Origin of the sequence: Mesorhizobium sp. AR07, assembly GCF_024746815.1 — a bacterium.
Lineage (GTDB): Bacteria > Pseudomonadota > Alphaproteobacteria > Rhizobiales > Rhizobiaceae > Mesorhizobium.
Genome location: NZ_CP080528.1, coordinates 112,608 through 227,950, shown reverse-complemented (window position 1 = coordinate 227,950; position 115,343 = coordinate 112,608). Strand labels below are relative to the sequence as shown.

The 115,343-nt window shown below is 58.7% G+C and carries 79 protein-coding genes and 19 pseudogenes (2 of these 98 cut by a window edge); 60 read left to right on the top strand and 38 right to left on the bottom strand.

Annotated elements, in window-relative coordinates:
• Positions 1-5,193: the 5' portion of a DUF4011 domain-containing protein gene (locus BPNPMPFG_RS37240; RefSeq protein WP_319946051.1), read on the bottom strand. Its footprint begins 15 nt before the window's first position; 5,193 of the gene's 5,208 nt are visible here — the first part of the coding sequence; its start codon is at positions 5,191-5,193; its stop codon lies beyond the left edge, outside the window.
• Between the two features lie 836 nt (positions 5,194-6,029).
• Positions 6,030-8,084 carry a DEAD/DEAH box helicase gene (locus BPNPMPFG_RS37235; RefSeq protein WP_128174832.1) on the bottom strand — a complete coding sequence of 685 codons (2,055 nt, stop codon included), beginning with the start codon at positions 8,082-8,084 and terminating at the stop codon, positions 6,030-6,032.
• 376 nt (positions 8,085-8,460) lie between these two features.
• Here BPNPMPFG_RS37235 and BPNPMPFG_RS37230 point away from each other — a divergent pair, with 376 nt between their 5' ends.
• The 5 genes from BPNPMPFG_RS37230 to BPNPMPFG_RS37210 all read left to right on the top strand — a co-directional run bounded on the left by BPNPMPFG_RS37230 (position 8,461) and on the right by BPNPMPFG_RS37210 (position 27,112).
• A complete protein-coding gene (locus BPNPMPFG_RS37230) occupies positions 8,461-9,801 on the top strand; it encodes an anti-phage deoxyguanosine triphosphatase (protein ID WP_258598810.1) in 1,341 nt (446 codons plus the stop codon).
• 1,341 nt (positions 9,802-11,142) lie between these two features.
• Positions 11,143-11,529 (top strand): ectoine synthase, encoded by a 387-nt coding sequence (locus tag BPNPMPFG_RS37225; protein ID WP_145721003.1) that lies wholly within the window; start codon positions 11,143-11,145, stop codon positions 11,527-11,529.
• Positions 11,530-12,189: 660 nt separating this feature from the next.
• Complete coding sequence (locus BPNPMPFG_RS37220) at positions 12,190-12,786, top strand: formyltransferase family protein (protein WP_258598804.1); 597 nt, start codon at positions 12,190-12,192, stop codon at positions 12,784-12,786.
• A complete protein-coding gene (locus BPNPMPFG_RS37215; RefSeq protein ID WP_258598802.1) occupies positions 12,786-26,303 on the top strand; it encodes a non-ribosomal peptide synthetase in 13,518 nt (4,505 codons plus the stop codon). The genes BPNPMPFG_RS37220 and BPNPMPFG_RS37215 overlap by 1 nt, the downstream gene beginning before the upstream one ends.
• 209 nt (positions 26,304-26,512) lie before the next feature.
• Positions 26,513-27,112: a 4'-phosphopantetheinyl transferase family protein gene (locus BPNPMPFG_RS37210; RefSeq protein ID WP_258598800.1), complete on the top strand. Its 600-nt coding sequence runs from the start codon at positions 26,513-26,515 to the stop codon at positions 27,110-27,112.
• 364 nt (positions 27,113-27,476) lie between these two features.
• On the opposite strand, the gene istB (BPNPMPFG_RS37205) is transcribed toward BPNPMPFG_RS37210, so the two are convergent.
• The 3 genes and pseudogenes from istB (BPNPMPFG_RS37205) to BPNPMPFG_RS37195 all read right to left on the bottom strand — a co-directional run.
• Positions 27,477-28,238, bottom strand: a complete 762-nt coding sequence (istB, locus tag BPNPMPFG_RS37205) for an IS21-like element helper ATPase IstB (protein WP_258598798.1) — start codon at positions 28,236-28,238, stop codon at positions 27,477-27,479.
• Between the two features lie 15 nt (positions 28,239-28,253).
• Positions 28,254-29,534, bottom strand: coding sequence for an IS21 family transposase (gene istA, locus BPNPMPFG_RS37200; RefSeq protein ID WP_258598796.1), 1,281 nt, complete (start codon positions 29,532-29,534; stop codon positions 28,254-28,256).
• A gap of 169 nt (positions 29,535-29,703) precedes the next feature.
• Positions 29,704-29,775, bottom strand: a pseudogene (locus BPNPMPFG_RS37195) (hypothetical protein); the annotation flags it as partial.
• A gap of 392 nt (positions 29,776-30,167) precedes the next feature.
• On the opposite strand from BPNPMPFG_RS37195, the gene BPNPMPFG_RS37190 reads away from it, so the two are divergent.
• Complete coding sequence (locus BPNPMPFG_RS37190) at positions 30,168-30,695, top strand: IS110 family transposase (RefSeq protein WP_258598794.1); 528 nt, start codon at positions 30,168-30,170, stop codon at positions 30,693-30,695.
• A 35-nt stretch (positions 30,696-30,730) separates the two neighbouring features.
• Here the strand turns inward: BPNPMPFG_RS37190 and BPNPMPFG_RS37185 are convergent, their stop codons facing one another.
• Positions 30,731-31,627: a LysR family transcriptional regulator gene (locus BPNPMPFG_RS37185; RefSeq protein ID WP_258598793.1), complete on the bottom strand. Its 897-nt coding sequence runs from the start codon at positions 31,625-31,627 to the stop codon at positions 30,731-30,733.
• Positions 31,628-31,733: 106 nt separating this feature from the next.
• Here BPNPMPFG_RS37185 and BPNPMPFG_RS37180 point away from each other — a divergent pair, with 106 nt between their 5' ends.
• From BPNPMPFG_RS37180 to BPNPMPFG_RS37170, 3 genes are all read left to right on the top strand, one after another.
• A complete protein-coding gene (locus BPNPMPFG_RS37180) occupies positions 31,734-32,495 on the top strand; it encodes an MDR family NADP-dependent oxidoreductase (protein WP_258598791.1) in 762 nt (253 codons plus the stop codon).
• Complete coding sequence (locus BPNPMPFG_RS37175) at positions 32,428-32,739, top strand: MDR/zinc-dependent alcohol dehydrogenase-like family protein (protein WP_258598789.1); 312 nt, start codon at positions 32,428-32,430, stop codon at positions 32,737-32,739. Before BPNPMPFG_RS37180 ends, BPNPMPFG_RS37175 begins: the two co-directional genes overlap by 68 nt.
• Positions 32,740-33,357: 618 nt before the next feature.
• Positions 33,358-33,882 (top strand): DUF309 domain-containing protein, encoded by a 525-nt coding sequence (locus tag BPNPMPFG_RS37170; protein ID WP_258598787.1) that lies wholly within the window; start codon positions 33,358-33,360, stop codon positions 33,880-33,882.
• A gap of 143 nt (positions 33,883-34,025) precedes the next feature.
• Here BPNPMPFG_RS37170 and BPNPMPFG_RS37165 read toward each other — a convergent pair whose 3' ends face one another.
• From BPNPMPFG_RS37165 to istA (BPNPMPFG_RS37145), 5 genes are all read right to left on the bottom strand, one after another.
• Positions 34,026-34,895: an IS3 family transposase gene (locus tag BPNPMPFG_RS37165; RefSeq protein WP_258598786.1), complete on the bottom strand. Its 870-nt coding sequence runs from the start codon at positions 34,893-34,895 to the stop codon at positions 34,026-34,028.
• On the bottom strand, positions 34,892-35,311 hold the full coding sequence (locus BPNPMPFG_RS37160) for a helix-turn-helix domain-containing protein (protein ID WP_258598784.1): 420 nt from the start codon (positions 35,309-35,311) through the stop codon (positions 34,892-34,894). Before BPNPMPFG_RS37160 ends, BPNPMPFG_RS37165 begins: the two co-directional genes overlap by 4 nt.
• 204 nt (positions 35,312-35,515) lie before the next feature.
• Positions 35,516-35,938 carry a hypothetical protein gene (locus BPNPMPFG_RS37155; RefSeq protein ID WP_258598783.1) on the bottom strand — a complete coding sequence of 141 codons (423 nt, stop codon included), beginning with the start codon at positions 35,936-35,938 and terminating at the stop codon, positions 35,516-35,518.
• 692 nt (positions 35,939-36,630) lie between these two features.
• On the bottom strand, positions 36,631-37,431 hold the full coding sequence (gene istB / locus BPNPMPFG_RS37150; RefSeq protein ID WP_258598293.1) for an IS21-like element ISSme2 family helper ATPase IstB: 801 nt from the start codon (positions 37,429-37,431) through the stop codon (positions 36,631-36,633).
• Positions 37,431-38,717 (bottom strand): IS21 family transposase, encoded by a 1,287-nt coding sequence (gene istA, locus BPNPMPFG_RS37145; protein ID WP_258598295.1) that lies wholly within the window; start codon positions 38,715-38,717, stop codon positions 37,431-37,433. Before istA (BPNPMPFG_RS37145) ends, istB (BPNPMPFG_RS37150) begins: the two co-directional genes overlap by 1 nt.
• A 110-nt stretch (positions 38,718-38,827) precedes the next feature.
• Here istA (BPNPMPFG_RS37145) and BPNPMPFG_RS37140 point away from each other — a divergent pair, with 110 nt between their 5' ends.
• Both BPNPMPFG_RS37140 and BPNPMPFG_RS37135 read left to right on the top strand, forming a co-directional pair.
• The gene (locus BPNPMPFG_RS37140; RefSeq protein ID WP_258598782.1) at positions 38,828-39,130 is read left to right on the top strand and encodes a DUF982 domain-containing protein; all 303 of its coding nucleotides are present in this window, start codon (positions 38,828-38,830) and stop codon (positions 39,128-39,130) included.
• A gap of 244 nt (positions 39,131-39,374) precedes the next feature.
• The gene (locus BPNPMPFG_RS37135; RefSeq protein ID WP_258598781.1) at positions 39,375-40,010 is read left to right on the top strand and encodes a poly-gamma-glutamate hydrolase family protein; all 636 of its coding nucleotides are present in this window, start codon (positions 39,375-39,377) and stop codon (positions 40,008-40,010) included.
• Between the two features lie 452 nt (positions 40,011-40,462).
• Here BPNPMPFG_RS37135 and BPNPMPFG_RS37130 read toward each other — a convergent pair whose 3' ends face one another.
• Entirely contained in the window at positions 40,463-40,951 is a 489-nt protein-coding gene (locus tag BPNPMPFG_RS37130) for an Lrp/AsnC family transcriptional regulator (protein WP_258598780.1), read from the bottom strand.
• A gap of 379 nt (positions 40,952-41,330) precedes the next feature.
• Here BPNPMPFG_RS37130 and BPNPMPFG_RS37125 point away from each other — a divergent pair, with 379 nt between their 5' ends.
• The 18 genes and pseudogenes from BPNPMPFG_RS37125 to BPNPMPFG_RS37045 all read left to right on the top strand — a co-directional run bounded on the left by BPNPMPFG_RS37125 (position 41,331) and on the right by BPNPMPFG_RS37045 (position 60,901).
• Complete coding sequence (locus tag BPNPMPFG_RS37125; RefSeq protein WP_183461167.1) at positions 41,331-42,674, top strand: IS1380 family transposase; 1,344 nt, start codon at positions 41,331-41,333, stop codon at positions 42,672-42,674.
• 293 nt (positions 42,675-42,967) lie between these two features.
• Positions 42,968-43,945, top strand: a complete 978-nt coding sequence (locus tag BPNPMPFG_RS37120; protein WP_258598778.1) for a 3-hydroxyacyl-CoA dehydrogenase NAD-binding domain-containing protein — start codon at positions 42,968-42,970, stop codon at positions 43,943-43,945.
• A 51-nt stretch (positions 43,946-43,996) separates the two neighbouring features.
• Positions 43,997-45,400, top strand: a complete 1,404-nt coding sequence (locus BPNPMPFG_RS37115) for an aspartate aminotransferase family protein (protein WP_258598777.1) — start codon at positions 43,997-43,999, stop codon at positions 45,398-45,400.
• A gap of 138 nt (positions 45,401-45,538) precedes the next feature.
• The gene (locus tag BPNPMPFG_RS37110; RefSeq protein WP_258599074.1) at positions 45,539-46,948 is read left to right on the top strand and encodes an aldehyde dehydrogenase family protein; all 1,410 of its coding nucleotides are present in this window, start codon (positions 45,539-45,541) and stop codon (positions 46,946-46,948) included.
• A pseudogene (locus tag BPNPMPFG_RS37105) lies at positions 46,938-47,141 on the top strand (methylmalonyl-CoA mutase family protein); the annotation flags it as partial. The gene BPNPMPFG_RS37110 and the pseudogene BPNPMPFG_RS37105, both read left to right, overlap by 11 nt.
• Positions 47,142-47,812: 671 nt before the next feature.
• Positions 47,813-47,997 (top strand): annotated as a pseudogene (locus BPNPMPFG_RS43400) (transposase domain-containing protein); the annotation flags it as partial.
• A gap of 665 nt (positions 47,998-48,662) precedes the next feature.
• Entirely contained in the window at positions 48,663-49,742 is a 1,080-nt protein-coding gene (locus BPNPMPFG_RS37095; protein WP_258598776.1) for an extracellular solute-binding protein, read from the top strand.
• 54 nt (positions 49,743-49,796) lie between these two features.
• Positions 49,797-50,636: an ABC transporter permease gene (locus BPNPMPFG_RS37090; RefSeq protein WP_258598775.1), complete on the top strand. Its 840-nt coding sequence runs from the start codon at positions 49,797-49,799 to the stop codon at positions 50,634-50,636.
• A gap of 1 nt (position 50,637) precedes the next feature.
• The gene (locus BPNPMPFG_RS37085; RefSeq protein ID WP_258598773.1) at positions 50,638-51,465 is read left to right on the top strand and encodes an ABC transporter permease; all 828 of its coding nucleotides are present in this window, start codon (positions 50,638-50,640) and stop codon (positions 51,463-51,465) included.
• A 4-nt stretch (positions 51,466-51,469) separates the two neighbouring features.
• Positions 51,470-52,561, top strand: coding sequence for an ABC transporter ATP-binding protein (locus BPNPMPFG_RS37080; RefSeq protein ID WP_258598771.1), 1,092 nt, complete (start codon positions 51,470-51,472; stop codon positions 52,559-52,561).
• A gap of 644 nt (positions 52,562-53,205) precedes the next feature.
• Positions 53,206-53,979: an SDR family oxidoreductase gene (locus BPNPMPFG_RS37075; RefSeq protein ID WP_258598770.1), complete on the top strand. Its 774-nt coding sequence runs from the start codon at positions 53,206-53,208 to the stop codon at positions 53,977-53,979.
• A 314-nt stretch (positions 53,980-54,293) separates the two neighbouring features.
• A complete protein-coding gene (locus BPNPMPFG_RS37070; RefSeq protein ID WP_258598768.1) occupies positions 54,294-54,677 on the top strand; it encodes an OsmC family protein in 384 nt (127 codons plus the stop codon).
• Positions 54,678-54,756: 79 nt separating this feature from the next.
• The gene (locus tag BPNPMPFG_RS37065; RefSeq protein ID WP_258598767.1) at positions 54,757-55,755 is read left to right on the top strand and encodes a dipeptidase; all 999 of its coding nucleotides are present in this window, start codon (positions 54,757-54,759) and stop codon (positions 55,753-55,755) included.
• 53 nt (positions 55,756-55,808) lie between these two features.
• On the top strand, positions 55,809-56,990 hold the full coding sequence (locus BPNPMPFG_RS37060; RefSeq protein ID WP_258598766.1) for a M24 family metallopeptidase: 1,182 nt from the start codon (positions 55,809-55,811) through the stop codon (positions 56,988-56,990).
• Between the two features lie 17 nt (positions 56,991-57,007).
• The gene (locus BPNPMPFG_RS37055; protein ID WP_258598764.1) at positions 57,008-58,207 is read left to right on the top strand and encodes a M20 metallopeptidase family protein; all 1,200 of its coding nucleotides are present in this window, start codon (positions 57,008-57,010) and stop codon (positions 58,205-58,207) included.
• Positions 58,208-58,603: 396 nt separating this feature from the next.
• Complete coding sequence (locus tag BPNPMPFG_RS37050) at positions 58,604-59,488, top strand: beta-keto acid cleavage family enzyme (RefSeq protein WP_258598762.1); 885 nt, start codon at positions 58,604-58,606, stop codon at positions 59,486-59,488.
• 38 nt (positions 59,489-59,526) lie between these two features.
• Entirely contained in the window at positions 59,527-59,718 is a 192-nt protein-coding gene (locus tag BPNPMPFG_RS43395) for a 3-hydroxyacyl-CoA dehydrogenase NAD-binding domain-containing protein (protein ID WP_413776959.1), read from the top strand.
• Between the two features lie 13 nt (positions 59,719-59,731).
• A complete protein-coding gene (locus tag BPNPMPFG_RS37045) occupies positions 59,732-60,901 on the top strand; it encodes a M24 family metallopeptidase (RefSeq protein WP_258598761.1) in 1,170 nt (389 codons plus the stop codon).
• A gap of 185 nt (positions 60,902-61,086) precedes the next feature.
• On the opposite strand, the gene BPNPMPFG_RS37040 is transcribed toward BPNPMPFG_RS37045, so the two are convergent.
• Together BPNPMPFG_RS37040 and BPNPMPFG_RS37035 are read right to left on the bottom strand one after the other, a co-directional pair.
• The gene (locus tag BPNPMPFG_RS37040; protein ID WP_258598759.1) at positions 61,087-61,230 is read right to left on the bottom strand and encodes a hypothetical protein; all 144 of its coding nucleotides are present in this window, start codon (positions 61,228-61,230) and stop codon (positions 61,087-61,089) included.
• A gap of 7 nt (positions 61,231-61,237) precedes the next feature.
• Positions 61,238-61,570 (bottom strand): annotated as a pseudogene (locus tag BPNPMPFG_RS37035) (integrase core domain-containing protein); the annotation flags it as partial.
• Positions 61,571-61,613: 43 nt separating this feature from the next.
• Between BPNPMPFG_RS37035 and BPNPMPFG_RS37030 the strand changes: the two are divergent.
• From BPNPMPFG_RS37030 to tnpB (BPNPMPFG_RS37020), 3 genes are read left to right on the top strand one after another with little or no spacing between them, the layout of a single operon-like run.
• A complete protein-coding gene (locus BPNPMPFG_RS37030) occupies positions 61,614-62,072 on the top strand; it encodes a transposase (RefSeq protein ID WP_258598757.1) in 459 nt (152 codons plus the stop codon).
• A gap of 10 nt (positions 62,073-62,082) precedes the next feature.
• Positions 62,083-62,391 carry a transposase gene (locus BPNPMPFG_RS37025; RefSeq protein ID WP_258598756.1) on the top strand — a complete coding sequence of 103 codons (309 nt, stop codon included), beginning with the start codon at positions 62,083-62,085 and terminating at the stop codon, positions 62,389-62,391.
• A complete protein-coding gene (gene tnpB / locus BPNPMPFG_RS37020) occupies positions 62,388-62,738 on the top strand; it encodes an IS66 family insertion sequence element accessory protein TnpB (RefSeq protein WP_183454926.1) in 351 nt (116 codons plus the stop codon). Before BPNPMPFG_RS37025 ends, tnpB (BPNPMPFG_RS37020) begins: the two co-directional genes overlap by 4 nt.
• Positions 62,739-62,925: 187 nt before the next feature.
• Here tnpB (BPNPMPFG_RS37020) and BPNPMPFG_RS37015 read toward each other — a convergent pair whose 3' ends face one another.
• Both BPNPMPFG_RS37015 and BPNPMPFG_RS37010 read right to left on the bottom strand, forming a co-directional pair.
• Entirely contained in the window at positions 62,926-63,510 is a 585-nt protein-coding gene (locus BPNPMPFG_RS37015; RefSeq protein ID WP_258598754.1) for a UPF0149 family protein, read from the bottom strand.
• A 14-nt stretch (positions 63,511-63,524) separates the two neighbouring features.
• A complete protein-coding gene (locus BPNPMPFG_RS37010; protein ID WP_258598752.1) occupies positions 63,525-63,758 on the bottom strand; it encodes an IS66 family transposase in 234 nt (77 codons plus the stop codon).
• A 309-nt stretch (positions 63,759-64,067) separates the two neighbouring features.
• On the opposite strand from BPNPMPFG_RS37010, the gene BPNPMPFG_RS37005 reads away from it, so the two are divergent.
• The gene (locus BPNPMPFG_RS37005; RefSeq protein WP_183455447.1) at positions 64,068-64,250 is read left to right on the top strand and encodes a PX domain-containing protein; all 183 of its coding nucleotides are present in this window, start codon (positions 64,068-64,070) and stop codon (positions 64,248-64,250) included.
• Positions 64,237-64,611 (top strand): annotated as a pseudogene (locus tag BPNPMPFG_RS37000) (recombinase family protein); the annotation flags it as partial. The gene BPNPMPFG_RS37005 and the pseudogene BPNPMPFG_RS37000, both read left to right, overlap by 14 nt.
• Positions 64,612-64,628: 17 nt before the next feature.
• Here BPNPMPFG_RS37000 and BPNPMPFG_RS42985 read toward each other — a convergent pair.
• Together BPNPMPFG_RS42985 and BPNPMPFG_RS36995 are read right to left on the bottom strand one after the other, a co-directional pair.
• Positions 64,629-65,294, bottom strand: coding sequence for a hypothetical protein (locus BPNPMPFG_RS42985; RefSeq protein WP_319946050.1), 666 nt, complete (start codon positions 65,292-65,294; stop codon positions 64,629-64,631).
• A 40-nt stretch (positions 65,295-65,334) separates the two neighbouring features.
• Entirely contained in the window at positions 65,335-66,693 is a 1,359-nt protein-coding gene (locus BPNPMPFG_RS36995; protein WP_319946049.1) for a recombinase family protein, read from the bottom strand.
• A gap of 382 nt (positions 66,694-67,075) precedes the next feature.
• Here BPNPMPFG_RS36995 and BPNPMPFG_RS36990 point away from each other — a divergent pair.
• Positions 67,076-68,776, top strand: a pseudogene (locus BPNPMPFG_RS36990) (recombinase family protein); the annotation flags it as partial.
• 36 nt (positions 68,777-68,812) lie between these two features.
• On the opposite strand, the pseudogene tnpC reads toward BPNPMPFG_RS36990, so the two are convergent.
• From tnpC to BPNPMPFG_RS36930, 12 genes and pseudogenes are all read right to left on the bottom strand, one after another.
• Positions 68,813-70,159, bottom strand: a pseudogene (tnpC, locus tag BPNPMPFG_RS36985) (IS66 family transposase); the annotation flags it as partial.
• A gap of 71 nt (positions 70,160-70,230) precedes the next feature.
• Positions 70,231-70,581: an IS66 family insertion sequence element accessory protein TnpB gene (tnpB, locus tag BPNPMPFG_RS36980; protein ID WP_183454926.1), complete on the bottom strand. Its 351-nt coding sequence runs from the start codon at positions 70,579-70,581 to the stop codon at positions 70,231-70,233.
• Positions 70,578-71,015 carry an IS66-like element accessory protein TnpA gene (gene tnpA / locus BPNPMPFG_RS36975; protein ID WP_258598751.1) on the bottom strand — a complete coding sequence of 146 codons (438 nt, stop codon included), beginning with the start codon at positions 71,013-71,015 and terminating at the stop codon, positions 70,578-70,580. Before tnpA ends, tnpB (BPNPMPFG_RS36980) begins: the two co-directional genes overlap by 4 nt.
• A gap of 58 nt (positions 71,016-71,073) precedes the next feature.
• Positions 71,074-71,304: pseudogene (locus BPNPMPFG_RS36970) on the bottom strand (transposase); the annotation flags it as partial.
• Between the two features lie 124 nt (positions 71,305-71,428).
• Positions 71,429-71,587: pseudogene (locus BPNPMPFG_RS36965) on the bottom strand (aspartate aminotransferase family protein); the annotation flags it as partial.
• A gap of 54 nt (positions 71,588-71,641) precedes the next feature.
• Positions 71,642-72,619: a 3-hydroxyacyl-CoA dehydrogenase NAD-binding domain-containing protein gene (locus BPNPMPFG_RS36960; protein ID WP_258598749.1), complete on the bottom strand. Its 978-nt coding sequence runs from the start codon at positions 72,617-72,619 to the stop codon at positions 71,642-71,644.
• Positions 72,620-72,893: 274 nt separating this feature from the next.
• Complete coding sequence (locus BPNPMPFG_RS36955; protein WP_258598748.1) at positions 72,894-73,334, bottom strand: GNAT family N-acetyltransferase; 441 nt, start codon at positions 73,332-73,334, stop codon at positions 72,894-72,896.
• Between the two features lie 135 nt (positions 73,335-73,469).
• On the bottom strand, positions 73,470-73,847 hold the full coding sequence (locus BPNPMPFG_RS36950; protein ID WP_258598747.1) for an ectoine synthase: 378 nt from the start codon (positions 73,845-73,847) through the stop codon (positions 73,470-73,472).
• Between the two features lie 68 nt (positions 73,848-73,915).
• On the bottom strand, positions 73,916-75,340 hold the full coding sequence (gene purD, locus BPNPMPFG_RS36945; RefSeq protein ID WP_258598745.1) for a phosphoribosylamine--glycine ligase: 1,425 nt from the start codon (positions 75,338-75,340) through the stop codon (positions 73,916-73,918).
• Positions 75,341-75,418: 78 nt separating this feature from the next.
• Entirely contained in the window at positions 75,419-75,580 is a 162-nt protein-coding gene (locus BPNPMPFG_RS43390; protein ID WP_413776944.1) for a cupin domain-containing protein, read from the bottom strand.
• A 6-nt stretch (positions 75,581-75,586) separates the two neighbouring features.
• Positions 75,587-76,894, bottom strand: a complete 1,308-nt coding sequence (ectB, locus tag BPNPMPFG_RS36935; protein ID WP_258598744.1) for a diaminobutyrate--2-oxoglutarate transaminase — start codon at positions 76,892-76,894, stop codon at positions 75,587-75,589.
• 88 nt (positions 76,895-76,982) lie between these two features.
• A pseudogene (locus BPNPMPFG_RS36930) lies at positions 76,983-77,141 on the bottom strand (diaminobutyrate acetyltransferase); the annotation flags it as partial.
• 697 nt (positions 77,142-77,838) lie between these two features.
• Between BPNPMPFG_RS36930 and BPNPMPFG_RS36925 the strand changes: the two are divergent.
• From BPNPMPFG_RS36925 to BPNPMPFG_RS36895, 7 genes and pseudogenes are all read left to right on the top strand, one after another.
• Entirely contained in the window at positions 77,839-78,066 is a 228-nt protein-coding gene (locus BPNPMPFG_RS36925; protein ID WP_258598742.1) for a hypothetical protein, read from the top strand.
• Between the two features lie 64 nt (positions 78,067-78,130).
• Positions 78,131-78,446, top strand: a pseudogene (locus BPNPMPFG_RS36920) (iron-sulfur cluster assembly accessory protein).
• 26 nt (positions 78,447-78,472) lie between these two features.
• Positions 78,473-79,165 (top strand): iron-sulfur cluster assembly scaffold protein, encoded by a 693-nt coding sequence (locus BPNPMPFG_RS36915; RefSeq protein WP_258598741.1) that lies wholly within the window; start codon positions 78,473-78,475, stop codon positions 79,163-79,165.
• Between the two features lie 3 nt (positions 79,166-79,168).
• Positions 79,169-79,803, top strand: a pseudogene (queE, locus tag BPNPMPFG_RS36910) (7-carboxy-7-deazaguanine synthase).
• On the top strand, positions 79,800-80,177 hold the full coding sequence (gene queD / locus BPNPMPFG_RS36905) for a 6-carboxytetrahydropterin synthase QueD (protein WP_258598740.1): 378 nt from the start codon (positions 79,800-79,802) through the stop codon (positions 80,175-80,177). The pseudogene queE and the gene queD overlap by 4 nt, the downstream one beginning before the upstream one ends.
• Positions 80,178-80,180: 3 nt before the next feature.
• Entirely contained in the window at positions 80,181-80,918 is a 738-nt protein-coding gene (gene queC / locus BPNPMPFG_RS36900) for a 7-cyano-7-deazaguanine synthase QueC (RefSeq protein ID WP_258598739.1), read from the top strand.
• Between the two features lie 207 nt (positions 80,919-81,125).
• Positions 81,126-81,427 (top strand): annotated as a pseudogene (locus BPNPMPFG_RS36895) (LysE family transporter); the annotation flags it as partial.
• Here BPNPMPFG_RS36895 and BPNPMPFG_RS36890 read toward each other — a convergent pair.
• Positions 81,394-81,570 (bottom strand): annotated as a pseudogene (locus BPNPMPFG_RS36890) (hypothetical protein); the annotation flags it as partial. The pseudogenes BPNPMPFG_RS36895 and BPNPMPFG_RS36890 overlap by 34 nt on opposite strands.
• A 275-nt stretch (positions 81,571-81,845) precedes the next feature.
• Here BPNPMPFG_RS36890 and BPNPMPFG_RS43385 point away from each other — a divergent pair.
• Positions 81,846-82,133, top strand: coding sequence for a hypothetical protein (locus BPNPMPFG_RS43385; protein ID WP_413776943.1), 288 nt, complete (start codon positions 81,846-81,848; stop codon positions 82,131-82,133).
• 132 nt (positions 82,134-82,265) lie between these two features.
• Here BPNPMPFG_RS43385 and BPNPMPFG_RS43380 read toward each other — a convergent pair.
• Positions 82,266-82,461 (bottom strand): annotated as a pseudogene (locus BPNPMPFG_RS43380) (tyrosine-type recombinase/integrase); the annotation flags it as partial.
• Between the two features lie 197 nt (positions 82,462-82,658).
• Here BPNPMPFG_RS43380 and BPNPMPFG_RS36885 point away from each other — a divergent pair.
• From BPNPMPFG_RS36885 to BPNPMPFG_RS36830, 11 genes are all read left to right on the top strand, one after another.
• Positions 82,659-83,540 carry a tyrosine-type recombinase/integrase gene (locus BPNPMPFG_RS36885; protein ID WP_258598397.1) on the top strand — a complete coding sequence of 294 codons (882 nt, stop codon included), beginning with the start codon at positions 82,659-82,661 and terminating at the stop codon, positions 83,538-83,540.
• A 9-nt stretch (positions 83,541-83,549) separates the two neighbouring features.
• Positions 83,550-84,749 (top strand): IS91 family transposase, encoded by a 1,200-nt coding sequence (locus tag BPNPMPFG_RS36880; RefSeq protein WP_258598398.1) that lies wholly within the window; start codon positions 83,550-83,552, stop codon positions 84,747-84,749.
• Between the two features lie 487 nt (positions 84,750-85,236).
• Positions 85,237-85,734 carry a hypothetical protein gene (locus tag BPNPMPFG_RS36875; protein WP_258598738.1) on the top strand — a complete coding sequence of 166 codons (498 nt, stop codon included), beginning with the start codon at positions 85,237-85,239 and terminating at the stop codon, positions 85,732-85,734.
• Positions 85,731-86,468, top strand: coding sequence for a site-specific integrase (locus BPNPMPFG_RS36870; protein WP_258598736.1), 738 nt, complete (start codon positions 85,731-85,733; stop codon positions 86,466-86,468). The genes BPNPMPFG_RS36875 and BPNPMPFG_RS36870 overlap by 4 nt, the downstream gene beginning before the upstream one ends.
• On the top strand, positions 86,465-87,409 hold the full coding sequence (locus BPNPMPFG_RS36865; protein WP_258598734.1) for a tyrosine-type recombinase/integrase: 945 nt from the start codon (positions 86,465-86,467) through the stop codon (positions 87,407-87,409). Before BPNPMPFG_RS36870 ends, BPNPMPFG_RS36865 begins: the two co-directional genes overlap by 4 nt.
• The gene (locus tag BPNPMPFG_RS36860) at positions 87,406-88,404 is read left to right on the top strand and encodes a site-specific integrase (RefSeq protein ID WP_258598732.1); all 999 of its coding nucleotides are present in this window, start codon (positions 87,406-87,408) and stop codon (positions 88,402-88,404) included. The genes BPNPMPFG_RS36865 and BPNPMPFG_RS36860 overlap by 4 nt, the downstream gene beginning before the upstream one ends.
• Positions 88,405-89,180: 776 nt before the next feature.
• Positions 89,181-89,933 carry a thioesterase II family protein gene (locus tag BPNPMPFG_RS36850; protein WP_258598731.1) on the top strand — a complete coding sequence of 251 codons (753 nt, stop codon included), beginning with the start codon at positions 89,181-89,183 and terminating at the stop codon, positions 89,931-89,933.
• A 58-nt stretch (positions 89,934-89,991) separates the two neighbouring features.
• The gene (locus tag BPNPMPFG_RS36845) at positions 89,992-96,423 is read left to right on the top strand and encodes an SDR family NAD(P)-dependent oxidoreductase (RefSeq protein WP_413776942.1); all 6,432 of its coding nucleotides are present in this window, start codon (positions 89,992-89,994) and stop codon (positions 96,421-96,423) included.
• 80 nt (positions 96,424-96,503) lie between these two features.
• A protein-coding gene (locus tag BPNPMPFG_RS36840; protein ID WP_258598730.1) for an IS3 family transposase occupies positions 96,504-97,606 on the top strand; the annotation gives its coding sequence in 2 pieces (ribosomal slippage) (positions 96,504-96,765 and positions 96,765-97,606; 1,104 coding nt in all).
• Between the two features lie 96 nt (positions 97,607-97,702).
• The gene (locus BPNPMPFG_RS36835; protein ID WP_258598728.1) at positions 97,703-97,924 is read left to right on the top strand and encodes a hypothetical protein; all 222 of its coding nucleotides are present in this window, start codon (positions 97,703-97,705) and stop codon (positions 97,922-97,924) included.
• A gap of 431 nt (positions 97,925-98,355) precedes the next feature.
• Positions 98,356-99,912: an ISL3 family transposase gene (locus BPNPMPFG_RS36830; protein ID WP_258599071.1), complete on the top strand. Its 1,557-nt coding sequence runs from the start codon at positions 98,356-98,358 to the stop codon at positions 99,910-99,912.
• Between the two features lie 66 nt (positions 99,913-99,978).
• Here the strand turns inward: BPNPMPFG_RS36830 and BPNPMPFG_RS36825 are convergent.
• Positions 99,979-101,070, bottom strand: a pseudogene (locus BPNPMPFG_RS36825) (IS30 family transposase); the annotation flags it as partial.
• Between the two features lie 19 nt (positions 101,071-101,089).
• Here BPNPMPFG_RS36825 and BPNPMPFG_RS43660 point away from each other — a divergent pair.
• The 4 genes from BPNPMPFG_RS43660 (at position 101,090) to BPNPMPFG_RS36805 (ending at position 104,475) form a co-directional block, all read left to right on the top strand.
• Positions 101,090-101,422, top strand: a complete 333-nt coding sequence (locus BPNPMPFG_RS43660; RefSeq protein ID WP_495885014.1) for a transposase — start codon at positions 101,090-101,092, stop codon at positions 101,420-101,422.
• 164 nt (positions 101,423-101,586) lie between these two features.
• Entirely contained in the window at positions 101,587-102,057 is a 471-nt protein-coding gene (locus BPNPMPFG_RS36815; RefSeq protein ID WP_258598727.1) for a DUF2285 domain-containing protein, read from the top strand.
• Positions 102,058-102,892: 835 nt separating this feature from the next.
• Positions 102,893-103,456: a hypothetical protein gene (locus BPNPMPFG_RS36810; RefSeq protein ID WP_258598726.1), complete on the top strand. Its 564-nt coding sequence runs from the start codon at positions 102,893-102,895 to the stop codon at positions 103,454-103,456.
• 32 nt (positions 103,457-103,488) lie between these two features.
• Positions 103,489-104,475 carry a S8/S53 family peptidase gene (locus BPNPMPFG_RS36805; protein WP_258598725.1) on the top strand — a complete coding sequence of 329 codons (987 nt, stop codon included), beginning with the start codon at positions 103,489-103,491 and terminating at the stop codon, positions 104,473-104,475.
• Positions 104,476-105,094: 619 nt separating this feature from the next.
• On the opposite strand, the gene BPNPMPFG_RS36800 is transcribed toward BPNPMPFG_RS36805, so the two are convergent.
• The 4 genes and pseudogenes from BPNPMPFG_RS36800 to BPNPMPFG_RS36785 all read right to left on the bottom strand — a co-directional run bounded on the left by BPNPMPFG_RS36800 (position 105,095) and on the right by BPNPMPFG_RS36785 (position 111,412).
• Entirely contained in the window at positions 105,095-106,552 is a 1,458-nt protein-coding gene (locus tag BPNPMPFG_RS36800) for an NAD-dependent succinate-semialdehyde dehydrogenase (RefSeq protein ID WP_413776958.1), read from the bottom strand.
• Positions 106,553-107,048: 496 nt separating this feature from the next.
• Positions 107,049-107,186, bottom strand: a pseudogene (locus BPNPMPFG_RS36795) (insulinase family protein); the annotation flags it as partial.
• A gap of 42 nt (positions 107,187-107,228) precedes the next feature.
• A pseudogene (locus BPNPMPFG_RS36790) lies at positions 107,229-108,322 on the bottom strand (IS1595 family transposase).
• 115 nt (positions 108,323-108,437) lie between these two features.
• Positions 108,438-111,412: pseudogene (locus BPNPMPFG_RS36785) on the bottom strand (Tn3 family transposase).
• 154 nt (positions 111,413-111,566) lie between these two features.
• On the opposite strand from BPNPMPFG_RS36785, the gene BPNPMPFG_RS36780 reads away from it, so the two are divergent.
• A complete protein-coding gene (locus BPNPMPFG_RS36780; RefSeq protein WP_183465506.1) occupies positions 111,567-112,160 on the top strand; it encodes a recombinase family protein in 594 nt (197 codons plus the stop codon).
• A gap of 253 nt (positions 112,161-112,413) precedes the next feature.
• Here BPNPMPFG_RS36780 and BPNPMPFG_RS36775 read toward each other — a convergent pair whose 3' ends face one another.
• Positions 112,414-113,370, bottom strand: coding sequence for an omptin family outer membrane protease (locus BPNPMPFG_RS36775; protein WP_258598723.1), 957 nt, complete (start codon positions 113,368-113,370; stop codon positions 112,414-112,416).
• Between the two features lie 726 nt (positions 113,371-114,096).
• Here BPNPMPFG_RS36775 and BPNPMPFG_RS36765 point away from each other — a divergent pair.
• Positions 114,097-115,343, top strand: partial view of a Tn3 family transposase gene (locus tag BPNPMPFG_RS36765; protein WP_258598722.1) — the start only. It continues 1,729 nt past the right edge of the window; the window shows 1,247 of its 2,976 coding nt (coding positions 1-1,247); it begins with the start codon at positions 114,097-114,099; its stop codon lies off the right edge, out of view.

Below are 115,343 nucleotides of genomic sequence, written 5' to 3'. Positions count from 1 at the left end.
TTGCAAGGGGCCGTCGGGTGTCGGTCCGCAGATGAAGAAGGCCGGGCAGTTCGGACAGGTGCGCGATGAGACCTCGGCCGGGAACCGTCCAGCGCGGATGTCGCCGAGAAACTTTGAAAGCTTGTCCGTGCGTCCCTTCAACTCGCGGTCTGAGAGGGAAAGCTCGGATGCCTCGCCGTCGGAGAGATGGACGAGCTCCGCAACAGCACCTGGATAGGCCTGTTTGACCGCCAGGATCAGCGCCGCGGCGCCGACATCCTTGCTCTCGGCCGATCGCATGTGACCCGTGCGGACGCGGCGCACGGCGCGGATGCCGTCCGGCCGCATCAACACCTCGTCCGGCTCGACGAGGATTTCTTCGCCGCCGAGGTTGATACTGACCGCCACCGGCGCCTCAGCGATCGCTCCTGCGCGGCCCGACAGAAAGAAACGCAGCATCGCCGATGCGAGATCGCGGAATTCAGCGCGATAGCCATGCTCGCCTAGTCCCTCGTCGGCAAGCGCAGTATCGGTGCGATCAGTGAGTTCCTGCTCGGTCACAGGCACGTCCGACGCGATTACCGCCTCGACTACCGAGCGAACCGCCTCGTGCAAGTGCATAAAGGCCGTAGTGGTTCGGCGCCCACCGACGTGCAGGACATGGGTATAGAAAAAGCGGCGCGGGCAGGATTCATACAGAGCGATTTGCGGAGCTCCGAAGCGCAACCGCCCGTCGATGACCAATTCGACTCCCCGCGCTTCCGCCGCCACCGGAAGCGGCCGCGCTGGGACAACCGAGCGCCGTGTCAAGGCGCTCCCGAGGCGGTCGAGGAATGGCGAAAGCGGTCGACTGTGACCGTTGCTCTTCTCTGTCGGCGCATAAAGGATCAGGCGATCGCGGGCGCGCGACTGTGCCACGTAGAAGAGGCACTCCTGCTCCTCTGCCTGCCCTGCGCGATATGCCTCGAGCGCGCTGCCTTCGGCGCCCGCAATCATGCCGTCGGGCGCTGGACATGGCGGCGCCGGCGGCGTGCGCGGGATCGTATCGCTGTTGAGCCCCGGCATATGCACACCACCGAACTCGAGGCCCTTTGCGCCGTGGATGGTCATTAGACGCACAGCGTCGAGATGTTGAGCGGCCGCCGGCAATTGGCGCAGGTCGCGATCGTCACCGAGACGCACAAGCCTGCGCACACGATCGAGCATGCGCGTGATCGGTAGTCCGCGGCCCGCTGGCTGAACGCGCATGAAGTTGAGAAACTGCCAGATTGCGATGCCGCGCGTACGATCGGCGAGGTCCTCAGACACGCCAAAGCTCGTCGGCATCGCGCCAATCATCTCGCGGATTGACCGGCTGGGCCGCTGCAATTCCATCTGATGACGCAACAGGCCCAACTCGGAATTGCGAGGGACGCTTTGCACAGCCGGCAAACCATGAGCGATGGCACTGATGACGCGGAGGCTCGCTTGAGCGCGGACAAGATCGTCGATTTCCCGGAAATCTTCGATGGCATGCTCGTGCTGGAAGCGCCGGAAATTCCGCAGCACCGGATCGGCATCGAGCGTGGCCGGCAGCCACCAGCGTACATAGGCCAGGCGGAACGCGGATTGAGCCTCGGTGGGCTGCACCAGACCCGCCTCTATATCGTCGACCAGCGCTCCCAGATTCTGGCTCACAGCCCTGCGACGAATGCCGCACCACGATGTCCAGTCTCGCAAGAGATGGCGGGCATCGAGCAAGTCTCCCATCGTGCTCATCAATTCGGTCAGCGGGTTGTCATGTCCTGCCCACGACGGCGCGTTTCCAGCAGGGATCGCAAACCGGGCCTTTGCAGCCTCGAATTCCGCAGTGGCCGCAAGGAAGCGGGCTGCCCCTTGCCGCATCGTACTATCTGCTGCACCGCTTCGCAGGCTCGGTGCGGTTGCTTGCAGAAGTGCTCTGAGATCCTCAGTGCCAAGGCCGGGCAGCCGTAGCGTCTGTCGAAGCCTTTCGGCCATCGAGAGTATCTGCCCGATACGGTGGGTGTCGGTATCAAGACCAGCAAATCCGGTCGGTTTGCCGGATAGGATATTGGCTTCGACAGCAGCGCGGCGGTCCTGCATCACGCGCAACAGCGGCAAGTCCTGCTGAGGATCGGCCATGCCTTCTGTGACATAGGCCTGAAGCAGCTTCTGGACTTTGCGTTTGCCCAACTGACTGTTCGGCCAGAACGCAGCGACGGCTCGTTGCCATTGCTGCTCAATGTCGTCTACCGGTATGCGCGTAACAGCTTCCTGGTCATAGTGTGCCGACAGGCCCGAATGAGACGTGCGGTAGTTCCCGATTGCGTCATTGAGAGCCGCCACGGCTTCCCGCAACTGGGCGAAATCTCGATCAAAGGCGATGCTAAGGTCATAACCGGCAGTGTCCTGGAGTGCCCCCGCCAGTTTTCGCAGCGCTTCGAGCTCGGCTTTTGACGCATCGCCTTTGGCGCGAAGGCCGACGCTCACCAGGAAGGCGTCCAGTGCGGTGGTTAGAACCTCGGACGCACTTCTGAGCGCCTTCGCCGCTTCGAGCAAATTGTCCTGCCAGCCCGACGTCCACTCGGTGACATCTATGAGACGCAGGACCGGTCGCATCTCCACCGACTGAAATGCGAGACCTGTTTCGGCGGCAATATGCTCCAGCGCCAGCCGGTTTGCCTCGTCATGGGAATCGCGCGATGGCCAGGACAATCTCGGAGCGTGCTGCCGCTTGTTCTTGAGAGCGATGCCGAGCGCCAGATAAGGCGTCAGACCATTGACATGGCGCCGATGCAGCGCTTCGACATAGGCGTTAAGTTCGTCGCGGCGCAGGCGAAGCCGTTCGTTGACCGCAATCCATTCGGCTCCGTCCACGCGCACGCTGCTTTCCCAGCTGTTCCTGAGCTGGTTGAGAAAGTTGCGCCGATCCGCCTTGCTGGAATGAAGTTCGAGACAGTGCGCGCCCAGGCCATGTTCGCGAAGGCGACGATAGACGACATCGAGTGCTGCCGTCTTTTCGGCCACAAACAGCACAGTTTTGCCGACTGAAAGACAGTTGGCAATCATGTTGGCAATGGTCTGGCTCTTGCCAGTGCCGGGAGGGCCGATGATGACAAAGTCGCGACCTTCGGCGGCCGCAAGGCTTGCGGCAGTCTGTGAAGAGTCGGCCGGCAACAGCGAAACGATGTCAGACGGAGCATAGTGGTGATCAAGGTCACGTTCGTCTCGGAATGATGCGCCATTGCCCTCGAACGCTATCTCCGGCGTGTCGATCAGATGGCGCACGACACGGTTTTCGCGCAGGGCATCAGTACGCTCGACCAGATCCTTCCACATGAGAAACTTGGCGAAAGAGAAGGTTGAGAGCGCCGTCTCGACCACCACCTCCATGCCGGGCACGTCGCGCACTGCCTGGCGCATAAGACCGAGCAGCCGCGGCACATCAACGCCGCTTTCGTCCTCGGGCAGCTCACCGGAAAACTGTGGCAGTTTGAGCTCGAAGTCGCGTTCGAGAAACTGCAACAAGGTGGCGTTGAATCGCGGTTCATCTTCATGGAAGCGCAAGGTAAAACGCGATGTCGCGCTGCGGCGCTCGATTTTGACCGGTACGAGAAGTAATGGTGCGCGATAGCTGCGCTCGTCCTCGGTCTTCTTCTTCCAGCGCAGGAAGCCAACCGCCAGGAAAAGCGTATTCGCGCCGCCCTCGGCAAAGTCGTTGCGGACTTGCCGGTAAAGATCGATCAGCCGGGATTCCAATTGGCGCCCATCGAGCGTCGACGGGAGCTCGTCGCGCAGAAGCGCTTCCGCGGCAAAGCCTCGCTGGAGGTCCCGTCCGTGCACCTCGCGATAGAGGGCAGCATCGCGCTCGCCCAGTGGATTCTGTTCGGGCAGCGAAATCAGCCGGATCGAAGCGCCTGCCATCAGGCGGTCCTCGAGGTAGCCGACGTCAGTACAAAGAAACGGAATTGTCTTCTTGGAGTCCGGAAAATTGAGCAGGCGGTTCCGCAGTGTCAAGTCGAGGAGCTTTTTCTGCCAACGGTCGATCCGCCCGGCTGCTGACGTCGGCTTCACCTCGACGATGTCGGCAGGCAGGACTGTTGCGGACGGTGCCGTTGGCAGCGGCAGCACGATTTCGGTTGCCACCTCGGTATCCACGCTGCGACGCATCGGTTCGTGCGAGGCAAGCGGTGTAATGCCGCCGCTACGCGAGCGGCGGATATCGATGGCGGCGACAAAGGTGGCTATCTGCGTTTCGTCGAGCCGCTGTTCGATTGCTCGTTGCGCAGCCTCCAGCATCATCGCCGGCCTATGCGTTACGCCGGTCGTCTCAAACACCATCAGTTCGCGCGATGCCAGCGCCTTGCGGATTTCCATGGCATCGGGTTCGATGGCGTTGGCGAGCGTCTTTTGTGTCATCCAGACGCCGACGGCAGCGTGGCCCTGGAACATAAGCACGATTGGGTGCAGGCCCGTCGCCTCCAGGGCGGAGGCGAACAACAGACTGGCATCGAGACAAGTAGCCAGCCTCTCCGCCGTAATTGTTGAGGGGCGTCGGATTTTTTGGCCTCGGCTTTCGAAACTGGCAGGTGGCTCAGCATAATGCAGGGATAGACCGGCAACCGCCGAATAAATTGCGGCCGCCAGCATGAATGCGCGTTCGGGATTGCCGCTTTGATAGCCATCGAGGCTGGAGGCATGACCATGCGCTGCGAGCCGCTCCGCTGCGGAACGCAGCAGTCCTGCGATCGCCGGGTCGTTCGGCATGACGAATGCAGGCAGCAATTGCGCCATATCGATGACGCCACCCCATTCGTCGCGAGCAAGCAGGCGCACCGCAACGCGCTGCTCGGCCAGCACTGCGCCTCCTGAGGTCAGGCGCAACGTTATCTCCCCGCGCTCAGCCTCGTTGAGACCGGCCAGATAGCTGGCGTCGAGATCGATTTTTCGGTCGCTTAAGGGAAGCCGGTCACCAGCAACGATCCGATCAATTATCCAGCTTTTGGCGCGCAAAAAAGGAGGGTTCGATGTCAGCTCGAGAATGCATTTTTCGAAAGCCTGCTGGGTCGGGTTATTGAGCGCGATAGACCGGATCACCGGAATAGCATTTTGGAAGGACGCATATGTAAAGCTGGCGGCGATGTCCGCCACGACTTCTATTACGGGCGCGGCTGATATACCGGCGGCATCGCCAGTGTCCGAACTCGTTTCCATGCCCCGTCCCCTATTTTCATTTACGATAGAACTTTGCGGCCAGAATTTGAAAGTAAATTCTCGGTATGGTCGCCGCTTAGCTCTTCAGCAGCATAAATCTCCGAACTCGAAACGCCTCCGTCAGCTCGACAGTTGTCGACCTCTGCAGGGATTGGTGATCCTTGCCGCCGGTACAGCACGATATTTGTGATGAGGCAGTTGCTCGAGGAGCTTTCGAGGCAGCCGCGCTTGCTTCCACGTTTCGTTGAGCCGCGCTGATCGCTCGCTTGAGGCCGGACTGCGGCGTTCGTCCGGACAACGAACTGGTGGGTCTTTGGTCCGACTCCTTTCAAGACCAATGGCGGGTCGCCCCTTTTGGCTCGAAGCAAACAATCGCAGGTAAGGCGAAGGATGACCGCTTTGCGCCTGGTTTCGGCCGTTCAAGTCAACCCAACCGTTTCTCGAAAGCGGACATGATGCGCGGCGGCACGAGGAAACGATCTTCGCGCAGGCTATACTCGGCCGCTTGTTGGGGCCTGCAATTCTTGATCAAGGGCGCGTATCATTGTCTGTTGCACGGTTCAATTTTCCCCTACCCGTGATTATCAGGTGGTCACCTTATGATGGCGGCGCGATTCCCAGACTTGCGTAAATGATCTTTAGCTTAGCCCATGCTGTGTCGAGCATCTCTTTAGCCGGAACCAAGCTATAACTATAATCATCGTTTGTTGGATTTGTTTTGACGACAAGGCACATCTCACCCTTTGCAATTGTGTGACTGGTGTTACGCCGACATTTTCGTTGTCGTTGCGCCTCTTCGACGGATACATGAATAAGGATATCTCTAACCTTGGGCATTATGACCCGATCTCCTTTCGAATGGCGTCCCGAACCTGATCGCCGAGCACGTCCAGAGCCGCCAGTGCATCCTCATTGTCGTCGGCGCCGGGCTCTTTCCGGCTACCCGAGGCGATGCCCAGATGCTCGTTGACTGCGGTGTGCAAGAGGCTGGCGACTGCTGCCCGGTTGTCTCGGCCAGCGACCGTCTTGATCGCCTTACCGACTTCACGGCCTGCGATCGTATATCCAAGGTCCTTCAGGATGCGGGCAACGACGGAATTCGTGCGCTGCGAAAGCCGCCTGCGGGCTTGAACGCGCCGGCTTTGCGGCTGCACTGGCAGGCTCGCGACCTCGGCCAAATCGGCGCGGTCTTGTTGTTTATTCCGCAAGGTTTCGCGCAGCACTTCTTTCTTGATAAGGTCGCGGAGCCGAATCCCGCCTCCAATTTCGTGGTTGAGCATTTCTTCAAGAACGCGGTCGTCTTCGGGATCGAGGAACGAGCGGTTGATGAACGATCCAATGATCTCGCTGTCGACCAACATGCCAACGTCAAAGCGACGCGGTTCACCGCTGCCGTCCCCTTCCGGCTCCTCGTCCTGACCCTGCAGCCATTTTCTGATGAGGGCCTGGTCATCGAAGTCAATCTCACGGAAGTCGTCCCAATGCGCATCGGTGTTCAACCCGACGTGAGAGACGACATAAGCGTTGTTGTCCTGGTGTTCCGGTTTCGCCTCATGCACGACACGCATCACGCGGCCGACGAATTGGATGTAGGGAGAGAGACTGGCGAAGGGTCGGAAGATCGCGGCGACGCTAAGCGGGGGATGGTCGAAGCCCTCTCCCAGCATCTGCACCTGCACGATGCAATCGAGCCTCCCACCACGGAGGTTTTCGATCACCCGGTCCTTTAGCTCGTCGGCCATCTCGCCATAAATTTCCTGCGCTTTCAGCCCGCGCTCTTCGTACAGGGAGCGCACTTGGCGGGCGTGATCGACGGAGCAGGCTACCGCTATAATCTGATGCCTGAAGCCGGTGCGCTCGCGTAGTTCCCGGAGGTACTTAATGCTCGCGTCGACGATGTGGGCGTTGCATTCCGGCGCAAGCGCAACGCCCCGGCGGAACCAAGCGTTTTCCCGGAGTGTCATCACTTCTTCCAAGGTATGGCGACGTGTATCGTCCCTGTAGGTGAAATATAGTTCGGAAGGTGCGACGTTGCGCGAATGAATCTGCTTAATGTATCCCTTTACCATCGCCCTGGTATAGGGATAGCGATAGATTACCTTGCCGAGCGGACGTGTGCCATCGCCGCGGAACGGCGTGGCTGTGAGGCTGACGACCTTGGCATTCGGAAATTTCTCGAAGACCTTGGTCCAGCTTGCTGCAACATTGTGGTGGCCTTCGTCCACCATGATAATATCGAAATAGTTCGGCGGGAACTGCGGCAACCACCTGTCGGCCGAACTGGCGAGCTGATGAATATTTGTGACGACAAATTGGCTGTCATTGCAATCGTGAAGGTTGGCGTCGACACCGTCCAAAACAGCCCGGAATGGGCCAGCTGAGAAATCGTGCAGCACGGCGGCGCGCCGCCAGAAGTTTTTGGGGTTCGTGATGTCCAGCGCTTCTGCGACGCCTTTCCTGATCGTCAAATTCGGGGTGATGACGAGCGCCCGTCCTTGGGCAATGCCAAAGGGCAACGTGGCGATGACACCCGTCTTTCCGCAACCGACCGGTATCTGGAGTATCACAGGCTCATTCGATGCCGCGAAGTGGGTGCGAACTGCCTTATGTGCGCCCTGCTGCGGCTCGCGTACCAAGACGTTCGCCTCGATGTCGGCCGTCAGAGTTTGAAAAAGATGTTCATCATCCGAAACCGCTTGCTCGGCGCGCTTATATTCGAGACGAAATGGTTCGAGGTCAGCCCGTCGATAAAAGCGGTAGCCGCTGCCCGGCCGCCTTACGGGTTTCAGCTTCTCGGCGGCATCCCAACGTCGAAGAGTATCCTTTGAGACACCGACGTAATCGGCGGCATCCGCAAGCGATAGAAAATCAGGCCGATCATTCTGCATCATGCCGCAACATCATGCAACCTTATGCAAATGTCAACAGCTCATTTAGAAGCTAAGATTACCGCTGGGCGCCTCGCAAGTTCGTGGGGTGCGGTTGAAATGTTCATGTCCCAACATCGTTGGGATAGATGCAGGCCTGCCTGTTCCAAAGAAGATGCACGGAAGCGGGCACATCACCTTATCAAGTGCTTTCCATCGGACGCAAAGTGAGACGGGCGACACCTGTCTCGGTGGCCGATCGCAACGGCCACGCCCATGACTGCCTTGCAGAAGCCTTTGACACCACCTTTAATGTCTTGATCTTGGTCTACCCGGTGAGTTCGAGGTTAATGGCCAGCTGAACGGGTCATCTTAGTTGTGTCGTTTGCAGGGAGCGGCGATGGTGTGGGCAGATCGCCGCGAGGCATGGCAACAACGATCATTCGACGCGCGCACGCCAGGCGATGTCGATTATGCGCGCGTCATCCACTCTGCTTCATTTCGGCGCCTCCAAGGCAAAACCCAGATCTTGAATCTGGGCGACAGCGACTTTTACAGAACACGTCTCACGCACTCGCTCGAGGTAGCGCAGATAGCTGTCGGGCTGACGATCCAACTCCGGCACAACCTGCCTAGCCACAATGCAATCCATTACCTGCCCGAGCGAAGTATGATGCAGGCGATCGCCTGCACGCACGATCTCGGCCATCCGCCATTCGGCCATGGCGGTGAGGTCGCGCTAAACTATTGCATGCGCGATGCCGGCGGCTTTGAGGGTAACGGGCAGACGCTTCGCATCCTCTCGAAGCTTGAGAAGATGTCGAAAGCAGCTGGCTCCAACCTCACGCGCGAAACGATGCTCGGCGTGCTCAAATATCCCGTGGCGTACAAGGAAGCCGCAAGCCCAAGCAAGAGACCGAAGCTCTTGGAAGATACTAGTGGTACGCCAATCCTCGATCGAAAGGCGTCGAAACCACCGAAATGCTACCTCGATTGCGAACAGGGTGTCGTCGACTGGCTTCTCGAGCCGCTCGCGCCGGCCGATCGAGAGGAGTTCCAAGCGTTCAACGAGGTGCCGGGTAAGCATCAAGAAGCCCGGCATAAATCGTTTGCATGCACTCTGATGGATCTGGCAGACGACATCAGCTTCGGTATTCACGATCTCGAAGATGTGCTGGCGATGCAGCTTATTTCGCGGGTCGATTTCGAGAAGCACGTGACGCCTCAGCATTGCACCGCGCTGTTGGACTATCTCAATTCGGAATACCCAGGCCAATACGGTAATGACGTCTATGCAGGGTTTGCTAACCGGCTCTTTGGCGACGGGAACGAGCGGAAACATCAGATCAATCGCGTTCTGAATATGGTGATCCCTTCCGTCGATATTCGCGAGAAAGCGGAGTTCGCCGAACCGCGGATTAAATATCAAGCCGTGCTCCCGGCGCCGGTGATGGCATTTGTGGTGGCGATCAAGGACCTCGTACGGGAGGAAGTCATCTACAGCCCAAGCGTTCAGCACCTCGAGTTCAAAGGCCAGATGATGGTCATCGCTGTCTTTGAGGTGATGCGTTCGGACCCGAAGAAATTTCTGCCAGCCGACGTTTTTGAACGATATAAGGAGGCTTCCGATCCCTTGCGCCACATCTGTGACTATGTCGCCGGCATGACGGATGGGTATTTGCTGAGGACCTATGACCGACTGTTCAGCCCTAGGATGGGCTCCGTATTCGATAGACTTTAGCCGACGCGCCGTGACGTTGTCGCACGCCAGGGAATACGCCACTGTGCAATTTATTGTATTCACGAACTACATCGCTATCGTTGGCCATTAACTCTGAGGGTCTATCAGATGGCTCGAATGTCGCCAGGTCCGCTTAAGGAGGTTCCGAGCAGTTAACCTGCCGTTCCGCTTCCGGCCCCGTTGCGGCCATTTCTGAACTCCCGCATTTTGTTTTTTCCAGCGCGAAATTGGCCTTAGGCGATGAATGGAAAACGCCCAGATGTTCCTGGTTTGTGCTCGAAAAGTCGCATAAATGGCAGTGTGGTATGCTGTCCAGAATTATCTGTCGTTGATGAGACTCCAAGTCCAGAATTATCTGTCGTCGGCCTGATGCTAAGTGGCTCATATTCCACCCTTTTCGCCAGAAGAGGTTGCCAATCCCCTTCGGTCAACAGGTTACCAATGTGCCTCAACGACAATTAATTCCGAACTGGCGCTAAGGGGCTGTCTTCATTAAGCTTATTGTGGCGCTGATTGGTAACCTGAGGCCACCCAACACGCGGATTGGTAACCCCACAGGAACAGGTTTTGGTAACCCTTATCGAATGAGTCGCGCTCGCACTTCTCGGCGTATTCGTTTCAGTTCTAAGCCCGGCTTAATTCCGGACAACGACAGATAATTCTGGACGGCACAGTGGAACGTTGTCTACAAATCGGTTCTTGCAGAGGGGCACTGTTCGAACCTTCCGCTCAGCCGCAAGCGAACACGATCTCTGTCCCATCTTCATTCCTTGGCAAATCCGTCAGCCGGCATCATAATCGCGCCCTTCAGAGTCTCGGCGATACGCTCGAGCTTCGTATCTTGGCGTATCGAGGGGTCGAATGCATCAGGCCGCGTTGGAGCCGCATCCCTGACTACGATCTGCGGCTCTTCCCTGGCGGGATTAACGACAAAGGTCAGCCGTGCCGTCCCGCCTGTTCATTTCGCGCGTTTGACGGAATCCAGATAACCGGACAGCATTCTGTCCGCCGTCGCTTGGCAGTTTGTAAGATTGGCCTCACTTCCTTGCTAATCCTTCCACTCTCTAAACTAGCTGAAAACAGCCGCAAATTCTATCCCCTCTCTACTAGGGTGGCACGAGATTTGCTTCGATAGCCAACAGGCTGCGGAGTTGTATGAGTGTCGCGTGGCACAGCGAAGGAAGGAAACAACTTGTCAGATTTGCGACCGAAAACACTTTATGTGGTCGGTAGGGCATTCTGAAACATGCAACGCAGGCGGCTGTACCGCGCAGAAGTGGGAAAATCACGTTAGCACGCGCCCGACCCCGGCTCGGCTGCGGAGTACAAAAGGATAGCGCTATGATTGTGCGTAGCCTGCAGGATGTTGAAGCAACCGATCACTTCGTCGATTGGGGCAATGGGACTAGCCACCGTCTCCTGACGGACAAGGACGGCATGGGCTTCAGCATCTGCCACACCGTAGTGCGCGCTAACACCGTCTCGCTTCTGCAATACCGTAATCATCTCGAAGCTTGCTACTGCATCGCCGGAGAGGGCGAGGTCGAGGACATGGACGGTAATGTCTTCCCCATTCGCAAGGGCGACATCTATGTGCTTGATAAGCATGACAAGCATCTTCTACGTGGGGGCCGAGACAAGGACCTGATCCTCGTAAGTATCTTCAACCCGCCCCTCAACGGAACCGAGCGCCACAAGCTCAACGACCCGGCAGGTTCGGCATATTGAACAAAGTAACCAAACGACAGATTTATTTAAACCACCGCTCAATGCGAGGAACATCCAGCTTAGCCAACCAACACCATCCGCACCGCATGGACGCGGACCGCAGGGCAAAATTTGTTCGTTGTCTTGTTCAGATGGGCTCCGCTTTCCAATTGGTCTTCATTGATCAAACGGGGCTTTCCACGAAGATGTCCCGACCTAAGCGGCCGCAACCCAAGTGGACAGTGATGCCGTTGATGTTCAAGGCTTCCGTTTGGTTCGCCGAACACATCGGGCGAGATTCCGCAAGGCTTGTGCGTATTGAAAGCGCGCTCCTGTCCGGCGATGTCGGATAGGCGACATGGCAGTATTCTTGCTATCATATTGATTGAGAACAACTTCACCTTTGGCACGATGCATGCGTAGTCCTCTAAAGAGGCGCACAGACTGAGGAGAAGTCGTCGGCTGACCACGCTCACCGGAAACTCAGACGAGGTTACGGTGGCAACTGCGATACTGTCGGCGAAGGTATTTGATGGAGGGAGCTTGGGGGCCTTGGGAAGATACGGCTCAAGAGCTTCGTTACCATAAATGCACGCCAGATTGCACAAGCGATTGTTGGCGCCTCCCAGCAGATCCGAACCAGTGTGACGGATTAAGTGGGGCGGCGCCTAGGGGGTGAAGATGGCATATCGGTCTTCTTCGGCGCGCGCGGGTGCCTGCGAACCAGGCGATCGGGATAGGTATCCTGCGCGATCAATCTCCTCCGGCGTCTTTGTTGGCAGTGGTACCCTTGCAGTCAGCCGTGCTCAGCTGGCGATAGAAAGGGGCCACTTCATTGGTGCGGCCCTGTGTGGCGATGCCATATTTGCGGATTGGGCCGCTCGCGCCAACATCTCGTGCGTTGCGACTGTTGAAGAACTCTCGACGTTCCTGAACACCGAGCCGGTGGATTGGATTTTCTCTGTTGCCAATCCGTTCATATTGCCGGTGGATGTGTTCGGGCGGGTGCGTCAAGGTGCTTTCAACTACCACGACGGTCCATTGCCACGATATGCGGGAACGCATGCGAGGTCCTGGGCGCTGGTGGCGCAAGAGACCGAACATGCCATCACGTGGCATCGTATCGATGATCGTGTTGATACGGGCGACGTCGTGGTTCAGCGCCAAGTACTGATTTCGCCCACCGATACGGCGTTGAGCTTGAACCTCAAATGTTTTGAGGCTGCAGTCGAGGGTTTCCGCGAGCTTTTGACTGACCTCAAGAGCGGGAAGCGCTGATGAACAGAAGCTATTTTCCGAGACGTCGACGCCCAGATGCGGCCGGCTGTCTGCGATGGGATCGATCCGCGCAAGATTTGTCAGCGATGACGCGCGCCCTAGACTTTGGCCCGTTTCATCCCAATCCATTGTGTCTGCCGAAGGCGCTCGTAGGCGATGTGGTTGTAACAGTGAGACGCTTGGAGGTGTTGCCTCGACGCTCGGGCCTTCCGGCAGGTTGCCTGCTTGAAATCCACTCCAGCCACTGGCGTGTGGCGACGGGTACGCAGGATGTAGAGATTTGCTTTGGCGGCTCCGATGGTCAGGTGCTGGACGCGCGAGCCCTCGCCAGGCACTCCAATCTGGATGAAGGTGATCGACTTCCGATTTTGAGCGATGAACAAGCGCGGAGCATAACTGCCGCCCATGAAAAGCTGGCCCATTCAGAGGATTTTTGGCGACAGCGGCTAGAGCAGTTTAAAGCATCGCAGCTTCCCTTCGTGTCGTCGTCCGTAGCTGAGACGCCGCCCAGATGGCAGTCGAGTTCGGGGGGCATTCCAAGTGCTTTGGCTAAGCTGTCGCCACTCGATCGCATGGAATACTTGGTAACGGCTTGGCTGATCTATCTTGCCCGCATCACGGGAGAAGCAGAGCTTCAACTCGGATGCACGCCTGCATCGGATAGATCGCAAGCCGGTTCGAAAGCGGTTGAGATGCTTATCGCCTCTGTCGTGCCGATCGTAGTTACCATTGATCTTGCACATATTTTTGAGGAAGTGCGCGGGGCGGTGGCGGCCGAATTCGCTCGGCTGACGGAGCACGGCAGCTTCGCGCAGGACCTTATCGCGCGCTGCCCGACATTGCGAGGTGTGGAGGCATTACGATCACACCGGCCTTGGCCGATTGGCATCACGATTACAGCAGACTGTTCTGCCGCTGGCGATTTAGCTTCGAACGCGAGTTCTGAGACACCCCTATCCGGTGATTTGCTGACATTCGAGCTTTGCGCTCTGGATGGGAGCTTTCGATGGCACTTTGATGCAAGTCGATTGGCACCGGCGCAGATCGACCGTATAACGCAGCATCTGCAAACATTGTTGTGTGGCGTGATGGCCGATGCGGGGCAACCGGTCGGCTGCATCGATATCCTGCCGACCGCCGAACGCACGTATCTGCTGGAGGATCTAAACCGAACGGCGGCGGACTATCCTTCGGATCTTTGCATCCATGAGTTGTTCGAAGCGCAGGTGCGCCAGGCGCCGGAGGCGGCGGCGGTGGTCTGTGACGACGAGCGCCTGAGCTATGGCGAGCTCAACGCGCGGGCCAACCGGCTGGCGCATCATCTGATCACCCTTGGGGTCAAGCCGGATCAGCCTGTAGCGATCTGCGTGGCGCGCAGCCTGGCCATGGTGGTCGGTGTCTTGGCCATCCTCAAGGCGGGCGGCGCCTATCTACCGCTGGACCCGGCCCATCCTAGTGCGCGGCTGCGGCAGGTTGTCGAGGATGCCGCGCCGCGGCTGCTGCTTTGCGATGCGGCCGGTCGCGCCGCGCTCGGCCCCGAGGTGCTGACCGATTTGACGATGGTCGATCTGGATACGGCCACCCCGGCTTGGGCCGAGCGCGCGCCTTCGGACCCGGACCCGCGCACGCTTGGCCTCACCGCGCGCCGCCTCGCCTATGTCATCTACACTTCAGGCTCTACCGGAACGCCAAAGGGCGTCGAAATGTCCCACGGCTCGCTTGTGAATTCGCTCGCGGGGGTTGGCACGTCAAAACTACGCACACTTCAATTCGCGCCCCTGAACTTCGATGTGTCCTCCCAGGAATTGTTCATTTGCTGGAAGGAGGGTGGACTGCTCGTGCTCTTGCGGGAAGAAACCCGCAGGGACTTCTCCGACTTGCTCGAGTTCGTGAAGGGGGAAGCGATCGAGCGGCTTTTCCTTCCATTCGTAGCACTGAACCATTTTGCGGAGGTCTGGCGCGGGCAGCAAGTGCGGCTGCCCTCTTTAACAGAGATCTATACAGCCGGTGAGCAATTGCAGGCCACTCCAGGGCTTAGGGCGTTCTTCGAAGCACATCCAAAGGCGAGATTGATCAACCAATACGGGTCGACAGAAATCAACGTCATTGCCGAGCACCGGCTTGCAGCTGACCCATCATGGTGGCCTCAATTGCCTCCCCTCGGCCGTCCGATTGCGAACACGCGGGTGTATCTGCTGGACGGTCATGGTGCTCCCGTGCCGTTCGGGGCGGTGGGCGAGCTCTATATCGGCGGGGCAGGCGTTGCGCGTGGCTACCTGAACCGCCCGGAGCTGACGGCGGAGCGGTTTTTGGCCGACCCGTTCAGTGATGAGGCAGGCGCCCGGATGTACCGGACCGGTGACCTGGCGCGCTATCTGCCGGACGGCAATCTGGAGTTTTTGGGCCGCAACGACGATCAGGTGAAGATCCGCGGCTTCCGCATCGAGCCGGGCGAGATCGCGGCGCGGCTTTGCGAGCATGCCTGGGTGCGTGAGGCGGTGGTGGTGGCGCGCGCGGACCGCGCCGGCGACAAGCATCTTGCTGCTTATGTCGTGTGTGGGCCCGAGGCCGGCTCGGACGAGGACGATGGCGGCGCGCTTGCCGGCGTCTTGCGCGCGCATGTGAGTGCACGGCTGCCGGACTACATGGTGCCGTCGGCCTTCGTGCGGATATCGGCGCTGCCGCTGACGGTGAACGGCAAGCTTGACCGCAAGGGACTGCCGGTTCCGGCCGACGACGCCTATGCGCGGGCGGCCTATGAGGCGCCGCAGGGCGAGGTCGAGATGGCGCTGGCGCAGCTCTGGGCCGAGCTTCTCGGTGTCGAGCGGGTCGGCCGCCACGATCACTTCTTCGAGCTCGGCGGACACTCGCTCCTGGCCGTGCAGCTCTTGAGCCGGCTGTCGCAAGCCGTCGGTGTCGGGCTGCCACTGGCCACGCTGTTCGCCAGGCCGGTGCTTTCCGATCTGGCGGCAAGCATCGTCGAAGTGTTGAGCCGCTCCGGTCCGCAAGACCTGCCGGCGATTGTGGCCGTGTCACGCAATGAGCCGCTTGTGCTGTCGTTTGCGCAGCAGCGGCTCTGGTTTTTGGCGCAGCTCGACGAGGGCAGCACCAACTACCACATGCCGCTGGCCTTGCGGCTGCGCGGTGGGCTCGACCGTGCCGCCTGGCAGCGCAGCCTTGATTGTTTGTTTGCACGCCATGAGGCGCTGCGCAGTGTCTTTGTCGCGCCGGAAGGCACGCCCCGGGTTGAGGTTCTGCCGCCGGAGGCGGGGCTGCCGGTGCTGGAGCACGATCTGCGCGACCGGCCGGATGCGCAAGCAACGCTTTCGGATCTGTGCCATGAAGAGGCGCAACTGCCGTTCGATCTGGCGCGCGGCCCGCTGATCCGCGGCCGGCTGATCCGGCTGGCGGACGAGGAGCACGTCTTCCTGCTGACGCAGCATCACATTGTCTCGGACGGCTGGTCGCTGGGCGTGCTGGTGCGGGAACTGAGCAGCCTGTACCGGGCGTTTGAGGCTGGACAAGACGATCCGCTGCCGCCGCTGGCGATCCAGTATGCGGATTATGCCGCCTGGCAACGGCAGTGGCTGTCGGGGGAGCGGCGGCAGAGCCAGGCGCAGTATTGGCGCGACACCCTGTCTGGCGCCCCGGCGCGCCTGGCGTTGCCAACGGACCGGCCGCGGCCAGCGCAACAATCGTTTGCCGGGGCGACGGTTCCGATCGTCATCGATGCGGATCTGACGCGGGGTCTGAAGCGGTTGAGCCGGCAGCATGGCACGACGGTGTTCATGACGCTGCTGGCGGCCTGGGCGGCGGTGCTGTCGCGCCTGTCGGGACAGGACGACGTCGTGATCGGCGTGCCGAGCGCCAATCGCGGCCGGCGCGAGATCGAACAGTTGATCGGCTTCTTCGTCAACACCCTGGCGCTGCGGCTCGACCTGTCGGGCGCGCCGAGCCTGGCGCAGCTTCTGGAACGGACGCGGCGCACGGCGCTGGCGGCGCAGGAGCATCAGGACCTGCCGTTCGAGCAGGTGGTCGAGATCGTCAAGCCGCCCCGGCATCTTGATCACACGCCGTTGTTCCAGGTGATGTTGGCCTGGCAGAACAACACCGTCGGGTCATTGGATCTGCCGGGGCTGAGTGTGGAGGCTGCCGGGGATGGGTTCGATCAGGTCAAGTTCGATCTGGAGCTCGACCTTGGCGAAGATGGCGATCAGATCGCCGGATCGCTGCACTATGCCACGGCGCTGTTCGATCAGGCGACGATCGAGCGGCAGCGTGGTTATCTGCTGGCGCTGCTGCGGGCGATGGTTGGCGATGCCGGGCAGCCGGTCGGCCGCATTGAACTGCTGCCGGCCGACGAGCGGGCCTATCTGCTGGAGGAGTTGAACCGGACGGCGGCGGCCTATCCGTCGGAGCGGTGCATCCACGAGCTGTTCGAGGCGCAGGTGCGCCAGGCGCCGGCGGCGGTGGCGCTGGTCCATGAGGACGAGCGTTTGAGCTATGGCGAGCTCAACGCGCGGGCCAACCGGCTGGCGCATCATCTGATCGCACTCGGGGTCAGGCCGGGGGATTGCATTGCGACAGTGCTGGACCGCTCCGTCGCTCTTGTGGTGGCGCAGCTAGCGATCCTGAAGGCGGGTGGAGTGTATGTGCCGGTCGATCGCGCTCTTCCGTCTGCGCGACAAGAATGGCTATTGGCCGATTGTGCTGCACGCCTGGTGCTTAGCCAGATTGACGGTGATGATCTGGTTGAGGCCACGATCCCTGTTCTGTCTATTGAGCCGCTCATGGCTGAGACTGGGTCTAGTGCCGACCCTGACTTGACGTTGAGCGCCGAGGCCGCCGCTTACGTGATGTACACTTCCGGCTCGACCGGCCTTCCCAAGGGGGTTGTTGTTCCTCATCGTGCGGTCAACCGGCTCGTCATCAACAATGGCTATGCGAAGATCGATGCCCGAGATCGTGTGGCGTGGGTGGGTAATCCCGCCTTCGACGCCAGCACATTTGAAGTGTGGTCGCCGCTGCTCAACGGTGGCTGCATTATTGCATTGGATGCCACGACCGTCATAAATCCTTCAAATTTTGCCAAGTCACTTAAACAGCAACGGGTGACAACCCTTTTTCTAACAACAGCGCTATTCAACCAATATACGTCATCGATCGCTCCAGCGTTGGCACAACTTAAGTACCTCCTTTCTGGAGGCGAGGCCAGTGACCTTCCCTCATTTTTGAGATTGCTGAGAGAAGAAGGTCCCGTACGCCTCATTCACTGCTACGGTCCGACCGAGACGACGACCTTTGCGACAGTCTGCGAGATCACCGCGATTGATGAGACATTCCGCCGTATCCCGATCGGCCGTCCGATTGCGAACACGCGGGTGTATCTGCTGGACGGTCATGGTGCTCCCGTGCCGTTCGGGGCGGTGGGCGAGCTCTATATCGGCGGGGCAGGCGTTGCGCGTGGCTACCTGAACCGCCCGGAGCTGACGGCGGAGCGGTTTCTGGCCGACCCGTTCAGTGATGAGGCAGGCGCCCGGATGTACCGGACCGGTGACCTGGCGCGCTATCTGCCGGACGGCAATCTGGAGTTTTTGGGCCGCAACGACGACCAGGTGAAGATCCGCGGCTTCCGCATCGAGCCGGGCGAGATCGCGGCGCGGCTTTGCGAGCATGCCTGGGTGCGTGAGGCGGTGGTGGTGGCGCGCGCGGACCGCGCCGGCGACAAGCATCTTGCTGCTTATGTCGTGTGTGGGCCCGAGGCCGGCTCGGACGAGGACGATGGCGGCGCGCTTGCCGGCGTCTTGCGCGCGCATGTGAGTGCACGGCTGCCGGACTACATGGTGCCGTCGGCCTTCGTGCGGATATCGGCGCTGCCGCTGACGGTGAACGGCAAGCTTGACCGCAAGGGACTGCCGGTTCCGGCCGACGACGCCTATGCGCGGGCGGCCTATGAGGCGCCGCAGGGCGAGGTCGAGATGGCGCTGGCGCAGCTCTGGGCCGAGCTTCTCGGTGTCGAGCGGGTCGGCCGCCACGATCACTTCTTCGAGCTCGGCGGACACTCGCTCCTGGCCGTGCAGCTCTTGAGCCGGCTGTCGCAAGCCGTCGGTGTCGGGCTGCCACTGGCCACGCTGTTCGCCAGGCCGGTGCTTTCCGATCTGGCGGCAAGCATCGTCGAAGTGTTGAGCCGCTCCGGTCCGCAAGACCTGCCGGCGATTGTGGCCGTGTCACGCAATGAGCCGCTTGTGCTGTCGTTTGCGCAGCAGCGGCTCTGGTTTTTGGCGCAGCTCGACGAGGGCAGCACCAACTACCACATGCCGCTGGCCTTGCGGCTGCGCGGTGGGCTCGACCGTGCCGCCTGGCAGCGCAGCCTTGATTGTTTGTTTGCACGCCATGAGGCGCTGCGCAGTGTCTTTGTCGCGCCGGAAGGCACGCCCCGGGTTGAGGTTCTGCCGCCGGAGGCGGGGCTGCCGGTGCTGGAGCACGATCTGCGCGACCGGCCGGATGCGCAAGCAACGCTTTCGGATCTGTGCCATGAAGAGGCGCAACTGCCGTTCGATCTGGCGCGCGGCCCGCTGATCCGCGGCCGGCTGATCCGGCTGGCGGACGAGGAGCACGTCTTCCTGCTGACGCAGCATCACATTGTCTCGGACGGCTGGTCGCTGGGCGTGCTGGTGCGGGAACTGAGCAGCCTGTACCGGGCGTTTGAGGCTGGACAAGACGATCCGCTGCCGCCGCTGGCGATCCAGTATGCGGATTATGCCGCCTGGCAACGGCAGTGGCTGTCGGGGGAGCGGCGGCAGAGCCAGGCGCAGTATTGGCGCGACACCCTGTCTGGCGCCCCGGCGCGCCTGGCGTTGCCAACGGACCGGCCGCGGCCAGCGCAACAATCGTTTGCCGGGGCGACGGTTCCGATCGTCATCGATGCGGATCTGACGCGGGGTCTGAAGCGGTTGAGCCGGCAGCATGGCACGACGGTGTTCATGACGCTGCTGGCGGCCTGGGCGGCGGTGCTGTCGCGCCTGTCGGGACAGGACGACGTCGTGATCGGCGTGCCGAGCGCCAATCGCGGCCGGCGCGAGATCGAACAGTTGATCGGCTTCTTCGTCAACACCCTGGCGCTGCGGCTCGACCTGTCGGGCGCGCCGAGCCTGGCGCAGCTTCTGGAACGGACGCGGCGCACGGCGCTGGCGGCGCAGGAGCATCAGGACCTGCCGTTCGAGCAGGTGGTCGAGATCGTCAAGCCGCCCCGGCATCTTGATCACACGCCGTTGTTCCAGGTGATGTTGGCCTGGCAGAACAACACCGTCGGGTCATTGGATCTGCCGGGGCTGAGTGTGGAGGCTGCCGGGGATGGGTTCGATCAGGTCAAGTTCGATCTGGAGCTCGACCTTGGCGAAGATGGCGATCAGATCGCCGGATCGCTGCACTATGCCACGGCGCTGTTCGATCAGGCGACGATCGAGCGGCAGCGTGGTTATCTGCTGGCGCTGCTGCGGGCGATGGTTGGCGATGCCGGGCAGCCGGTCGGCCGCATTGAACTGCTGCCGGCCGACGAGCGGGCCTATCTGCTGGAGGAGTTGAACCGGACGGCGGCGGCCTATCCGTCGGAGCGGTGCATCCACGAGCTGTTCGAGGCGCAGGTGCGCCAGGCGCCGGCGGCGGTGGCGGTGGTCCATGAGGACGAGCGCCTGAGCTATGGTGAGCTCAACGCCCGGGCCAACCGGCTGGCGCATCATCTGATCGCACTGGGTGTGAAGCCGGACCAGCCGGTGGCGATCTGCCTGGAGCGCAGCCCGGCCATGGTGGTGGGGCTGCTGGCGATCCTGAAGGCGGGCGGCGCCTATCTGCCGCTGGACCCAGCTTATCCCTGCGCACGGCTGCGGCAGGTTCTCGGCGATGCCGCCCCGCGGCTGCTGCTTTGCGATGCGGCCGGCCGCGCAGCTCTCGGCGCCGAGGCGCTGGCCGATGTCAGCGTGGTCGATCTGGAGACGGCCACCCCGGCCTGGGCCGAACTGCCCGCCTGCGATCCCGAGCCGCGCGCCCTTGGCCTCACCTCACGCCATCTCGCCTATGTCATCTACACCTCCGGCTCAACCGGAACGCCCAAAGGGGCACAGAATGAGCATCGGGCTATTATCAATCGCCTGATCTGGATGCAAAAAGCCTACGCTCTCAACGCGACTGATGTCGTCTTGCAGAAGACGCCATTTGGCTTCGACGTCTCGGCCTGGGAGTTCTTCTGGACGTTGCTTGAAGGGGCGACCCTGGTGCTGGCGCCTCCGGCTGCACACAAAGACCCCGATGCACTTGTAAACTTGATAATCAGCCAACGCATCACCACTGCACACTTTGTACCATCCATGCTGGTCAGCTTTATGGACACGAAGGGTGTTGATCGCTGCACATCGCTGCAGCGTCTCGTGTGCAGTGGTGAGGCGCTTCCTGCCTCTCTTGCGCAGAAGGTTCGGCGCGTATTGCCTTGGACTGGCCTGCACAATCTATATGGCCCCACGGAAGCTGCTATCGACGTAACAGCCTGGAATTGCCCGGCTGATTTTAATGGGTCAGTTGTCCCGATCGGGCGCCCGATTGCGAACACGCGGGTGTATCTGCTGGACGGGCATGGTGGGCCCGTGCCGTTCGGGGCGGTGGGTGAGCTTTATATTGGCGGGGCAGGCGTTGCGCGCGGCTACCTGAACCGGCCCGAGCTGACGGCGGAGCGGTTTCTGGCCGACCCGTTCAGTGATGAGGCAGGGGCCCGGATGTACCGGACCGGCGACCTGGCGCGCTACCGGCCGGACGGCAATCTGGAGTTTTTGGGCCGCAACGACGAGCAGGTGAAGATCCGCGGCTTCCGCATCGAGCCGGGCGAGATCGCCGCGCGGCTTTGCGAGCATGAGCTTGTCGGCGATGCGGTGGTGGTGGCGCGCCAGGACCGCGCCGGCGACAGGCATCTTGCCGCCTATGTCGTGTGTGAACCCGAGGCCGGATCGGACGATGGCGGCGCGCTTGCCGGCGTCTTGCGCGCGCATCTGGGTGCGCGGCTGCCGGACTACATGGTGCCGGCGGCGTTCGTGCGGCTGGATGGGCTGCCGCTGACACCGAACGGCAAGCTCGACCGCGAGGCATTGCCGGCGCCCGACAACGATGCCTATGCGCGCACCGCCTATGAAGCGCCGCAAGGCGGGATCGAGACGCTGCTGGCCGGGATCTGGCAAGAGCTGCTCGGCCTCGAGCGCATCGGGCGCCTTGACAACTTCTTCGAGCTCGGCGGCCACTCGTTGTTGGCGGTGCAGCTCATGGAGCGGCTGCGGCGGCTGTCGCTCGGGGTGGAGGTGCGGACCCTGTTCGCCCGGCCGGTGCTTTGCGATCTGGCCGCCAGCCTTGGCAGCCATCGCGAGGTGGCGGTGCCTGCCAACCTGATCGACGAGCACAGCACGGCGATCACGCCGCGGATGCTGCCTCTGATCGACCTGGCCCAGCCGGAGATCGACCGGATCGTCGCCACGGTGCCGGGCGGGGTCGCCAACATCCAGGACATTTATGGCTTGTCGCCGCTGCAGGACGGCATCCTGTTCCATCATCTTCTGGCGACGAAGGGCGATCCGTATCTGCTGGTCTCGCAGATGGCGTTTGCCGAGCGCGGCCTGTTGGAGCGCTATCTTGGCGCGGTTCAGCAGGTGGTGGACCGGCACGACATCCTGCGCACGGCCTTTGTCTGGGAAGGGCTGTCGAGCCCGGCCCAGGTGGTGTGGCGGCGTGCGCCGCTGGAGGTGAGCGAGGTCGAGCTGGATGAAGTTGGCGATCCCGGTCATGAGCAGCTGAAGCGCCGGTTCGATCCGCGCCGGCAGCGCATCGATCTTGGCCGGGCGCCGTTATTGCGGTTTGTGATCGCGCGCGAGCCGGGCAGCGGACGCTGGCTGCTGCTGCAGCTGCTGCACCATCTGATCGGCGATCACACGACGCTGGAGGTGATGCATGCCGAGATGCGGGCGGTGCTGGAAGGTCGCGGGCATGAGCTTGCCGCACCGCAGCCGTTCCGCAACCTGGTGGCGCAGGCGCGGCTGGGTGTCGATGCCAAGGCGCATGAAGCGTTCTTCCGCTCGATGCTGGCCGACATCGACGAGCCCACGCTGCCGTTCGGGCTAAGCGAGGTGCATGGCGACGGCAGCGGGGTGGGCGAGGCGCATCGGATGCTGCCGCAGGCGCTCAACGATCGGCTGCGGCAACAGGCGCGGCGGCTCGGGGTGAGCCTGGCGAGCCTCTGCCATCTGGCCTGGGGTCAGGTGATGGCGCTGAGCAGCGGGCGAGAGCAGGTGGTGTTCGGCACGGTGCTGTTCGGCCGCATGCATGCGGGTGCCGGGGGCGACCGCGCCATGGGCCTGTTCATCAACACCCTGCCTGTGCGGCTTGAACTGGACGGCACCGGGGTCGCGGCGAGCGTGCAGGCCACGCATGCGCGGCTATCCGAACTGCTGGCACACGAGCATGCCTCGCTGGCGCAGGCGCAACGCTGCAGCGGCGTTGCGGCGCCGGCGCCGCTGTTCAGCGCGCTGCTGAACTACCGTCACAACACGCCGGCGGCCAAGGCCGCCTCCAGGACGAACGATGGGCTGTCCGGCATGGAATGGCTGGGCAGCGAGGAACGCACCAACTATCCGCTGACCCTGTCGGTGGAGGATTTTGGCGAGGCGCTCGGCCTCACCGCCGAAGCAGCGGAACCAATCTCCGCGGATCGGGTCTGCGGCTACATGCAGCACATGCTTGAGCAATTGGCCCAGGCGCTGGAGCATGCCCCCAATACACCGGTGCGGGAACTGGACATTCTGCCGGCCGCCGAGCGCACCTATCTGCTGGAGGAGCTGAACCGGACGGCGGCGGCCTATCCGTCGAAGCGGTGCATCCATGAGCTGTTCGAGGCGCAGGTGCGCCAGGCGCCGGAGGCGGTGGCGGTGGTCCATCACGACCAGCGGCTGAGCTATGGCGAGCTCAACGCCCGGGCCAACCGGCTGGCGCATCATCTGATCGCCCTCGGGGTGAAGCCGGATCAGCCGGTCGCGATCTGCCTGGAGCGCAGCCCGGCCATGGTGGTGGGTGTCTTGGCGATCCTCAAGGCGGGGGGAGCGTATCTGCCGCTAGACCCGGCCTATCCCAGCGCGCGGCTCAACCAGGTGCTCGCCGATGCCGCGCCGCGGCTGCTGCTTTGCGATGCGGCCGGCCGTGCCGCCCTCGGCGCCGAGGATCCTGCTCAAGTGAGCATGGTCGATCTGCAGACGGCGACCCCAGCCTGGCCCGGGCTGCCCGCTTGCGATCCCGAGCCGCGCGCTCTGGGCTTGACCTCACGCCATCTCGCCTATGTCATATACACCTCGGGCTCAACCGGAACCCCCAAGGGCGTCATGGTCGAGCATCGCGGAGTGGTCAATCTGGGGCTGGCTCAGATCGAATTGTTTGGCGTTGGTTCAAACAGTCGAGTGGTGCAGTTCGCCTCCTTGGGTTTTGATGCCAGTGCCTGGGAAATGATTATGGCGCTTGGCTCCGGCGCCGCCTTGCATTTGCCTGCGGATGAGTTCCGCCAGGCGAGTGCCAGGCTATCGCATTATCTGAAAAGCGAAACCATCACCCACGCGACGCTGCCTCCGGCCTTGCTTCAAGAAGGCAGGAGCGCGGAATATTTGGCGTCGCAAGCTCTCATTCTTGCTGGAGAGCTGCCTAAGGCCGAACTCATCCGTCGCCTGCCTGCAGGATCTGTCATCAATGCCTATGGACCGACGGAAACGACAGTCTGTGCAACGACCTGGACTTGCCCGGCTGATTTTGACGGTTCGATCGTCCCGATCGGGCGTCCGATTGCGAACACGCGGGTGTATCTTCTTAACGGTCATGGCGCGCTGGTGCCGTTCGGGGCGGTGGGCGAGCTCTATGTCGGCGGGGCGGGGGTTGCGCGTGGTTACCTGAACCGGCCGGAGTTGACGGCCGATCGGTTCATCGCCAGCCCGTTTGTGGAGGGCGACCGGCTGTATAAGACCGGCGATCTGGCGCGTTATCTGCCGGACGGCAATCTGGAGTTTTTGGGCCGCAACGACGATCAGGTGAAGATCCGCGGCTTCCGCATCGAGCCGGGCGAGATCGCGGCGCGGCTTTGCGAGCATGAGCGGGTGCGCGATGCGGTGGTGGTGGCGCGCGCCGATCGCACCGGCGACCAGCGGCTCGTCGCCTATGTGGTGGCGAAGCCGGCGGAGGCGTCGGACGAGGCCGATGGCGCCGAGCTTGCTGGCGCGTTGCGCGCCCATCTGGGTAGCCTGCTGCCGGACTACATGGTGCCGAGCGCCTTCGTGCGGCTGGATGGGCTGCCGCTGACACCGAACGGCAAGCTCGACCGCAAGGCGCTGCCGGCCCCCGACGACGATGCCTATGCGCGGGCGGCCTATGAGGCGCCGCAGGGCGAGGTCGAGATGGCGCTGGCGCAGATCTGGGCCGAGCTTCTCGGTGTCGAGCGGGTCGGCCGCCACGACCACTTCTTCGAGCTCGGCGGCCACTCGCTCTTGGCGGTGCAGTTACTCAGCCGAGCATTAGATCTTGGACTGAACTTTAACGCCGCCGACCTCTTCCAAGCCCCTGTTCTGAAGGAACTTGCATCGAAGATTCATTTGGAGCCACGGCCCAGGACTCCGGGAGTGATTTCCGTACAAGCAACCGGATCGCAGCCACCGCTCTTCTTTGTCCCCACAGGTTTTGGCGATTGTTCCTACGTCCTCGGGTTGGTGGAGGAAATGGACGTAGACTGTCCCGTCTACGCCCTGCCATGGCCCCCCTTCAATAACCTTTGTCCCCCAACTCTTGAGGCGATAGCCACGGAGACCATCGAGGCGATCAGGAAGATCCAGCCGCAGGGTCCGTATCGTTTCGCTGGATACTCATCAGGCGGAATCTTGGCTTACGCCCTAGCCCAGCTCTTACTGGGTCTCGATGAAGCTATCTCTTTCATGGCGTTGATCGATGTTACGTTACCTGTAAACGTGGCAAAGATATCACCCATCCAAATGGTACGAGACGTCGTGCTCGATTCTTTTGAACCCTTGGATGATGAGAGCTTCGAAGTGTTGGAGCAATTTGCTGGACAAAGTTCAATCGCTCAGCTGCTTGAAAAGGGGCAGCAAATTGGGGCAATACCTCCGGATCGTAATCTCCATAACGATGTTTTGATGTATGAAAGGACCGCTCAGTTTCACGAGGCGCTACAAGCGTACCAAGTCCCAACCCTGCCAATTGAGATACATCAGTTTTATGCCACTGAGGCTCTCTTCAGTTCTCGGGCACGACAAGCTGAGAGTTCATTATGCCCAGAGGCACGTTCGCCGATGCGCGGCTGGGACCGGGTCTTGAGTCCGGAGGCCATTACTGCTGTACCGATTGTAGGCGACCACGTGACGATGATGAGTATTCTGGAAAACCGCAAGGCTCTGGCCCGAGCTATTTCAACGCCCTTAACGGGGCTTGAAAAAGATACCTAGCGAACTGCACCGAAGGTTCTGGCACCCAGACGAGGTCCAGTCTCGGACCGCGGCAATCCCAGATGTCGGAGAGTTCGGGCTCGGTGATCCAAATATGGGAAGTATATATCGTCTGCCGCCGCTCCTAATCGACGACCGAGTCGAGCAATTCCAAGGTCAAACTGCATTGGCTGAGCCTCTCATTCTAAAGCTCAAAGGGACCAGATAGAATGGAGACTATCACCATTGATCAACAGAACATCCTCGTCGGCATCCGTCCAATAGAACCGGGCGACGAATCCACCTTGTACGATTCCGAAGTTACCTCGTTGGGACGCGCTGTTACCAAAGTTCACCGCCAAAGCGGTGCTGCAAGAGTAGTCGCCAGAACACTCCTTGGGCAGCTGGGATTCCCACAACTGCCGATCCTAAAGACGCGCTCTGGTGTTCCGATCTGGCCATCCGGCATCGTCGGATCTTTGGCGCACCACGATACCGTAGCAGCCGCCGCCATTGCAGGGACGAAACGGATTGCGGCTCTCGGCATCGACATTGAGCCTAACGAACCTCTGCCGGAGAACCTGATTGAATTGATTGCCACCCCTAACGAGCAACGCATGTACGATCTACATCTGCTCAAGCGGCGGGACCTGTTCGTTTTGAAGGAGGCGGTATATAAGGCGTATTTTCCACTGCACAATCAGTTCATTGAATTCCAGGATGTGGAAATTGATCTCCCTGCGCGGTTAGGACACGTGTCGAAGGCAAATTGCACGTTTTCGCTCGAGTTACTTATTTCCAACAATGTAATCGGGTTGGCGTATTCATAGCCGACATGTGGTGACCTTGCCCCGCTGATCTAATCCGGTTGACGTTCGTTCTGGCCCATCGAGAGGACCAGGACATGAAACGTAGCCGATTTTCTGAAGAGATGGGGTTCTCTGATCGCGGAGCTGATTGCAAACTAAACACCTTATGTGTCTCGGGCCTGCTACTTTAGCCTCGTTGCCGCTCCCGGCCAGGAGCGGCAACGAGGTGGGATACAGCGCTTAACATCTCGTGGCATGACCACGCTGCGCATTTCGCTGATTGTGAGCAGCCATTTCACGCGATCATGAGCGCTCATTTCATTTGATCGTGAGCAGGTATTTCACGCGATCATGAGCGGCCGCTTCGACCGACGTGTTGATTGATTCAGGTGTTTGGGTCTGCGTCAAGAGCTGAGCGTTGAGCGTTCTGTTTTCGCATGCTTTCTCCGGTGAGTTGAAGACGGTGAGCATTGTGGACGAGGCGGTCAAGAATCGCGTCGCCGAGCGTGGGATCGCCGATTACGTCGTGCCAGAGTTCCACGGGGATTTGGCTGGTGACGATGGTCGATGCGCGACCATGGCGATCGTCGAGGATCTCCAGGAGGTCGCGGCGCTCGGCCGCGGTGAGAACCGCCAGGCCCCAGTCGTCGAGGATGAGGAGTTGCACGCGCCCAAGCGTCTTGAGCAGGCGCCCGTAGCGTCCGTCGCCCCGCGCGAGGGCGAGCGCCTCAAAGAGCCGCGGGACGCGATGGTAAAGGACCGAACGATTGTCGCGGCAGGCTTTGTGGCCCAGAGCGCAGGCCAGCCAACTCTTGCCCAGGCCGGTTGCGCCTGTGACCAGCAAGTTCTCGTGGCGTTCGATCCAGTCGCCGGCGACGAGCCTGGCGAAGACGGCGCGGTCGATGCCGCGCGGGGTGCGCAGATCGACATCTTCCACGCAGGCGCTCTGGCGCAGCGCGGCGAATTTGAGCCGCGTCGTGAGCCGTTTGGTGTCGCGCTCGGCGGCTTCGCGATCGATAAGAAGCCCGATGCGCTCCTCGAACGACAGGGCATCGAGATCCGGCGATCGCCGCTGCTCCTCGAAGGCCTTGGCCATTCCGGTCAGGCCCAGAGCGATCAGCTGGTCATGGGTAGGATGGGTGAGCATTGAGATCTCCATAGTTCAGTGGAAATAGCCCTGACCGCGGATGTTGCCGTGGCGCAGGGGTTGGTGATCGGGCGCCTCGTCGAGGAAAGCGCGATCAAGGCCGTTCTTGAGGATCGAACGGATCGAGGCGACGGAGCGCGCCTTGATGAGGATGCCGCGTTGGCAGGCCGCATCGACACGTGCATTGCCGTAGCTCTTGGTCAGCGACAGAATGCCGAGACAGGTGCGAAAGCCTTGTTCGGGATGCGGCCGGTCCGCGATGACAGCCTGGAAGAAGGCGGCGGTGGAAGGACCAATCTTCTCGCCGGCGGCGATCAATCCTCCCGGCGTCCACTTGCCGTAGCGGCGATGCGCGCTCGGCATGTGATCAGCGACTGTCGTATGGCCGCGCCGGTTGGGCGCACGGGCGTGGCTGGCGATCCGCTGGCCCTTGTGGAATATCTCGACCGTCTTGTCGGCGATCCGCACATCGACGAGCTCGCGAATGAGGCGGTAGGGCGTGGAATACCAATGCCCGTCGATCTCGACGTGATAGTCGGGTGCCACGCGGCAACGCTTCCAGCGTGCAAAGACGTATGGCTGGTCCGGCAGTTCTCCCAGCTTCGGCCTGTCGATCTCGGCGAACAGCTCGGCTCGGCTGGAGCCGAAACCGCGCATCTGGCGGGCGTTGAGTTCGGCGACGAGCACGCGGATGGCAGCGTTCAGGTCCGCCAGGGAAAAGAAGCGCTGATTGCGCAGCCGCGCCAGGACCCAGCGCTGGGCAATTTGCACCGCAACTTCAACTTTTGCCTTATCCTTCGGGCGTCTCGGCCTCGCCGCGAGTACCGCGGTGCCGTAGTGGCTCGCCATCTCGGCATAGGTCCGGTTGAGACCGGGGTCGTAGCGATCGGGGTTGGTGACGGCGGCCTTGAGATTATCGCAGATCACGAACTTCGGGACGCCGCCCAGAAAGGTGAAAAGGTTGGTGTGAACGCCGATCCAATCGGGCAGGCTCTCGCTCGGGCACGCTTCGGCGTAGGTATAGTTCGAGGCGCCCATCGCTGCGACGAACAGCTTCATGGCGTGCGCTTCGCCGGTGATGGGGTCGAAGATGTCGATGGTGTCGCCGGCAAAATCGACAAACACCTTCTCGCCGCCCAGGTGCGTCTGGCGCATCGTCGGGCGCGTCCGCCCTTTCCAGGCCTCGAAGGTCGTGCAGAACCAGGTATAGCCAAAGCCATCGGGATTGGCGGCGCGATACTCTTCCCACAGCAGCACCCGCGTCAGCGCCGCGGCGGCGCAATTCCTTCTCCACATAGCTCCAATCGGGCACCGGCCGCCGGGGGCTTTGCGATGCCGCCTTCGGCGCCGGGAAGAGGAGCAGCTCAAGCCCTTCGTCATCCATCCCTTCGGGCAGCGGCCAGCTCAGCCCGGCAAGACGGGCGCGCCGTAGATAACCATGCACGACGCCATTGCTCACCCCGAGCGTGCGCGCGATGACGCGCTCGGTCAGGCCTTGGACATGTCTTAGACGTAAAACTTCTCTGATCCGGCGCATCGACAATCTCTGGGTTGGCATCAGGCTTCCTCGTTGCAGTGACGAGGCATCCTGTAGCCGGGTTGAGATGTCGGCCGAAACGTCCACAACCTTCGAGAAGGTTGCTCACGATCCTCTGAAATCGCTGCTCACGATCCCGCGAAATCCGTGCTCACGATGCGGCGAAATCCGTGCTCACGATCGCCTGAAATACGCAACCACGCTTGCTAGCAGGCTGATCCCGCCTCTTTTCACCGTCTCGAACAGTTGACGGCGGCCTGTTCACGGGACCGCGAAACATAAGGAAGAGAGACCCGCGACTGGCTTGACGGGTCTGCACCCCAGGCGGTCAGCACTTCCGTCTTCCCAATACCTCAGAAGGTCATGCTCAGTTGCTCGTGCAGATCCGGTGCATGCCGGCTGCAGTCCGGGTTGGCTTTGAAGCGACCGGCGGACAGGAATGGGCTCTCTGGGTCACCCTTGTTGCGGCGGAGATTGAGGCCGTGCAACTGCCTCCGGCGCAGATCAAGGCCTTCGCCCTTTCCCGAGGCACACGCGCTAAAACAGATCGGATCGACGCAGAACTCATCGCAGGGTTCATCCTGTTCCGACCAGAAGCCGGACGGACACTGCCGAGTGAAAACCTGCGCACTCTCAGAGCCTTAACGACCCGGCGGGCCCAGATCGTCGATATGCGCAAGCGGCTCTCGGCACAGATTTCCGCGCGCGAGAAGCAGGGTATATCCGAAGATGTCGTCGATATGGACAATGCCTTACGGATCATGCTGGACGATCAGATCGGGGACCTCAAGCGCCGGATCGTAAGCACCATTGCTCAGGATGGAGAGCAAGAGGAACTGGGGGGCGGTTGGTTATGGAGACTCTCTGAGCGGGCCGGATCCGCGCCACAGAAAGGGCCTGTTTGGTCGGCCGCAACGTGACTGCCCCACAAAACCTCATGCTCCCCATGCAGGTTTCACTGGCTGTCTCGGTCGCCGAATACCTCTGTCAAATAGTCGACGAACACCCTGATCTTCTGAGGGGTGTGGCGTCGCTGAGCGTAGAAGGTGAAGATCGGCAGTTCGGTGGGTTCATGATCTGGCAGCAGGCGCACTAGGCGGTTCTCCTCGAGATCCTTTTCGACCATGAAGTCCGGCAAGAGGGAATAACCCCATCCTGTGAGGCAGGCGTTCCTCACCGCGCGGGCCGAGTTCATCGTTAGATGCTGCGGTACTTCGAAGTCGATGATCTCCCCGTTGCAGAAGAAGCGATGGGTGCGCCCCCATTCGCCGCTAACTTGAGTGACCGACGGACAGGTTCTGACCTCAGTTAGGGTCTTGGGCGTCCCATATCTATTACAGAACTGTGGCGATGCGACGACCACGATCCTCTGCGTGAAAATCCTCTGGGCAATGAGGGATGAATCGGGGAGCGGCCCAACCCGGATGGCAACATCGAAATGCTCCCCGATGAGATCGACTAAACGGTTGCCAAAGTCGATTGAGATGCTGAGCTGTGGGAACCGTTGTGTAAACTCCGGCATCGCGGGTGCCAAGCACTCGTTGCCGAAGGCCGTCACGCAGGAGACACGCAACTGGCCGCGAGGGGTTTCGTGGCGCTCGCGTACCGCTCTCCGCATCAGGTCGAGTTCCTCCAGGAGACCCAAGCTCGTCTGCACGAACTCCAGCCCGGCATCAGTCAGATTGAGCTGCCTGGTGGTGCGATTGAAGAGACGAACCCCGAGATCGGCCTCTAGGCCAGCCACAATGCGGCTCACCGAGGGAGCGGAAAGGCGTAAGTCCCGGCTCGCGGAAGAGAAGCTTTTGTGCCGCGCGACCGCCACGGCGACCCTCATGGCCTCAACCATATCCATTTGTCATTCTTTCGAAATACAAAACAATGTTTCTCGTTCTGCTCCTATTAACACGGAAAGTGAATTGGTGCATCGATGCGAGCAGCGCCCAACCTGAGGAGAAATCATGGCTGCCAATCCGAGCTGGATACTTGCGAGTTATCCTTCCGCAATGCCAACACCTGAGAACTGGGTTCTGGAAGATCGACCAAATCCCGAGGCTGCGCACGACGACCTATTGGTGAAAACGCTGTGGCTCTCCGTAGACCCCTACATGCGGGGTCGGATTAGCCCGGCGAGTAACTACGCCGCTGGTTTCAAGCTTGGTGATCTGATGCGTGGGGGCGGAATTGGCGAGGTCGTGACGTCTGAGACTTCGGACTTCAAACCGGGCGACATCGTGATGAGCGATTATTTCGGCTGGCAGCCGCTTAGCGTCATCCCGGCCGGATCAGCCAAACCTGTAACAGCCACGGACGCCCCGATACAATCCGCACTGAGCTACCTCGGCATGCCCGGTCTCACGGCCTACTTTGCCCTCCTCAAGACCGGAGGTCCGAAGACAGGAGAGACAGTATTGATCTCTGCTGCCTCGGGAGCGGTGGGGCAGATCGCCGGACAAATCGCACGGATCAAAGGCTTCGACCCGGTCGCTGTTGCAGGCTCGGACGAGAAGCTGGAATGGTGCAAGGAAATTGGATATCGGACAGGCGTCAATCACAGGACCTCGGTTGATCTCGTGGCTGATGTCGCTGCTGCATGCCCCAAAAGGGGTGGATGTCTTTATCGACAATACTGCCGGGCCGATCCACGATGCGGCGATGCTGAACCTCAACACGTTTGGCAGAGTGGTGGTGGTCGGGACGTTTGCCTTGGCCGACCGATTTGACCAGCCCGACATCGGCCTGAGACATCTTAGGAGAACCCTGATCACCCGTGCCCGAATCGAGGGGTTCCTACTCGACGATCACGTGCGCGAATACGAAACTGCGATTGCCGATCTTCTGTCGTGGTACAAGGAGGGTTTGCTACAGACACGGGAGGATGTCACTGACGGGATCGACACCGTGCCCCGCGCTTTCGTCAGAATGTTGAAGGGAGAGAACTTCGGAAAGCAACTGGTCAAGCTATGATGTGGAACAGCAGGAGCGCACGGCACCTTCGCGCCACTTCATGATCGGATGGGTGTGCCGACCGATGTCGTTCGGTTCGCTCATCGCTCGCCTGCTTTCCGAGGATGCCAGTTATGTCACCAGCCGTCATTGGCTATGAATGGCGGTTGCATCATCTGAAGTGCACCGTGCACGCGGGCTTGACACGCCGATGTACGGGTTCGCCAGTTTTCAGATGCGCCGAACACTCGTCCTGGTATGAGGGAGACTCATGAAGAGCGAGCGTCGGAGAGGTGGGGCGAAATCGGGAGCGGTTTAGCCGCTCCTGCATCAGTGCAGAAGCCCACTCCGAGATGTGGGCAGTGTTCAACGGACATGAGCTCGAGGTTTGCTCTCTGGCTGTAGCCGACGGAGTCACGTCGGTCGACGCATTCAAAGAACCGATTTTGGCCCTTCAACGAGAGATGCGCGGCTCATCCGGATCATGAGCGCACTTCATGCTCCATGAAAAGTTTGGCGATATCAGTGGAGGCTGACTCGACCTACGATCCCCAGACTACGAAACCACCACAAGTCACGACGGCTCTCGCTGGAGCGGTCAGGCAAGCACGTTCTCAACGTCTTCGGTGGGCACGCCGCATGCGACCTGATTTCCCGGGCTACGCATACCTGCCTGGCAAACATCCGCATCCGGTCCGCGACCCGTTGGGTCACAGTTATCAAAGCGACCCGGTGACTGTTGTCACGGTCGAGGGATCACTCAGCTCAAACGTGTTCCGACGGGGAATCGACCTTTTCAACCACGGCTATTACTGGGAAGCTCATGAGGCTTGGGAGCCTCTATGGCATGCTGCCAAACAAAGCGCCCAGCATCGCCTGTTCTTCAAGGGATTGATCCTGTTGGCGGCGGCCGGGGTGAAGATCCGCGAGGGAAAGCGGGGCGCTGCGGCGCGTCATGCCGCAAGGGCTGCAGGGCTCTTTCGTCAGGTGGCGCTTCTGCCGAGCCGGCGCTTCGAGGCCGCACTAGGAATGACACCTGCCGCCCTCGCGGTAGAGGCCGAAGCGGCCACAACGTTCCCGACTGTTTTGCGAGAGCCGGCGCCTGGCCGGATCCCTGAGCCCGTCTTCGATTTCATTCTCGCAGCCAAATCTGAGAGCGGCTGACCGGCAACACTTACGGTACGGTTCAAGCATCTTCGTTGCGTATTCCAATGAAACCGGACAGTGATTCCGAAACGAAACCGGACGCTTATGGAGTGCACCCCCAGACTGAGACAAGGAAAATCGCGGACACCTCCCGTGTTAGGCTATGCCGCCTTTTCCATCTGTCGCCCGCGTGAATGCTTCTGTTCGTATTCCTCCGGACTGAGATAGTCGAGCGCCGAATGCAGGCGCCCCGTGTTGTAAACGGTCTCTATGAAAGCACCGATGTGCTTGCGGGCATCATCTGCATCCTTATAGGCGAGCCCTTGCACCTCTTCCTGTTTCAGGGTTTTCATGAAGCTCTCCGCCTTCGCATTGTCGTAAGGATTGCCGACACGGCTCATGCTCGCTTGGATACCGTGAACATGCAGAAGTTCGGAGTAGGCCCCGCAAGCGTATTGAACCCCGCGGTCGGAATGATGGATGAGGCTCCCGGGTACGGGCTGGCGATCAGCGATCGCCATCTCGAGAGCCTCGATGGCAAGGCTTGCTCTAAGATGCGTATCCAGCGCCCATCCGACAACCTTGCGGCTAAACGCGTCAAGGACAACGGCAAGGAAGGCAAACTCCTCGGCCAGATGCAGGAAGGTGATATCGGCAACCCATAGCTGGTTTACGCCATTGAGGATCATTCCCCTCGCGAGGTTCGGCACGACTTGCCAACCATGCCTGGAGTTGGTCGTCACAGGAACAAAGGGTTTAGCGCGCAAGCACAACAGATTGTCTTCACGCATGATCCGTAAAACGCATTTGTGATTGACTTGCCACCCCTCGCGCCGAAGCAGGGCTCCAATCCGGCGGTAGCCGTAGTGTGTGTTGCCAAGAGCCAGCTTCTGAATGAGATCGCGCAAACCCGTCTCGGCCCGACGAGGGGCCGAATCCAGCCAGTGACGGTAATAGCTCGCGCGGCTGACACCAGCGAGCCAGCACATTCTGTCGATGTTGAATTCGCCTTGCGACAGGCCGGTCATCATCTTTTCGATGACTTTGAAGATGCCGTTTCGCCAGGAGCGCTGCTCCGACGCTGATCTTCCTCGAAGTGCCGCAAGGCTTCGCGAAAAAAATCGAGATCGAGCTGCTGCTGCCCGACCTTCTGCTCCAGTTCCCTGATCCGGCGCCTGGCCTTGCTCAGTGCCTTTTCCTGAGGTGATGGCACATCGACTGCACTCTGCAGCTGTGCGGCCCCGTCAAATCCTGCTGTCCTGGCCGGCCGGCCGCGCCGACGTGACTTCAGATTACCATAAAGCCTGAGATGATCACGCCACTCGTAAAGTCGTTGGCGACCGATGCCAACCTCATCTGCCAACTTGCTGACGGTTTCGCCCGCCTCCATGCGCCGGAGAAGCTCCAGCTTTTGGTCATCATCAATAACTCTTTGCCGTCTGGCCATGCCCCAGTTTCCTCTCCTTGCGGGGAAACTGTCCGCGATTTTCCTTGTCTCAATCTGGGGGTGCACTCCAATCGCGTCCGGTTTTTGATCGGAACGGTGTCCGGTTAATCGTCGGAATTTGCATCTTCGTTACTTGGATGCGCTGCGGGTCCTCTCCCGAGCAGTCCGACAGGGCAGCTTCAATCTGGAGCAGTCGACCTACCGCTAGGCCCGGCTTTGGCGGAGCACCCAAGGCAGGCGCCGCTTCCATCGTTGACCTCGCGGCAAAGGCACATCTTTCTGCCACCGCTTTAACTTGCGGGTTCGTCTACCTTCAGTCTGTGCGTTCGATGCTTCCGGCATCGCCGCTTCCTCAACCGTCGGGGGCTTGGGAAGCGATTCATCGGGCACGGTCACGCCCTTGGCGTCGGATACTGTTTCACCGGTGGTGAGCATGGGCTGAGGAGGAACATCTTCGGGAAAAGTTGGCTGCGACACCGCTTTGGCGATCGCGGCTTCCGCCTTCGCTTCCGCGACGTCGTTCGCGATGGCAGCGAGGTCAATGCCGCCCCAGATCGACTGTGGCCGCTTCACCAGCCCACGCTTCTGTTTGATCTCGACGACAAAGGGTCGCTGCGGCTGCCTCATGGTGCTCTCGCGGATTTAGGGGAGTTGCTGATGTCCTCTAGGCGGAGCGCACGCCGTCGTCCACCCGCCGCCACGCATTCTCCAAAGGTTTTCGGAGACTTTGCCGCCGTCCAAGCCACGACGAAAGCTGCTCACCTTCCACGCCTGGGCCTACGCTTCCGATCTCTTGTCCTGCTGTCAGCATGATCGTCATGACGATCATTTCACCCGCGCAGTCGCCTCGGCCGGGCCCATCGCGAAGCCGCAGGAGACTCAGGATGCAATGAAGATGGTGGCCGCTCCTATCCATACTCCATGTTCCCTAGTGCATCAGACGCGTCCAACGCATTTTCGGAATCGATCACGAGAGATCGATTCATGCTGTTTATGGACAGCAGCGCGGTATGCAGGCCAGAGCGGCCGACCGTCGGCAGCGCTTTGAGCTGGCGCCCGGCTGTCAGTCCAGTCGGCGGTCTCGGATGCGCCCGTGCGACGACACACACAGCCCGACAAAGCCGGGTCATCGCATCCTCATTGCGAGGTTCGGGAGCCGCGGCAGGTTTTGCCGACCAAAGCCGCTGCTTTCCTCTTGAACCGTCATTGCCCTGACAACACATTCTGCAATCGTGCGCGGGTGACGATGAAGCGCCTGTTCACGCTGTCAAGCGAAGTGAGGATTTGACCCCTTTGGCGAAGTTAGGAACTGACCCCCTTCACTGGTTTGCTGTTTCGTTGGGTTCAAGCGTCGGTCCGGTCTTCTGCAGAAGGCCGGACCGACGCTTTTCGCGGAGACGGTAGCTGTCGCCGCGGATGGTGATCACCGTGGAGTGGTGAAGCAGGCGGTCCAGGATCGCCGTGGCCACAACGGGGTCGCCAAAAACACTTCCCCATTCGCCCACGGAGCGGTTGGAGGTGATCAGGATCGAACCCTTCTCGTAGCGCCGTGACACGAGTTGGAAGAACAGGTGGGCGGCATTGGCCTCGAAGGGCAGATAGCCCAGTTCGTCGATGATGAGCAGTTTCGGCCGCGACAGGATCGCCAACTGCTTGTCGAGCGAGCCGTCGCTGTGGGCCTTGGCCAGCGTCGCCACCAACGTAGCAGCCGTGATGAACTGCACGTTGTAATTCTGGCGGATCGCCTCGCGGCCGAGGGCCACGGCCAGATGGGTCTTGCCCGTGCCGGGTGGGCCGAGGAACAAAAGTGTGTCGCCGTGCGCAATCCAGCGGCAGGTGGCGAGTTCCCTGATCTGCCCCTGATCGAGCGATGGCTGGGCGTCGAAGTCGAAGCCGTCCAGCTCGCGCACGAAGGGGAACTGGGCGATCTTGCTCGACATGGCGATGCGCCGCTCGTCGCGCCGGGCGATCTCGCGCGACACTAGGAAGCCCAGGGCCTCGCGTAACGTCATCTTCGAGCGGGCAGCTTCGTCCAGCAACGTGTCGAGCTGGTCGCGGATCGCCGTCAGCTTCAGCCGATCGAGCGTTGCGATGAGCATGTCATGATCCACGTTCGTCATCACCAGCCCCCTCCGACAGCCGCCTCGTATTCCGCAAGCGGCCGCAGCAGGGCGGCTGGAGCGATCTCGATGGGATCCGCGCGCACCGGCCCTTCAAAGCCGGCGACGCCGACAAAATGCGCCCGGTCCACTATCCGTTGTCGTCGCCCCCGGCACAGGGCATGATCGCCTACCACCTGGCCTGCATGACGGATGATCACACGGCCAGCCAACACCACGACCTGGACGCTCTCGCCGATCAGGCGCCAGGGCACCGAGTAGCTGTTCGTATCCAGATCGATCGCACAGTCGGCCTGGACCTTGCGGATCAGGTCCCGCAGTTGCCCGAACGGCGCCCTGCCGGAAAGCGGGCGGAGCGCTTGAGCTTCAGCGGCAAAACGTTCCACGGGCGCAACGCCGGTGGTGCCGTGTTCACGCCGGTCGGCAACCTCGCGCGTCCACCGATCCAGATGCGCCTCGAACGCCGCCCAGCTCTCGAACCGGCGGCCGGCGATCGCGTTCTTCTTGACGTAGCCGACTCCGCGTTCGTCTTTCCCCTTCGTCCTGGCCCGATAAGGGGCACAGGCCCGCGGTGTGAAGCCCCAATATCGGGCAAAAGCGTGCAGCCGGGCGTTGAACCTCACCTCGCGCGTCACTGCGTCGTGATGCTCAACCAGCGCCTTTGCATTATCGATCAGAACTTCCGCCGGCACGCCCCCAAACCGCAGGAAAGCGCCTTCCATCCCTTCGAACCAGTCGGTCTGGCGCTGCCTCGGCGAGGCCCGGATGTGCATCCGGCGCGAATAGCCAAGCGTCCCGACAAACACATGGATCCGCACCCGCTCGCCGCCGATCCATACCCGCGTGTCGCCGAAGTCGATCTGCATCTGATGACCAGGCGCCGTCTCGAAGCGCACCGTCGCCCGCTTCTGCGCTTTCAACTCGCGCCGCCATTGTCGAACCCGAAGTTCTACCGAGCGCAACCCGATGACGATGCCATGCTCGCTCTCCAACTCCTGGCGAATGACGTCCGCGTTCCCGTCGTGGCGAAAGAAACGCTCCCGAAGCCAATCGTCCAGACCATCAAATGCTGTCCGACGCACGGGCTGGCGATACGCAACAACGCCACCTTCACGAAGATATCGGCGAACCGTGTTGCGCGCGCATCCAAACTCCTGCGCAATTCGTTTCGCTCCCCAGCCTCGTTCGTGAAGGCCTACCATAGCCAAAACTTCTTCCCCCGATCGCATTTCCTCAACCCGCATCGTTCCAGACAATGCAAGTTGCGATGAAAACTCTCTCGTCATCGATTCTTCCTCTCAAAAGAGAGGGGTCAGTTCTTCGTTTCGTTCGGGGGTCAATTTCTCATTTCGCCCGACACACGCGGACCAGTCGTTCAGCAGGTCGGGAGGAACCAATGAACCCTGAAGCTTTCAGCAACCCAGTTTTCGTGAAGCGTGCAACCTACATCGTGCAGGAGATTGCCAGCCTTGTGGACGCTATTGACTTCCTGAATGACTGGCCAGAAGGTCGCCGGGACCTGATCCACGAAGCCGCGCTCCGAGCCTGCTATGATGCATACGATGGGCGAAAACCTGTAAGCGCAGCGCGCAATGCCTTTTTCGGCTTTGCGAAACGGGCCGCCATATTGGAAGATGCAATTTCCGCCATGCAATGGCTTGCTGCCTGCAAGTCGGGCAGTGGAAAAGTGCAGGTATAAGCATCTGCCACGGGGCACGCCGAGGTAGGCATTGCGTCGAGATTTTCAGGATAGCCGAAAGCAGAAGCAGACCTCGAGATTAGCGGCGCGATCCCACCATGAATCAGATACCGAACATCAATCGCGAGGGGCGAGGTTCAGCGAGCAGCGGAATCCAATCTAAAAAATAATTGAGATGGGGCAGGTGAGGGGGGATACACTGGGAACCTGGGCCCCCGCCGGTGGGCGAAACGGGGAGGTGGTGATGAAAGAAGCTCGAGGCGTTGATCAGAAAAAGAACGACCAGTACACGTCATTTGCCGAACTGGCAGCCCAAGAGGAACGGGGTGTCGACTACGATTTCTCTGCGCTGGATCGGGACTCCCCCGTAGCGATCGTTGCATCGCATCGCGGCTGGATTGAGTACGGCACATCCCAGCTCGCCACGGCCGTTGCGGGAGATGATTTCTCGCTTTATCTGTTTGAAGGACTCAAGCCGAAACGACCGCACCGCGGGCTGCACATCGGATCCGAATATTTTAACGAAAAACAATGCGTCAAGCTGGTCACCAAGGCCCAGCTCGCGATCGGCATGCACGGCCGTGCGGACGGCGACGATACGGCAACGATCTGGCTCGGCGGCCTGGGCAAGGAGTTGCGCGACGCTCTCGCGGTGGCCCTTAAGGCAGCGGGCTTCAAGGCGATCACGTTAGGCCATCGGTTGCCTGGTGAGCACAAGAACAACATCTGCAACCGTGGAAACGGCCGGGCGGGCGTGCAGCTCGAGTTGCCAAAGACGCTGCGGCACGCGCTCGTCGCAGATGCTGGACGCCGCGCACTATTCTCCGGCGCGGTTCGCAAGACCGTTTTGAAACATCTCGGCAAACCTGGACCTGCTTAAAACTCTGGCGCTTGCGGGCAAATATTCAGGCGCGGATCACGGCTTCGGTTGGAACGCCCACACCGGGATCTTGTTCTGCTTACCGGTACAGCGCTTGTTGAAGAGCACGATCCAGGCAAGTTGGACCGGCAAGTTTGCGACGGTCGCGGTAACCAACGCCTTGTCGATCGCTTCGGCGTTGCCGAGGAATTGGCGCTCGACGATGTCGTCAAACTTGATCTCAGGCGTATTCTCAATCAGGCCTTGAATGAAAGACTCGTGTGTATCACGCTCAAAGGGAGATGGCTGGTCCTGTCTGGGCGTCCTGAGAGACTCGGATATCGGAAATGTCAGGTCTCCGCCGATGAGATCTAATAAGAAAACGAAGCGCGCTCACCGCGTCGAAACCCGGCCTTCAATTCGTCTATCGAGCCATAAGGCCCCTTAAGGTTCCTCGTCATCTAAGTAGTTTTTTAGCCGCTATCGTGAAGCAACTTTTCCAAGGGAAAACCTGTAAATCTTCTAATGGTTTTGGTAACAATGTATGAGTAATACTTCGCTATCCCGATTTCTTTTTCCAGAAGGCCGTCCATTAAGGATTGAAAACTTTCTATGTCTTTTGTAATCACTTTAAGTACATAGTCGAATCCGCCGCCAACGGCATAGCACTCCACTATTTCTGGTATCGTCGATATGGCTCTCTCAAAAGCGGTGAAATTCTTTGACTCGTGTTGCTTAAGTTCGACCGGTACTATTACCGTAAGGCTGTACGTGAGCTTGTCAATTCTCACATCGGGGCGGAACGGACCCAATACGCCATCCTTGATCAATCGCTGAACGCGCGCATGACAGGGGCTCGCAGATAGGCCGACTGTCTCTGCGAGACGCGACATGGTGGTGCGACCATCACGCTGGAGTGCCGACAGAATTTTGAGATCGTAAGGATCGATGGAGCTTCGCATTTGGGTTTCGCCACGCCGCAACAGACATCTGCAGTTTCTCATACCGCAGCGAATTCCGGGGCGGCAAGATATTTCTCTGCCAAGACAAGTTTGGCGCCCAAAATAATCCGTTGGAGCAGGAAATTTTCCCAAAACCGGAGCGGGTCAGATCGCACGGAGGTCAGGCCCAAGCCCAGCGTCCCGGCTTCTAACAAGCACGGTTTCCGGCGCGACGAAAGCGCTCTGAGCTGTTCCTTGTTGTTCTTATCCAACTTCTAGCCCGTCTTATGCACGACGTTGCGTCTGAGAGGTTGGCGGATGTAGCCTAAGCGATTGATTTGGCGTAGGATTCGGTTGTCTAAGCCAACCCTGCCACCGCCTCTCGCGAGCCACACCCGCCATGACCGATGATACGTTGCTGCCGCTCTCATTTCCAGCCGTTGGACGCAAGAAGATCACAGCTGCGTTTGACGGCGGACGCATCACCTCGGATGGTGGCGTCATGCTTTTGGCAGCGGCCGAGCGACGCCTGCAACTGGCCGACAGGCTGGCCGCCGCGATCCACGATCCGCGCGATCCAGCGCGGGTGACGCACGCCATGGCCGACATTGTGCGCGCCCGCATCTTTGCGATCGCATGCGGCTACGAGGATGCCAACGATCTCGACCGGCTGCGCACCGACCCGGCCTTCAAGCTCGCCTGCGGGCGGCTGCCCGACAGCGGGATTGATCTGTGCTCGCAGCCGACATGCTCGCGCCTCGAGAACCTGCCCGACCTGCGCACCGTCATCCGGCTCGGCTGGGTGCTGGTCGATCTGTGGCTGTCGAGCTATGCCGCGCCGCCCAAAAGCGTCACGCTCGACATCGACGACACGGTGGATGTCGTTCACGGCCATCAGCAGCTCTCGCTGTTCAACGCCCATTACGACGAGCGTTGCTTCCTGCCGATCCACATCTACGACGCCGCGACAGGACGCCCGGTCGCCATGATCCTGCGTCCTGGCAGGACCCCGGCGGGCAAGGAGATCCGCGGCCATCTGCGCCGGCTTGTCCGGCGCATCCGCGCCCGCTGGCCGACCACCCGCATTCTGATCCGCGGCGATGGCCACTATGGCCGGGCGCAAGTCATGGCATGGTGCGAGGACAATGCGGTCGACTACCTCTTCGGATTGCCCGGCAACAAGGTTCTCCAGCGTCTCGTTGATGAAGCCGCCGACGATATCCGCACCCGCCGCGCGCTCGAGCAGAAGCCGGTGCTGCGCGGCTATGCCGAGACCCGATACAAGGCGAAATCCTGGAAGACGGAACGCCGCGCCTGCGCCCGCATCGAGGCAACCACCCTCGGCCTCGACATCCGCTTCGTCGTCACCAATCTCGACAAAGGCTCCGCCGAGCATGTCTACGATGTGATCTACTGCGCCCGCGGCCAGGCCGAAAACCTGATCAAGATGCACAAGAGCCAGCTCGCCTCCGACCGCACCAGCTGCCGCTCACCGATTGCCAACCAGGTCCGTCTCGTCCTGCACACCGCCGCATACTGGTTGATGCTCACCCTGCGCGAGGCGGTGCCCACGACCCATCATCTGTGCAACGCCGAGTTCGCTACACTGCGGCTCAGGCTTCTCAAGCTCGGCGCCCGCGTCACCGAAACCGTCTCGCGCATCCGTCTGGCCTTCGCCGCCGCCTGTCCCGAAGCAAGTCTGTTCCGAACGATCGCCATCACGCTGCAGCCCGCAGGGCCATGAGCGCCGGGGCATCAAAGCCCCGCCGAACCCGATACCTTGACCCTCCAGCGCGTTCCAAAGTCCAGTCTCAGCTGCGGTGAAAAAGACGCCTCACACCTTCATGACCGAACGCTAAGCGGCAAGGAACCAGGCCGCTCGTGAATAGGACGGGCTAGAATCGCGCCTTCCGTTCGCTTTTCCTCTGAAACAGTGGATGCGCCGTAAAAAAAAGTTCTATTTCCGAAAAATCAGGAGATCGCGTTTGGGCAATCGGACTAATGTGAGCCTGCCTACAGATTGGGAGCCACCACATTATGATCCGTCCAAACCCACGTAACGTCCAGCGCATTGCTTGTGTTGGGGCCGGCACCATTGGTGGAGGAATGGCTGCTCGGTTTCTTGCCAATGGGTACGACGTAACGGCCTATGATCCCGGTAAGGGCGCAAGAGACGCTCTTCAGCGCATGCTCGATCACGCTTGGCCAATACTTGAGAAGATTGGCCTCAAACCAAGTGCATCGCGAGAACGATTACTCTTCACTCAAGATCTTGAAGAAGCGGTTACTGGCGCTGATTTCATTCAGGAGAGCATACCTGAATTTCTCGATTTGAAAGTCCAGATGTACGAGAAACTCGACGAGTTGGTGGACCCGAGCATTGTAATCGGGTCAAGCACGTCAGGATTTCCGATGACGGATATACAAAAGCGCTGCAAACATCCGCAGCGCACCGTCGTGGCGCATCCGGTAAATCCGCCGTACCTTATCCCGCTCATCGAGGTCGTGGGAGGGGAGAAAACAGATATCGCTGTCCTGGATTGGACTGTCGCGTTCTTTGAAACCGTCGGCATGCGGGTTCTGCGGATGGACAAGGAGATATACGGTTTCATGATTAACAGGCTTCAGATTGCCCTGTTCCGGGAGGCGCTGCACATGATCGCAGCAGAACAAGCCACAGTCGCGCAGATTGATGACTGCTTGACTCACGGTTTGGGCCTGCGTTGGGCGTTCATGGGCCCATTTGCCACCTTCCACTTAGGCGGCGGTGAAGGCGGATTGGAAGCATTTATGGATATTCATGGGGCAGTGGAGTGGAGAGCTCCCTATGTAACGGAATCGCCCCTTCCAGATTGGACCCCTGAACTGCGCGAGCGCATCTTACAACAAGCGCAAGAAGTCATCGATGGCAGGACCATTCCACAGATGATTGAAGAGCGAAACGAGACCATTGTAGGGTTGCTCAAGTTGCGAGAAGCCAGTCGGATCAATGCTTCTAAGAATTTCGTATCTTAGATTTTTCTATTTTTTAAATATATACCGTAAAATTGAATCTGGAGCCGCACTGTGAAGGACACGATTCAGAGTATTTCTGACAAGGATCGCAATAGCGTCTTGCACCCATTTACACAGCTCAAGGACTTTGCATCTGGCAAGCTCGGAGAGCCTACGATCGTCGAAACGGGTAAGGGCATCCGCATCCAAGACGCGACAGGCAAAGTACTAATCGACGGGTTTGCCGGCCTATATTGCGTGAACGTCGGCTATGGCCGAACTGAAGTTGCTGAAGCGATCTCCCGCCAAGCGCATCGCCTTGCATACTACCACTCCTATGCCGCGCACACGACCGACGAGTTGGCGTTCCTCTCGGACCGGCTGGTGAAAATGGCTCCCGGGAAGATGAGTAAGGTCTTTTACGGGCTATCAGGTTCTGACGCGAATGAAACCCAGGCAAAACTCGTTTGGTACTACAACAACCTCCGCGGCAAGCCAAAGAAGAAAAAGATCATCTCGCGCCAGCGAGGATATCACGGTTGCAGCGTCATTTCTGGCTCCATGACAGGCATGAGTTTCTATCACGACCACATGGACCTACCGCTCCCGCAGATCATCCACACGGAAGTGCCGCATTACTACTGGGGCGCGAACGCCGGTGAGACCGAAACGGAGTTTTCTGCTCGCCGAGCCGCAGAGTTGGAGGCGCTGATTGAACGCGAGGGACCTGAGACTGTCGGGGGTTTTATCGGGGAACCTGTCCTTGGTACCGGCGGAATCACGCCTCCACCTGAAGGCTATTGGGCAGCGATCCAAGAGGTCCTTCGCAAGCATGACGTGTTGCTAATTGCGGACGAAGTCATCACCGGCTTCGGTCGTACCGGTTCCCTTTTTGGATCGGATCACTACGGCATTGTCCCAGACCTCATTACAGTCGCCAAGGGCTTGACCTCCGCATACTTCCCGTTGTCAGGCGCTATTGTGGGCGAGAAGGTCTATCAGGTTCTCGAAGACGGTGCCGATAAGGTGGGCACGTTCTCCCACGGTTACACCTACTCGGGTCATCCAATCGGCGCTGCGGCGGCGAATGCCGTCCTCGACATCGTTGAAAAGGAAAACCTGACTGGGAATGCCCGCGATGTCGGAGCCTATTTTCAGGAGCAGTTGCGAGTCAAGTTTGCGCAACTTTCAATCGTCGGCGAGGTGCGCGGCGTCGGTCTCATGGGTGCGATCGAGTTCGTGGCGGACCGCGAAAAGAAAACCCGTTTCGATGCATCACTCAAGGTGGGCGCGAGAGTATCAAGTGCTGCGCGCGAACGTGGATTAATCGCCCGCGCAATGCCTCATGGCGATATCCTCGGATTTGCCCCGCCGCTTGTAATAACCAAAGGTGAGGTCGACGAAATCGTGGCAATCGCCGAAGGAGCGGTGCGCTCTGTGATGGATGAACTGGTCCGAGAGGGGCAAAGCATCTAAGCACTGCCAAGCCGGTCTTCAAAGAAGGCCATATCTTGGTACGGAATCCCAGTAATCGAGCGGGCGATGGTTCAAACCCGCCCTGACAGCGATCTTGTTGTCGCGCCTTGGCGCACGCTTCCAATGAAGGGCTGGCTAATGACCGCTGCCAAAAGTCAAGTCGTGAATCGCGCTGACGCGTTTTCCGTTTATAGCCCTTACGACGGGGGTTTAATCGGGTCGCTTGACTCCACCGACGCGACCTCGACCCCGGAGATTGTGGATCGCGCGCGTCGCGGATTCGCCATTTCCCGCAACCTCCCGCGACATAAGCGCGCCAGCATACTTGAGGATGCCGCCCACATTGTCGCGAGTCGCAGTGATAGTTTTGCCAAAACGATTGTTAGAGAGGCGGGGAAAACCATTGCTCAGGCGCGGAAGGAAGTGCTGCGTTGTGTGAATACACTGAAGCTCTCCGCAGAGGAGGCCAAACGCAATGCTGGTGAAATCATACCTTTTGATGCCTACGTGGGATCGGAAAGTCGCCAGGGATGGTACACGCGTGAGCCACTAGGCATCATCGCCGCCATTACGCCCTACAATGACCCTCTTAATCTGGTTGCGCACAAAATCGGACCAGCAATTGCCGGTGGTAACGCCGTTATTCTAAAGCCTTCCAAACTTACGCCATTCTCTGCAACGGATCTTGTGAGCGCGCTTTCTGAAGCCGGTTTGCCTGATGACATCGTCAATGTTGTTCATGGTGACAGGGACCTGGTAACTGCCCTTGTCTCCGCGCGCGACATCAGAATGGTATCTTTCACGGGAGGCTTCGCGACGGGCGATGCCATCAGTCGGATTGCAGGGCTGAAAAAACTTGCGATGGAGCTTGGAGGAAATGCCCCAGTGATCGTGATGGAAGATTGCAATATTGGAGAGGCAGTCGAAAGCTGTGTCTCAGCCTCGTTTTGGGCCGCGGGACAGAACTGCATAGGTGCCCAACGCATTCTCGTTGAGAAATCTATTTATCACACCTTTCGCGATGCCTTCGTCATTGCTACCTTGAAACTGAAAGCTGGCGACCCGATGCAAGAGAATACCGACGTCGGGCCGATGATTTCGGAACTCGCTGCCTCAAAGACGGAAGCGGCTGTGGCTAACGCAATTGTGATGGGTGCCAAGTTGCTGTGCGGAAATCGGCGAGATGGTACTCTGTTCTATCCGACCGTGTTGGAGAATACCCCTATCAAATGCCAGCTTTGGCTTGAAGAGGTCTTCGCGCCAGTAGTCATGCTTACACCATTCGCCACCCTCGACGACGCGATCGAGATGGCCAACTTGCCAGAGTCCAGCCTGCATGCGGCCATTTTCACTAAAAGCCTGAATGACGCCTTGAAAGCAGCGGCTAGAATTGACGCAGGTGGCGTGATGATCAATGATTCATCGGACTATCGCTTCGACGCCATGCCGTTCGGTGGGTCAAAGTACGGTAGCATGGGGCGTGAAGGGGTACGTTTCGCGTACGAGGAAATGACGCAGCCGAAAGTAGTCTGCGTAAATCGGGGTTAATCAATTCGCTTGGCAGCACCTAATCTATCCGCCAGAGTCCTCAATGCGCATCGTAGTCGATATCATCGAGTTCATTGCAAAGGAGATGCCTAAGTTAACAAGCAGGAAGTGGGCGCGACATTGATGCAGGAGCTCTCTTTCAACCTTTGTCGACGGGCGAGAGTATGTCCCGGCAGCGCTGTGGAAAGGCCTTCGATGCGGATGGACAGAAACATTCCGCAGGCCGACCTGGATGACTTCCTTCGCCTTAACCACGTCTCACCGAAGCCGACAAGGAACTGGACGAGCGTGTCTTCCAGTTGCACGGAGGAGACTCCCTCCTCAAACGACGCTTATAATCTAGCGACCGACAACCGTCGCTCGCGAGTCCGAACAAGCAACACCGTTGTTTCGCAGGCATTGAGGGCAGGTTGCTGCAAGTTCGTGTGCTCCCCAGAGCCGTGAAAGCTCGCGACGTCGAACTGCATGCAGGTCCACTTTTGGCGGAAAGGGCGTCTCAGATTGGCACCTGAGACCTGCCCACCGTAGCGTACGCCTCCGTTGAGGGCCGTCTTGCGAGATCATGGCCCGGTTAAGAGCCTAGTTAGCAGCACAGCATGAGCCATGTGACGCGTCGTTGTCGTCGTTAGAGTGAAAAGGATCAGTGCCGGCTGATCCCCGCGACGGCGCGCCGCTCAACCCTACGACGCTTGCCACTAGGTCGGCGCCGGCGCCGCGGTGCTCATGCCGCTGTTCACGCGGCTCGCAGCCCATGTGGGTAACCGCTGTTCTCAGGCCACGGCCTTGAGTGGCGCAGGGGTGTAGGCCCAGGGCAGCAGGTCGTTGAGCCGGCTTTGCGAATGGCCGGCGACGATTCGGGCGATGCGTGGCGGACAGCGCGCTGCCATTTCTATAGACTGTTGCAAACGCGAAGTTGAATGACGTCGAGCCTCAGGCCTGGATCAACCACTTCCTCGTTCGACTGCCCGGCTATCCGGCCCATCGCGTCTTTTTTGCTGCTTTGGAATTGGCGATCCGCAAAACTGCGGACCAAACCGGCGACGGCCTGATACACGCCTACACGGTCGGACTGTCTCGCCAGGGACCTCGGCGTTAGCGAAGCGCTCGTGGAGGACCTGCCCCTCAGTCTTGAGCCCGCGGACGGGGCGTCATTTGGCTGTACGGCGCTAACGATGACGACGGAATCGCAGCCCTCACGGATGAAGCCATCGAGGAGGTCAAGCCCCTCCTTGAGAAATGTCATCGCGTCTCCCATCGAAATCCTGAGCCCGCAGCTCACGGCGCCGGATACTACATCTGCTGTCTTCACCCCCTGGAGAAACCGTAGCAGACCACGGGACAGGCAAATGGGGGATTCGCCGTTCGTCAGTTCTCAAATTTTCCATGCAAAAGGCGAGGTTACGCGAGCCTAGGACGATGCCTTCGCCAGCCCCCATCAAAAGTACATGTCGCTCGCGGTTTCTAACCTCAGTCGATCGAGCGAACACCTGGCAGTGTGTGAGCTGCTGCCTAGCGTCATCCATCTGCAACCCAATCCAAGCTACATTCCTTCAGGTTGGCTCTGATGCCGCCAATCAATCCAGTTGAGGCAGTTTTCCTGAGATAAGCCCCAAAAAAAAGAAAATTTGTCGCCCGCTATCCAGCAACCAGCATAATTCCCAGACCCATCCTGATAGTGTCCGATGACCAACATCCAAAAAAAGGGGAAACAATCGTGTTCAAGCTATCGCGCCGTCAAATTCTGAAAAGTGCCGCATCAGCCGCTGCAATTGGGGGCTATATGTCGCTGAGAGGCATCTCACGGGCTCTCGCAAAAGAGACCATAAGCGCTATAGGCTGGGGCGGGGTCATTATCAAAGGCCTAAACGCGATCACCCCGGATGCGCCTGTCGATGTCGAGTGGCAAACTTACAGTGGTGCAACCGCGACATTCCTGACAAAACTGAAAGCTTCGTGGCCAGACACGGGCCTAGACCTTATCCAGCAGTGGGATCCAACGTTTCAAACAGTTGCCAAGGAAGGCTGGGCGGAGCCTGTAACTGTTGAGCGGGTCCCAAATCTCGCAAATGTTTCGCCGAAATTGTTCATCAAAGACCCCGCCGGAAATGTGGTCAACGTTCCGACAAACCTCTCAGCCTTCTCCTGGGCTTCTCGAGATGATATTGCACCTTTCGAAATTACTAAACTCGACGACCTTTTGGACAAGCGTCTCAAGGGAAAAGTGTTGGTCATGCCTCCTACATCTGGCTCGAACTTGGGCATGCTTTCCATGGCGCTCTACAAAGGCGGGGATGAGAGAAACATGGAACCAGGCTGGGATTTCATGAAACGGTTGGCAAGCAGCGGTAACATAGGAAGGGTTGCGCTTACCGACATTGATGTAACTAATTCCATTAGCTCTGGTGAAACGTGCGTATGTTTCACGCCATACGCAAATGTAAATAAGCTTCCTTCCAGCATGAAGATACGATTCCTGGTTAGATCGGATCGCCAGAGCGGATTTCTGACATTCTTCTATTCGGAGGGATGGAGCATTTTGAAGAATGGGAAAACCGGACCGGCCTTTGAGTTCGCCAATTACATGCTAAGTCCCGAACAGAACACTAAATACTGCGAGATAATTAGCGGAATTCCCGCTAACAGTAAGGCCACTCCTCCTGAGGCCGTCAAACTGTTCACATATAGCCCAGACGAAATGGATAAGTACGGGTACGTCCCGGATTGGGCCTATCTCACGGATCACACTGATGCGTGGGCTAAGCGGTGGGAAACTGAAATTCAGCCACTTCTTTAAGCTAACGGAGTGGTATATAATAAGATGCGCTCTGATGCTCATAGACGCTCGGTAATGGCATCACAAATACTGCTGTTGCTGCCAGCAACAGCAGTATTTCTTGTGTTTCTTGCATTGCCAATGATGGCAGTTGTCGGCGAGAGTTTCCTTACATTTGTACCAGGTCGCATTGGCGCCTTGAAGGGTGGGCCGCTCACGTTCCAAAACTATGCCGATCTGCTTGATCCGGCTTACATTCGTTACTTTGCGCAGACGTATTTCTTGGCGTTCTGCGCATCGATAATCGCTGTGTTAATCGGCTTTCCCATCGCGCATCACATCGTCAGAGGAGCGTCTGCAATGACACGCAAAATCTGGCTTTTTGCACTAATCGGTTTAATGTTTCTCAGTGCGCTTGTTAGAGTTTACGCCATTCAGTTGACATTTGGAACGGTTGGCATTCTTGCGCCTATTTTGTCTTTTCTTGCAATCGATACCAACGGATACATATATGTAAATGTGGTGATCATCGCAGGTATCTTACATTATGAAATACCGATGTGTATATTGATCTTAATCGGGGCTGTATTGAACGTGAACCCGCGGCTAACTGAAGCCGCGCAATCTTTGGGAGCTTCCGCATACAAGGCTCATCTAACGATAACAGTTCCGCTGTGCGCAAAAGGTCTGGCGTCCGCTTTCCTGGTATCCATGACGGTAGGTGTAGCTGCGTTTGCGATCCCGTTGATATTGGGGAGGGGGCGTATACTGTTCGTCTCCAATCTTATCTACAGCCGCTTCAGCGAAGTGGCTGACTCGCCGAGTGGAGCCGCAATAGCAGTTGTCATGACAGTACTATCGTTCGCTCTGATTTTCGGACTATCTAGGTTAACGACATTGCTTGATCGGACGTAGAATGATTAGTGCTCGCAATCTGGACAACGCCCTCTCCTTCGGCCTAAGGCTGATCGTAGCGCTAACGGCGTTATTTCTGTTAGTGCCAGTGTTTATAACCATGCTGATGTCGCTAGATGCGCGCGATTATTTCGGTGCGTTTCCACCGACAAGCTTTTCGACGCGATGGTTTTATCAATTTCTTCATGATCGCTACCTGTGGTCCGGGTTTAGGACAAGCATCCTATTGGCATCTGTGGCGAGTTTGGTTTCAACCGTTGTTGGTTCGTCGGCTGCCGTAGCGATCAATAGGATGCCGCCGTGGCGCCGAGATGCAGTCACGACGTTGTTTTTATCGCCGCTGATGTTGCCAGGGGTCATAATTGGGTTTGCGCTTGTCCTTTTTTTCTCATCTGCGAACATACTCCCGACTTTCTGGAAATTGCTGGTAGGGCACCTACTAATTACGATTCCATTCACGGTGAGAATGACGCTGATCGGGTTGGCGGGTATAAGCGTGACGTTGCGTGAAGCGGCGCTTAGTCTAGGGGCCAACGAGCGCCAAGCATTTTTGACCGTAGTTTTTCCCTTAGCGAGAAATAGTATTGCCGCCGGAGCCTTATTTGCGTTCGCGTTATCCCTAGATGACTTTGCGATTAGTCTATTCTTGAGCGATGTAAAAACATATACGCTTCCTGTGGCACTCGTCAGTCTGATGAGGTCGAACTTCGATCTTACTCTCGCAGCTGCGGCAGTTTTCCTGCTGGGGTTGTCAGGCTTTATTCTTTTTGTACTGGACCGCGTGCTCGGTGTTGAGCGTGCCATCTCTAACGGAATTTACGAGGCCTGATCGTATGAAGGTTCTAGAGCTAGAGAACGTCACTAAAAGATACGGAGCGCTTACTGCGGTCAACGGTGTATCCATCAGCATAGAAGAAGGAAAGGTTCTCTCCCTCCTTGGTCCAAGTGGGTGTGGAAAGACGACAACGCTGCGCGTCATCGCGGGCTTTACGTCACCAGACAACGGCACCGTACAGATCGCCGGGAAGAATGTTGGTCATCTAAGGCCCTATGAGCGCAATGTCGGCCTACTGTTCCAGGATTACGCACTATTTCCTCATATGACCGTCGCACAGAACGTAGCATACGGGATGCGGTATCGTGGATACCAGAAACCGTTGGTACCGGCGCGAGTCGCCGAGATGCTATCACTCGTTCGCTTGTCTGGCATGGGAGACAGGTACCCTAAGCAATTGAGCGGTGGGCAGCAGCAGCGCGTGGCACTCGCAAGAGCGCTTGCTACCGACCCCCAAATAGTTCTTTTAGATGAGCCGCTATCTGCGCTCGATGCTAAGCTTCGGGTGGAACTGCGTGTTGAGCTGAAGGAGATTCTTAGCTCTGTTGGCGCCACAACAATCGTCGTCACTCACGACCAGGAAGAGGCTCTCAGCCTGGGGGACGAGGTTATAGTGATGAATGCGGGTAGGATCGCTCAGCGAGGATCCCCAACCGAGATCTATGCGAAACCCGCTGACAAATTCGTGGCTGAGTTTGTAGGAAGATCGAATTGGTTTCACGCCACAGGTGTGACGCAATCTAATGTTAATGGCACCGCATTCTCAACCAGCGATGATGTTGAAATCAGGTCGCGCCAGCATCCGGATGCTGGAACCCCCGCCTACGACCTATGCGTCCGTCCGGAGCACATCGATATAATCGGTGTGGACAGCGTTATAGCTGATGACCCAGAATACAATTTGCTCATCGGGAAGGTCGTTGACGTTTCGCTGCTCGGCGCAGACATGCACGTTGTTGTTGAACTTCCAACAAGGAACCGTCTGTTAGTTGTTCGGAAAAATACAGCGGTTTCAAGAAAATTGCTACTCGGTCAGCCCATACGGATCCGGTTCTCCGCGACAGATGTCCTCTTGTTTAAATCTCGATGAGGCCTAACAGCGGCTCAAGTCTATCAGCGGCGCAAGTCACACACTACTTCGACGTCGACGCTCCACGCCTCGGAGCCGTGCTCCGTCATGTGCGCGCTGGCTTGACGCCGTTGCCGCTATCGACGTTCAGTGCTTTTAGCCGGAATGCGCAGACCGCGTCCTACGGCAACAACCAGCCACGCGAATTTTTCAATGGCCTGTTTGCAAGGTCGTTGTAAATGACCGTCCTACAGTCTCGCGGCGAAGAATAGCCTCCAGTTCGCGACCAGCTCGCGTACATGCCATTTGAAGTCGTAGTTGCAGACGCTGGGTCATCAGTACCGGCCACCAGCTGCTACCCTACCGAGGAGTCTCCGCCATCGATAGAGAACGCTAGGAGCAACGTTTTGGTGACTGGCCGACGAAACCGCGGCTCCGTTCGCAGATCCTGCTGGATTGTAGACAGGGTCCGAGGACGTAGCCAGGAACCTGCGAGTAGCCTACATCTTTACCCGCCCGGCAAAAAAGGAATCCGCAGCTGCCGGAGATCGCTTTTTTCTTCCAGACAGACCGGAAGCACCAAAAAATCCCTTTGGACATGGAAACTTCGGGAAATCATCAGCCCAGCGGGGATTATTGTAGAAGCGGGACAAACCGGAGGCACCGTGGATCTCGAGTTAGCCAACAAGCGCGTATTGATAACAGCAGGTGCCAGCGGCATCGGCAGGATCGTGGCTGAAAGCTTTGCTTCGAACGGAGCAAACGTACTCGTATGCGACATTGATGACAAAGCCGTGCAGCGCGTCCAGTCAGAAGCCGCCTTAAACGCAGTTACTGCGGACGTTTCGAACTCCGCAGCAGTCGCCAAGCTTTTTTCGCAGGTTGAAATATTCCTGGGCGGGCTTGATATCCTAGTTAATAACGCTGGCGTATCTGGGCCGGCAAAGCCAGTTCAGGAGCTGACTGACGTCGAGTGGCGGGACACATTCGCGGTCAACCTGGACAGTTCATTCTTTTGCGCTAGGGAGGCGATCCCACTACTGAAGAAGGATGGTGGAGGATCCATCATCAACATTTCTTCGATCTGTGGGCTCTTGCCGTATCGTTTGCGCTCACCCTATTGCGCCGCCAAGCACGGGGTTATCGGATTTACGAGAGTTCTGGCTCAAGAGCTCGGGCCAGATAACGTGAACGTGAACGCCATCTGTCCAGGCAGTGTACAGTCACCTCGTCTCGACCGAGTTGCGTCAATGACGGCATTAGCGATGGGTGTCTCTGTTGAAGAGATCCATCAGGCCGCACTAAATCAGACTTCGATGAGACGGCTTGTCACCATGCAAGAGATCTCCAGTATAGTCTTGTATCTCTGTAGCCCGCTTGGCAGAATAATAACGGGGCAGTCAATTGCCGTAGACGGTCAAACCAATTCGACAGAATAGCGTACGCTATATCTATTCATAGATCCGCTAGGCTTTCATAGATTTCGGCAAAACTGTCTCATCGCAGTTAGTCGCCCCAACACACCGCCTGGTCAAATTCTGGTGCCATAGAATTTCAAACATCTTTCAAGGAGCGGAGTAATTCCGAAATGGCAATGGATTTGAACGGCAGGCTACCGTCCTCGGAGTTCGGGCGCCGATTCGCTAGGTTCCGAGATGCAGCTGCGAATCCACAGCAAAGTTGTGAGACAATGTTTGGGACTACTCGCCAAGTCGAAGGACTGCGATCGGAGTCTCTTTTTAGTCATCTTCCAATGACAATTGACGAGCCTGTCAGCTTCGGCGGCTCCGGCCAGGCACCCAACCCAGCTGAAGTGATGTTGGCTGCGCTTGGGGCGAGCCTTGAAGTCACCATTAGGTGCTACGCCGAGTATTTAAATATAACGGTCGACTCGGTCGGCGTCGATCTGTCGGCCGAATTGGATACGCAGGGTTTCTTTGGCATAAACGCCCACGTTCGCGCTGGATTTCCATTGATAACCGCAAAAGTCAACATAGTCAGTTCTGAGGAAATAGAAGTGATATCTGATCTACTTGAGATCGCCAGTTCGCTGTGCCCGGTTTTAGACAATGTTAAGAACCCTACGAACGTATATATCGAGCTTGACATCAGGAAACCCGGTGATGCTACGTCGTGATAGTAGAGAACCGCTGGACCCACCATGAGGCAAAATCGCTTCTATCACAAAATACACTACCTTAAGAGGATCTCGCAACGTGAATATATCCGGCGCCACAAGACAATTCTGGAAAGAGAACCTCATCTGGGATATGCTTTATCCGCTTGAGCCGCCCGGCCAGACCTACGGATGCCCAGAGAAATACCTTGACCACTATATCGACGCAGGAGTCAGTTTCACGTCGATTGCTTTTGCGGAGGACGGCTTCAACATTGACTCAGCGGTAAAAACCATCGCCGGACACAGGAAGCTGATACAAGCCCGACCCGAAGCCTTTATCCACGCGCTGACGGTGGAGGATGTGTTCCGCGCAAAGCGAGAAGGCAAGCTAGCCATCGGCATGCAGGTCCACGGCACATCCTGGTTCGGTAAGGACGTCGGTGTGTTAGAGGTATTCCACGAGCTCGGGCTGCGAATTGTGCAAATTGCTTTCAACGCATCCAACTTCGTAGGAGGTGGTTGTTCTGACAAGGCTGACGGTGGGCTTACGACCTATGGGCACAAAGTCGTTCCTGAAATCGAGCGCCTGCGGATGTTGGTTGACCTCTCACATACTGGTTACCGAACGACACTCGACATCTTCGAGATCGCGACTCAGCCACTAGTCATATCGCATGCTGGGATCATGGGGGTTCATCAGCACTACAGAAACATTAGAGATGATCAACTTCAGGCGCTTGCAACAAACGGTGGCGTAGTTGGTCTATCGGGAAATAGCGCATATATAGGCGACGACGAAGGATCGATGGCCGCGATCTTTCGGCATCTTGATCACGTTGTCCAGCTGGTGGGTCCGGATCATGTCGGATTTGGCTTCGATTTTGTTTTTGAACCAGACCTCCTCAACGAGTGGGCTCTGAAGGTCCAGGACGAATGGCCTGATTCAAAGGCCTCCGGCTGGAAAGGCTTTCACTTTAAGAGACCGCAGAATGTAATTGAGCTGGTTCAGTTGATGTTCGATCACGGATATCCAGAGGAAGCTGTCAGAAAAATTGTTTCCGGAAACTTCCTCAGGGTCTGTCAGGCTGTCTGGTAACGCGCAGCTATGGTTGCCACCGAGTCGGCCATAAAAACAATGAGAGAGATACCGTGAACAACAATCATCTACGATTTGATCTTTCCGAGTATCAGGCTCGACTAAGCTCAACTCGAGTGGCGATGCAGAAAGCCGGAATCGATTTATTGATCGTCAGCGATCCTGCAAACATGGGTTGGTTGACTGGTTATGACGGCTGGTCCTTCTATGTTCATCAGTGTGTTATCATTCATCTTAGCGAAGATCCGATCTGGTTCGGTCGTGAAATGGACGGTAACGGGGCGCGCCGCACTATATACATGGATGAGAGTCGTATAAAGACGTATGCTGACCATTTTGTGCAGTCTGATCAGTACCATCCGATGTCTGTTCTGGGGTCGATTATATCAGATCTTGGTTGTGGCAATATGAGCATCGGCGTTGAGAAAGATAATTTTTACTTTACACACGCGGCTTTCGAGGTCTTGAGCGCCGCGCTTCCAAATGCGAAATTGCAAGACGCTACGCGGCTAGTTAAGTGGCAGCGTATCGTGAAATCGCCGCGAGAGCTTGAGTATATGCGTGGAGCTGGGAGAATTGCGACGGCTATGCACGCACGTGTCGCTGAGGTCCTTCGACCAGGAATACGGCAATCTGACGTCGTGGCTGAAATTTATCAGACTGCCATACGCGGTGTCGAAGGAGTGTGGGGCGACTATCCAGCCGCGGTCCCCATGATCGGAGCGGGCGTCGACGCTTCGGCGCCTCATCTAACTTGGAGCGACCGCGAGCTTCGCTCAGGCGAAAGCATATTTTTCGAGCTGGCAGGTGTGCACAAGCACTACCACAGTCCATTGTCACGAACATTCTATCTGGGCAAGCCAGACAGCAAATTCATTGATGCGGAGAAGGCGGTATTGGAGGGAATGGCGGCTGGACTTGACAAGATCAAGCCTGGAAATGTCTGTGAAGAGGTTGCTCAGGCATATTATGACGTTATCGAACGTTATGGCTTAAACAAACCAAGCCGATGTGGATATTCAATCGGTATGGCCTATCCCCCTGATTGGGGTGAGCACTCCGCAAGTTTTCGGAAGGGCGATCGTACTGAACTAGCCGCGGGCATGACCTTTCATTTTATGTCAGGGCTATGGTTCGGCGATTGGGGTATCGAAATCACGGAGAGTGTTCTAATCGGCGAAAATAGGCATGAATGTTTAGCCAGCTCGCCACGCGAATTGATCGTGATTAACTGAGTCTTGATGGAGATCGAATGGAACGTGCCCCTATTAACCGTGAAATGTCGGATTGCAACGAGGGAAAAATACTTTCATTGCGGCACTACATGCACGCCAATCCCGAGCTTTCAAACGAAGAGCACGGCACTCAGGCAGCAATAAGAAATTGTCTTGCGGAAGCCGGATTGTACGAGCCCTCGACTTTTCACAGGACGGGCATCTTCGTCGACATACGAGGTGAGGGCAAAGGACCGCCCGTAAACATTGTAGTGCGTGGCGACATCGACGCGCTCCCTATTACAGAGAACCGCGAGGACATTTCTTATAAATCGACGGTGCCGGGAAAAATGCATGCATGTGGACACGATGCACATGCTTCTGCAGCGTTCGGCGTGGTATTGGCGGCTATCGACAATCGGAAGACGTTCGCGGGCACATTGCGCGTAGTTTTCCAACCCGCCGAAGAAGCTGAACCGCTGGGCGGCAGGTCCGTAGCTGAACAGGGCATTTTAGACGGCTTTGATTTCGCGGTTGGCATGCATGTCAATCCCGAGATCCCTTCCGGCAAATTCTCGATCCGAAGCGGCCCGGTGACCAGATCCGCCGATGAGTTTCGCGTAATCTTTAGAGGAAAGAAAAGCCATGCGGCGTGGCCTGAACTCGGGGTTGACGCAATAACAATCTGCGCGACTTTCGTTGCCGAAGCTCAGAAACTCGTTTCGCGGGAGAGCGACGCAGATGAAGCAGCCATTATCTCGATCGGGACGATCCATGGTGGAGAAGCAACCAACATTGTTTGCGACAGGGTAGAGTTGACCGGCACGATCCGGACCCGGTCCCCCAAAGCGCGGGAACGCCTACAATCTCGCCTTGGGGAAATTGCACGGCAGATTGCGGTAATGCATCGCGGTTCCGCCGATTTCGGTGTCACTCCTGGCGAACCGCCGGTGATCAACGACCCGATTGTTTGCGAGCATGCAAAGACGGCTATTTCAGAGGCCTTCGGGCCAAGTGCCTTGATGGATACTAGACCCCTCGCTGGAGCCGATGATTTTGGGTTCTATTCGGAGAAGTTGCCTTCCGTATACTTTTGGGTGGGGTGCTATGACGAGACAGCAGGAAATAGAACTCATGTGCACACATCTGAATTTGGCGTCTCAGATACGGACGTGCTTCGCGCGTCAAGGGCTGCGTGGGCAATCGTCAGGAATCTCCAAAGAGGAGATGTCACCTAGACATCCAATCTTTAGCGCAGCGCCACCTTCAGCCCCGGTCTACTTGCCGACTTCGATTGGACTGCCAGTGGTGTAGGTAAAAGCACGCTGCTCCCAGCTGCGAGAGAGGAGAGCTAGTCCTTTGGGCTAAAGCTCCAACGAGCCCCGACTGCAGACGTCACAGCCGAGATTTTGATCGATAAGTTTCACAAGGCCGATTGTGAGGCACTCCTGACGACTTCCGATAAGCGACATACGGCAGTTGCAATGACGAACGACAGGCCGATGCCATCCCATATGGACCGGAGACCGGGCAGCTTGAGGTCGTAATCGCGGTCCGGTTGGCCTCTTGGCCTCGCAAGCGCGGATCAGGATCGCCCATGAGGCCTGTGTGAGAATTCAGCAGCGGAGCAGCGAATGTTACAGAAAGTCATTATCACCTGTGCAGTCACAGGTAGTGGGTCCGCATCTCTGACAAAGCATCCTGGTATTCCAAAGACACCGAAACAAATAGCTGACGCGGCATTAGAAGCTGCCACAGCAGGCGCTTCGGTAGTACACATCCATGTTCGAGATCCTGATACAGGCGCCGCATCGAATCGAATTGATCTATATGAACAGGTTGTGAAACGGATTCGCGATGGATCGACGGATGTCATCATCAATTTGACCTGCGGTATGGATGGTGAGCTTGAGTTAGGGTTGTTGGAGCCCTTAGCTATTGCGCCAACTACCACACTAAGGAGCGCCTTGGGGCGCTGCCTACATGTCGTCGAGCTTCAGCCGGAGCTTTGCACTCTGGATTGTGGAACGATGGCATTTGGAGAAAGTATCTTTGTCGCGCGTAAATCCGATCTGCAGGAGATGGCGAAGCTCGTGCGCGAGGCTGGGGTGAAACCTGAGCTGGAATGCTTTGACCTCGGTCACATCGAAATGGCTAAGTCACTTGTCGCGGATGGCCTCATTTCTGGTCGTCCGCTTTTCCAGTTCTGCCTGAGCACGGGCTATGGGGCCCCCGCTACACCGAGTGTAGTTCTGGCTATGCGAGGGCTCTTACCATCTGGAGCTATCTGGGGTGGATTTGGTTGCGGAAAGGATGAGATGCCGATGGTTGCCCAGGCAGTAGGCCTGGGTGGTCATGTACGCGTTGGTCTCGAAGACAACATATATCTGCGACGTGGCCTTTTGGCCTCAAACGCCGAACTCGTCGAGAATGCAGTAGGGATTATTGAGCGCTTGGGCGCCACCGTCGCTACACCATCTGAGGCGCGAGAAATACTCGGCGTCGAGAAGCGAGGTTAAATTGGGCAAGTTATTCGTCTTACTTTAGGACGACCGCTATTTCGGAAAAGGAGATCAAAGGACTGTCGGGACGGGGTGGCGAGTCCGTCATGTCGCGCCTCCGGACCACCACAGATTTCGTAGCAGCGATCTCCGGCGTCGACCACATTCAAGAGAGTTTGCCGGAGCGCCTAGACATAAAACGCCGTTATCACAAAGAAGGCGGCCAAGCTAAAATTACATACCTTTGAAGGAGTTGACATTATGGCGATGCCCAAGGGGCCGCAGGCGTTTCCGCGGAGTGAATACTTGCGGCGTTTATCTGCCGTAAAAGCTGCAATGCAGACGCGCGAAGTCGATGCTCTGGTAGTCACGACGACCGCGAACATCACCTATTTGACCGGATATACGTCCAAATCAGGCTACGTGCCCCAGTGTCTGATCGTTTCAGCGAAAGATGAAGAACCGACGTTTATTACGCGTCGTATGGACGCCCCGGCTGCTATCCACCAAATGTTCATCGATCGCAGTCGGATCTTCGGCTACCCTGAAGCGTTGATCGCTAATCCAGACAAGAACGGCTGGGATACTGCAATCGATTTCCTTCTGGATAATGGATTCGCGCGCGGAGGCATCGGGATCGAGGCGGACTTACTTCCTGCTGTCGTAACGAAAAAATTCGAGATGAGATTGCCGGAAGCAAGGCTTGTAAACTTCGCGAACATGGTTAGCTGGATTCGAGGTGTAAAATCCGATGTCGAAATCGCGGTAATGCGCGAAGCCGCGGCGATTACTGATGCAGGCATGCTGCGCGCCAAAGAATTCATCCGTCCAGGCGTTGGCGAGGCTGAAGCGGCGGCGGAGATTATCGCAACGCTCGTACGCGGTGCGGATGGAAGACCGGGCACGGACGTGTCCAATTTTTACCTATGTGCATCACCGCGCACTTCCACGTGCCACATCCCTTGGGCGGAAGACGTTTTCCGACAAGGTTCGCAGATAAACTTAGAATTCGGAGGGGTCCGCCACGGCTACATTTCGGCACTGATGCGCACAATGTCGATAGGTAAGCCTTCGGACCACCTGCGTCGAATTCATGATGGCGAGGTCGCCGGACTGGAAGCCGCTCTCGCAGCTGCCAAGCCCGGTGCAACCTGCGGCGATGTTGCTGTCGCTTTCAACACGACGGTTCGAAAGTATGGGTTTGAAAAAGAGTCGCGCTGCGGATATGCCATAGGAATCGAATGGACGGAACCGACCGCCAGCCTCAAGGTGGGTGACCCCACAATCCTGAAACCCAACATGACATTCCATCTAATGCTCGGAAACTGGATTGATGAGGATGTCGGCTACGTCATCAGCGAGACATTTCGGGTTACCGAAGCCGGCGCTGAAACGTTCAGCAAGCTTCCACGAGACCTCTTCCAGTTGTAGCCGCGGGCTGAGCTCTCGTTGACGGAAATTGCGTCAGGGCACGGCAAGGCTGAGCTTGAACGCAGGGCGCCCCGCATACGGCAAATCGTCCCCACGGCACACAAGGTGTAAGCGATGCGCCAAGGCACCTTTCCCGAAATAGCTTGATGGTTAGGGTCGCTTGTTGGTCGGCGCGCCGGCGGCGATCACTCCGGGTTGCCATAGCGGGTGACGTAGTGGAGTTCGCGCAGGGCGGGGATGACGAGGGCGATGTCTTTGTAGGCCTCGTGCTCGATGAAGTGCGCGGTCTCGGGCCCCGGCCTGGGCTTGCCGAGGACGTGACCTGCCACTGAACTGTCATCCAGTGGCGACTAGAGCCTTGGCCGTTTCTGTTACGCCTCTTGGCGCGGGTTGAGCAACCGGCGGAGGCGCGGAGCCTTCCATCAGCACAGCGTCGGAGCCGGTTGCGGTGATGACCTCGGCATAGGCTGCCGGGGTCTGGTAGCCGAGCGAGGAATGAGGCCTCGCGGTGTTGAAGTCCTCCCGCCATTCGGCGATGGCGCTGCGGGCGTGGTCGAGGCCGAAGAACAGGCTCTCGTTCAAGAGCTCGTCGCGCATGCGACCGTTGAAGGATTCGACATAACCATTCTGCATCGGCTTGCCCGGCGCGATGTAGGTAAGCGATGCGCCAAGGCACCTTGCAAGATGCCGATGAACATGGAGTTTTCGAGCCATGACATTGGAACATGCAAGGGGCGATATGGTCGCCGAGTTAAGCGGCGCCGCGGCGACCGAAGAGCTTACAACGGTGCGCGGGCGCGTGCGGCAACGAAGGCTGTGGAGTTGCACTGAGAAGCGCGCGTTGGTCGATCTGGCGAGCGCGGTGGGGTCGTCGGTGACCGAGGTCGCGGAGGCGTTCGGCGTAGCTCCGTCACAGCTCTATGCGTGGCGCAAGCAGATGGCCGGCGGCGAGCTCGAGGCCGATCAGGCGATGGCAACTTTCGCGCGGATCGACGGTAAGCGATGCGCCAAGGCACCTTGCAAGATGCCGATGAACATGGAGTTTTCGAGCCATGACATTGGAACATGCAAGGGGCGATATGGTCGCCGAGTTAAGCGGCGCCGCGGCGACCGAAGAGCTTACAACGGTGCGCGGGCGCGTGCGGCAACGAAGGCTGTGGAGTTGCACTGAGAAGCGCGCGTTGGTCGATCTGGCGAGCGCGGTGGGGTCGTCGGTGACCGAGGTCGCGGAGGCGTTCGGCGTAGCTCCGTCACAGCTCTATGCGTGGCGCAAGCAGATGGCCGGCGGCGAGCTCGAGGCCGATCAGGCGATGGCAACTTTCGCGCGGATCGACGTGAACGATCTGCCCGAGGTCGAGCGTCCCGTCGCCGATTGCCCGGACCCGGCCGGCAGGATCGTCGTGGCCTTTCCGAACGGCGCGCGATTGCTTATCGACGGGACCGTCGATCCGACGGCGCTACGTATCGTCCTGGCGGAGTTGACCAGTTGATCACAGTGGTGCCGACCGACCGGATTTACTTGTGCTGCGGTGAGACCGATATGCGCCGCGGGATCAACAGCCTGGCGCGGATGGTGCAGCAGGTGCTCGCGCTCGACCCGCATACCGGCGCGATCTTCTGCTTCCGTGGACGCAAGGGTCATATCATCAAGGTTTTGGCGCATGACGACCAGGGGTTCTGCCTTTTTACAAAACGGCTTTCCGATGGTTGTTTCGCCTGGCCGACCACCAAGGATCAGGTGACCGTGTCGCTCACCAAGGCACAGCTTTCGCTACTTTTGGACGGGATCGATTGGCGCCGGCCGAACAAGATTTATCGACCACGTCTGGCCGGCTAACTTCGGCCGTTCTCATTGATTTTGTGTCGATTTTGCTTCCGTAGACGAGGTCTTTCGGGTATGTAATTTGGGTGTCGGAACAAGCTCCCTCAACCGCTGATTTCTGTAAGCGATGCGCCAAGGCGCCTTTCCCGAAATAGTGCTCTATAGTAGATAGTAGGAAGCCGTTGGTCCGCGTCGCCGCCGATCACTGCGGATCGTCATAACGGGTGACGTAGTGGAGTTCGCGCAGGGCGGGGATGACGAGGGCGATGTCTTTGTAGGCCTCATGCTCGATGAAGCGCGCGGTCTCTGGCCCTGGCCTGGGCTTGCCGAGGACGGGCCGCCCCTTTTTGTCGACGCAGTAGATCAGGATCGGCAGCAGCAGGCCGTGGTTGGGGTTGTCGAGGTCGAGTAGCCGTTTCCATTTTTTGATGTTGAGATTGATGGCCGCGTAGAACCCCTGGCACCACGGCCGCGGGTCGATGCCGCCGCTGGGCTTGGTGGCGAAACGGGGCGCATAATCCTGCGGCCTGTCGAAGAGCGTCTCGTTGATCCGGTTGTGGATCCTGGCGACGCTGGCAAACACGGCGTGATCGGTTGCAGATCCTTTGGCCAGGACGTCGCGCCGCAACCCCATGAGCGGGCACATCCAGTCTTGCGGGTCCGGGAACCGCGGCCCGGTGACCGCCGCCGTTACGAAGCCATCCAGCGCCGACATCGTCCGCACCAGCGGGCGGGGGGCGGGTTTGATGGCCATCCAGGCCTCCAGCGCCTCGTCCGACAGCGCCATGTCATCGATCGCGCTCATGCCGCCAAGGAGAGCGGCATCGCTTGGCGGCGCACCCAGCTCCACGGCATCAGCTCGTCCCAGCGCGAGGCTGGCCAGTCGTTCTGGATGCGCTCGGTGACATCGGCCATGTAGGCTTCGGCATCGACGCCGCAGAGCTTGCAGGTCTCAATGATGCTGAGCACGACCGCTGACCGCTCCGCCGCGGCGAAGCTGCCCGAGAAAAGCCAATTGCGCCTGCCGACTGTCATCTCGCAGACATTCTGCCCATGTCGGGCGCGAGGTTGTCGTTTGGTATCGATGGCATCCGTATTTCGAGCGGACCGTTCGATGCGAGTATACCGAGGAGCGGGCGAACGGCAGAGTCGCGCACATTGTCGTGCGCCATGGCGAAGTCATTGTCGTTCCCACATGGATGTTGGATCGCGACGTTTGTGAAGCGTTCACCTTGGGCAGCCCTCGGGTGACCGTGGATGCGCTGACTGACCTTCACAACCTCTTGATCCATCGGGGATTTCGTAATGGCCTTGCGAGCGGTTCGAACGCTCAGGAGGTTATCGATGAAGACATTGCCCCCGCCAAGCCGGCTGCCAGCACTACGGCAGTTGATCATGCCACTCGACTCCCGAGCCCTGGACGGGCTGACGAGAGCGCAACGCGCGGTCGCGGTCGCGAGCCTCGCCAAGCTGCTGATGGCGGCTGCAGGTGTCGCGGAGAAGGAGATGACCGATGACGGGCGGTAATCTTCTTCCCATGGCACTCCTGAAGCGCAAGGCCGTCGTCTACGTCAGACAGTCGACGGCCCAACAGGTTCATGCAAACCTTGAGAGTCAACGCCGGCAATATGAGCTGGTCGACGTTGCGCGGCGTTGGGGGTTCCACAATGTCGAGGTGATCGACGAGGATCTGGGCCGCAGCGCGAGCGGCGCCGTCGAGCGCCCGGGTTTCGAGCGGCTCGTCGACGATCTGTGCACCGGTCATGTCGGCGCAGTATTGTGTCTTGAGGCCTCTCGGTTGTCGCGCAATGGTCCGGACTGGCACAGGCTGCTTGAGCTTTGCGGTCAGGTCGATGCGCGCGTGATCGATATCGATGGCATTTACGATCTATCATGTTGATACCCTTATTCGGTAGCAGGTGGGTTAAAGTCGAGGTGTTGCCGCACGCCGGATTTGAGCTCTTGTATTGCGGCGATTGTTGCAGCGGCATCTGGAAACAGAACGCGTTTGTGAAGGGCGTTTTGGCGGACACTGATCACGCCATTGCGGATTCGATGCCGGATCCAGGAGCGAGAAACGTCCGCTGCCATCGCTAGTTCAGACACCGTTAGCCACCCGGGAATGTGGTGAGAGCGGGCTGGTGTAGACTGCCTCAATACGCGATGGCGTTGTCGGACGATCTGGACTGTGCGCACAGGAACGTAGCTGCGGCGCGGTGAGCGGAAGCCTTCCTTAGTCAGTTTGGCCGCTATCGCCGCGTCGTCGTCCCCTTGATGAGCCAGTTCGAGCAGCCGGACCTCCATCTCGGCGCCGCGAGACAGGGCGCTCAAGGCATGCACCCTCGGCTCGACCTCGCGTTCGGTAACTTCACCGCCTCGCCAAACGATGCGGATCGTAATCCGATCTCGGACCACCCGTTGCAGGATCACTTTGTCGATCAGGCTGCGTAGTAAGGCTTTCTTGCGTCCCCACTCTATGTCAGGTCTCTGCCAAAATTCGGGAAGTTGCGAACCGGCAGCGATAAAATCATTCTGTTCTGTCGGCGTCAGATCATCAGATTGACTTTGCATTGCGCGACGGCGCTCAAGTGCATCCTCCGCTTGACGAAGCTCACGCAGAGCCCCCCTCCCAACGGCGCTCCAACTCGGCCGCAATCAGGCGATTGTCAGGGTCAACCCGATTGTATTGCCGTTCTGCGAGCAGCGCTTGATAACGCAGCCGCTTGATCTGCTGCTCTTCAGCGCGCTCAAAAGCCTCGTCTGCCTGCTGACGAGCATCTTTGGCGTGCATCAACTCGGCCAACTCGGCCGGACTGGCCGCCGCGAAGAGGGCCTCAACGACGCGGGCGTCGATGGGATCGGCTGGCAAATGCTGGCATAAGGCTCCGCCCTGGCTGCGTGCCAGGAAGTTGCAGACGTAACGATTGCCGTTCTTGTATTCGACGCCCATTTTATGGCCGCATCGCCCGCACCAGACAATGCCTTGCAACACCGCCGCGCCATCACGCGGCGCACCGCGTGTCTGGTTTCGTCGGTATTCAGCGTGATTGTCGCTCAGCATGGTCTGGATCCGCTCGTAACGCTCCCAATCGCAATAAGCAGGATAACGGTCTTTAACTACGATTTTCCACTCTGCCATTGGCCGGCGTCGCGAGATGATTTTACCACTCGCATACCTGGCGTGACAGGACTGGGTGCGGCCATAGACGAAGGCGCCGGCATAGGCCGGGTTCTTCAACATCCCGGCAAGCATGTTGGCAGTTGGGACGCGCCAGACAACGTCGCCAAATCGATTTCGCCGCGGTATGGTGAGCGCACGATCCCGCAAGGAACGGATCACTTTTCCGACGGTGCCCAACTCCCAAAATGCAGAGAATATCAGGGCAATCCGGTCCTGCACTTCCTGGTTTGAATCCTTCATCACGACACCATTGGTATCCCGCTCCAACCCGGCTGGTAACAGCAAAGCCAACTCACCCCGTTCAGCCTTGCTGAGCAGACCAGCCGTCAGGCGGCCACGAAGCGTGTGCAATTCCACTTCCGAGATCGTACCCTTCAGGCCAAGCAACAGGCGCCCGTTGGCCGAGCCCGGGTCGTAAATTCCGTCGCGGTCGCCGATGAGGCATTGCCGATAGCCGCATAAATCGAGGAGTGGGTACCAATCGGAACAATTGCGGGCAAGCCGTGTCACTTCATACGAGAGAACGATGCCAACTTCACCCAATGTGACGCGTCCAAGGAGATCTTTGAAGCCGGCACGGTGAGCCGCCGCAGCTCCACTCTGGCCAAGGTCCGCGTCGATCACTTCGATATTGGTGTCGTCCCAGCCGAGATCCCCCGCACGCTGATGCAATGCATACTGCAGCCGCAGGCTTTCCTGGTTGTTGACCATCTGATGTGGTGTCGATTGCCGGATGTAAATCACGGCTTTTCGGCACAAATGCTGGGTTGTTATCAGATCCGACATCATGGCTCGCCCTCCAGAGAACCATGCGGTTCCGATCGGGGTGATTCGGTTTCTGACGTCAGGCTATCATGCTCAGCCATATCGCCGGAACTTCGCGGCGCCTGCGCCTTTGCGCAACTGACCAGGCGAATAAAATCGCGAACGCTCGCAGTCGAAAGCTTGGCTGACGGCGAATCTGGTGCCGATGGATACAGATTGGTGGCCGAGATCGGAATCTTCAGGAGAACATCATCGCGGTAAACGACAAGAAGCTGACGATAGGCGCCGGCGCCGCTCGGTCCTGCCGCTAAAATGAAATCGCGCCCATAAAGAGGGTGTGCCGGATCAGTAACTGTTATGCGCTGATCATCTCCAAATCTAATTGGGGCATTAAGATGTGTGCTCGTATGATCCCGCCAAGCCGAACGACCGGCTGTTGCTCGGCATGAAGGGCAACATCAGCGAGTTCGAGCTTTCTGTCATTCGGGCGCGGATGCACGAGGCCGCGCGACAGAAGGCCCAGCGGGGCGAACTGCGGATAAGCGTGCCGATCGGCTACATATGGCCCCGCGATTACGGCCTGGGTTTCGACCCTGATATTCGGGTCCAGGAAGCCATCAGGCTTATATTCGCGCGGTTCCGCGAGATCGGCAGCGCCCGCCAGGTGCTGATCTCGCTCAATGCCGAAGGCATGCATTTTCCGCGCCCATCTGACGGCAAGATGATGGTCTCCTTCGACTGGGTTCCGATCCGCTATCGCAACGTCATCAGCGTATTGAAGAACCCTTTCTATGCGGGGGTCTATGTGTACGGCAAAACCCAGAAGCGGACCGAGATCGTCGATGGCCGCGTTCGCAAGAGCTACGGCCACCGTAAATCCCATGAGGATTGGGCGGTTATGCTTAGGGAGCATCATGAAGGCTATGTCGGCTGGGACGAGTATGAGCGGAATCAGAAGCTGCTCGCCGCCAACACGTACGGCAAGGGCGGCGGTGTAAAGTCCGGTCGGGGCGGAAGGGCTCTTCTGGCCGGCATGCTCACCTGTGGTCATTGCGGTCGCCGCCTGTGCGTCGTTTATGTCGGCCGTCGCATCGGTTATCATATCTACCGTTGCGACCGTTCGAACCTCATGCTGGCGCGACCCCGATGCATGACCGCCAATGGCGGTCGAGCTGACGCTGCGATCTCGCAGGAGCTTTTGCGCGCCGTGGCGCCCATGGCGATCGAAGCAGCATTGGAGGCGGAGCGCATGCATCTCGAAGGCGAAGCGCAGAGAAGGCAGATGCTTGAACTGGATTTGCAGCAGGCCCGCTACGAAGCCTCGCTTGCGGAACGCCGCTATGCGGCCTGCGACCCCGACAATAGGCTCATAGCCGCTCAGCTTGAGAAGAGCTGGGAGGCGACGCTTCGCCGTATCGAAGCCTGCGAAGCCCGGCTCAACAATCGGCAAGTTCGCGATGACGCCGCCATCCCGGATTTTGCCGGCCTGGCTCAGGATCTCAGGGCTGCATGGGACGGTTCCGATGTCGACATGCGTTTTCGGCAGCGGCTCCTGCGCGCGCTGATCAAGGATATCGTCGTGACCGTGGACGATGATGCGAGACAGGTCGAACTCACTATACACTGGCAGGGCGGACAGCATTCGCAGGTTCACATTCGCAAGCCAAAGTCCGGCGAGCACACCAAAAGCACGCCCGAGGAGGCGATGGCCATCATCCGATCGATGGCGACGCGCTGGTCCGACGCAGATGTCGCCGCCACGCTCAACCGCATGGGGATGCGGACCGGTCAGGGAAAGACCTGGACAGGGCATCGCGTCAGCTCGTTGCGCCGGGTGCACAAGATCGAGGGCTACCGGTCTGCCTGCAATACTGGCGGAGAATGGCTCACCATGTCGGAAGCCGCGACCAAATTCGGCGTCACCAACCATAAAATCCGGCGTGTCGTCGAAGCCGGGCTCTTGCCCACCGAGCAAATCATGCCCGGCGCCCCCCATCAAATCCGCGCAGCGGACCTCGAAAAGCCCGCCGTCAAAGCCGCGATCTCGCGTAAAGGCCCGTGTCGCGTCACCGACCAAGACCAGAAATCCCTGTTTTCCGCCATTTGAAAAGGAGCAGCATAATGAATCAGGCATTGTAAATCCACGAATGGCCCGCTCCGCGATCAGGTTGTCGGGCTCGAGCTGGCCATCGTAGAGGAAGCGATTGAACGCTCGCCATCGGTTGGTGCCATAGGCGAAGGCCTTGGCGATATCGGCATGGCGCGACAAACCGTTGCCCTGGCGCATGAGCTGTCGTCGCAGCGCGCGGACCAGTGGTCGGGTCCGCCTTCGTCGTGCGGCCAATCGCTCGGCGGGCGGCAGCCCTCGTATCTCTTCCTCAATCCTGTAGATCGCCTGGATACCGGCCATCGCCGTCGTGCTGAGCTCGGTCGGCTGGCTGTCGTGAACGTCGAATATCTTGCGACGCAGATGGGCCAGGCACGCAGCTTCTCGAATTGCGCCACCCTTGTAGAGCTGGTTGTAGCCGCTGAAACCGTCGGCCTGGAGCGTCCCGGTAAATCCGGCGAGCTCGCTCATCACGCTCTCGCCGGCGCGGCCCATGGTGGCGCGATACCAGGCGATCGGCGGCTCCTTCGAACCCGAGTTGCGGTCGTCGGCGACGTAGACCCAGAGCGCGCCCTTGTGCGTCTTGCCGGTGCCGGGCGCCAGGATCGGAAGCCGCGTGTCGTCGGTGTGAATCTTGCTGCGGGTACGGCCGATCTCACGGATGCGATTGTAGATGGGATCGAGCAAAGCGGCGGCGTAGCCGGCGCTGCGCGCAAGCGTGGAACGCTCGATATCGACGCCCTTGGCGGCCATCATCTGGGCCAGACGGTAGAAGGGCAGATGATAACCCCACTTGGCCATCATGATATGGGCGAGCGCGGCATAGCTGAGCTTACCGCGTGCAATGGCCTTGGCTGGTGCGGGCGCCTGGATGATTTTATCGCAGGTCCGGCAGCTGTACTTGGGTCTAATGGTCTCGATCACCTGCCAGGCCTGGGCAACCAGATCGAGCATCTCGTCGCTATCTTCGCCCATGGCGCGCAGATCGCCGCCGCAGCCCGGGCAACATGCGCAAGACGGCTCCCGAACGGCCCGCTTGCGCGGCAGGTTGGGATTGAGCTTGCGCACCGGCAACACCCGGACCTTGTCGGTGTCAGCAACGATGGGCAGCTCGAGATCGGGCACGCTGGCGGCGAAATCGGTCTCGAGATCTTCGAGTTCGAGCCGCATCTGGCCCAGCTTCTCGGAGGAGCGGCCGAAGGCCTTGCGGTTGAAGCGATCGATCCGCAGCTGCAGGCGCTGGATGCGAAGTGCGGCCTCGGCGCGCTCTCTGCGAAGCTGCTCATCCCGTTCGGCAATGGTGATGTCACGGGCACAAACCGCCGCCTCCAGAAGGGCGATCCGAGCGAAGAAATCAGCGGTTGAGGGAGCTTGTTCCGACACCCAAATTACATACCCGAAAGACCTCGTCTACGGAAGCAAAATCGACACAAAATCAATGAGAACGGCCGAAGTTAGCCGGCCAGACGTGGTCGATAAATCTTGTTCGGCCGGCGCCAATCGATCCCGTCCAAAAGTAGCGAAAGCTGTGCCTTGGTGAGCGACACGGTCACCTGATCCTTGGTGGTCGGCCAGGCGAAACAACCATCGGAAAGCCGTTTTGTAAAAAGGCAGAACCCCTGGTCGTCATGCGCCAAAACCTTGATGATATGACCCTTGCGTCCACGGAAGCAGAAGATCGCGCCGGTATGCGGGTCGAGCGCGAGCACCTGCTGCACCATCCGCGCCAGGCTGTTGATCCCGCGGCGCATATCGGTCTCACCGCAGCACAAGTAAATCCGGTCGGTCGGCACCACTGTGATCAACTGGTCAACTCCGCCAGGACGATACGTAGCGCCGTCGGATCGACGGTCCCGTCGATTCGCAATCGCGCGCCGTTCGGAAAGGCCACGACGATCCTGCCGGCCGGGTCCGGGCAATCGGCGACGGGACGCTCGACCTCGGGCAGATCGTTCACGTCGATCCGCGCGAAAGTTGCCATCGCCTGATCGGCCTCGAGCTCGCCGCCGGCCATCTGCTTGCGCCACGCATAGAGCTGTGACGGAGCTACGCCGAACGCCTCCGCGACCTCGGTCACCGACGACCCCACCGCGCTCGCCAGATCGACCAACGCGCGCTTCTCAGTGCAACTCCACAGCCTTCGTTGCCGCACGCGCCCGCGCACCGTTGTAAGCTCTTCGGTCGCCGCGGCGCCGCTTAACTCGGCGACCATATCGCCCCTTGCATGTTCCAATGTCATGGCTCGAAAACTCCATGTTCATCGGCATCTTGCAAGGTGCCTTGGCGCATCGCTTACTTTCTTCGTCGGACAGGTCGTGGACGTGCTTGAGGTAATGCAGACCGACCATCAGCCGCGTCGGCTTGGCCGGCCTGCCGACCGGGCGATAAAACCCGCCAAACGCTTCGTCAAAGCGCGACCACGGCATCAATGCCGACAACCGAACCAGCGGATGGCGCGGATTGATGATGGCATCGAGGCGCTCGCGGAACAAATCATTCTTACCGGACGACGGACGGGCTGGAAGCATTGCAAAAACACCGGGAAACGACGGGATCGAAGGTGGTTTCCGGCATTCTCCAATACTTCAAACCCAATGGGAATCCCTGCAAAGCAAGAGGTCCAAGAGTTTTTCAGGGCGAACTAAGGCGGGTTAGTTCCCTGCCTGTCGCGTCTTGGATGCGGATACCCTTACCCGTTTCGACGATCGTAGGCTCTCCGAGCTTCCCAGTTGCAAAGTCCTTGAGCTGCGTGAATGGGTGCAAGACGCTGTTGCGGTCTTTGTCAGAAATGTTCTGAATCGTGTGCTTCACAGTGGGACTCCGACGTCCATATTAGGAGGTATTAAAATTATAGAGTCATGACATCTAAGAAATACACTTCTTAGAAGCATTAATTCGACTGGCCTCGCGTAACTTGAGAAGTCCTATGATTGTTTCATTCCGCTCTTCGATCATCTGTGGAATGGTCCTGCCATCAATGACTTCTTGCGCTTGTTGAAGGATGCGCTCGCGCAGTTCAGGGGTCCAATCTGGAAGTGGCGATTCCGTTACATAGGGAGCTCTCCACTCCACTGCTCCATGAATATCCATAAATGCTTCCAATCCGCCGTCACCACCGCCTAAGTGGAACGTGGCAAATGGGCCCATGAATGCCCACCGCAGGCCCAAACCGTGAGTTAAACAGTCATCAATCTGCGCGACCGTGGCTTGTTCTGCGGCGATCATGTGCAGCGCCTCCCGGAACAGGGCAATCTGAAGCCTATTAATCATGAAACCGTAGATCTCCTTGTCCATCCGCAGAACTCGCATGCCGACGGTTTCAAAGAAGGTAACAGTCCAATCCAGGACAGCGAGATCTGTTTTTTCCCCTCCTACAACTTCGATAAGCGGGATAAGGTACGGCGGATTCACAGGATGCGCTACGACGGTACGCTGCGGATGTTTGCAGCGCTTTTGTATATCCGTCATTGGAAATCCCGACGTACTTGACCCGATCACAATGCTCGGATCCACCAACTCGTCGAGTTTCTCGTACATCTGAACTTTCAAATCGAGAAATTCAGGTATGCTCTCTTGAATGAAATCAACATCAGCCACTGCTTGCTCAAGGTCTTGAGTGAAGAGCAATCTTTCTCGCGAAGCGCCTGGTTTGAGGCCGATTCTCTCCAATACCGGCCAGGCATGATCAAGCGTCCGCTGAAGAGACGCGTTGGAACCCTCACCCGGGCCATAGGCCGTTACGTCATACCCATTGGCAAGAAACCGCGCGACCATTCCCCCGCCAATAGTGCCGATTCCAATGCATGCGATCCGCTGAACGTTATGTGGCTCTGGACGACTCATAAGGTAATGACTCCTGATGTGATTTCCAAACCTAGAAAACTATTTTTGCCGCGCATGAGTGGTTCGAAGGAAAGCAAGAGACGTGTGCGCGACGTACCGCTCCTAGGAGGGCCGCTCCGGGGAAGGGATGGGTAGCTGACCGTCGGTATCAATATCGCTACTGACCGTCGCTAAGTCTACCCGAGGCCCCGCGTCGGCTGTTCGCCATGTCGAAACCAACCGTCGGTACACGCGCGTTCGGGCCTGCTTCGGTGCCGCGCGTCCAGCGCCGACCCTAAAGGTCAAGATAGTACGAGAGATAGGGACTCAATCGAGCAATTCTGTCATAGAGCGCCCGCGCTTGCCTATTGGATCTGTCCGCATTCCAATAGATCTTCAACCAGCCTTGGCTGCAACCGTAGGCGGCCAGATGCGCTATCATGGCTTGGCCGGTTCCTTGGCGCCTCCGAGAATGATCGACATAGAGATCAACGAGAAAACAGAGTAGCCGATCGCTCCAAGTATAAGGGTGTATGATAAAGTTGACGAAACCTAACGGAACGCCAGTTGCTCCGACAGCGATCATCGCGTTCGTTGGGTTGTCTGGATCCTCAATCCGCCGCCAGATCGTCTCAGTCGCCTGTGCTGATGCACGAAAACCCTGGTCGGCGCAGTAGGCGTTCCACATGGACTGCCATCCGTCGCGATCGGCAGTTCCTATAGGACGAATCTCCATGACGGGCTCCCGCTTGAGAAGTGGGTTGCTGGGGGAATCCAGGCCGAATGGGGCAACCCCCTACCGCAATCTCGGGCAGCCGGGCAGACATACCCTTTATGCTCCATCTGGGTATTTAGCCCGGCGCTGTAGTCGCTACAAAGGATATGAGCCGTCGGCATCATGGGTCTCTTTACCATGAAGGGCGGGAGCAAACACGCAGGCGTTACGCATTTGTGTCTTGGCACGCAGGATATGCCTGTCGTGCTTGTCTAAGATATAGATCGTCCCCGGTCGGATGGGGTGAGTCTTGCTGTCCGCCAGTGTCTCGATCTCACCCTCGCCTTCGATGCAGAAAACTGCCTCGAAGTGGTTCTTGTACCAGATAGGCGTCTCGGTATTCGGAAACATAGTTGTGATATGAAAAGAGAAGCCGACTCCGTCCTGACTTAGGAGAAGGCGAATGCTCTCCCAGTTCTCCGCGGTGACGCGTCGGTCGGACTGCTGCGCCTCCTCTAATGTCCTGATGATCATGATCGATTCTCCATGGTTTATTGGTGGACTCGTGTCGGGTAGGCGCTCATGCGCGCAGTTCAGGGCTATTAGTCTCTTGGGCTATGGGGCTTTCCATGTGGCATTTGCCATGTCCAGGGCAGCGATGGGATCTCCCGTGGCTGCCGCATAGCATCTGCCGAGCCATAGATCAGGCCAATGTCGGAGCGGTAGGACATGCCCTTGAACCGTATTTTCTCAATGTTGGCATAGGCATGGTGGACGGCTTGTGCATAATTGTCACCGAACCCGGTGACGTGCAGCACGCGCCCGCCTGCCGTTACAAGATTGTTCTCGGCGTCGCGGCGGACATTAGAGAGGAACAGATGGGAGTTACGGCGGTCCACTGCCTTAAGTCCAGAAATAGGGAAGCCGACCTCGAAATCTCCGTGCGGCCAGCCCGGGTAGCGGATCTCGCGGCCGACCTTGTCCAATCGCATTGTTGGCCCTTGTGCGGCCACTACGTTGCAGTAGCATTTGTCGTCTGTCTCGAGGGACATAGAGCCAAGGGTCCCCTGAAGGACGGCTTCGCAAAGCCGGACGAAGTTGCTCTGCACTTTGGGCAGGACGGCCTCCGCCTCGCTGTCGCCCAATCGTGCGTTGATTTCAATGACTTTGATGCCGTCATCGCAGAGCATGGCGCCGATATAGATGAAGCCTGTGTACTTCAAGCCTTCACCCAGAATTGCAGCTCTTAGAGGCTCTAGAACCTCGGTCTGTATCTCACGGTAAAGCGCCTTGTCCGCGAGCGGATGTGGAGAGAGCGAACCCATACCGTCGCAATTAACGCCCTTGTTGCCATCATCGGAGCGCTTATAGTCCAAGGCCGCCGGAAACATCAGAAACTCCTTTCCGTCGAAGAGGGCGGAGATTGATATCTCCACTCCGAAGAGGCGCTCCTCAACGACGATGCGGTTTCCAGCATCCTTGTGTGCCCGCGCGAGCATGATGCTATCGACGGCTTGAAGCGCCGAGGCTTGGTCGCTGCATACATAGGCGCCGTTGCCTTCGCATAGCCCGTCCGCCTTGACGACAACATCATAGTCGAGCTCGCGAATGTAGCACTTGGCAGGTTCGGGCTGGTCGAAGACCGCGAAACGCGCCGTCTTCACGTTGTACCGCTGCAGGAGCGACTTCGTGAACGCCTTGCTTGCTTCCAGTCGAGCTGCAGCACGGTCTGGGCCAATTGTGGGGATCCCGTTGGTTTTCAAGAAATCCACATAGCCAGTGGAGAGCGCGTCGATGTGAGAGACAAAGACGAAGTCTATTGCACGCGCTTGGCAAAGGCGTACTGCAGATCCCGGATCACTTAGCGAAATATCGGGCACCGGGCAGATGCGTTCGTCAGCAACCGATGTGTTTCCCGGCCCATAGAAAACCTGTACCGAAGGGTCAGTACGCTGGAAGAGATCAGCTATCGCGTGCCCTCTCCCTGTGGAGTCGATGAGCAGCACATTGCGCCTGGGATTGGACATGCCTTATCCTTTGTGTTGTCAGATTATAAGCACGAGGAGGAGCCTGAGGCGCTCGTCAGCAACGCAGTATCGGACGAGTCAATCATCGCCCTGACTGACGGTGGCATTGACGAACTGACGCAATTCTTGCCCATGCTCGCCGGTTACGATCTTTAGGAGCAACCGCACGCTTTCCCAGTTCGACGTCTCGACCCGCCGGGTTGTTAGTTTCTCCTCATTCAAATCCTGGACGATCATCATAACCTCTCAAGTCGCCGCGTTTGCTGCGCTGCCGATCACGCTATCGATAGCGCCCTCGAGGATGTCGAGGCCTTGGCTAAGCTGATCCTCCCCAATGACAAGGGGCGGCAGACATTTCACGACCTCGTCATAAGGACCAGCGGTCTCGACGATGAGGCCCCTCTGGAAGGCGGTGCTGATGACCTGCCCGGCAACCTCGCCAGACTTCAGATCGATGCCTCGCATCATGCCACGACCCTTGGCTGAAGCGCGGCTTGGGTCGTATTTCTGCGCGATCTGCTCAAGGCGGCTTTTCAGCAGATTGCCTTTCTCCGCGACGGACGCAGCAAAGCTGTCTGTCCGCCAGAAGTGCTCAAGGGCTGCCCGGGCGGTCACAAAAGCATGGCAATTGCCGCGGAACGTGCCGTTGTGTTCTCCCGGCTCCCACTTGTCGAGTTGTCGATCAATTAGGACGAGGGCCATAGGCAGGCCATAGCCCGATATCGATTTCGCCAGAGTGACGATGTCCGGGCGGAGACCGGCCGCCTCAAAGCTGAAGAACGCATCGGTACGGCCAACACCCGCCTGAATGTCGTCTACGATCACCAGAGCTCCGTGTTTGCGCGCAATGGCCGCCACCCTGCGCAGCCACTCCGTGCCGGCGACATTCAGGCCGCCTTCGCCCTGAACTGTCTCGACAATCACCGCCGCCGGGGCGTCCACGCCGCTGGAGGGATCCGAGAGCAGGCGATCAAGGTAATCGGCGGTGTCTACAGCGGATCCAAGATAGCCGTCATAGGGCAGTCGCGTGACGCCGCCGAGCAGCTGCCCGGCGGCTGCGCGGTGATATCGGTTGCCGGTGCAGGAGAGAGCGCCAAGGCTCGCGCCGTGAAAGCCATTAGTGAAGGCTATGATGTTGGGCCGACCAGTGATCTTGCGCGCCAGCTTGAGGGCAGCCTCGACCGCGTTGGCGCCGGTCGGACCGGGAAACTGAACGACGTAGTCGAGTTGTCGCGGTCTGAGAATCGTCTCATCCAATTCCCTCAAAAAAGATTCCTTGGCTTCGTTATACAGATCAAGGCCATGCGTGATGCCGTCACCCGCAATGTAGTCTGTGAGCGCGGATTTCAGCTCAGGGGGGTTATGCCCGTAATTTAGACTTGAGCAACCCATGAGAAAGTCGAGATAGGCTGCCCCATCTCGCGCAAACAGTTGGGCCCCCCGTGCCCTCGCGAAAACGACGGGAAGGCGACGGGCGTAGCTGCGCACCTCAGACTCAAGATGGTTGAAGATCGCAAATTCCTCCTCGCGATCTGGCGCTCTTTGGTCAGTCATCGTTGCCTCTTTATTTGGGTTGGGTAGGCAGACCGGCGGGAAACGATCGGGTCGATCGCTTTCAAGAGCGTGGATGGGTCGCTCGGCGCCGGTAGGCCTGCAACCAGCCAACCACCGCGCCGGCACGCTCCGCGAGCACGCAGGTGTCGGCGAAATCAGTGCAAAGCAGGAGCTCGCAATACAGCGAGTTGCGGTCCAGTTGCGGACACTTCGCGATGAGTTCCCATACATTAGCGGCATGAAATATCCGTCGGTTTTCGGAATGTCACTCGCGGCAACTGGACGTTGCGTGGCATAAGCTTCGAAAATGTCGATATCCATTAAAGGGCCTCTCTGTATGGGTCTTGCGATCAACGCTGCAGGTTCTTGTCCACGCATTCCAAACCATTGATTTCGACAATTAGCTGCGGCCAATCTCTGACTTAAAGCGAACGTATCATGGTCAGCGACTTGCATTCGCAAAGAGTCTGTAAACTTGTTTGACGAATCTGTTGCAACGCTTTGGATAGCGATAGCGTGACAGTCAGTACCCGCCTTGTGGCAACGCTGTCGGCGGCGTTGTTGGCCGGGGCCACTGACATAGCCGCACCGGTTTTTCCAGCATGACTGCAACCACGATTCTTGGGTATTTCTCTATGTCGGCCGTGACGGGATCCTTGCCGACGAGTAGCTGTGACAGATAGACCGCGAACTGGCGACAGAACTGGAACTGACCGCGGCCTCTAATCGCGGCCGTGGCCGCCGGCGGTGATGGGGCCGTTCGCTGGGCGGCGCGTTGGCCACCCCCTGGCTTCGCGGCGTCTACAATGCCTCAGTCGGCCCTCCCGAGGTGACGGCCGCACTGCAGGCCACGGGCCGAGCACGCGAGTGGTGTTCGCCACCCACGAGCTGACGCAGACGGCGCTGCTTCGAGAAGGCGCGATCGAAGCGGTATCGACAACCCCGTGTTCGCCACCGCACCGGTGGTGACGACGGCGCGGCTTTTGGAGCGCAGCACGACTAAAAGTTCCCACCCGGTCCACATTCATATGATCGAAAACGCTGGCTCAGCCGACGACACTGGCGATTTGTCCGATGCCGCTTTCTGTGCGCAAGGTTTCACTCTGTCCGACATCCGACAATTGTTGGATGTCAGACAGGGCCCCAAATCCGCTAACAGCGCCTTCTATTGAATTTTCCTCTCTGGCACGTTCTGTGCAGTGCGACTTGCGAATGCATCAGCAAGAAAATAGTCCCATGATCACACTCACTGAAAACGCCGTCGCCGCCGTCAAGGCCGCGCTTTCCCGCGCCGACGAGCCTGCGGAAGGCTTTCGTATCATGGTCGAAGGGCTGCGCCGGCCTCAAATACCTGATGGGTCTGGAAAGCGTCTCGCGCGAGGGCGATGCCATCATGGAGACGGACGGGTTCAAGGTGTTCGTTGACGCAAACTCCCAGCCCCATCTCGCCGGCATGACCGTTGACTTCGTCACGAACCTGGAGTCCTCGGGCTTTGTCTTCGACAATCCCAATGCGCGGGACAAATGCGCCTGCGGCAAGTCCTTCGGCTAGCCGCCATCACGACAAGGATCGGCGCCGTGCGGGATAATACCGACAACGTCTACCTCTTCAGCGACAAGCTCTATTTCATCAACCCGCACAATGTCGGCGCTTTGGGCACCCCCGATGCGGCCGGCGAGGTCGGCGCCGTTGCCTGCGGCGATGGGCTTAAATTGACGATGGGTTTCGACCGTACGACGCAGACGATCACCGCCGCAACGTTCCAGACCTTCGGCCGCGGCTCGGCCATAGCCGCTTCCTCGACGTTTACCGGAGTCATCGTCGGCAAGACCATCGATGAAGCCCTTCAGGTCACCGATCAGGACATAGCGGATTCTCGGCGCCCTGCCGCCGCATACGACATACTTATCGCTCGACCGCCTCATCCTGGAGCGCAGCTTGCGGCTGATGAGCGAGTTCTTCCGTGCTGTGAGGCAGGCTTTCGAGGAGACACCAGGATTCTCACGCCTCGTCCTCGTCAAGGCATCATCGGCATGAGCGACGTGATAGAGGCGCTTCTCGTAGTGACAGGCTTCGAGGAACCAGAGACCCTTCCCCGCAGCCTCCACCCGCTGAAACCCAATTCTGCGTGGAGTTCGGGCGGGTCGGTTTTCGGCAACGAGCCTCGACTGTGGAACGAGCTGCAAAACGTGCAGTGGGACATTTCCCACCTTTTACCGCCTCTGGTAACCCAGCAGAGATGCTCCCTTGCTCGGTCGAAGGACGCGTAAGCAATGCCATATGCGGTCAAGGAAATTTTCTACACCCTTCAAGGCGAAGGACGAAATGCCGGGCGGGCTGCCGTATTTTGTCGTTTCACCGGCTGTAATCTTTGGTCGGGACGTGAAGGCGACCGGGAAAGTGCATTCTGCGGATTCTGCGACACTGATTTCGTTGGGGTAGACGGCCCCGGTGGCGGACATTTTGCGACCGCACGAGAGCTTGCGTTGGCGGTCGAACAAGCCTGGCGCGGGTCGGGAACTGGACAGCGTCTTGTCGTGCGCACCGGAGGGGAACCCCTCCTCCAGATCGATGAAGAACTCCTTGAAGCGCTGCATTCCTTGGCGTTTGAAATTGCCGTGGAGACAAACGGTACCATCCCCACACCCGCCGGCATCGACTGGCTGTGCGTCAGTCCGAAATGCAATGCACGCCTCGTGGTCATGGCAGGGGACGAGCTAAAGCTTGCATATCCTCAGATTGGCGCGGAGCCAAAACATTTCGAAGTTCTCGCGTTTGAGCACCTTTTGCTTCAGCCGATGGATGGGCCGATCGCGATGCGAATACGGCCGCTGCGGTCGCCTATTGTCTTGCCAACCCACGTTGGCGCTTGAGCCTTCAAACCCACAAGTTTCTGGAGATCCCATGAAAATTACGCAAGCTTTCACCTTCGAGGCAGCGCACTGTCTTCCGCGTGTGCCAGAGACCCACCGCTGCCACCGCATGCATGGCCACTCATACCGTGTAGAACTGCGTCTGGAAGGGCCCGTCGATCCTGAGACGGGCTTTGTCGTCGATCCTGAGACGGGCTTTGTCATCGATTTCTTCGATGTGGAGGCTGTGTTCGGACCGCTTCTGCAACGTCTCGACCATCAGCATCTGAATCAGATTGAGGGTCTCGAAAATCCGACCGCGGAAAACATTGCGGTCTGGATCTGGAACCAAACCAAGCCGCTTCTTGGCCAAATCTGCTCGGTAACAGTCTATGAGACGCCGCTGTGCTGGGCTGAATACGAGGGTTGACCGATGCAACGAGATCCGGGAGCCGCACTCGTCCTTTTCTCCGGCGGCCAGGATTCGACAACCTGCCTGGCCTGGGCGCTGGAGAACTTCGAGCGCGTAGAGACAATCGGCTTCGACTATGGGCAGCGGCACCGGATCGAGCTCGATGTGCGGCCCTACCTGCTCGGGCGCATTCGAAAAGACTTTCCGGCCTGGGGTGGGCGACTAGGCGAGGACCACATGATTGACATGGCCGTGCTCGGCCAAATCAGTGATACCGCGCTCACGCGGGACGTCGAGATCGCACTGAACGCGAACGGTATAACAAATACCTTCGTGCCTGGCCGCAACCTTCTGTTCCTCGGCTTTGCGGCTGCGATGGCTTACCGGATGGGCGCGAAACATCTCGTGATCGGCGTGTCCGAGACGGATCGTTTCAGCTACCCGGATTGTCGAGATGACGCAGTTAAAGCGATGCAACTTGCCCTGAACCTTGGAATGGAGACGCGTTTCATCATTCACACACCTCTCATGCGGCTCGACAAGGCGCAGACCTGGGCGCTGGCGGATTGGCTGGGCGGCGAGGCGCTGGTGAAGCTCATCTGCGAGGGAAGCCACACTTGCTATAGCGGAGACCGAGAGCATAGACATAGCTGGGGTTTCGGTTGCGGGACCTGCGTCGAGTGTAATCTTCGCGCAGTAGGATGGGAGCAATTCCGATCCCGCAAAGAGGCACCGGTGGCCGCCCATGAAATGACGTGAGCGCCCAGATCCAGGCCGACGGTGGCAATCTGTTCCATAGATCGCTTCCTGGCAAGCTAGTTTTACGATGGTCAGTTCTACTCCCTGGAGGGAACCAGTCTGAACTGGACTGCTGTTTTCTGTCCCGACGTCGATATGCTCAACACGTCGAGTGAGCGAGGTACCTTCCCACGCGACCGAAGCGCTCTACTGTCATCAACGCTTTGAATGTCCGAAAATCTGAATCACCTTCTCCTGGTCTGGATGGCGGCCATCATCGCCGCGGGAAGTCCTGGTCCGAGCAATATGCGGATCATGGGACGGCTGTGCGGCAGGGTCGCCCGGATGCCTTAATCCTGTCGTCCGGCGTGGTGACCGGGTCGATCGTTCAGGGGAACGATGGCTGCCACAGGCATATCGGCCATTCTGAGCCGGTACGCCGAGGCGTTGATCGTCCTGAAATTTTCGGCGGCCCTTTACCTTCTGTTCCTTGCGTTCAAGCCGGAAAACCAGCGCTCACTTCCGATGAAGCGTAAGCGCTGTTCTCAGGCCACGCCCCTGATTCGGGCGCACAGATGTAGGCATAGGGCAGGTGGTCGATCAGTCTGTCGGGGTGGCCATTGACGATCCTGGTGAGGACGTTGGTGAGGAAGCCGGGCGGCTCGACACCGTTGAGTTTGCAGGTCTATGCCGACCGCCAAACTATCCCGAGTGTACAAGTTTTTACCGTAAGCGCTGTCCCGGCCGCACTTTTCGCGCGTGAATGTAAGGGACGATGTTCGAGCTTTGAGGGCCTTCGACATATGACGTTTTCAGAGTTACGCTTAAGTCCAAGGAAGAGGAGCCGGTACGTCGGCTGGAGATCTTCACTGATTCGGGTCGGCGGCGTGAGTGGCCGCCCGAGGGAGAAGCCCCGGATAGTCGCGGAGAGCTACGACGGTTTGTGCTGTGGCACGCCGGTATGGACTTTCGCCGCGGCAATTGTTCGCCTGGCGTCGGGCTGCTCGCCGGCCGATGGGGGAGGCAGCGATACCGGAGTCCACGTTCGCGCCGGCGGTGGTGACGGCAGCGCCACCGAAGCCTGAGGCGAAGCATCGGCCACAGCCAAAGAAGCGGGAGCCGGCTCGAGACGCGGGTGTGATCGAGCTCGAGATCGGCGGCATCGCAATGCGGGTGGGTCGTAGGCCGGATTCGAATACGATTGCACCGGTGATCCTTGCGAGGGCAACGTCGTGATCGGGCGAATGGGAGCGGTCAAGGTCATGGTGGCGACGAAGCCGGTCGACTTCCGCAATTATGTGGAGTGCCGGATTATGCGGAGTCCAGCGGCAATAGCTTGCCGGCTGCGGGGTTTAGACTAAGGAGCGTTCACTCGACATAACCTGCCGATCGGCTGACTGACTTCAGCATGGCTAGCAGCTTATCGGGCGTGCGAAAGCGAGTTTCTCGGTCGGATCGGCCCGCAGGTAGACTTCTGTGCTTTGGAAGCTGGCGTGACCAAGCCAGAGCGAGATTTGCGGACATCCCGGGTCGCCTGCAGCGTCTGCATGGCACAGGTGTGCCGTCTATGTCGACCAAGACATAGCAGGCATTGGACTAACCCGCTCCGCGATTGCGGAGCGGCAAGGAGGGTGTTTGCCGCCGGCGTGGTGCTGATCGCGTCGTCTGTCGCGCTGGTCATGTGTCCACAACAAGCTCCGACTGCGTCAGCATGGAGTGGCTGCTTGCAGCCCATTCCATCGGACAAAGGAGGAGTTTGTCATGACCCAACTTCGCCAGCGCATGAGCGAGGACATGCAGGTGCGCAACTTCGCGCTCAACACCCAGCTGTCGTATCTGCAACAGGTGTCGCTGTTCGCTCGCTACTTCTGTAAGTCGCCGGACTTGCTCGGGCGCGAGGACATTCGGACCTATCAGGTCTATCTGGTCAACGAGAAGAAGCTGGCGCCCGGCTCGATCCACACCGCCATTGCGGCGCTGCGCTTTCTCTACACTGTGACGCTCGATCGGGACTGGGCGCCTGAAGAGGTCCTGCCGCTACCCAAGAAGCCGCAGAAGCTGCCGATCATCCTCAGTCCAGAGGAAGTTCAGCGGTTCCTCGGCTGCGTCCTCGACGTCAAACACCATGCCATTCTGACCACGTGCTATGCCGCCGGCTTGCGCATCTCGGAAGCGATACAGCTGAAGCCCACGAACATCGACAGCCAGAGAATGGTCATCCGCATCGAGCAGGGCAAAGGCCAGAAGGACCGCTACGTGATGCTGTCGCCCAAGCTGCTGGAGATTCTGCGTGACTATTGGAAGATGCGGCGGCCAAAGGAGTGGCTCTTCCCCGGCGATCGCCCCGGCCAGCCAATCACACGGGACGCCGTAGGAGATGCCTGCAAGAAGGCGCATCAACGCGCCGGATTGTCCAAGCCGGTCACGCCACACAGTTTGCGCCACGCCTTCGCCGTTCATCTATTGGAGGCCGGCGCCGACGTGCGCACCATTCAACTGCTGCTCGGTCACCGCAGCCTCGCGACCACCGCCCATTACCTGCGGATCGCCACCAACAAAGTCTGCGCCACATCGAGCCCCTTCGAGCTCTTGCCGCGTCCGGCGCCCACCGTGCCGCCGCCCGCCAAGCCGCAATACTTCTGAGCGGCGGCAATGGCTCGCTCGGGGCCGGAAGTGGCGGATATCTTCCGCTGCTACGCCGAAGCCTATCGCGCACAGCATGATGCGTCGCTGTCGACGGCCCAGCGCCGCGTCATGACGGCGATCGAACTGTGCCGGACCGCCGCGCTCGGCGGGCACGTCGAAGCATGCGATCAATGCGGCCACCGGCGCATCGCCTTCAACAGCTGCCGCGACAGGCATTGCCCCCGCTGCCAATCGCTGGCCCGCGCACAATGGCTGGAGGATCGTCGCGCCGAGCTTCTCGACACCCAGTACTTTCACGTCGTCTTCACGCTGCCGGAGCCCATTGCCGCCATTGCCTATCAGAACAAGGCACTCGTCTACGGCCTGCTCTTCCGCGCCACCGCCGAGACCCTGCGCATCATCGCCGCCGATCCCAAGCACCTGGGCGCAGAGATCGGCTTCTTCGCCGTGTTGCACACCTGGGGCCAAAACCTGCTCCATCATCCGCATCTGCATTGCGTCGTCCCAGGCGGCGGCCTTTCTGCCGACGGCGATCGATGGGTCGCCTGCAAGCCCGGCTTTTTCCTGCCGGTCCGCGTGCTCTCACGCCTGTTTCGACGATTGTTTCTGGAGCACCTGGAGAAAGCCTTCGACGCCGGCCTGTTGAAGTTCTTCTCTGACTTGCAGGCGTTGAGCGAGCGCGATGCCTTCCGGCGCTATCTGGCGCCGCTACGAAAGGCCGAGTGGGTCATCTATGCCAAGCCGCCATTCGCCGGATCCGAACAGGTCCTCGACTACGTCGGCCGCTATACCCACCGCGTCGCCATTTCCAACAATCGGCTCGTCGCCATCGAGGATGGGAAAGTCGCTTTTCGCTGGAAGGACTATCGGCACGGCAGTCGGCAGAAGGTCATGACCGTCGCGGCCGATGAGTTCATTCGTCGCTTCCTGCTACACGTCCTGCCCGAGGGCTTTCATCGCATCCGCTACTACGGCTTCCTCGGCAATCGCTATCGCGCGCAAAAGCTCGCCCGCTGTCGTGACCGGCTCGGCATGCCGGTTCCCGAGCCGGCGGACAGCCGATCCGCAAAGGACTATCGCGACCGCTACGAGGACCTCACCGGGCATTCCCTCAGGCAATGCCCGGCGTGCCATCGCGGGCAGATGATCATCATCGAAACATTCGACGGCGTCACCGGACGCCCGCCATATCAGGACACGTCATGAAGCAAGGGCGTCGCCTTCCTTGTCATCAGCATCGCACCGGCCCGCTTGGAAGCCAAACTGAGCCGGTCCCGCAAAAGTGTGCGCTGTCATCACCGGCAACCTCTCCCAGGCAGGGCGCGGCGCCGATCTCACATGCCGGAACCGATATCCGTGCCGCTTTCAGCGCACGCCACACCTTCAATCGCCCGGCCGCGTGGCACACACGGTCTCCTTTCATCGGTGGCGCTTCATTGAACGCCCATAGCGGACCACCCGTGCCGGCGGCTTAGTCCAACACGTTTTTAGCTAACCGTCGCGATCCACCGCAGTGCGCTCCTGCCACCCGCCATTCAGTCGCGACGCCAAGCTAAAAACGCTCTGCACTATCTACCCTACCGGACTATGTCGGGTAGCTAGAGTTCTGCCCACGATTCCAATGATTTATGCGATAACATGTAGAGATAGTTTGTAGCCCTTCCGGCAATCCAGCTTGGAAAGGGAGCAAACAATGAAGTGTTTCATCAATGATGATTTGGCGTTGTCGCGGCCACCAGAGGGCCCGGTGGCGAGCTATATCGTTCCGTTTGCCGAATGGCTCGGTGATCGAGGCTACGGTCTTGTTTCGATGAGGAACCAGGTGCTGCTGGCCGCAGGCTTCAGCACGTGGCTCGGGCAAAAGGGGATTGAACTAAGCGACGTAAGTGGAGACCATCCTGGGCGCTATTTGCTGGACCGAGCGCAGCGGCCAAAGCTTGGAGATACCGCAGCTCTTCGACATCTTCTGGCTTTTCTACGAAGCCAGAAGGCAATCGCCGAAGCGATTGAGGCCAACCACAACCCATCGCCTGTAGAACAACATGTGCAGGCATATGAGCGGTATTTGCATCACGCGCGGGCGCTGTCTCATCAAACGATCATAAATTACCGGCCAGTTGTCCGGGATTTTCTCAACTTCCGCTTCAGTGATGGTGAGGTCTCGCTCGCACAATTGATGCCGTCGACGTGACCGATTTCGTGCAAAAGGGGATTTCGCGTCTCAACATGCGACGCGCCAAGATCATAACCACCGCACTGCGGTCGTTTCTCTCCTATGTGCGGTTTCGTGGGGACATCACGTCAGACCTGGCGGCAGCGGTCCCGATCGTAGCCAATTGGTCGCTTTCATCTATTCCTCGTGCGATCGGCCGCGATGAGGTAGCTCGCTTACTCGCCAGCATTAACCGCGATACGCCCGTCGGGTGCCGCGACTACGCGATGATCCTCGCATTGGCGCGATTGGGATTGCGGTCGAGCGAGGTAGTGACGCTCGAACTCGATGATATCGATTGGGTAGCCGGAGAGATCCATGTGGTTGGCAAGAACGGGCAGCGCAACGATCTTCCGTTGCCTGCGGATGTTGGCGAGGCGATTGCCGACTACCTGCGGAAGTCGCGTCCACGCAATGCCGACCGTCGCGTCTTCTTGCGCGACAAGGCCCCGATCCGGGGTTTCACCGGCTCGTGTGGACTCGGTTCCGTCATCCGACGCTCACTCAAAAGAGCCGGGATCGACGCTCCCACAATGGGAACGCACCAGTTCCGACATGGGCTTGCCTCAGAGGTGTTGCGTGGCGGCGCCTCGCTCGGTGAGATCGGCGAAGTTCTGGGACACCGTCATGTGCAGACAACGGCGATTTACGCCAAGGTCGATCTCGACGCGTTGCGAACATTGGCTTTGCCATGGCCGGGAGAAGTTCAATGAGCACACTCCGACAGGCTGTTCAGGACTACATCGAGATGCGGCGAGGGCTGGGGTTCAAGCTGCGAGAGGCGGGAAGAGGATTGTTCGATTTCGTCACCTTCCTGGAGGCCAACGACACGCCATATATCACGACGGAGCTGGCCCTTACCTGGGCTCAGCGACCATCGCAGGTGCAGCCTTCGCATTGGGCGAGACGGCTGGGCTACGTCCGCGTATTCGCCCGTCATCGAGCTGCCGCCGATCCGCGGACTCAGTTTCCCCCAGACGGTTTGCTACCCTTTCGCCCGAAGCGGGCACGGCCTTATCTCTATTCAAAGGAAGACATCGAGCGCCTCCTGTCCGCAGCGCTCGAGATGCCGTGCCGATATACCCGCGGCAAGCTCAGGCCGTGGACCTATTATTGCCTGTTCGGATTGCTGAGCGTTTCCGGCCTGCGCCTCGGCGAAGCCCGCAACCTCAAGCTCTCGGACATCGATTTCGATGCCGCTGTGCTGACGATCCGCGGTACGAAGTTCGGAAAGTCCCGTCTTGCGCCGATGCACGCATCAACCATCACAGTGCTCCAGGATTATCTCAAACGCCGCCGACAGCATTGTGCAGCCCAGGCGGCATCTCCCTATTTGTTCACTTCGCAACTGGGCAATCGCCGTGATGTGGGAGACATTCACCGAACATTCTATGCTCTGTCTCGCCAGATCGGCCTGCGCGGCGCAACCGACAGCCACGGCCCGCGCCTGCATGACATGAGACATGTGTTCGCGACGAACACGCTGGTGCGGTGGTACGAAGCCGAGCAGGATCCCGAGCGGCTCCTGCCCATTTTGTCCACCTATCTCGGCCATGTCCACGTGGCCGATACCCAATGGTACCTCAGCGGTTCACCCGAACTGATGAAAGAAACAATGCGCCGCCTTGAGCGCAGCTGGGAGGATCGGACATGATCAAACATGCCAGCCTGGCGCCACTCTTGGAGCGCTTTTTCATCCAACGCCTGATGCAACAGCGGCAGGCATGCCCCCATACGATCAGTTCCTATCGCGACACATTTCGGCAGTTGTTGAAGTTCACCGCACGAACATTGCATAAGCCGCCGTCTCGATTGAGCTTCGCGGAAATCGACGCGCCGTTGATCGTTGCCTTCCTTGATGACCTGGAGACCCATCAGGATATCAGCGTACGCAGCCGCAACCTGCGCCTCACGGCGATTCATTCCTTCTTTCGCTATGCGGCCTTCGAAGCACCCGAGCATTCCGCCCAAATTCAACGTGTTCTTGCCATTCCCAGCAAGCGCTTCACTCGAACCCTGGTCAATTTCCTGACCCGCCCAGAGGTCGATGCCTTGCTGGCCGCACCGGATCAATCGACCTGCTCGGGGCGACGCGATCACGCGTTCCTGCTGGTCGCCGTGCAGACAGGATTGCGGCTATCGGAGATCACTGGTCTCAAGCGCGACGATCTGTTCTTCGGCACGGGCGCCCACCTGCGCGTCATTGGCAAAGGGCGCAAGGAACGCTGCACCCCGTTCGCCAAGTCTACGATCGCAGTCTTGAGAAGCTGGCTGAAAGAGCCGCAGCGCGGAGACCAAGGTATCCTGTTTCCCAGCGCCAGAGGTGAGCAGCTGAGCGTTCATGGCGTTCAGTATATGCTGAACAAGCACCGTCAGACCGCTTCTGCCATGTGCCCGTCGCTGGCCGGGAAGCGCGTCACTGTTCATCGCCTGAGGCACACAATGGCCATGGACCTCCTGCAGGCGGGCGTCGATCGCGCCGTCATCGCTCTGTGGCTCGGCCATGAATCGGTCGAGACCACACAGATCTATCTCGAGGCGACGTTGGCGATGAAGGAGGCGGCGTTGGCAAAGACATCCTCATATTCCGGTAAGTCATCCCGATTCCGGCCCGACGACAATCTGCTGGAGTTCTTGAACAGCCTGTAGACCGAGCTGACTATGTCGGGTGGCCCGGGCGTTTCTGCAGGAAATATCTCTATTCCTCAGACACTTACCGTTACGGTCAAAGCTACCCGACATAGTCCGGTAGGGTAGATAGTGGCGCAAGACGTGCGGAGTGACGCGCTCGTCGGCGATGGATAGTTCGTCCGCGCCGCGGTGGTCACGTGCTTGGCCGGGATATATTCAAATCCGGGCCGGGTCATGGCGAGTCGCGTCGCATTGAGAAAGAGCTCTGCGTTGCCACTCGCCTGGCGGACTGCCAACCAAGCCTTCAACGCCGCCGCGGTCTCCTTCCACAACGGCAGCACGCGCTCGCGGCGTCCTTTGCCCATGACGTGTATGCTGGCGACTGTTTCGGAGTTCCAATATCGTGAACGATGTATGTAGAAATATAAAAGACATTCAATAATATGCCACAAAAGTTCATAAAACCGTAACCAAAATAGAATTGTTACTGGAGAGAATTCAGTGCATTGTTCCCGTTGTACAACGACAACAATTGTTAGGCGATTCACATCATGACTTTGCTTGAACAGAGGTCCCATGTCTGTGGCAGAGGCTGGAGGAGCGCCCCGGGTGCTGGCAGGTATGTCGTGGCGGAGCACGCGCTAGATTTTCCAGGTGCCCCATAAGGCAAGTGCGCCAACGGAGCAGCGGCTATGGCACGCTGCCGCGCATCTTACTGGCGAAACTTTCAGCTTAATGACGCAGATGCTGAATACGTGCCAGCACACGGAGTCTCATTGGTATAGGTGACGGATATGAAACATTTCTCTCCTGAGAATAAAACCTTTCTAAAGGTCGTAAAAAGTTCGCTAGAGCCCTCGTATCGGATAATCTGCTTCCCGCATGGGGGTGGCAGCGTCCAGGCGTTCCGTAATTGGTCTAACTATCTTCCCGAGGACATCGAGCTCATTTGCCTGGATCTTCCCGGGCGCGGCAAACGGTCAGCTGAGGCCGCCATCCGCAGCATGAACGAACTGGTATCCGTGGTCACTGAGGCGCTCCAAGCATACAGCGACAGACCTTTTATTTTCTTCGGCCACAGCATGGGAGCCCTCGTGGCTTATGAGATCGCTCGCTCCCTGGAGGGCGCCGATAGGCCCTCTCCATTCCATTTGGTCGTGTCCGCTCACGAATCTGCGGACGTGGATGTGCCTATGTATAGGTGCTCAGATGATGAGCTGACCGATCTGGTCCGGACCCTCGGCATGGTCCCGACGGAGGCGCTGGCAAACGAGAAACTCCTACTGGACTTCATCTTGCCGCCCCTACGGGCCGACTTCGAACTTGCGGAGACTTACGACCGAAGCCTGGCAACGCCTCTCAAGGCGGCAATCACCGCAATGGGTGGACTTAAGGAGGAACTGCTCAATGCCAATGATCTAGACGAATGGCGTCGGCTCACCACGTCGCGCTTCGCCCGAATTATGTTTGATGGCGACCACTTTTTCCCCCATTCCATGACGGAGGAGGTGGTGTCTAGCCTCCTGCGCGAGGTTAGCGTAGGTTAAGGGACAACTTCCAGCTTCCATTCAACACGGCGAGGTCTTCCCTTATACTAATCTAACATTGCATGAGCAATTCCGCAAACAAGCGGCTCTCACCCCGGACCGTCCTGCCATCGTGTCAGAGGCCGCAACCATCACATACCGTGAGCTCGACGGCCTCAGTGAGACTCTATCTAGGTACCTCCTCGGACATGGTCAGGGCCTAGGCTCGCGCGTGGGTATCCTTATGAATACTTCACCTGAATGCGCCGTCGCCATGTTCGGCATTCTCAAGACAAGTGCGGCCTATATCATGCTTGACAAAGCTCTGCCTGTGGCGGCGCTCAAGCGAACCCTGGAGAAGGCAGGCATCGAAATCGTTGTCACCAACAACCGTTTCGCAGCTAAGCTTCCGCCTGACTGGTCTGGTATTGCGCTGTCGCTCGACGAGGGTTGGGAAGCACAACTCGGCAAGGCCATTCCGGTCAATCCCCAACCGGTGGATCTCGATGCGCCGGCCCAGATTGTATTTTCGTCAGGCACGACTGGTGAACCAAAGGGTGTCGTCTCCCTTCACCGAAGCGCTGTATCCTCTTACCAGTGGCGCTATTGCGCGCTGCCCTATGCGCCTGATGAGCGCGAGGCGGTCAATCTCTTCTTGTCCGGGGAGATAATGCGCCCGATCCTCGTCGGGATTCCAGCTTATCCGATCCCTGACGACGTTATCTACGATCCGCACCAGCTGGTCGAATACCTGGAGCGAAATCGAATTACGAGAATATTGCTAACCCCTTCACTGTTGGATGTGCTTCTCAGCAGCAGCTTGCTCGACGTCCCCTCCCGCCTTCCCGATCTCCGATTGATCTTCTTATCAGGCGAGGTACTAACAGCAACGTTGCTCGCGCGTGTGAAGGATGCTCTGTCGCACGTCAGAATCATCAACTACTACGGCGCATCGGAAGCACATGATGTCACGCATATTGACTTGAGTGAGATCAATCCTGTGACAATACAAAAGATCGTGCCGGTCGGTCCGCCTCAGCACAATGTGAGTGTCTATATCCTCGGGGAGCAATGCGATCCCGTCCCACTGGGCTTCTTGGGCGAGGTCTTCGTTGGCGGCGATGTCTTGGCTCATGGATATCTCAACAGTCCCGAGATGACACGGGAACGCTTCGTTCCCGACCCGTTTCGCGCTGATGGCACGATGTTCCGCACGGGCGATTTTGGCCGCATGCTACCCAACGGCCAATTGGAGATCTTGGGGCGCTGCGCTTTCATGGTGAAGATCCGAGGCTATAGCGTGGTCCCGGGCTCTGTAGAAGCCGCGTTGCTGCGGCACTCGGATGTCTGCTCCGCCGCAGTCGTCCCGGAACTCGATCCGACGACCGGCCAACCTGATAAACTGATTGCCTATGTAGTCTTGCGAAATCGGGGTAAGGGGTGGCAGGCGTCCTTGCGTGCGCATATGAAGTCAGAGGTGCCGCATTACGCGATACCGTCGGACTTCGTCGCTGTTGCGGAGTTGCCCATGGCGGCGAACGGGAAACTCGATCGGTCGCGCCTCCGAGAAGAGGCGCCTCCTCCCGAAAAGCCTGCCGACGAGATCGAAACCGCACTTCGCGCTGCGTGGCGCGACCTTCTACAGGCAGACACTGCCGATCCGGGCGACAATTTTTTCGACTGCGGCGGACATTCCCTGCTGGCTGCCCGTCTTTGCACGCAGGTTCGCGAGAGACTGAAGGTTGAACTCCGGGCAGTGGAGGTGTTCCTCAACCCCACCTTTAAAGAGCTTGCGACCCTTCTTCGCAAGCGCCGCGGCGTGCAACGACTTCCCCAAAACGGGACACTCGGCAAGGTGCTGACGGTCTCGGCAGGGAAGGTGCCGACCAAGACATTCGACCGGCGAGGCGGCACCGGTATGGATATTGCGGTGATCGGTATGTCCGGGCGTTTTCCCGGCGCGGAGACGGTAGACGCGCTCTGGGAGAATCTCTGCCAAGGGGTGTGCTCGATTACCCCGCTCGCTGCGCAAGAACTCAAGGCCCAAGGCATTCCGGAAGAGGTCCTGAAACGCTCCGATTATATGCGCGTGGGCGCCCATCTCGACGATGTGGACCTTTTCGATCCGGGTTTCTGGGGACTATCGATGCATGAGGCGACGCTAATGGATCCGCAGCATCGTCTTTTCCTCGAATGCTGCTGGAAGGCACTCGAGTCGGCCGGATACATGCCAACCCAACAGGAGGGTCGCACGGGGGTCTTCGCCGGTTCGTACCTACCACTCTATCTGCTGCACCATTTGAGAGGGGGCGGTCTCATCGATCCCGCAGACGCCCCACTCGCCTGGCTGACTGAACTCGGCAACGACAAGGATTATCTCGCGACACGCGTGTCCTACATGCTTAACCTCACCGGCCCAAGTATTTCGGTGCAAACCGCATGCTCAACGGGTCTGGTGGCAATTGCCATGGCCGCTCAATCGCTCTCGGCCGGCTATTGCGATATGGCGCTGGCGGGAGGGGCCAGCATCATCTTTCCCCAAGCAGGTTATCAATATGTCGAGGGTTTCGTCAATTCCTCGGATGGCTTGTGCCGCGCTTTTGATGCCGATGCGAACGGAACGGTGTTGGGAGACGGGATTGGGGTCGTTGTCCTCAAGCGTCTCCAAGATGCGCTTGCGGCGGGCGACCCGATCCACGCGGTGGTGAAAGGATGTGCCATTAACAATGATGGCCGCACCAAATCGTCCTTCTCAGCACCGAGCGCGCAGGGCCAGACCACCGCTGTGCGTCAGGCCCTTGAGTCTGCGGCGCTCGGCCCTGAGGAAGTAGAATACATCGAGACGCATGGGACCGGGACCAAGGTCGGTGATCCAATCGAGATCCGGGCCCTGGCAGAGGCTTACGCGGGTCAAGAGGAGACTGGCAAAACCTGTGCGCTCGGGTCAATCAAACCAAATATCGGCCATGCCAACGTCGCCGCAGGAGTAGCGAGCTTTATTAAGACAGTTCTCTGCCTTCAGCACGGGGCAATCCCCCCGACCATCAACATCAACCAGCTGAACAAAGACCTCGGTTTGGAGGATACGCCCTTCTTCGTCAACGAGCAGCTTAGACATTGGCCTTATCGGCAGGGTCGCCCCCGAACTGCCGGCGTCACCGGCCTCGGAACCGGCGGAACCAATTGCCATGTTGTGCTGCAGGAATGGACTGGCGAGAATGCAAGGGATTGGCCCGGATCGGTCGAGCGGGGGTCCTACGCCCTTTGCCTATCTGCAAAGACGCCGTCGGCGTTAAGCCGCGCCTGCCGGAATATGGCGGCGTTTCTGCGGCGCAACAGGGATCTCAATCTCTGCGACGTCGCTCACACGCTTCGGGTGGCGCGATGCCACTTCGATCATCGGACGGTCGTTGTGGCGCGCAACTTGGATATGGCCATCAAGAGGTTAGAAGAAGAGGCTAATCGCGCGGCTGATCGAATTCTGCCCTCGCCGTCGATTGCATTCATGCTGCCGGGCGGCGGAGTGCAGCACGTAGGGATGTTCAAGGATCTATTTGATCACGTGCCGGAATTTCGCGAGGCGTTCCTGACTTGTGCCGCCACTTGTCGCCGGGTCCTTGATCGTGATCTGGAGTCACTTGTGTTCGGAGGATTCGATGCATATGCGGCCGCTTCCTTTGAAGAAATAAACATCATGATCTTCTCCGTGCAGTATGCAATGGCACGTTTGCTACAAACGTGTGGCGTGCGTCCCGACTATCTTGTTGGACACAGCATGAGCGAATATGTCGTAGCTAATCTGGCGGGCATTCTGAAACTGGAAGATGCTATATGGCTAATGGTCGTTCGTAGTCGCGCGATGGCGAATCTTGGTATCGACGGTGCTATGCTTGCGGCCAAATGCAGCCCGGACGAGGCTGAGCACATTCTCAAAAAGCACGCTTGGCGCGGTCCAGCTGAAGGGGGCGAGATCAGCGTCGGTGTCGTGAACTCAAAGTCGAGTGTTGTGTTCACCGGTAAGCGGGAGCTGCTTGAAAGGCTTCAGCAGGAGCTCGAACAAGCAGAGATTCCCAACCATGCCCTTAACACAGCTGGCATCCCCAGCCATTCTCCGCTGATGAAGCCGGCTGCTGATGTAATCGACGCGCAAGTCAACACCCTCGAGAAGCGAGTGCCGGATCTGGCCATCGCTCTGAATTCAGGAGGATATCTGCACCGGGCGAAAGTGCCCTTGGCAGAGTCCTACTGGAGCAGGCAAGCAATCGGGACGATTCGATTTGATCGCTCTCTCGCAGCTACCATAGCAGCCGGTGCAACTGCGCTCGTTGACCTTGGGCCATCGCGCAATCTGGGACGTTTCGCACGTGAAGCGATCAGTCCAGAGGATCGTAAAACCAGAACTCCAGCGATTGTACCAGCCTCGCGCGACCGAAACGACGAGGAGTTCACCGACCGCCATGTCCTTCTGGAATGCCTTGGGAACCTCTGGGCCTTAGGTGTTGCGGTGGACTGGAAGCGAACCAGTGATCAATTGGAGCCGTTCGGTATTCGCCGACGTATTCCGCTTCCGACGTACTCGTTTGACCGTCACCGTTGCTGGCCTGAGGGTCAACCTGCGGGCTTAAGGGTCCTGCCGCAGAATGGGGAGGGAGAACGGCGCAGAGGAGAGGTATTCACCTATGCCCAGAGTTGGACAGAGAAAATGATTGCTCGCACTGTTGCGGGTGACAGAAGTACAAAGAGGCTACGTTGGTTGGTACTCGCCGATAAGCCGTCCGAAGAAGGGAAGTCCGCGGGAGACGCATTGGCAAACGGTATCACGAGGCAGTTGGGTGATGCGGGTCATGAGGTTGTCCGTGTTTGCCGACGAGCCAAACCCTCGGACGCATCCGCGGAAGTCGAAGGGTCTACAATCTTCATTGATCCCAACCGAGAAGGCCTGAAGGCACTCTTCGAAGCCGAGATCGCTTCGGATTATCCCGCTGACCGCATACTCTGCCTCTGGCACCTGAGCGGTTGCGCGGACGCGTGCGGGGATCCGGGTACGGTGCAGACCGATCTTTTGCGGAGCTACGACGCCATACTCGATTTGGCGCGAGTTCTCTCTATGCTGACTTTCCAGACGACGGTCGATCTCTGGATCGTTGGTGACCGGACCGTTCAGGTCGGTGACGAACCTGTAGATTCCGAAAAGGCGTGCGTCTTTGGTCCTGCCATCGTGCTGCCGCAGGAGAACCCGATGGTCAAGTGCCGGGTTGTTGATTTAAACATCCACGACCCGCACAGCGGCGATCGGCTCGTTGCTGAAATCGATCGGGACGTGCCTGGTCCCGATGCGGTCATTGCGCTCCGCGGGAACCGGCGGTGGGTACCGCACTTTCCCGAGGTGGTCCTCGCCGCACAAGCTTCCGGGGGTGAAGTCTTCAAACCGGAAGGTGTCTATTTAATCACAGGAGCTCTCGGGCGGATCGGTATGTCCTTGACTGAACATCTCGTAACTCTTGGGGCGACGGTCGTCGGGATAACCCGCCGTGCAGTGCCTGACTCTTTGGACTGGAAGTGCGTGGGTTTCAATGAAGACGGCTGGGTGCGCCGACTGGCCGCGCTTGACAGCGCGAAAGGTCGGGTGATTCTTCGCCAGGTTGACGTATCCGATTTCGACGGTTTGTCGAGCGCGCTCGACACCACGGTTCGGGAATTCGGGCGGATCGACGGTATCTTTCACGCCGCTGGACTGGCCGGTGTGAAATTCCTTGCTGAGATGGAGGACATGACCTCTGCCAGCGAGTTCGCCGCCAAACTTGTGGGGACGCGCAACCTCTACGCTGCGATCAAGCGAATGCAGTTTACCCACGCCCAATCACCCGAGTTTGTTTTCCTTTTCTCATCCCTAGCATCCATCCTCGGCGGACCGGCGATGACCTCTTATACGGCGGCGAACAGGTTCATGGACGCATTTGCACGCCAGGTGCAGGGGAATCTCGGCGTCCGGTGGATCAATTCCAACTGGGATGACTGGGATTACTCCTACGAGTGGCAGGGGAGTGCCGCGTATGAGACATCTGAGGCAAAGGATTTGGCACTCAGTCCCGACGAAGGGATCGACATCATTAAGCGCATCCTGGCGACCGTTGACAACGGCCAGGTGATCGTAGCGACGCGACAATTGTCTCTACGTTTAGAGCAATGGGCCGATCAGGTCCGGACAATCACGAGCGACGAGCCGGACGGAGAGAAAACATCTCTGTCCGAAGAAGCCCAAGACATTAAGGAGAGCGTACTAAGCGGCAGTGATCTCAGGAATGTATTCCTCGATGAAGTCAAGTCTCTCCTAAATGTCACCGAAATAGGATTGGACGACAACTTCTTCGACATAGGCGGAGATAGCCTTCTCGCCGCCGCACTTCATCATCGTTTGAAGAATAGCGATCGCTGGAGGCCGCCTCGATTGGATGAGATCTTCAAGGCGGCAACGTTCGGCGATCTCTACGAACGGATCTGCCAGACGTAATGCTCTGATCCCTGAAAACTGGATCGTTCGAAAGTGGAGTTTCCGCGGTAACATCCCTTGGCTGGGAGGAGCGGAAGACGATGAAGGCATCGAAGTTCTCGGACGCGCAGAAGGCGTTCATTCTGAAGCAGGGGGCGGACGGAATCCCCGTCGCGGAGATCTGTCGGCGGGCGGGGATCAGCCAGGCGACGTACTTCAACTGGAAGAAGAAATACGACGGACTGCTGCCGACCGAGATGAAGCGGCTGAAGCAGCTTGAGGACGAGAACGGCAAGCTCAGGAAGCTGGTGGCCGATCTCTCCTTGGACAAGGAGATGCTGCAGGACGTCATTCGCCGAAAACTGTGAGGCCTGGTCGCAAACGCGAGCTGGTGGCGGAGACGTGTGATGAGTGGAACGTGTCGATCCGACGGGCATGCCGGGTTCTGGAGTTCGACACGTCGACCTATCACTACAAGTCCCGCCGCCGCGATCAGGCCGGCATAGAAGCTCGGATCAAGGACATCTGCGCCACCCGTGTCCGCTACGGCTACCGGCGCGTGCACGTAATGCTCACGCGCGAGGGCTGGGACATCAACATGAAGCGAACCTATCGAATTTACAGGGACTTGGGCCTGCAGCTCAGGAACAAGACGCCGAAGCGGCGTGTGAAGGCGAAGCTGCGGGAAGGCCGGGAGGAAGCCGTCGGCCCGAACGACGTCTGGGCGATGGACTTCGTCCACGATCAGCTCGCGACGGGCAAGAAGATCCGTGTGCTGACGGTCGTCGACACGTTCTCCCGCTATGTGCCTGTGCTCGACCCGCGGTTCAGCTATCGGGCGGAGGATGTGGTCAGGGCACTGGAACAGGTCTGCCCGAAGATCGGCTATCCGAAGACGATCCGCGTCGACCAAGGCTCCGAGTTCGTCTCCCGCGACCTCGACCTATGGGCGTACGCGAAAGGCGTGACGCTCGACTTCAGCAGGCCGGGAAAGCCCACTGACAACGCCTACATTGAAGCCTTCAACGGCCGCTTCAGGGCGGAGTGCCTGAACGCCCACTGGTTCCTGACCCTTGCCGACGCCGCCGAAAAGTTGGAGGATTGGCGCAGATACTACAACGAGGTGCGCCCGCATGGGGCGATCGGGCACAAGGTCCCGATCTCGTTGCTCAATCACGATGGCGCCGCCAGCCCGCCATCGTGAGAAAGCCGGGAAACTCCACCTTCCGGCGGTCCAGAGAATGGTATCGGAGCAGTAATCCCGACCAGTCGCCATAGCCGCAGCAGAAAGAGGGGGAGCATGCCTGCAAGGCTATCCATCACATCTGGCACGACGATACGGACGGCTGCTCAATCCTCGTTGATTGAAACGACTGACATTCCGGCCAGCTTCATTATGTCTGTTGAGTACAACGATCCTGTCCCCACGGCGAGCTATGGTCAGATCAGTCACGACCGGTTCAGCCTCTATATTGCGCTCAAGCCAAAAGTGAATGGCTACCGGCTTATATTTGGTGGTTAGCGAGTGGTTGGACGGCCATGGTCCTCGCCGATTTTGCGTCTTGGCTCGCCAAGCGTTCTTATAGACCCGATGCGGTTCTCGATCGCGGCCCTTTCTTGCTGCGGAGGAGAAGGCTAGTCGGCTCCGAAAAGGACGTTCAGTCAGCAACATTGATGCCACGAGCATTCTGTTGCAGGAGTTTTAGCAAAATAGCTTTGTGGTTATGAAGGGCGTTCCAACTCCAGGAGATCGTCGTCCACGCTGCTGGGCTGTCGAGCTCTCCGCGCGAAACGAATTATGGTGTCATGTTCCAGCTGATGGGCGGCGCCGAAGGCCGGGAATCGAGGGAAAGTGAACATCTTCTTGTGAATCGGCGTGCAAAATTGGCTCTGACTCACATTTGATGATTTTCGCTGCTGGCGTTGTGCTGTTTTCTGAGGGGAATCAGCACCATGGTGAGAAATTTGCGTTTGTCGTCGTTGATCCCGGCGGGATTAGCCGTCGAGGCCATCGCCGAGAGCGAAGGAGTGATTGCCGTTACCGCCCGCTCAGGGGCGTCAGCGCGACCTTGCCCTCTTTGCCGCAGAGTGTCGCACCGGATCCATAGCCGCTATCTTCGACGAGTTTCGGATCTTCCCTGTACCGGGATGAAGGTAGAGCTTCACCTCGTCGCCCGCCGCTTTATCTGCGATGCGCCATTGTGCCGTCGACGAATCTTCGCTGAACGCTTTGACGACTGCGTTGTCGCCGAGCGATCCCGCCGGACCTCGCGATTGGAGTGTATCGTTCATCATCTTGGGCTGGCGCTCGGCGGCCGGCCGGCGGCCAGTTTTGCGAAGCGGCTGATGGTCCCGGTCAGTAATGACACGCTGCTGCGGGTGGTGCGGCGACGGGCCTGTTTGCAAACAGATCCTCTCAAAATTGTCGGCATTGATGATTGGGCCTTCCGTCGCGGCCATCGTTACGGCACGATCGTCTGTGATCTGGAGCGGCGGCGGATCGTGACGCTGTTGCCTGATCGTGAGGTTGCCACCGTCGAGGCTTGGCTCGCCGACCATCCTCAGATCGAAACCGTCTCGCGCGACCGCGGCGGCGGTTACGGTGAAGCGACCGCGAAGGCGTTGCCCGAAGCGGTTCAGGTCGCCGACCGCTGGCATCTCATGGAGAATGCGAGTGCGGCTTTCCTCGACGCCGTCCGCAAGTCGATGCGGACAATCCGAACTGCGATCGGCGCTACGACGATCAATCCCGATCTGCTCACCTACGCGGAGAAGCGGCAATACGAAGGCTATCTGCGGCGTGAGGAGACAAATGCGGCAATCATGAAACTTGCCAGCGAAGACATCCCCATCAAGGAGATCGTGCGTCGCACCGGCCACAGCCGTAAGCTGGTCCGTCAAGTGGTCCGTGGCCAGCGGACCGATATCTTCCGCGTCCGCCAGAGTTCACTCGAAGCCTGGCTGCCCTTCCTGGACGGGCAATGGAAATCTGGTTGCCACAATGCAAGCGAGCTTTGGCGACGGCTGAAGACAAAGGGCTTTCGGGGACGTCTGGGTGTCGTCAGCGAATGGGCGAGGCGACGACGACGCGCCGAACAGGCATCCGATCAGCAACTCCACAAGGTGCCATCAGCCAGAACGATCGCACGGTTAATGACGACGGCGCGCGATCATCTGAACAAAACCGACACTGTGATGATCGCCGTCATCGAGGCGGGTGTGCCCATGCTGGTGGAAGCACGCAATCTGATCGCTGGTTTCCATTCCATGATCCGCAAGAAAGTCGCCGATGAGCTCGAGCCGTGGATCGCCGACGCCAGCAAAAGCCTCATTGCGTCTTTCGCCAATGGCATCATTCGCGACCGCGCTGCCGTCCGCGCCGCGATCACCGAGCCATGGTCCAACGGGCAGACGGAAGGACAGATCACCAAGCTCAAGCTTGTAAAACGGCAGATGTACGGCCGCGGAAAGCTTGACCTTCTCCAAGCACGTTTGATCGGTGCTGCCTGAAAGAAAATATCATCGAGAGTGCGTCAGACCCAAAATTGGACGCCGATCCGGGGTCAGTTTTGGAAGCCGTTTGACATCGGGCAAGGTAATGATGGTGCGCGTAATCGCGTCACGCACGGCCTCAGCTCCATGTCCCGCGAGCGCTGGCCCGTTCTTCCTGCGCGGAGCTTCGCCATGCCCCGCGAGCCGGGGAAGATGCAGTAGCATCGTGAAGCGCGTCGTGCGCTCGACCAGCGTGCCGATCGCCGAGCTGCCAAGACCGAGGATGAGGTCTCCCTCCCAATGTCCCGGCACCGCGCGATCGGCCGCTTCGGCGGGACGCTGACTGATCATGATTGCCGGTGAGACAAAGCCCTGACCTCGCCTACGTACGCGGGCTCTGGGGACCCGTAATACACGTCCTGTTCGCAAGCAGGCCGTCAGCTCGCGGCGCAGCACTCCGCGGCCCTGAACGAAGAGCGCCTGATAGATGGCTTCGTGGCTGATGCGCATCGTCTTGTCGTCCGGGAAGTCGATCGGCAAGCGTCGGGCAATCTGCTCCGGGCTCCAGGCCCTGGCCCATCGCCGATCCTTTCGCGGGCCATGCCGGCGGCCCTTCCACGGAACGGTGGGACCATGAACGGGAGCGCCGCTCGGGGCCACGACAACGCCAGCAAGTCTCTCCTCCACATAAGTGCGCAAGGTTGCGTTGAACGCAAGCTTGGTCGGCTTGGGCCGACGGGCCGATCGATCCGCATGCCACTGGGCAGTCGTCGCCCGATACTCCAACCCGCCGCTGCGGGTGGCCGCGTTGCGCCGCAGTTCACGGGAGATTGTCGAGGCGGACCGACTGAGCCGGCGCGCAATCTCCTGCATGGAATGGCCCTGTACCTTGAGAAGTGCGATCTCTTCTCGCTCCACCAATGACAGGTACCGCCCGGAGAGCGGCTTCGCCGAGGATCTGAACATCGCTGGTGGCATACCGCCCGCCTTTCGAAACCATCTGGTTCCTACAGGCTGCGACACTCCCGCTTCGAGCGCAGCATCTTCGCTGCTCAGCCCCGCGGCGATCGCCCGCCAGAATCTAATCTGTTCATCGCGCCCCGCCAAAGGCGGCCGTCCTGGTGAAGGTAATGGCGCTCGTCCAGACCGTGCCGATCGCCGCTTTCGAATACTCATCGCAACCTCCAACTTCAGAGTGTTGCGACGACCGCTTGAATCCGCCCAATACGCTTGCAGCAGCTATTCCGATATCCTCCATGCGCATGGAATCCAGCCGAGTATGAGCCGGGTGGGCAATCCGTATGACAATGCACGTGCGGAAAGCTTCATGAAAACCTTGAAGCAGGAAGAAGTCGCAGGCAGGGCCTATCGCGATGCCTCGGACGCCCGGCGGCGTATCGCGAGCTTCATTGAAGACGTTTACAATCGGCAACGGTTGCACTCAGCCCTCGACTACCTCACCCCGGAGGAATACGAACAGACCTTATCGAATTCGCCGGAAAATGCCGTACTTGAACTCAAAGCCTGAAATTGTCCCGCAATTTCTCTGTCTCATTATGAGGGTGCACTCCAGACCTGTCACGCTGGGGTGTCCTGTTTCGCGGAGTCCCATGGGCGAAATTCGGTCGTATTCTGGTCTCCGCGCTGGTGCGCCCATGTGTTGCCAATCATTGCAGAACAACTGTCTGCATCATGGGGGACATTGCCGTTCGAACTCTCGGGATTGCCATGTCGTGCGACGGTCCTGTTGGCGCCCGACATGTTCTTCTTCACAATGCGGAGCATACTCTCCAGCTCGCCGTCTCTGGCGCCGATATCTTGCACCCTGTTTACCTCCGTACCGAGGCGATCTGGCCCGCCACGCTTTCCAAGCACCGCCTGAGGGCGCTCGAGTGCCTCAATGCTCTAAGTCTGGGTCAACATCTGCCTGCCCGCTTGTTTCCGCCGGAAAAACGCGGTCCCCGTCTAACCTTCGTTCTTCGTGCGCTCGACGGCGCACTTGCTGGGGCGTCACATCGCGAGCTCGCCGATGCTCTGGTTGGTCAACGGCGCGTCAATGCCGACTGGGGGGATCCTCGCGATCATCTGCGCGACCGCATTCGCCGCGCCGTCTCTCGTGGCCGCGCCCTCATGAATGGAGGCTACAAAGATTTCCTTCTTTAGTGACAGCCGCTCTGCACGTCAGCCGGCGAACGGTCCGGAGCCAAATCCGGTCACCACCAGTTTGCGCTCGATGCCGGGAGGCACGGTCGGCATTGTCCGATGGCCGACAATGTCAAGTACGCGACGTAGAGCAAGGCGACCCTCGGTTGTTTTTAAATGCTTTTTGGCTTGGCACGGGACATGCAAGCTATTGCGCAAAACGCACGGACTGAGTGGTCCCACGGCCACGAAAGTCGCTGACATACGCCACCTCCCAAGGCGTACCCCGGCCCGGCAGCGAGCTCAGTCTCCCTGCCGGGCATGCCTTTCAGACATACTCGCGGCCGGAACTTCAAATTAGGCGCCGTAATGTCCGGCTGCAGAGGATTGCGAATGGAATATGAAGCCCGTTTCGAGAGCTCTCCGATGGCACCTGGCGGGAGCGCGCTGGGAGCGTTCCTGTGCGCAATTGGTTTCACGCTCAGCTTGCTCGACGACATCCGACAATTGTGTCGACTTTGTCGGCTTTACGACACGGCTTGTTTGGCCGGTGTCTTGGACGTTTTTTTCTAAGCCGCTGAAAGCAAACATACAATGGCTTTCCCCGGCGCCGTATCTAGATTGGCATGAATTTTGTTTTGTTCCGTTGAGAGAGCCGGAGCTGCTCGCCAGGGAATAGCGAAGCTGGCTCGGCAAAATTGAGGATCACTGATTTGTTGCGAATGAACACGTTGCCCGTCGGGTGCCATGCGTCTGCGGCGAGGGTCCCCAGAGGATTTGAAGATGCGGCGAGGGACTGCAGTACTCAATTCGACCGCAAATGATTTGCTGGCGGGTCAAAGAATGGACGTTGCAGATGCGCATTGGCACGACGGCGGGTTTCGTCCTGTTCGTGATGGCATTCTTCGTCAGCGCGATGACTGCGAACGAACAGGAGACCAGCCTTGTCGGCATTTACCAGGGTTCGGAGCTAACCGCCGCCGCCAACCATCTGGGACGAGGCGGATACGAGCTGTCGGATGGAACCCAAGTGTCTTTCGACAAGTGGTACCATAGCAGCTGGGTCGATATGCGATTTGAAATGTTGACTCAGCTATCGGACGATTTCGGTATCCTGTGGGGCGCGAGCACCGGTCAGCGTGCCGAAAAGGTCCGAATCGAGCCGGGTGTGAAAGTCGGCTTTATTTTGCAAAAGCGACCGACAGCATCCACGACGCTTTCTCTCACCATCAGTTCAATTTTGGGCGGGAACCTGACGGAACGACCTTGCACAGCTGACTATGGCGCCATCGGCGGTGTGCAGATGGTGAATTGCCGGCTGGCCGCGTCGCAACTGCGGCCCTCGGACAGTTTGAAATATCTGACAAACCTCGAGCCAAGCCGATGGAAATTCGACCTTCGGTTCAGGGGTGAATTCTAGCGATGGTGCAAGGAAGGCCGTAGATTTCGTTGATGAAGAACAATCAGATAGGGAAGTTTATTATGCACAAAACACAATTGTTCCCGACCGGTTTCGTTGCCGGTCTTGTAGCGTGCCTGTTGGCGGCCCCCGGTTTCGCGGATGATCTCGATGCCGGCGTCAGCGGCAAAGGAACGACCGTTACTCCAGCCGCGGAAAGCAGTAGCTCGGGCTGTTCACAAAATGCCGACGGCACATTCTGCTGGATGAGCTCGGATATTGGTGAAGCATGGACATCAGGCTTTATCGGTTCCGGCGTATCGATAAATGTCATAGATGACTTCAAGGAACAGCCATTTGATGCAGACCTCGGTCGCGGTAGGCAGACGCAGCGACATGGAGATTGGGTCGCTGAAATTGCCGGCATGGTCGCCCCTGGCGCAAACATATTCAAGTATGACTATCTCGAGGGGTCTTCGATCGGGCTGCAGGACGGCCTCAATATCATCAATGCGAGCTACCGCATTATAGAGCCACTGAGCCAGCATCCGCGCGAGCAGGCGATCGTCGATGCCGCCTGGGCGGGCACTGCCATCGTCACAAAGAGTGCCGACAACCGCAGCAACGAGGTAGGTAGGCCGCACGAAGGGGATTTCGATGGGCTAACCCTCGGGCTGATCGGGGCGCCATCGGCAATCTTTGTGGGTGCGCTCGACCATAATGGCACTCCCGGGAACAAGACACAGCTGGCCCGATACTCCAATTATCCCGGCTCAAATCCCGAAGTGCGGAACCAGTTCCTGGCGGTGGGTGTCGAACCTGACAAGATTGGCCTATATGGCACGTCTTTTGCGGCGCCTGTAGTTGCAGGTTATGCCGCCATCCTTGGCAGCAAGTTCACGTCCGCAACTCCGACACAGATTACTAGTCAGCTTCTGGATACAGCCAGGACCGACACGCTCGTCAACTATGATGCGGCGACTTATGGACGAGGGGAGGCCAGCCTTTCGAGGGCACTGGCACCCGTTTCGATCAGGTAGACGAACAGTTCGATCGAGCAGCTGAATTTCTGGGAGGCGTTCAGAGCCACAAAATCACCTCCCAGAATTCGCCTCAGCAACTGTGCGGTTCCCGCGGATCCAATCGCAAACAAGGGGCCATTTCTGGCGACGTATCTGTTGCCGGCAAACAAGGCCGTATAGAAGCGTTCGCGTTTTGTGTATGAAAGCAGAGAGCCATGTCCTGCGCCTACTCACCGCTGCTGACCCGTCTCAACCTGCTGGCCAGCAAGCGATGAGTAGGCGCTAAGCTGCGGCGGTCTGGCTCGCGCAACTGGCATCGATGTGTCGCTGTTGGGCCGATCATTGACGATGCGCTCGAGGTCGGCCAGTGTGGGATCGACCTAGTCCATTGGAGATCTGTGGCGACGGCAAACTATACCGCCTATCCCGGGCGCCTCTTCTGATCTGGCGGTGTGGATCGCTTCTCCCGCTAATTCGGCCGCTACCGGCAGTTGACACATGGCGTAGTTCTCCCAAGCTGCGCGCGTATTCGGGTATAGTGCTGCGCTCTACCACGGAACTGGGCTGCACGCTTATTAGGCTACCGTATTGCCGTTGCTGGCGTTGCGAGGCCTCTGTTTGCCCGCAAGCAGCTTCTTCATATGCCGCTCATGCAGAGATATTTCATTTCGAGATAGTCCTCGAGGCCATGGCGGGAACCCTCCCGCCCGATGCCGGACTGCTTGATCCCGCCGAAGGGTGCCGCTTCCGATGACATGCGTCCGGTGTTGATGCCAACCATGCCATATTCCAAGGCCTCGGCCACACGCCAGACACGCTTCAGGTTTGAGGCATAGAAATAGGCGGCGAGGCCGTAGATCGTGTCATTGGCCTCACGCACGACCTGATCCGCATCTTCGAAACGAATGATCGGAGCCAAGGGCCCAAATGTCTCCTCTTGCGCCACTGTCATTTCGCTGGAGACCTCGGTGAGGACCGTCGGTTCGAAAAACGTGCCATCCTTGCCGATGCGATTGCCCCCGCATCGAATTGTGCCGCCTTTGGCGACGGCATCGGCGATGTGGGCCTCGATCTTGGCCAGAGCATGCTTGTCGATGAGCGGTCCGATGTCCACTCCGGGAGCGAAGCCGTCACCAACCGATAAGAGACGGACTTTCTCCACGAATTTCTCGACGAACTCGCCGTGAACGCTCGATTGGACGTAAAGGCGGTTCGCCGAAACGCAAGTCTGGCCAGCATTGCGGAACTTCGCCTGGATCGCACCGTCAACCGCGGCGTCGACATCGGCGTCATCGAAGACGATGAAAGGTGCATTGCCGCCGAGCTCGAGGCTGACCTTCTTGATCTGGTCCGAGCACTGGCCCATCAGCAGCCGGCCAACCTCAGTCGAGCCGGTGAAGCTGATCTTGCGGACCTTGGGATTGGTGCAGAGTTCGCGGCCGACAGCATCACCTTCGGAGGCATAGATCAGGTTGACGACGCCTTCGGGAAAGCCAGCCTGGTGCGCAAGGGCGAACATTGCGCCAGCCACGAGCGGCGTCTGTTCAGCGGGCTTGAGGATGATCGTGCAGCCCGCCGCCATGGCCGGCGAGATTTTGCGCGCCACCATTGAGGCGGGAAAATTCCACGGCGTGATCGTCCCGACGACGCCGATCGGTTGCTTGATCACCAGCATCCGACGATCCGTCGATGGTGCCGAGATCGTTTCGCCATAGATGCGATTGGCCTCTTCGGCAAACCATTGTAGATACGCCGCCGCGTGCGATATCTCCGACTTGGCTTCCGCAAGCGGCTTGCCCATCTCCGCGGTGAGAATCGCTGCGAGATCGTCGGCGTGGTCGATGATCAACTGATGCCATCGCCACAAAACATCGCTGCGCTCACGTGCAGTCAGCGCGGCCCATGCAGGCTGCGCGACATAGGCCTTGTCGATCGCAGCGCGCGTCTCCTCCACGCTCATGTCAGGAAGCTCTGCCAGCACTTCGCGGGTCGACGGGTTGAGGACCTCGAACGTGCGCGGGCTATGCCGCGTGCCAAGCGCCGGCAGGCGATCAATGGGTCCAAACAGGTCCGGGGATCTCAGGTGCCGGATCATCGGGAGGCACAGGGGCAATACCGGATTCCTCCCCAACGCAGCGGGTTGTATGTCAGCAGTGTGCTCGTGTATTCCGCGACGTCCTGGTTCCTTATAGGGCCTCGGCCAGACAGCTGGTAGGCCACCGTCTCCAAACAGGAAAAGGAAGCTACTTTGAATTCTCCGGAAGACGGGTCGCGGTTCTCACTAGCCGAAAATTGCAAAGGCCAGCGCACCGCCATTCTCCACGTCTGGGCCGATGCGAAGGGGCGCATCGATGCCAACCGGCTGACCATATGGGCCCCGGCACTCAGCCAAAGACCAAAACCCCGCCTGGCATGAGGAGGGCCCCTGTCAAACGCTGTCGACACCCGAAAACTCTGACCCGCCAACCCCCATAAGAAACGGGGTTTGTCAGCGGTCTGGGGTCCGTTAAAAAAGGACCTATTCACCAGCCGGACTTCTCCCCATGAAAAAGGCTCACAAGGGGAGAAGGGAGATCAGTCGGGTCCTGTAATCATCCTTTGCCCGACAGCGGCGGGCCGATCACCATAATGGCAGGATCGGCGGAAAGCAGCTTCTTGGCCGCTGCCTTGACCTCTTCGAGCGTCACTTGATCGATGAGAGCGGCGCGGCGCTGGATGTAGTCGATTCCGGGGTCAGAACAAGAACTGCTCGAAATCATACGCGGCCTTTATCAACCAAAGACAGCTACGGCTGATTTGATGATGATGCCGCCATACGGGCTTCGGCGCATCTGACGACCCGTGGCGGTGCGAAAAACATTCGTCAATTGCAGCGCAGGCGGCACGCGCGACCACAAGGTTCGCACGCTCTCCCGCCATGCCGGGTTTTGCGAATGACGTTTCCTGTGACGACGCGCTGCGGCCATCGGAAGCCGATCTCGTGGAAATACAGGTCGGCATGCTGCGGGCTGATATGATGAAAGACGCCGGCGATGGTGCGGCGGACGCGAGAATTGAAACCTTCGACCGAATTGACGTGGACGGCGTCCCGGACATATTCGCGACTGGAATGCTTCACGGTCTCGTGCTCGGCAAAGCTCTCACCAATGGCCATGAATGCCTTCCACTCGTCGCTCATCAAATGAGCTCCCGGTTCGATCTGCGCTTCAATGACGCGTTCGCTTGCTCGCGCCGAGAGACCGGTCACGACCGCGGCACGCGCGTCACCGGCCAGAGTGCCAGGCATGACGTCAGTCGGCCGCCGCACCATTACCATGACTGGCGTTTTATCCGTATTCGCCTGGCCTTTCCGGCCGCGGCCCGGACGCGGGTCGTCGGGATTCTTTCTGGGCCTTCCACCGAGATGGAAATGGTCGATCTCCACCGTGCCGGCGAGCATGTTCTCCCGCGCCACCATGAGACGCAGTGCATGTCCCATCCGCCAGGCCGTTGGCTGGCTCACCCCGAGCGCCTCGGCCAGGCGCACCGACGACAAGCCCTTGTCGGATTGCAGTAACAGCCACATTGCCTTCAGCCAAACACGCAAGGGAAGCTTCGTGGAGTGCAGAGGCGTGTGTGTCGTCACCGTGAACTGGAACCGGCAATCGCCGCTGGAACATTGATAAAGACCCGGTCGGGCACGACGCTTGCCGGTATCGCGACCGGCAAGCGCAATCGAGCGTTTGTATCCGCAGGCGGGGCAGATCCGGCCATCCGGCCACACCATGCTTTCCAGCAACCCACGGCAATGCTGCTCATCCCGGAAGGCCGCGATCATTTCTTCAACAGTCCGAATGTTGGAAAGCGCTGCAAGCATTTCAGGCATTCTCACCTCCTTCAGACCAGCCCGAAGAATCGCATGAAAAGCTATAGGTCACAAGGATATTGCGGTCTTTGGTTGATAAGGGCCTCATACGCTAAGGTCGAACGGAGCATGAACATTATGCCGCCCAGAGCAATTTCGTCGGCAAGCGGAGCGGCCTGAAGCCTTCCGGGAGGTCCGGCGCAGCGTCCCAAGCGTAAATGCCGGTGAGATTGATGTGCTCCCAACTGAGCGGCGAGACGTGCTTGAGCAAGATATCGGGAATATTCCGACCATTCTGCCGCAAATGGGCGACGGCGCGGCTAAGGTAGACGGTGTTCCAATGGACGATGGCACTGACGACCAGATTAAGGCCGGAGGCGCGGAATGCCTGGCTCTCGAACGATCGGTCGCGGATTTCGCCGCGCTCATGGAAGAAGACGGCACGCTTGAGTTTGTGCGCGGCCTCGCCTTGTTGAGACCGGCTTGGCACCGCCGACGCAGGGCCGGGCTGGAATACCACTCGATCATGAATAAGGATCGCTCGATACGGCCGAGTTCCCGCAGGGCTTTGGCCAACTGACTCGGATTCGGTGACGCTGCCAGCTTTTTGAGAATCGTCGAGGGTGCAACGGCGCGCGTGCGGATCGACGCCGCCAGATGCAGCAGATCATCCCAATATTCCATGATGAGCGCGGTATTGATCTGCACGCCGATATGGTCCGCGAGGGCCGGATGGATATCGGCTTTTTCGAACGTGTGGAATTTTCGGTCCTTGAGATTGCGCAGGCGGGGCGCAAAGCGTTTGCCGATCAGGGCAAAGAGAGCAAACACATGGTCGCTAGCGCCGCCTGTGTCCGTAAAATGCTCATCGATGTCGAGGAAGGTGTCATGATCGAACAGCCCGTCCAGAACATAGGCCGCCTCGCTTTCGGTCGGACTGATCGGCAGGATGCTGAAGTAGCCGTACTGATCGGAGAGATGGCTATAGAATTTGGTGCCTGGCTCGCTGCCATAGTGCAGATTGATGTCGCCGCGCCCTGCAGCACGATCACTGGCCCGGAAGAATTGACCGTCGGAAGACGCGGTCGTTCCATTGCCCCAGAGCAGAGCATGGGGATGACGCGCATGGGCGTCGGTCACGCTTGCCTGCGCCGCCCGATAAGTTTCGGTCCTGGCATGGAACATGCGCATCCAGCCGATCTGATGGGCGCTGATCCCTTTCGATGCACCCGCCATGCGTTTCGGCCCGAGATTGGTGGCGTCCGCGAGGGTGCCGGCGAGCATAGCAGCGATGTTTTGCGGCATGTCGCCCGTTCGCACATGGGTGAACTGGTCGGCAAAGCCCGTCCACTCATGCACCTCTCTGAGAAGATCTGGCACCTCGACGAGCGGGTACATGTCGTTCAGCTCAAGATTCAGTTCCTCGGCTGCGGCGGGAACCTCGCTGGCCAGCGGCGTCACCAGCAGGGTTCCGGCCTCGAGACGGACACCCTCAAGCTTGCCGTTCCGGGCGCGGTGTGCGAGGCGTTTCAGATTGAAGTCGAGCAATTGCTGCATTTGCGCGAGCCATGCCGCCCCGTCGCGCTGTACGCCGAGACCGAGCTGGTCGGTTTCTTTGAGATCGGAGAAGGCCGGACGCGGCATAAGATGCTCATCCATCGGGCGAAATGCCCTGCTGCCTTCGACCCAGACATCTGCTGAGCGAAGCCGCTCCCGCAACGCCGCCAGCGTGGCAATCTCGTAGAGACGACGATCAGGTTTTGATCCGCTGAAGATCAATTTGCGGGCCGTCGCGCCGAGATGGGCAACCGGAACCCGATCTGGAAGGCTGCGCCGCCCATCTTCGTAGAGGGATTTGAGGGTCTCAATCGCCGCAACCAGGGGATCGTTCCGGCGAGCCGAGCGGAAAGCGAAGGTCCGTAGGAACAGCGCCGCATATTTGCGGACGTTCGCGTATTGCTCCACCGCCACAAGCAATGGATCAGGATCTCCATTTTCCACCATGGCTTCGAGAGCGGGCTTTACCTGCAAAAGACGATGCCAGCCGACGTGCCGGTTGATCGTCTCGATCGCATCCTCATCGTTGTCGTTGGCGGCCTGAAGGGCGGAAATCGTATCGAGAAACAGCCGGAGCACCTTCGCCGTCTCTTTGCGCGTTTCGGCATGGCGCTGCTTCTTGCGATTGTTGGCCTGGGAAAAGAGCCTGCCGATCAGCTTGATGAACATGGTGATCGCGTCGTCGGTCAGCTTGTGGCCGAGCTTGATAACCTGGGCGACGATCGTCGCGCGTCGACGGCTGGCGTTGAAATCAGCGGCAAGCCAAGCCGGCGTGACATCGCCCTCCCGGATCATCTGGTCCCAGCGTCCGGAATGGATACGGCCCTGCAGGCGGGGATCGATATCAAGGGTGCGAATGAAGGAGAGCCTTTCCATCATCGCGACCAGGTTGCTGGCGCCGGGTGCGTCCGGGGCCGATCGTAGCCAATAGAACCGCGTCTGTGCAATTGCAGGATCCACCTTCAGCAAATCGTCGAGGCTCTGAAGCTGCTCAGGGGAAAAGCCGGAGATCAACGCCGCTTCCGCACGCCGTCGCGCTATGGCGCGTGCCGCCAGCCCGATCCGCTCTATGGTGTCCGGCGTGGGAAGCACCACATTGCGTTCCCGCATGGTGGTGACGATTGCCTTGGCAATAGGAGACCCCTTGTCGGTTGTCGCTGCCGTTTCGATTGCGGACATCAAGGCGGCTCGCCGGTCCGGAGCTGCCGCGGTTCTCATCCCAAGATAGGCGAGGAGGTGCGAGACGTGTTCCAGTCGGGTCGGCTCTCGCCTCGCATAGGAGCTAAAGCTTTCCGGATCGGCATCCAGTTGCTCGGCGATATAGTTGAGCATTGCCCGCGGCGGTATTTCGGCCGCCATGAGCGTCCTGCCCGGATATCGCATCATGCAAAGCTGGGCAGCAAAGCCGAGTTGGTTATGTTTTCGCCTGCGCACTTCGATCTCCAGCCGGTCGACCGGAGACAGAGTATAGTGACGGATCAAACTGTCTTCATCGGTTGGCACGCCGAACAGCTCCTGTCGATCCTGAATTTTGAGAAGCTTCCGCCGGGCCATTTCTTTACTCCATGCAACATCGCGCCGATGGCCTCCGGCATGTCCGAAAACGACCGGTTCCGTACAGGGTGAAATCGCACTGTCCACAAATTAGCTTGACATAATTACGGACATGCCCGACATTTCGGACAGCCTATTCGGACGAATCGAGCTTATGCCACGCACCTTTGCCTACGTCCGTGTCTCCACGACCGGCCAAACGACTGAAAACCAGATCCAGGAAATCCAGGCCGCCGGGTTCCACATCGAGCCACGTCGCATCGTCACCGAAACTATTTCCGGCAGTATCGCCATTGCGCGGCGCCGGGGCTTCATCCGGCTCATGGATAAGCTCGAAGCCGGGGATGTGCTCATCGTGACGAAGCTCGACCGTCTTGGTCGGGACGCCATCGATGTGAGCACCACAGTAGGAAAACTGGAGGAATTGGGTGTCCGGGTTCACTGCCTCGCTCTGGGTGGTGTCGATCTCGCAAGCTCCGCTGGCAAAATGACCATGAACGTCATCAATGCCGTCGCACAGTTCGAACGTGATCTGCTTATCGAACGCACGCAGTCTGGCCTCAAACGGGCAAGATCAGAAGGAAAGACCCTTGGCCGACCAGCGCGGCTCAACGAAACGCGGAAGCATGATGTTCTTCAAGGGCTGGCCAACGGGATGAGCGTTTCAGCTCTCGCCAGAAAGTTCCAAACCAGCCGACAAACCATCATGCGCGTCAGAGACGACAGTTCACGTTCCGTTCAACCTTAGCGTATGATTTCGAGCAGCTCTTGTTCTGACCCCATATTGGCCCTGGCATCTAAAAAGCCAACAAAGAGGCCGAACAGATGACAGTGCTCAACTACACTCCATAAAATCAAAATTTGTCTTGCATTCTATGGGGCGTCCACAGATGCACCAACGCCCTCGCGAGTAACAAAAACGTTGCAACACATCCGATGCTCCCTCCGGGAGGAGGTCCTCATGGCTGACCCTTGCTGTGCCAGTCCAAATTGGCTTGGGCTCAGAACGTCAGCTTGAAGCCGACCGACATGGTGAGGGCATAGAAGTCCATGCCAGCGCCATTCGGGACGGTCTTGCGTTGGGCGTTCTTGTTGATGTTGTATATTATGGTATCGCCTTTCTCGCGGAAGTACTTATCGAAATTGCCGCCCAGAAAGAGGCTGGCGCGTTCGGTAATTTGATAATCAGCCTTGGCGCCGACCGAGATGAAGGGAATGGTACGGAAGTCCTCTTCATACACCGTCCTCGGCCAGTGATGGTCAATATCGCTTGCGTCGATGGTCAGGCCGCCGCGCAGCAGACCCGAGAGCGTCCAATTGCCGAATTTCGTGATCGATTCCGCACCAAGGAAAACGCCCGGAAAGCGCTGTTGGTAATCCATGACCGGTACGCCGTCCAGGAACTTGTCGCGATCGTCGCGGAAGCTTTTATCACTATGGATGTACGACCCGCCATAGGCCCTCCACTTCACGTTCGTGTATTTGAAGCCGCCATGCAGGTTAATGGTCGTGGCATCGTTGATCACGACGTCTCGGCCTGCTGAGATGTCAAGGTTGAGGTAGTGCTCAAGGCGGGTGTCGGGGTGGATTGACTGATGCGACCAATCCTGTTCGGCAAAGCTCGGCGCAAGGGCGAGCCAATCATAGTCTTTCATATGGCTGTTGCCAGAGAAACCGAAGGCAGCGTTGGCTGAGATGATCCAGTTGTTCCAGGCCTCCGCCTTGAGGCCGGTGGTCAGAACCGGCGCGCCGGTTTCCCAGATCAACTTGCTTACATGATTGCCTTTATAATCGTAGACAAGCTCGTTGCCCTTTAGCCAAGTGTAGCCGACGCCACCAATGAACACGACGCTACTGTCTGGAGCAGCATAGATGGTTTGATCCTCCGCCGTGGCCACGGTCGACGTGGCGCAGAACGCGCCAAAAGCAAAAATCGTAGATGATGCGCAGCGTTTCACGAGGCAGCTCCTTGAAGAATCCTAAACTTGCTGAAAATTGAGGTGTCCTGCGGAGCCCAGTGGGACCGAAGTTTCTCTGGTGAATTCGAGAGGCACGCGGCGGCCGTTTTTTGGAGGATCATCCCACGTCTGCCCCGTCGTGGCGTGGTTCGCGCATTCGGCCATCGGCGGCGTCATAAGGCTCTCTCCTGACTGGTCGTTCCAATAACAAACTTCTAGCAGCCCTAGCTGACAGCAGCCTGAAAGCTCCCGGCGATTGCGCGACGGAGATCCTGCCGGGAGCATGAGGTTTTGTGGGGCAGTCACATTGAAGCCGACCAAACGGCGTTGTCACGTTGTTTGCAATGTGGGCGCGTGAGGCCGATACCGCGCATTTCAGGCAGGCCGTGCACTCACGGCTTCCCACGCGGCCATGGCTTGGCGTCGATGGGTTCGGATTTGTGCGGCGGAGCGGTTGGTCTGGGATGGGACGAAGAGATTTCGGACGGCGGAGAAGATCGACACGAAATGCTGCAATGAGCCGACCGACCGGAAACCCTGTCGCGTTCGTTCCCGTTTTCGGTACGGCAGGTGGGGGCCGGAACAAGAGCTGTTCAGAATCTTGCGCTAAGGCCGAACGGAAAGTGAACGCCCGGATGTTCGCTGTGGATACGCCATTTGTCTCCTGTACCGCTAGGCTGCTTTGGACCGAGGCTTGGCCACTACCGTTCTAGCGTGGAGTGGAAAGTGGCCAGACGTGCGCTTCTCAAAGAACACGAACGAAAGACGCTACTCGACATTCCGATCGACGAAGACAGTCTGATCCGCCACTATTCTCTTGCGCCGGCCGATTTGCTGGAAATCCAGCTACGGCGGCGCGAACACAATCAGCTCGGCTTTGCGATCCAACTCTGCTTGATGCGTTATCCCGGCCGGCCACTGTTGGCTAACGAGGTTCCGCCGAAAGCTATGCTTGACTATGTTGCTGGGCAAATAGGTGCAAGCTCGACCGCATTCAGGTTGTATGCCCGTCGTGAGGAGACCCGCAGCAATCACATTGCTCATCTCCTAGGTTATCTACGGAAGCGAAACGCAACTGCCGAAGATCGGCGTGCCGCCTTGCTGACGGCAATCGAGATGGCCTCAACAACAGACGCCGGTGCTTCGATAGCTGGCGCCATTGTGGCGGAGTTCCGCAATCGAAATTCGCTGCTCCCGGCAGCCAACATTATCGAGCAGATGGGGATCGCGGCTCGCGCTATCGCTCGTCGGCGTGCGGAAAAGACGCTGATCGAAGGCCTTTCGTCTGATAGGCTGCAAGACCTCGACCGTCTTCTGGAGGTTGACCAAACGATCGGGCAGACGCGCTTTCATTGGCTGCGCTCGGCGCCAGATGCGCCAGGTGCCTCAAACCTGGTCGGGCTGACCGAACGGATCGCCTTCCTGCGCAAGCTGGAAATCGATCCGAAATTGCAGGCGCGGATATCATCTGGACGGTGGGACCAGATGATCCGTGAGGGTAACGCCACGCCGGCATGGCTGGCCAACGACTTCAATGCCAGTCGTCGACACGCGCTGATCGTGGCGCAGGTCATCAAACTCAGCCAGAAGCTCACCGACGATGCTGTGACGATGTTCATCAAGCTGATGGGAAGGCTGTTCTCTCAGGCCAACAACCGTAAGAAACAATGGCACATGGATTGCAGGCCCGATACCGCCAAGGCGCTGCGCATGTTCCTCGACACGATCACTGCCTTGCAATCGGCGAACGACTACGGCCAGAATGCATTGGAGGTCCTCGATCAAGAAGTTGGCTGGCACCGGTTGCTCCGAATGAAGCCTGAACTTGAGTCGATGGTCGAGGACAACGAGGCATCGCCATTGACCTTGGCGGCTGAGCAATATGCGACCGTCAACAAATATGCCGGTGCGTTTCTGCAGGTGTTCACATTCCGCTCGGCGCGTCGCCACGATCCGCTTCTTGTCGCAGTAGA

What these genes read in the sequence shown, in the direction of transcription:
- istB (WP_258598293.1), bottom strand. Translation starts at nt 37,431, where the DNA reads ATGACGAACGTGGATCATGACATGCTCATCGCAACGCTCGATCGGCTG.
- BPNPMPFG_RS37155 (WP_258598783.1), bottom strand. Translation starts at nt 35,938, where the DNA reads ATGAGGCAGCCGCAGCGACCCTTTGTCGTCGAGATCAAACAGAAGCGT.
- queC (WP_258598739.1), top strand. Translation starts at nt 80,181, where the DNA reads ATGCAACGAGATCCGGGAGCCGCACTCGTCCTTTTCTCCGGCGGCCAG.
- queD (WP_258598740.1), top strand. Translation starts at nt 79,800, where the DNA reads ATGAAAATTACGCAAGCTTTCACCTTCGAGGCAGCGCACTGTCTTCCG.
- BPNPMPFG_RS36960 (WP_258598749.1), bottom strand. Translation starts at nt 72,619, where the DNA reads ATGAGTCGTCCAGAGCCACATAACGTTCAGCGGATCGCATGCATTGGA.
- BPNPMPFG_RS37175 (WP_258598789.1), top strand. Translation starts at nt 32,428, where the DNA reads ATGCTGAACCTCAACACGTTTGGCAGAGTGGTGGTGGTCGGGACGTTT.
- BPNPMPFG_RS36955 (WP_258598748.1), bottom strand. Translation starts at nt 73,334, where the DNA reads ATGGAGATTCGTCCTATAGGAACTGCCGATCGCGACGGATGGCAGTCC.
- BPNPMPFG_RS36830 (WP_258599071.1), top strand. Translation starts at nt 98,356, where the DNA reads ATGGTGAGAAATTTGCGTTTGTCGTCGTTGATCCCGGCGGGATTAGCC.
- BPNPMPFG_RS37090 (WP_258598775.1), top strand. Translation starts at nt 49,797, where the DNA reads ATGGCATCACAAATACTGCTGTTGCTGCCAGCAACAGCAGTATTTCTT.
- BPNPMPFG_RS37185 (WP_258598793.1), bottom strand. Translation starts at nt 31,627, where the DNA reads ATGGATATGGTTGAGGCCATGAGGGTCGCCGTGGCGGTCGCGCGGCAC.
- BPNPMPFG_RS36780 (WP_183465506.1), top strand. Translation starts at nt 111,567, where the DNA reads ATGCCACGCACCTTTGCCTACGTCCGTGTCTCCACGACCGGCCAAACG.
- BPNPMPFG_RS37045 (WP_258598761.1), top strand. Translation starts at nt 59,732, where the DNA reads ATGGCGATGCCCAAGGGGCCGCAGGCGTTTCCGCGGAGTGAATACTTG.
- BPNPMPFG_RS37110 (WP_258599074.1), top strand. Translation starts at nt 45,539, where the DNA reads ATGACCGCTGCCAAAAGTCAAGTCGTGAATCGCGCTGACGCGTTTTCC.
- BPNPMPFG_RS37070 (WP_258598768.1), top strand. Translation starts at nt 54,294, where the DNA reads ATGACAATTGACGAGCCTGTCAGCTTCGGCGGCTCCGGCCAGGCACCC.
- BPNPMPFG_RS37215 (WP_258598802.1), top strand. Translation starts at nt 12,786, where the DNA reads ATGAACAGAAGCTATTTTCCGAGACGTCGACGCCCAGATGCGGCCGGC.
- BPNPMPFG_RS42985 (WP_319946050.1), bottom strand. Translation starts at nt 65,294, where the DNA reads ATGCAAAGTCAATCTGATGATCTGACGCCGACAGAACAGAATGATTTT.
- BPNPMPFG_RS37130 (WP_258598780.1), bottom strand. Translation starts at nt 40,951, where the DNA reads ATGCGAAGCTCCATCGATCCTTACGATCTCAAAATTCTGTCGGCACTC.
- BPNPMPFG_RS37170 (WP_258598787.1), top strand. Translation starts at nt 33,358, where the DNA reads ATGCGACCTGATTTCCCGGGCTACGCATACCTGCCTGGCAAACATCCG.
- istB (WP_258598798.1), bottom strand. Translation starts at nt 28,238, where the DNA reads ATGCTCACCCATCCTACCCATGACCAGCTGATCGCTCTGGGCCTGACC.
- BPNPMPFG_RS37210 (WP_258598800.1), top strand. Translation starts at nt 26,513, where the DNA reads ATGGAGACTATCACCATTGATCAACAGAACATCCTCGTCGGCATCCGT.
- BPNPMPFG_RS37080 (WP_258598771.1), top strand. Translation starts at nt 51,470, where the DNA reads ATGAAGGTTCTAGAGCTAGAGAACGTCACTAAAAGATACGGAGCGCTT.
- BPNPMPFG_RS36835 (WP_258598728.1), top strand. Translation starts at nt 97,703, where the DNA reads ATGCCTGCAAGGCTATCCATCACATCTGGCACGACGATACGGACGGCT.
- BPNPMPFG_RS37120 (WP_258598778.1), top strand. Translation starts at nt 42,968, where the DNA reads ATGATCCGTCCAAACCCACGTAACGTCCAGCGCATTGCTTGTGTTGGG.
- BPNPMPFG_RS37085 (WP_258598773.1), top strand. Translation starts at nt 50,638, where the DNA reads ATGATTAGTGCTCGCAATCTGGACAACGCCCTCTCCTTCGGCCTAAGG.
- BPNPMPFG_RS36810 (WP_258598726.1), top strand. Translation starts at nt 102,893, where the DNA reads ATGCGCATTGGCACGACGGCGGGTTTCGTCCTGTTCGTGATGGCATTC.
- BPNPMPFG_RS37135 (WP_258598781.1), top strand. Translation starts at nt 39,375, where the DNA reads ATGAAAGAAGCTCGAGGCGTTGATCAGAAAAAGAACGACCAGTACACG.
- BPNPMPFG_RS37030 (WP_258598757.1), top strand. Translation starts at nt 61,614, where the DNA reads ATGACATTGGAACATGCAAGGGGCGATATGGTCGCCGAGTTAAGCGGC.
- tnpA (WP_258598751.1), bottom strand. Translation starts at nt 71,015, where the DNA reads ATGACATTGGAACATGCAAGGGGCGATATGGTCGCCGAGTTAAGCGGC.
- BPNPMPFG_RS37230 (WP_258598810.1), top strand. Translation starts at nt 8,461, where the DNA reads ATGGTGTGGGCAGATCGCCGCGAGGCATGGCAACAACGATCATTCGAC.
- BPNPMPFG_RS37180 (WP_258598791.1), top strand. Translation starts at nt 31,734, where the DNA reads ATGGCTGCCAATCCGAGCTGGATACTTGCGAGTTATCCTTCCGCAATG.
- istA (WP_258598796.1), bottom strand. Translation starts at nt 29,534, where the DNA reads ATGTGGAGAAGGAATTGCGCCGCCGCGGCGCTGACGCGGGTGCTGCTG.
- BPNPMPFG_RS36815 (WP_258598727.1), top strand. Translation starts at nt 101,587, where the DNA reads ATGGGGGACATTGCCGTTCGAACTCTCGGGATTGCCATGTCGTGCGAC.
- BPNPMPFG_RS37125 (WP_183461167.1), top strand. Translation starts at nt 41,331, where the DNA reads ATGACCGATGATACGTTGCTGCCGCTCTCATTTCCAGCCGTTGGACGC.
- BPNPMPFG_RS37220 (WP_258598804.1), top strand. Translation starts at nt 12,190, where the DNA reads ATGGCATATCGGTCTTCTTCGGCGCGCGCGGGTGCCTGCGAACCAGGC.
- BPNPMPFG_RS37050 (WP_258598762.1), top strand. Translation starts at nt 58,604, where the DNA reads ATGTTACAGAAAGTCATTATCACCTGTGCAGTCACAGGTAGTGGGTCC.
- BPNPMPFG_RS36850 (WP_258598731.1), top strand. Translation starts at nt 89,181, where the DNA reads ATGAAACATTTCTCTCCTGAGAATAAAACCTTTCTAAAGGTCGTAAAA.
- BPNPMPFG_RS36885 (WP_258598397.1), top strand. Translation starts at nt 82,659, where the DNA reads ATGACCCAACTTCGCCAGCGCATGAGCGAGGACATGCAGGTGCGCAAC.
- BPNPMPFG_RS37005 (WP_183455447.1), top strand. Translation starts at nt 64,068, where the DNA reads ATGAAGACATTGCCCCCGCCAAGCCGGCTGCCAGCACTACGGCAGTTG.
- BPNPMPFG_RS37015 (WP_258598754.1), bottom strand. Translation starts at nt 63,510, where the DNA reads ATGGCGCTGTCGGACGAGGCGCTGGAGGCCTGGATGGCCATCAAACCC.
- BPNPMPFG_RS37225 (WP_145721003.1), top strand. Translation starts at nt 11,143, where the DNA reads ATGATTGTGCGTAGCCTGCAGGATGTTGAAGCAACCGATCACTTCGTC.
- BPNPMPFG_RS36995 (WP_319946049.1), bottom strand. Translation starts at nt 66,693, where the DNA reads ATGATGTCGGATCTGATAACAACCCAGCATTTGTGCCGAAAAGCCGTG.
- BPNPMPFG_RS43390 (WP_413776944.1), bottom strand. Translation starts at nt 75,580, where the DNA reads ATGATGATCGTCCAGGATTTGAATGAGGAGAAACTAACAACCCGGCGG.
- BPNPMPFG_RS37140 (WP_258598782.1), top strand. Translation starts at nt 38,828, where the DNA reads ATGAACCCTGAAGCTTTCAGCAACCCAGTTTTCGTGAAGCGTGCAACC.
- purD (WP_258598745.1), bottom strand. Translation starts at nt 75,340, where the DNA reads ATGTCCAATCCCAGGCGCAATGTGCTGCTCATCGACTCCACAGGGAGA.
- istA (WP_258598295.1), bottom strand. Translation starts at nt 38,717, where the DNA reads ATGACGAGAGAGTTTTCATCGCAACTTGCATTGTCTGGAACGATGCGG.
- BPNPMPFG_RS37190 (WP_258598794.1), top strand. Translation starts at nt 30,168, where the DNA reads ATGCCGGCTGCAGTCCGGGTTGGCTTTGAAGCGACCGGCGGACAGGAA.
- BPNPMPFG_RS36805 (WP_258598725.1), top strand. Translation starts at nt 103,489, where the DNA reads ATGAAGAACAATCAGATAGGGAAGTTTATTATGCACAAAACACAATTG.
- BPNPMPFG_RS36880 (WP_258598398.1), top strand. Translation starts at nt 83,550, where the DNA reads ATGGCTCGCTCGGGGCCGGAAGTGGCGGATATCTTCCGCTGCTACGCC.
- BPNPMPFG_RS36865 (WP_258598734.1), top strand. Translation starts at nt 86,465, where the DNA reads ATGAGCACACTCCGACAGGCTGTTCAGGACTACATCGAGATGCGGCGA.
- BPNPMPFG_RS36875 (WP_258598738.1), top strand. Translation starts at nt 85,237, where the DNA reads ATGAAGTGTTTCATCAATGATGATTTGGCGTTGTCGCGGCCACCAGAG.
- BPNPMPFG_RS36860 (WP_258598732.1), top strand. Translation starts at nt 87,406, where the DNA reads ATGATCAAACATGCCAGCCTGGCGCCACTCTTGGAGCGCTTTTTCATC.
- BPNPMPFG_RS37235 (WP_128174832.1), bottom strand. Translation starts at nt 8,084, where the DNA reads ATGATGCAGAATGATCGGCCTGATTTTCTATCGCTTGCGGATGCCGCC.
- BPNPMPFG_RS36800 (WP_413776958.1), bottom strand. Translation starts at nt 106,552, where the DNA reads ATGATCCGGCACCTGAGATCCCCGGACCTGTTTGGACCCATTGATCGC.
- ectB (WP_258598744.1), bottom strand. Translation starts at nt 76,894, where the DNA reads ATGACTGACCAAAGAGCGCCAGATCGCGAGGAGGAATTTGCGATCTTC.
- BPNPMPFG_RS37055 (WP_258598764.1), top strand. Translation starts at nt 57,008, where the DNA reads ATGGAACGTGCCCCTATTAACCGTGAAATGTCGGATTGCAACGAGGGA.
- BPNPMPFG_RS36950 (WP_258598747.1), bottom strand. Translation starts at nt 73,847, where the DNA reads ATGATCATCAGGACATTAGAGGAGGCGCAGCAGTCCGACCGACGCGTC.
- BPNPMPFG_RS37165 (WP_258598786.1), bottom strand. Translation starts at nt 34,895, where the DNA reads ATGATGACCGGCCTGTCGCAAGGCGAATTCAACATCGACAGAATGTGC.
- BPNPMPFG_RS37010 (WP_258598752.1), bottom strand. Translation starts at nt 63,758, where the DNA reads ATGACAGTCGGCAGGCGCAATTGGCTTTTCTCGGGCAGCTTCGCCGCG.
- BPNPMPFG_RS37160 (WP_258598784.1), bottom strand. Translation starts at nt 35,311, where the DNA reads ATGGCCAGACGGCAAAGAGTTATTGATGATGACCAAAAGCTGGAGCTT.